The 115,343-nt window shown below is 43.9% G+C and carries 91 protein-coding genes and 1 other RNA gene (2 of these 92 only partly in view); 45 read left to right on the top strand and 47 right to left on the bottom strand.

What is annotated here, in order from left to right; all coding sequences use genetic code 11:
* Nucleotides 1-944 carry the 5' portion of a hypothetical protein gene (locus C1N53_RS15575; protein WP_137760190.1) on the bottom strand. Its footprint begins 157 nt before the window's first position, so only the first 944 of its 1,101 coding nucleotides appear in the window; its start codon is at nt 942-944; its stop codon lies beyond the left edge, outside the window.
* Nucleotides 945-978: 34 nt separating this feature from the next.
* Here C1N53_RS15575 and C1N53_RS15570 point away from each other — a divergent pair, with 34 nt between their 5' ends.
* The 4 genes from C1N53_RS15570 to recO all read left to right on the top strand — a co-directional run bounded on the left by C1N53_RS15570 (nt 979) and on the right by recO (nt 5,176).
* A complete protein-coding gene (locus tag C1N53_RS15570) occupies nt 979-1,302 on the top strand; it encodes a 2Fe-2S iron-sulfur cluster-binding protein (RefSeq protein WP_137760189.1) in 324 nt (107 codons plus the stop codon).
* A gap of 11 nt (nt 1,303-1,313) precedes the next feature.
* Entirely contained in the window at nt 1,314-1,907 is a 594-nt protein-coding gene (locus tag C1N53_RS15565) for a thymidine kinase (protein WP_137760188.1), read from the top strand.
* A gap of 227 nt (nt 1,908-2,134) precedes the next feature.
* Nucleotides 2,135-4,465 carry a hypothetical protein gene (locus C1N53_RS15560; protein ID WP_137760187.1) on the top strand — a complete coding sequence of 777 codons (2,331 nt, stop codon included), beginning with the start codon at nt 2,135-2,137 and terminating at the stop codon, nt 4,463-4,465.
* A complete protein-coding gene (gene recO / locus C1N53_RS15555) occupies nt 4,466-5,176 on the top strand; it encodes a DNA repair protein RecO (protein ID WP_137760186.1) in 711 nt (236 codons plus the stop codon). It begins immediately after the preceding gene.
* A gap of 67 nt (nt 5,177-5,243) precedes the next feature.
* On the opposite strand, the gene C1N53_RS15550 is transcribed toward recO, so the two are convergent.
* Genes C1N53_RS15550 through C1N53_RS15540 form a run of 3 tightly spaced genes read right to left on the bottom strand, consistent with a single transcriptional unit; the run spans nt 5,244 to nt 7,835 of the window.
* A complete protein-coding gene (locus C1N53_RS15550) occupies nt 5,244-5,816 on the bottom strand; it encodes an FKBP-type peptidyl-prolyl cis-trans isomerase (RefSeq protein WP_137760185.1) in 573 nt (190 codons plus the stop codon).
* A 20-nt stretch (nt 5,817-5,836) separates the two neighbouring features.
* Nucleotides 5,837-6,790 (bottom strand): FKBP-type peptidyl-prolyl cis-trans isomerase, encoded by a 954-nt coding sequence (locus C1N53_RS15545; protein WP_137760184.1) that lies wholly within the window; start codon nt 6,788-6,790, stop codon nt 5,837-5,839.
* 25 nt (nt 6,791-6,815) lie between these two features.
* Entirely contained in the window at nt 6,816-7,835 is a 1,020-nt protein-coding gene (locus tag C1N53_RS15540; protein ID WP_137760183.1) for a bifunctional oligoribonuclease/PAP phosphatase NrnA, read from the bottom strand.
* Between the two features lie 228 nt (nt 7,836-8,063).
* Here C1N53_RS15540 and C1N53_RS15535 point away from each other — a divergent pair, with 228 nt between their 5' ends.
* Both C1N53_RS15535 and C1N53_RS15530 read left to right on the top strand, forming a co-directional pair.
* Nucleotides 8,064-8,483, top strand: coding sequence for a nucleoside-diphosphate kinase (locus C1N53_RS15535; RefSeq protein WP_137760182.1), 420 nt, complete (start codon nt 8,064-8,066; stop codon nt 8,481-8,483).
* 189 nt (nt 8,484-8,672) lie between these two features.
* Nucleotides 8,673-9,494, top strand: a complete 822-nt coding sequence (locus tag C1N53_RS15530) for a TSUP family transporter (RefSeq protein ID WP_137760181.1) — start codon at nt 8,673-8,675, stop codon at nt 9,492-9,494.
* 177 nt (nt 9,495-9,671) lie between these two features.
* Here the strand turns inward: C1N53_RS15530 and C1N53_RS15525 are convergent, their stop codons facing one another.
* Genes C1N53_RS15525 through C1N53_RS15510 form a run of 4 tightly spaced genes read right to left on the bottom strand, consistent with a single transcriptional unit; the run spans nt 9,672 to nt 14,937 of the window.
* Complete coding sequence (locus tag C1N53_RS15525) at nt 9,672-11,099, bottom strand: TolC family protein (RefSeq protein WP_168194043.1); 1,428 nt, start codon at nt 11,097-11,099, stop codon at nt 9,672-9,674.
* 15 nt (nt 11,100-11,114) lie between these two features.
* Entirely contained in the window at nt 11,115-12,494 is a 1,380-nt protein-coding gene (locus C1N53_RS15520; RefSeq protein WP_240773240.1) for an HlyD family secretion protein, read from the bottom strand.
* Complete coding sequence (locus C1N53_RS15515; protein ID WP_240773239.1) at nt 12,491-14,236, bottom strand: peptidase domain-containing ABC transporter; 1,746 nt, start codon at nt 14,234-14,236, stop codon at nt 12,491-12,493. The genes C1N53_RS15520 and C1N53_RS15515 overlap by 4 nt, the downstream gene beginning before the upstream one ends.
* An 8-nt stretch (nt 14,237-14,244) precedes the next feature.
* Entirely contained in the window at nt 14,245-14,937 is a 693-nt protein-coding gene (locus C1N53_RS15510) for a TetR/AcrR family transcriptional regulator (protein ID WP_137760179.1), read from the bottom strand.
* A 674-nt stretch (nt 14,938-15,611) separates the two neighbouring features.
* Here C1N53_RS15510 and C1N53_RS15505 point away from each other — a divergent pair.
* Nucleotides 15,612-16,853, top strand: a complete 1,242-nt coding sequence (locus C1N53_RS15505; protein ID WP_137760178.1) for a DEAD/DEAH box helicase — start codon at nt 15,612-15,614, stop codon at nt 16,851-16,853.
* A gap of 69 nt (nt 16,854-16,922) precedes the next feature.
* Complete coding sequence (locus tag C1N53_RS15500) at nt 16,923-17,882, top strand: SMP-30/gluconolactonase/LRE family protein (RefSeq protein WP_137760177.1); 960 nt, start codon at nt 16,923-16,925, stop codon at nt 17,880-17,882.
* 5 nt (nt 17,883-17,887) lie between these two features.
* Here the strand turns inward: C1N53_RS15500 and C1N53_RS15495 are convergent, their stop codons facing one another.
* Nucleotides 17,888-18,400 (bottom strand): hypothetical protein, encoded by a 513-nt coding sequence (locus tag C1N53_RS15495; protein ID WP_137760176.1) that lies wholly within the window; start codon nt 18,398-18,400, stop codon nt 17,888-17,890.
* A gap of 45 nt (nt 18,401-18,445) precedes the next feature.
* Complete coding sequence (locus C1N53_RS15490) at nt 18,446-18,982, bottom strand: dihydrofolate reductase family protein (RefSeq protein ID WP_137760175.1); 537 nt, start codon at nt 18,980-18,982, stop codon at nt 18,446-18,448.
* A gap of 184 nt (nt 18,983-19,166) precedes the next feature.
* On the opposite strand from C1N53_RS15490, the gene C1N53_RS15485 reads away from it, so the two are divergent.
* Both C1N53_RS15485 and C1N53_RS15480 read left to right on the top strand, forming a co-directional pair.
* Nucleotides 19,167-19,508 (top strand): DUF2752 domain-containing protein, encoded by a 342-nt coding sequence (locus tag C1N53_RS15485; protein WP_240773238.1) that lies wholly within the window; start codon nt 19,167-19,169, stop codon nt 19,506-19,508.
* The gene (locus C1N53_RS15480) at nt 19,501-19,863 is read left to right on the top strand and encodes a TM2 domain-containing protein (protein WP_137760174.1); all 363 of its coding nucleotides are present in this window, start codon (nt 19,501-19,503) and stop codon (nt 19,861-19,863) included. Before C1N53_RS15485 ends, C1N53_RS15480 begins: the two co-directional genes overlap by 8 nt.
* A 9-nt stretch (nt 19,864-19,872) precedes the next feature.
* Here the strand turns inward: C1N53_RS15480 and C1N53_RS15475 are convergent, their stop codons facing one another.
* Both C1N53_RS15475 and C1N53_RS15470 read right to left on the bottom strand, forming a co-directional pair.
* Entirely contained in the window at nt 19,873-21,849 is a 1,977-nt protein-coding gene (locus tag C1N53_RS15475) for a M1 family aminopeptidase (RefSeq protein ID WP_137760173.1), read from the bottom strand.
* A 24-nt stretch (nt 21,850-21,873) separates the two neighbouring features.
* Nucleotides 21,874-22,764 carry a TraB/GumN family protein gene (locus C1N53_RS15470; RefSeq protein WP_168194042.1) on the bottom strand — a complete coding sequence of 297 codons (891 nt, stop codon included), beginning with the start codon at nt 22,762-22,764 and terminating at the stop codon, nt 21,874-21,876.
* 148 nt (nt 22,765-22,912) lie between these two features.
* Here C1N53_RS15470 and C1N53_RS15465 point away from each other — a divergent pair, with 148 nt between their 5' ends.
* The 6 genes from C1N53_RS15465 (at nt 22,913) to C1N53_RS15440 (ending at nt 33,744) form a co-directional block, all read left to right on the top strand.
* Nucleotides 22,913-23,728, top strand: a complete 816-nt coding sequence (locus tag C1N53_RS15465) for an MOSC domain-containing protein (protein WP_137760171.1) — start codon at nt 22,913-22,915, stop codon at nt 23,726-23,728.
* Nucleotides 23,729-23,890: 162 nt separating this feature from the next.
* Nucleotides 23,891-25,570, top strand: a complete 1,680-nt coding sequence (locus tag C1N53_RS15460) for an amidase (RefSeq protein ID WP_137760170.1) — start codon at nt 23,891-23,893, stop codon at nt 25,568-25,570.
* A 98-nt stretch (nt 25,571-25,668) separates the two neighbouring features.
* Entirely contained in the window at nt 25,669-28,041 is a 2,373-nt protein-coding gene (locus C1N53_RS15455; protein WP_240773237.1) for a prolyl oligopeptidase family serine peptidase, read from the top strand.
* Nucleotides 28,042-28,448: 407 nt separating this feature from the next.
* Nucleotides 28,449-31,466, top strand: a complete 3,018-nt coding sequence (locus tag C1N53_RS15450) for a TonB-dependent receptor (RefSeq protein WP_137760168.1) — start codon at nt 28,449-28,451, stop codon at nt 31,464-31,466.
* A 17-nt stretch (nt 31,467-31,483) separates the two neighbouring features.
* Complete coding sequence (locus C1N53_RS15445) at nt 31,484-32,914, top strand: RagB/SusD family nutrient uptake outer membrane protein (protein ID WP_137760167.1); 1,431 nt, start codon at nt 31,484-31,486, stop codon at nt 32,912-32,914.
* A gap of 221 nt (nt 32,915-33,135) precedes the next feature.
* Nucleotides 33,136-33,744 (top strand): hypothetical protein, encoded by a 609-nt coding sequence (locus C1N53_RS15440; protein ID WP_137760166.1) that lies wholly within the window; start codon nt 33,136-33,138, stop codon nt 33,742-33,744.
* Between the two features lie 70 nt (nt 33,745-33,814).
* On the opposite strand, the gene C1N53_RS15435 is transcribed toward C1N53_RS15440, so the two are convergent.
* Nucleotides 33,815-34,585, bottom strand: coding sequence for a phosphatase PAP2 family protein (locus tag C1N53_RS15435; RefSeq protein ID WP_240773236.1), 771 nt, complete (start codon nt 34,583-34,585; stop codon nt 33,815-33,817).
* 342 nt (nt 34,586-34,927) lie between these two features.
* Between C1N53_RS15435 and metK the strand changes: the two genes are divergently transcribed.
* A complete protein-coding gene (gene metK, locus C1N53_RS15430) occupies nt 34,928-36,232 on the top strand; it encodes a methionine adenosyltransferase (protein WP_137760164.1) in 1,305 nt (434 codons plus the stop codon).
* Nucleotides 36,233-36,367: 135 nt separating this feature from the next.
* Here the strand turns inward: metK and hpf are convergent, their stop codons facing one another.
* From hpf to C1N53_RS15410, 4 genes are all read right to left on the bottom strand, one after another.
* On the bottom strand, nt 36,368-36,667 hold the full coding sequence (gene hpf / locus C1N53_RS15425; RefSeq protein ID WP_137760163.1) for a ribosome hibernation-promoting factor, HPF/YfiA family: 300 nt from the start codon (nt 36,665-36,667) through the stop codon (nt 36,368-36,370).
* Nucleotides 36,668-36,692: 25 nt separating this feature from the next.
* On the bottom strand, nt 36,693-37,571 hold the full coding sequence (locus C1N53_RS15420) for a tyrosine-type recombinase/integrase (protein WP_137760162.1): 879 nt from the start codon (nt 37,569-37,571) through the stop codon (nt 36,693-36,695).
* A gap of 70 nt (nt 37,572-37,641) precedes the next feature.
* Nucleotides 37,642-37,836, bottom strand: coding sequence for a 30S ribosomal protein S21 (gene rpsU, locus C1N53_RS15415; RefSeq protein WP_137760161.1), 195 nt, complete (start codon nt 37,834-37,836; stop codon nt 37,642-37,644).
* Between the two features lie 308 nt (nt 37,837-38,144).
* Nucleotides 38,145-39,284: an acyl-CoA dehydrogenase family protein gene (locus C1N53_RS15410; RefSeq protein WP_137760160.1), complete on the bottom strand. Its 1,140-nt coding sequence runs from the start codon at nt 39,282-39,284 to the stop codon at nt 38,145-38,147.
* A gap of 260 nt (nt 39,285-39,544) precedes the next feature.
* Between C1N53_RS15410 and C1N53_RS15405 the strand changes: the two genes are divergently transcribed.
* From C1N53_RS15405 to C1N53_RS15360, 10 genes are all read left to right on the top strand, one after another.
* Nucleotides 39,545-40,297, top strand: a complete 753-nt coding sequence (locus C1N53_RS15405; RefSeq protein ID WP_137760159.1) for a tyrosine-protein phosphatase — start codon at nt 39,545-39,547, stop codon at nt 40,295-40,297.
* Nucleotides 40,298-40,322: 25 nt separating this feature from the next.
* The gene (locus C1N53_RS15400; RefSeq protein WP_137760158.1) at nt 40,323-41,321 is read left to right on the top strand and encodes an NAD-dependent epimerase/dehydratase family protein; all 999 of its coding nucleotides are present in this window, start codon (nt 40,323-40,325) and stop codon (nt 41,319-41,321) included.
* A gap of 45 nt (nt 41,322-41,366) precedes the next feature.
* Complete coding sequence (locus C1N53_RS15395; RefSeq protein ID WP_240773235.1) at nt 41,367-42,785, top strand: tetratricopeptide repeat protein; 1,419 nt, start codon at nt 41,367-41,369, stop codon at nt 42,783-42,785.
* Between the two features lie 5 nt (nt 42,786-42,790).
* Complete coding sequence (locus tag C1N53_RS15390; RefSeq protein WP_137760157.1) at nt 42,791-43,564, top strand: phosphosulfolactate synthase; 774 nt, start codon at nt 42,791-42,793, stop codon at nt 43,562-43,564.
* A 113-nt stretch (nt 43,565-43,677) separates the two neighbouring features.
* Nucleotides 43,678-44,688 (top strand): DUF368 domain-containing protein, encoded by a 1,011-nt coding sequence (locus tag C1N53_RS15385; RefSeq protein WP_305790900.1) that lies wholly within the window; start codon nt 43,678-43,680, stop codon nt 44,686-44,688.
* Between the two features lie 38 nt (nt 44,689-44,726).
* A complete protein-coding gene (locus C1N53_RS15380; protein ID WP_137760156.1) occupies nt 44,727-45,461 on the top strand; it encodes a shikimate dehydrogenase in 735 nt (244 codons plus the stop codon).
* A 101-nt stretch (nt 45,462-45,562) separates the two neighbouring features.
* Nucleotides 45,563-45,964, top strand: a complete 402-nt coding sequence (locus C1N53_RS15375) for a YkvA family protein (protein WP_137760155.1) — start codon at nt 45,563-45,565, stop codon at nt 45,962-45,964.
* Nucleotides 45,965-46,246: 282 nt separating this feature from the next.
* Nucleotides 46,247-46,825, top strand: coding sequence for an RNA polymerase sigma factor (locus C1N53_RS15370; RefSeq protein WP_137760154.1), 579 nt, complete (start codon nt 46,247-46,249; stop codon nt 46,823-46,825).
* Nucleotides 46,809-48,404 carry an outer membrane beta-barrel protein gene (locus C1N53_RS15365; RefSeq protein WP_137760153.1) on the top strand — a complete coding sequence of 532 codons (1,596 nt, stop codon included), beginning with the start codon at nt 46,809-46,811 and terminating at the stop codon, nt 48,402-48,404. The genes C1N53_RS15370 and C1N53_RS15365 overlap by 17 nt, the downstream gene beginning before the upstream one ends.
* Nucleotides 48,405-48,756: 352 nt before the next feature.
* A complete protein-coding gene (locus C1N53_RS15360; protein ID WP_137760152.1) occupies nt 48,757-49,128 on the top strand; it encodes a hypothetical protein in 372 nt (123 codons plus the stop codon).
* A gap of 91 nt (nt 49,129-49,219) precedes the next feature.
* On the opposite strand, the gene C1N53_RS15355 is transcribed toward C1N53_RS15360, so the two are convergent.
* Genes C1N53_RS15355 through nuoK form a run of 4 tightly spaced genes read right to left on the bottom strand, consistent with a single transcriptional unit; the run spans nt 49,220 to nt 54,457 of the window.
* Nucleotides 49,220-50,605 carry an NADH-quinone oxidoreductase subunit N gene (locus tag C1N53_RS15355; protein ID WP_137760151.1) on the bottom strand — a complete coding sequence of 462 codons (1,386 nt, stop codon included), beginning with the start codon at nt 50,603-50,605 and terminating at the stop codon, nt 49,220-49,222.
* A gap of 44 nt (nt 50,606-50,649) precedes the next feature.
* Complete coding sequence (locus tag C1N53_RS15350; RefSeq protein ID WP_137760150.1) at nt 50,650-52,113, bottom strand: NuoM family protein; 1,464 nt, start codon at nt 52,111-52,113, stop codon at nt 50,650-50,652.
* 13 nt (nt 52,114-52,126) lie between these two features.
* Nucleotides 52,127-54,085, bottom strand: a complete 1,959-nt coding sequence (gene nuoL / locus C1N53_RS15345; protein WP_137760149.1) for an NADH-quinone oxidoreductase subunit L — start codon at nt 54,083-54,085, stop codon at nt 52,127-52,129.
* Nucleotides 54,086-54,127: 42 nt separating this feature from the next.
* Nucleotides 54,128-54,457 (bottom strand): NADH-quinone oxidoreductase subunit NuoK, encoded by a 330-nt coding sequence (gene nuoK, locus C1N53_RS15340; RefSeq protein WP_137760148.1) that lies wholly within the window; start codon nt 54,455-54,457, stop codon nt 54,128-54,130.
* Nucleotides 54,458-54,793: 336 nt separating this feature from the next.
* Between nuoK and C1N53_RS15335 the strand changes: the two genes are divergently transcribed.
* Nucleotides 54,794-55,804, top strand: coding sequence for a hypothetical protein (locus C1N53_RS15335; RefSeq protein WP_137760147.1), 1,011 nt, complete (start codon nt 54,794-54,796; stop codon nt 55,802-55,804).
* 51 nt (nt 55,805-55,855) lie between these two features.
* On the opposite strand, the gene C1N53_RS15330 is transcribed toward C1N53_RS15335, so the two are convergent.
* The 13 genes from C1N53_RS15330 to C1N53_RS15270 all read right to left on the bottom strand — a co-directional run bounded on the left by C1N53_RS15330 (nt 55,856) and on the right by C1N53_RS15270 (nt 67,884).
* The gene (locus C1N53_RS15330; RefSeq protein ID WP_137760146.1) at nt 55,856-56,371 is read right to left on the bottom strand and encodes an NADH-quinone oxidoreductase subunit J; all 516 of its coding nucleotides are present in this window, start codon (nt 56,369-56,371) and stop codon (nt 55,856-55,858) included.
* Nucleotides 56,372-56,377: 6 nt separating this feature from the next.
* Nucleotides 56,378-56,887 carry an NADH-quinone oxidoreductase subunit I gene (locus C1N53_RS15325; RefSeq protein ID WP_168194041.1) on the bottom strand — a complete coding sequence of 170 codons (510 nt, stop codon included), beginning with the start codon at nt 56,885-56,887 and terminating at the stop codon, nt 56,378-56,380.
* 80 nt (nt 56,888-56,967) lie between these two features.
* Nucleotides 56,968-58,023 carry an NADH-quinone oxidoreductase subunit NuoH gene (nuoH, locus tag C1N53_RS15320; protein WP_137760145.1) on the bottom strand — a complete coding sequence of 352 codons (1,056 nt, stop codon included), beginning with the start codon at nt 58,021-58,023 and terminating at the stop codon, nt 56,968-56,970.
* A 3-nt stretch (nt 58,024-58,026) separates the two neighbouring features.
* A complete protein-coding gene (locus C1N53_RS15315; protein WP_137760144.1) occupies nt 58,027-59,007 on the bottom strand; it encodes a 2Fe-2S iron-sulfur cluster-binding protein in 981 nt (326 codons plus the stop codon).
* 295 nt (nt 59,008-59,302) lie between these two features.
* Nucleotides 59,303-60,649, bottom strand: coding sequence for an NADH-quinone oxidoreductase subunit NuoF (gene nuoF / locus C1N53_RS15310; protein WP_137760143.1), 1,347 nt, complete (start codon nt 60,647-60,649; stop codon nt 59,303-59,305).
* A gap of 155 nt (nt 60,650-60,804) precedes the next feature.
* A complete protein-coding gene (nuoE, locus tag C1N53_RS15305; protein ID WP_137760142.1) occupies nt 60,805-61,344 on the bottom strand; it encodes an NADH-quinone oxidoreductase subunit NuoE in 540 nt (179 codons plus the stop codon).
* A gap of 55 nt (nt 61,345-61,399) precedes the next feature.
* Entirely contained in the window at nt 61,400-62,644 is a 1,245-nt protein-coding gene (gene nuoD, locus C1N53_RS15300) for an NADH dehydrogenase (quinone) subunit D (RefSeq protein ID WP_137760141.1), read from the bottom strand.
* 16 nt (nt 62,645-62,660) lie between these two features.
* Nucleotides 62,661-63,167 carry an NADH-quinone oxidoreductase subunit C gene (locus C1N53_RS15295; protein ID WP_137760140.1) on the bottom strand — a complete coding sequence of 169 codons (507 nt, stop codon included), beginning with the start codon at nt 63,165-63,167 and terminating at the stop codon, nt 62,661-62,663.
* 4 nt (nt 63,168-63,171) lie between these two features.
* Nucleotides 63,172-63,726, bottom strand: coding sequence for an NADH-quinone oxidoreductase subunit B (locus C1N53_RS15290; RefSeq protein ID WP_305790899.1), 555 nt, complete (start codon nt 63,724-63,726; stop codon nt 63,172-63,174).
* Nucleotides 63,727-63,804: 78 nt separating this feature from the next.
* Nucleotides 63,805-64,185 (bottom strand): NADH-quinone oxidoreductase subunit A, encoded by a 381-nt coding sequence (locus C1N53_RS15285; RefSeq protein ID WP_137760139.1) that lies wholly within the window; start codon nt 64,183-64,185, stop codon nt 63,805-63,807.
* Nucleotides 64,186-64,689: 504 nt separating this feature from the next.
* Complete coding sequence (gene pruA / locus C1N53_RS15280) at nt 64,690-66,327, bottom strand: L-glutamate gamma-semialdehyde dehydrogenase (RefSeq protein ID WP_137760138.1); 1,638 nt, start codon at nt 66,325-66,327, stop codon at nt 64,690-64,692.
* Nucleotides 66,328-66,535: 208 nt separating this feature from the next.
* Nucleotides 66,536-67,237, bottom strand: a complete 702-nt coding sequence (locus C1N53_RS15275; RefSeq protein ID WP_137760137.1) for a YjjG family noncanonical pyrimidine nucleotidase — start codon at nt 67,235-67,237, stop codon at nt 66,536-66,538.
* A gap of 260 nt (nt 67,238-67,497) precedes the next feature.
* The gene (locus C1N53_RS15270; protein WP_137760136.1) at nt 67,498-67,884 is read right to left on the bottom strand and encodes a metalloregulator ArsR/SmtB family transcription factor; all 387 of its coding nucleotides are present in this window, start codon (nt 67,882-67,884) and stop codon (nt 67,498-67,500) included.
* A gap of 86 nt (nt 67,885-67,970) precedes the next feature.
* Between C1N53_RS15270 and C1N53_RS15265 the strand changes: the two genes are divergently transcribed.
* Entirely contained in the window at nt 67,971-68,630 is a 660-nt protein-coding gene (locus tag C1N53_RS15265; protein WP_137760135.1) for a carboxypeptidase-like regulatory domain-containing protein, read from the top strand.
* A 239-nt stretch (nt 68,631-68,869) separates the two neighbouring features.
* On the top strand, nt 68,870-70,216 hold the full coding sequence (locus C1N53_RS15260; RefSeq protein WP_137760134.1) for an NAD(P)/FAD-dependent oxidoreductase: 1,347 nt from the start codon (nt 68,870-68,872) through the stop codon (nt 70,214-70,216).
* Nucleotides 70,217-70,370: 154 nt separating this feature from the next.
* On the opposite strand, the gene C1N53_RS15255 is transcribed toward C1N53_RS15260, so the two are convergent.
* Both C1N53_RS15255 and C1N53_RS15250 read right to left on the bottom strand, forming a co-directional pair.
* Nucleotides 70,371-72,719 carry a M1 family metallopeptidase gene (locus C1N53_RS15255; RefSeq protein WP_137760133.1) on the bottom strand — a complete coding sequence of 783 codons (2,349 nt, stop codon included), beginning with the start codon at nt 72,717-72,719 and terminating at the stop codon, nt 70,371-70,373.
* A gap of 60 nt (nt 72,720-72,779) precedes the next feature.
* Nucleotides 72,780-73,373: a HupE/UreJ family protein gene (locus C1N53_RS15250; protein WP_137760132.1), complete on the bottom strand. Its 594-nt coding sequence runs from the start codon at nt 73,371-73,373 to the stop codon at nt 72,780-72,782.
* A 214-nt stretch (nt 73,374-73,587) separates the two neighbouring features.
* Between C1N53_RS15250 and C1N53_RS15245 the strand changes: the two genes are divergently transcribed.
* Nucleotides 73,588-74,805 carry a lactonase family protein gene (locus C1N53_RS15245; protein WP_137760131.1) on the top strand — a complete coding sequence of 406 codons (1,218 nt, stop codon included), beginning with the start codon at nt 73,588-73,590 and terminating at the stop codon, nt 74,803-74,805.
* Between the two features lie 56 nt (nt 74,806-74,861).
* Nucleotides 74,862-75,977: a Gfo/Idh/MocA family protein gene (locus tag C1N53_RS15240; RefSeq protein ID WP_137760130.1), complete on the top strand. Its 1,116-nt coding sequence runs from the start codon at nt 74,862-74,864 to the stop codon at nt 75,975-75,977.
* Here the strand turns inward: C1N53_RS15240 and C1N53_RS15235 are convergent.
* Nucleotides 75,964-76,398, bottom strand: a complete 435-nt coding sequence (locus C1N53_RS15235; protein WP_137760129.1) for a nucleoside deaminase — start codon at nt 76,396-76,398, stop codon at nt 75,964-75,966. The genes C1N53_RS15240 and C1N53_RS15235 overlap by 14 nt on opposite strands.
* A gap of 151 nt (nt 76,399-76,549) precedes the next feature.
* Here C1N53_RS15235 and C1N53_RS15230 point away from each other — a divergent pair, with 151 nt between their 5' ends.
* Complete coding sequence (locus tag C1N53_RS15230; RefSeq protein ID WP_137760128.1) at nt 76,550-76,918, top strand: STAS/SEC14 domain-containing protein; 369 nt, start codon at nt 76,550-76,552, stop codon at nt 76,916-76,918.
* 169 nt (nt 76,919-77,087) lie between these two features.
* Here the strand turns inward: C1N53_RS15230 and clpB are convergent, their stop codons facing one another.
* From clpB to nfi, 3 genes are all read right to left on the bottom strand, one after another.
* Nucleotides 77,088-79,709 carry an ATP-dependent chaperone ClpB gene (clpB, locus tag C1N53_RS15225; RefSeq protein WP_137760127.1) on the bottom strand — a complete coding sequence of 874 codons (2,622 nt, stop codon included), beginning with the start codon at nt 79,707-79,709 and terminating at the stop codon, nt 77,088-77,090.
* A 204-nt stretch (nt 79,710-79,913) separates the two neighbouring features.
* A complete protein-coding gene (locus C1N53_RS15220; protein ID WP_137760126.1) occupies nt 79,914-80,297 on the bottom strand; it encodes a GxxExxY protein in 384 nt (127 codons plus the stop codon).
* An 80-nt stretch (nt 80,298-80,377) separates the two neighbouring features.
* Complete coding sequence (gene nfi / locus C1N53_RS15215; RefSeq protein WP_137760125.1) at nt 80,378-81,061, bottom strand: deoxyribonuclease V; 684 nt, start codon at nt 81,059-81,061, stop codon at nt 80,378-80,380.
* Between the two features lie 165 nt (nt 81,062-81,226).
* Here nfi and C1N53_RS15210 point away from each other — a divergent pair, with 165 nt between their 5' ends.
* Nucleotides 81,227-81,895 (top strand): alpha/beta hydrolase, encoded by a 669-nt coding sequence (locus C1N53_RS15210; protein ID WP_137760124.1) that lies wholly within the window; start codon nt 81,227-81,229, stop codon nt 81,893-81,895.
* A 13-nt stretch (nt 81,896-81,908) separates the two neighbouring features.
* Here C1N53_RS15210 and C1N53_RS15205 read toward each other — a convergent pair whose 3' ends face one another.
* A complete protein-coding gene (locus tag C1N53_RS15205; RefSeq protein ID WP_137760123.1) occupies nt 81,909-82,967 on the bottom strand; it encodes a GDSL-type esterase/lipase family protein in 1,059 nt (352 codons plus the stop codon).
* Between the two features lie 550 nt (nt 82,968-83,517).
* On the opposite strand from C1N53_RS15205, the gene C1N53_RS15200 reads away from it, so the two are divergent.
* Complete coding sequence (locus C1N53_RS15200) at nt 83,518-85,746, top strand: NADP-dependent isocitrate dehydrogenase (RefSeq protein ID WP_137760122.1); 2,229 nt, start codon at nt 83,518-83,520, stop codon at nt 85,744-85,746.
* Between the two features lie 126 nt (nt 85,747-85,872).
* On the opposite strand, the gene C1N53_RS15195 is transcribed toward C1N53_RS15200, so the two are convergent.
* Entirely contained in the window at nt 85,873-88,830 is a 2,958-nt protein-coding gene (locus tag C1N53_RS15195) for a pitrilysin family protein (RefSeq protein ID WP_137760121.1), read from the bottom strand.
* Between the two features lie 169 nt (nt 88,831-88,999).
* Nucleotides 89,000-90,898, bottom strand: coding sequence for a DNA polymerase III subunit gamma/tau (locus C1N53_RS15190; protein WP_137760120.1), 1,899 nt, complete (start codon nt 90,896-90,898; stop codon nt 89,000-89,002).
* A gap of 672 nt (nt 90,899-91,570) precedes the next feature.
* On the opposite strand from C1N53_RS15190, the gene C1N53_RS15185 reads away from it, so the two are divergent.
* The 3 genes from C1N53_RS15185 to C1N53_RS15175 all read left to right on the top strand — a co-directional run bounded on the left by C1N53_RS15185 (nt 91,571) and on the right by C1N53_RS15175 (nt 99,620).
* The gene (locus C1N53_RS15185; protein ID WP_168194040.1) at nt 91,571-95,275 is read left to right on the top strand and encodes a PAS domain-containing hybrid sensor histidine kinase/response regulator; all 3,705 of its coding nucleotides are present in this window, start codon (nt 91,571-91,573) and stop codon (nt 95,273-95,275) included.
* 440 nt (nt 95,276-95,715) lie between these two features.
* Nucleotides 95,716-98,832: a T9SS-dependent M36 family metallopeptidase gene (locus tag C1N53_RS15180; protein WP_137760118.1), complete on the top strand. Its 3,117-nt coding sequence runs from the start codon at nt 95,716-95,718 to the stop codon at nt 98,830-98,832.
* Between the two features lie 236 nt (nt 98,833-99,068).
* Nucleotides 99,069-99,620 (top strand): hypothetical protein, encoded by a 552-nt coding sequence (locus tag C1N53_RS15175; protein ID WP_137760117.1) that lies wholly within the window; start codon nt 99,069-99,071, stop codon nt 99,618-99,620.
* Between the two features lie 152 nt (nt 99,621-99,772).
* Here the strand turns inward: C1N53_RS15175 and C1N53_RS15170 are convergent, their stop codons facing one another.
* The 3 genes from C1N53_RS15170 to C1N53_RS15160 all read right to left on the bottom strand — a co-directional run bounded on the left by C1N53_RS15170 (nt 99,773) and on the right by C1N53_RS15160 (nt 103,798).
* Nucleotides 99,773-100,834: a DUF3667 domain-containing protein gene (locus C1N53_RS15170; protein ID WP_137760116.1), complete on the bottom strand. Its 1,062-nt coding sequence runs from the start codon at nt 100,832-100,834 to the stop codon at nt 99,773-99,775.
* 236 nt (nt 100,835-101,070) lie between these two features.
* Nucleotides 101,071-102,429 (bottom strand): PAS domain-containing sensor histidine kinase, encoded by a 1,359-nt coding sequence (locus tag C1N53_RS15165; RefSeq protein ID WP_137760115.1) that lies wholly within the window; start codon nt 102,427-102,429, stop codon nt 101,071-101,073.
* Nucleotides 102,419-103,798 (bottom strand): sigma-54 dependent transcriptional regulator, encoded by a 1,380-nt coding sequence (locus tag C1N53_RS15160; RefSeq protein ID WP_137760114.1) that lies wholly within the window; start codon nt 103,796-103,798, stop codon nt 102,419-102,421. The genes C1N53_RS15165 and C1N53_RS15160 overlap by 11 nt, the downstream gene beginning before the upstream one ends.
* Nucleotides 103,799-104,321: 523 nt before the next feature.
* Here C1N53_RS15160 and C1N53_RS15155 point away from each other — a divergent pair.
* The 4 genes from C1N53_RS15155 to C1N53_RS15140 all read left to right on the top strand — a co-directional run bounded on the left by C1N53_RS15155 (nt 104,322) and on the right by C1N53_RS15140 (nt 110,058).
* On the top strand, nt 104,322-106,685 hold the full coding sequence (locus tag C1N53_RS15155) for an ABC transporter permease (protein ID WP_137760113.1): 2,364 nt from the start codon (nt 104,322-104,324) through the stop codon (nt 106,683-106,685).
* Nucleotides 106,686-106,712: 27 nt separating this feature from the next.
* Nucleotides 106,713-108,110 (top strand): DUF4932 domain-containing protein, encoded by a 1,398-nt coding sequence (locus C1N53_RS15150; protein ID WP_137760112.1) that lies wholly within the window; start codon nt 106,713-106,715, stop codon nt 108,108-108,110.
* A gap of 364 nt (nt 108,111-108,474) precedes the next feature.
* Nucleotides 108,475-108,846, top strand: a transfer-messenger RNA (tmRNA) gene (ssrA, locus tag C1N53_RS15145).
* 168 nt (nt 108,847-109,014) lie between these two features.
* Nucleotides 109,015-110,058: an alpha/beta fold hydrolase gene (locus tag C1N53_RS15140; RefSeq protein ID WP_137760111.1), complete on the top strand. Its 1,044-nt coding sequence runs from the start codon at nt 109,015-109,017 to the stop codon at nt 110,056-110,058.
* 252 nt (nt 110,059-110,310) lie between these two features.
* On the opposite strand, the gene C1N53_RS15135 is transcribed toward C1N53_RS15140, so the two are convergent.
* Nucleotides 110,311-110,883 (bottom strand): pentapeptide repeat-containing protein, encoded by a 573-nt coding sequence (locus tag C1N53_RS15135; protein ID WP_137760110.1) that lies wholly within the window; start codon nt 110,881-110,883, stop codon nt 110,311-110,313.
* A gap of 367 nt (nt 110,884-111,250) precedes the next feature.
* Here C1N53_RS15135 and C1N53_RS15130 point away from each other — a divergent pair, with 367 nt between their 5' ends.
* The 3 genes from C1N53_RS15130 to C1N53_RS15120 all read left to right on the top strand — a co-directional run.
* Nucleotides 111,251-113,926 carry a glycoside hydrolase family 78 protein gene (locus tag C1N53_RS15130; protein WP_240773234.1) on the top strand — a complete coding sequence of 892 codons (2,676 nt, stop codon included), beginning with the start codon at nt 111,251-111,253 and terminating at the stop codon, nt 113,924-113,926.
* A gap of 438 nt (nt 113,927-114,364) precedes the next feature.
* Nucleotides 114,365-114,772, top strand: a complete 408-nt coding sequence (locus tag C1N53_RS15125) for a single-stranded DNA-binding protein (protein ID WP_137760109.1) — start codon at nt 114,365-114,367, stop codon at nt 114,770-114,772.
* 235 nt (nt 114,773-115,007) lie between these two features.
* On the top strand, nt 115,008-115,343 hold the 5' end (the start) of the coding sequence (locus C1N53_RS15120) for a CocE/NonD family hydrolase (RefSeq protein ID WP_137760108.1). The gene runs 1,578 nt beyond the window's last position; 336 of the gene's 1,914 nt are visible here — the first part of the coding sequence; it begins with the start codon at nt 115,008-115,010; the stop codon falls past the right edge of the window.

Below are 115,343 nucleotides of genomic sequence, written 5' to 3'. Positions count from 1 at the left end.
ATGTTGTCGCCTTCGAAAAGCTCGTTTATAAAACTAAAGCGCTGGTTAATAGAAATAGAGTTTTTTAAGGAATCTATTTTCCTGTTACTGTGCGCATCTGCCAGCGACGATTGCGCAGATTTCATATAGCTTTCATGCAAAGTAGGACGCTCAGCCCTGAAGCGTTCGTTCAGGTTATGGTCTGCAGGGTGAGTTGGTTTGCTTGCCGGAGGTATTACAGCCTCCCGTTGTGCCATGTGTATAGGCGCTACAATATCCTTTTCAGCCTGTGGTGCCACAGGTGCAGGCTTAGCTGCTTCCGGAGTTATGATAGGTGGTGTAGCATGTTGTTGCAGGTCTTGCACTGTAACAGGTAAAAGTTGGTTAAACTGTGGCAGCAACTGGGGTAAGGTAGTACGGTTACTTTCGTTAGCCTTTACATACAACCTGAAACGGCTCAGTATATAGTCGCGGTCTCTGTTAGAAGGTGAAAGCGTTTCCACAAAGCCTGAGAAAAGCTGCTTGTCCAGGTCTATGTATTTGAGGTTTTCCTGTAGCTTAGGCAAGGTAATCTCTTCCTGTATTCTCAGAAACTTCTCTTCGAAGACAGCTACAGGGTCCAATACGATCAAGAAGGTATCATAGATGGCTTTCTGCAGGAGTGGTTCAAAAGCATTACGCTTCATAAGTATCTTGCGCGAGAGTACGTTCATAAAGTTTAGAAGCGCCTCCTTTACATCCTCGTGCTCATAATCAAAATACGGACTTCTGAGGTTGGCCATTTCATGATGCCATTTCAGAAGCAGCTCTTTAATAGCAAAAAGATTTACCTGTTTTATAGGCGTAAAACCTATCAGCTGAGGCCCGTTCAGGGTATCGTAAGAGGCAAAGTGGCGGTCGCATAAGTTATTTGCCAGCTCTTTGCTGTAACGCTCTAGGTGTAATTGATTATATTTGTCTTCCATTGGGATTGCTTTCTCCTGTAAAGTTAAAAATAATATGCCAAACTTAGTCGTGCAAAACCTTGCCAATCGTGTGGTAAAGGTAGCGCAGGGGCAAACTTTATTAAAGGCCCTGCAGGCCGACTATATCGACTGGATGCATGCCTGCGGCGCCAAAGGCCGTTGCACAACCTGCCGCCTGGTAGTGGTGGAGGGGCTGCAGCATTTTGGCCCGTTAACCGAGAGCGAAGAAAAATGCCGCGCTAAGGGTCGTTTAAACGATAACGAACGCCTGGCCTGCCAATGTACATTAACGGGTGGCGATGCTATCGGTCTGGTGCCGGAGCAAACAAAGTTGCCTCACTTAACATATACCGATTAGTTTTAGATTAGATGTTTATTGAACCGCGCGTAGGCACTAAGAACCACGCCATCAGGAGAGGATGGGTAGAAGTAATTTGTGGGTCGATGTTTTCTGGAAAAACAGAAGAACTCATTCGCAGACTGAACCGGGCAAAAATAGCCAAACAGAAAGTAGAGATATTCAAGCCCACTATAGATAAACGCTACGACGATATAGATGTTGTATCGCATAATGCCACTGCTATCCGGTCTACGCCAATAGATTTTGCACAGGATATGCTGCTGTTGGGAGGCAGCAGCGATGTAGTAGGTATAGATGAGGCGCAATTCTTTGACGACGGTCTGGCTGATGTGTGTGTAAAGCTGGCAAACAGTGGTGTGCGTGTAATAGCAGCCGGCCTTGATATGGATTATCTCGGAAACCCTTTTGGGCCTATGCCGGCATTAATGGCTGTGGCAGAATATGTTACCAAAGTGCATGCTATCTGTGTGCAATGTGGCGAGATTGCTACTTATTCTTTTCGGAGAGCCGCATCGGAGCAGCAGGTGCTGTTAGGTGAAACAGACTCGTATGAAGCCCGTTGTCGCCATTGTTTTCAGGAAGGGTTAAAGCAGAGAAGTTGAAAAGCGAAAGTGTTAGAGTGCCGGAGAAGCAAGATTCTGCTACTGTGTAAGTTAAGTTTTAGAAATATTGCTGAATATATTCGTTACTCAAGATCATTTTGCTGTAATTTCTAATTTAGCGTAGCACCAGTACACTTTCAGGTAAGGTCTTAAATATTTATGACATTCAAAAGGCTCGGAGTTTTCTTTTAAGCCTATCATTTCTAATTTGTCAGAGCACCAGGGTGATGAAGCACAGACATATAAGCAAAGCCATAATAAGGCACTTACTATACCTGAGTTGCCTGCTATGCTTCTGCAACCTGAGTTATGGGCAAAGCAGAATACCTGTTGGCAGTTGGCAAGTCCATGTGCCTTACCAACAGGCAATGGCGGTGGCAGATGCAGGAGATCGCATCTATTGTGTTGCGGAAGGTGGGCTTTTCTACTATGACAAAGAGTTTAACAATGTGCAAACTCTTAGCAAGGTAGATGGGCTACGGGAGCAGCAAATCAGTGCCATCCGATATAGCGAAGCTACCAAAACGCTCATTGTTGCTTACACAAATACTTCTATCGATTTGCTGCAAGGCAACCGCATCATCAATATCAATGATATCTACAGGAGAGCTATCGCCGGAGAAAAAGCTATTCGGCACATTTTGGTGCAGGATAAGCTTGCTTATCTTTCCTGTAGTTTCGGCCTGGTAGTGCTGGATCTGGAAAAGCTGGAAATCAGAGATACCTATAGTAACCTGGGTGCAAACGGTGCACAGGTAAATGTTTCTGCTAGTGCTATTCTGCGGGATAGCATTTATATTTCATCTGGAGAGGGAATATTAGCAGCCAGGAGAACAGGCGTAAACCTGCAGGACTTCGCCAACTGGACAAGCCTGAACACGGGGCTGCAAAATCCGGCTGTAACTACAGGTCTGGTGAGCTTCCATGGCAGCTTGTATACAGGATCAGCCAGCCAGGGAGTTCTGAAGTTATCCGGGAAGCAGTGGGGTTCAACTGGTTTTGCTACTGGCTCTCCCATCGTAAACCTGGCTTCCTCTAGCGACTACCTGATAATTATACTCGCCCATGATCTCCTCCTGCTGGATAAAAACAATACCAGCATACAGGTTTCTCATGCGCTCCTAAAAGCTCCGCAGGATGCATTTGTAGCACAAGGCAATGTTTTGTGGGCAGCAGATCGAAGCAAAGGGCTCGTAAAGTTAAATTTGAAAAACGGACAGGCAGATCCATTTGTGCCTAATGGCCCATACTCGAACAATAGCTTTGCTGTTTATGCAGGAAACGGGATTACTTACAGTGTAAGCGGAGGCTACAACGCAGAATACCAGGAACAGGGGCTGCAGGACGGGTTTTCTAAGTATGAGAATGGCACCTGGAGTAGCTATAACGTTTCTCTATATCCGGATCGTGCTACATTTCCGGTAGTAGCAGATCTGGTAAGTGCTGTTTATAATCCTGTAACTGGTAGCATGTATTTTGGCAGCTATGGGAGTGGCTTACTGGAGTGGGAGGAACCCGGTAGCTATACTTTGTACAATGGCACCAACAGCACTCTTAAAAGCACATCAGGTGGAAATGAAGCAGTTCGCCAGATTCGGGTAACAGATGTAGCAGTAGATGCTAGTGGTAGTGTATGGGTTGTAAACCGGAATCAGCTTGCAAACCAGCCAGGCCTGCATGTACTGCATCCGGATAAAACCTGGCAAGCTTATACCTTACCGGGAATGACTGACGGAGCCAACCTGGAACATCTTATTATTGATGATGTTGGGCAGAAATGGCTGACAATTGCCCGCCGCAGTAATACCCGCACAGGTTTAGTGGTATTCGATACGGAGCAAAGGCAATTAAAATACCTGAGTTCAGGTGTAGGTACCGGAGGGCTGCCGAGCAGTGCAGTATACACTATTGTAAAAGATTTACTAGGTGATATCTGGGTTGGCACAGGAAGCGGCGTAGGAATTTACTATAATCCGGCATTGGTTTTCGCTGAGCCATCCTATGAAGCATATATACCTATTGTAGATGGCAGGCCACTTCTGGATGGGCAGATCATACGTGCTATGGCAGTAGACGGGGGTAACCGGAAGTGGATTGGTACCGACAACGGCCTTTGGGTTTTTACCCCGGACGGAACTGAACTGGTACGTCATTTTAATAAAACAAACAGTGCCATACCTTCCAATAAAATTCTTTCTGTTGCCATAGAACATAGATCAGGAGAAGTATTTGTTTCTACAGAAGCAGGTGTCGCTTCTTACAGGGCAGGAGCAACTATCACAGAAGGCACCCCTGATTGTGCGGTTGTGTATCCCAACCCTGTCAGGAAAGATTTTTCAGGTATGATCGGTATAGCTGGTCTGGCTAATAATGCACAGGTGCGTATAACAGATATAAACGGCACCCTTGTGTATAAAGGACAAGCTACCGGAGGTACTTTTACCTGGGATGCACGTAGCTATAATGGCAAAAGAGTTAAGGCTGGCGTATACCTGGCTTTAAGCTCCGATGCCGAAGGGAAACAGGCCTGTGTAAGTAAAATCGCTATTCTGGACTAGATGCTGGTAAAAACAAGAGGTATTGTACTGAACTATATCAAGTACCGCGAATCATCTATCATTGCAAAAGTATATACAGAGCAGCTCGGGGTGCAGTCGTATATCGTAAACAGTGTGCGTAAAAAGGGGGGAGGTTCCCGGATAGCCCTGTTTCAGCCTTTCTCGTTGCTCGACATGGTGGTATATACTTCTCATAAAGGCGGGCTTACCCGTATTTCAGAGTATAAGGTAGCGCATCCTTTTATTTCTATTCCGTTTGATATTATGAAGAGCAGCATCCTGATGTTTCTCTCCGAAATGGTAACACGCACAGTAAAAGAAGAGGAAGAAAACGCGCCTCTGTTTACTTTTCTATATGAGGCTATTATTGTATTTGATGAGCAGGAACAGCATTTCGAAAATTTTCACCTCGTTTTCCTGCTGCAGCTTGCCCGGTACCTGGGTTTCGGGCCTACGACAGGAGCAGAGATAGTGGAGCAGGTAGCTTTTTCAGCGAATGCACAGGCCCTGACAGGTGCGCCACCAGTGCTGGCACTACAGGCTTATGAGCTATACTTTGATCAGTTGCTCAGCCAGTCGCCTGAGTTGCACATCCCCAATGGGCGGGTAAGGCGGGAGTTGCTGGCTATTCTGATCCGTTACTACCAGTTGCATGTAGACCGTTTAGGAGAAATAAAATCTCTGGCGATACTTTCGGAAGTGTTGGGCTAGTGGCATAACCATAAACAAGAAAAGGCGAGATTTAATCTCGCCTTTTCTTGTTTATGGTTAGATAGTCTTATCGCACCCTTTCTACTTTAATATCGAAAACTAAAACTGTATTAGGAGGTATAGAGCCATTGCCATTATAGCTGTAGCCTAAATATGAAGGAATAAAAAAACGTGCTCTTTCTCCACCTTTCATGAGCTTCAAAGCTTCATGCCAACCTTTGATAACACCAGTCTTATCAATAGTAACAGGAAAAGTTTGTGCTCTGTCGTAGGAACTGTCAAACTTAACATTGTTTGTAAAACGACCAATGTAGTGTACATCTACTGTAGAACCAGAAGTTATTGCTGGTCCTGTTCCTTCTTCCTCTTTAAGGTAGTATAAGCCAGAACTTGTTTTTACTACTGCATCCTTGTTTACAGCATATTCACCTGTCTGATTATCATCAAAGTATTTCTGGATAATCTGATCATCTTTCACTTTTTGCTGCTCAATTTCCTCAGCGGTAGGAATGTAACCTGCATAAGGATTATAAGTAGGCTCTTTGCAAGCCGTAAACAGAGAAATTACTAAAAGTGGTAAGAGCACTTTTAACCAGGGTTTGGCAGTAAATGCGCGTTGGATGAAAAGTTTAAGGCTCATAAGGCAAGTATAAGTTAAAATTACTGTTTCTTCACATCAACAAGCTCTACATCGAAACGCAGAACAGAGTTGGCTGGCATATCAGGACCACGATCCTGCGGGCCATAAGCTAAAGTAGAAGGCACTAACAAAGTAGCTTTGCTTCCCTTGTTTAGTAAAGCAATACCTTCGTCCCATCCCGGAATAACACGTCCCTGGCCTAATGGAAAAGAGAAAGGCTCGCCGCCAGTCATTGGATTTTCATAAGAGGACTCCAATTCTTTGCCATCCAGGTGAGTAAGTTTGTAGTGTACAGAAACTTCGTCGCCTGCGGTTGGCTGTGCTCCTTTGCCTTGCTGAGTAATTTTATAGTACAAGCCAGATTCAGTTTTCTGGAAACCCTGCAGGTTATTCTCTTTAAAGTAAGACTGAATCTTTTCGTCGTCTATTGAAACCTGCTTGGCAGCACGCTCTTGCTGCTCACGCTGCATATCAGCAATTGCTTCTTCTTCAGACTGTACTTTTAAAGCCTTAATATAAAAAGTAAGAAAAGTGCCTGATTTAATGAATGGAGGCATCGGCTGACGGAAAGTCTTTGTAAAAAGAGAGTCAGCATTGATTTTGAACACGGCACTATCACCAGCAGAAAGTAAGGTAAGACCTTCTTCCAGGCTACCTTTAAAGGTAGAAGCCATTACCGGGATCATGATAGGCATTTTAGGCTCTTGTGCGCGAGAGTCAAAAAGAACAGAGTCTTCTGCATTTTTGTAGGACATGTGCATGGTTACCACCTGGCCTAAACGTGCTCCGGTAGAGTCTGCCGGGTTTACTTTGCCTTTGTTCTCATACTCACCACCATCTTTCTGTTCAAATATTTTGTAAGAAAGGCCAGTATCGGTTGTAAGGAATTCGTCGTTATTAGTCGATTTGCACGACTGGAACAATAAAGCTGCACCAGCTAGAACTGGCAGGATAAATTTTGTTTTAGATAACATGGATATAAGTTGATAAATTATTTTCTTAATTGACAGGCTTAACTAATTGATCCTTATACTGTGGAAGCAGGCTCTCGAATTTAGCCACTGTTGCATCCAAAGATTCCAGCGACATGCCTCCTGCTGCATTTCTGTGCCCGCCACCGTTAAAGTGCTTGCGCGAAAACTCATTTACCGAGAAATCGCCTACAGAGCGGAATGAGATTTTGACAGCCTGTACGCGGTCTATGATAACGGCAGCAAAAACAATGCCTTCTATCGACAGCGCAAAGTTAACCAGGCCTTCTGTATCTCCTGTTTTAGAATCGTAAGCTTTTAAATCATCAGCTGATATGGCAATATAGGCAGTATTGTATTCGTGCCGCACCACCAGCTTATCTTTTAAAGCATAACCCAGAAAACGCAAACGCAGTTCCGAAGAGCTATCGTATATAAGGCGATGTATATTAGACGTGTTTACTCCAATGTGCAGCAAATCTGCTATAATCAGGTGTACATTTTTAGAGGTGCTGGGGTGGCGGAACGAACCTGTATCCGTCATAATACCGGCATACAGGCACTCGCCAATGCTGGTATCTATCATGTCAGCCTCTCCCATATCCTTGATCAGGTCGTATACCAGTTCGGCTGTTGCGGCGGCACTTGAGTTTGAGTAGTCTAAATCGGCAAAGTTCTCCGGCTCCAGGTGATGGTCGATCAGTACTTTTGTTCCTTTCGCTTGTCTGATATACTCTCCCATTTCATTGATGCGGGAAAGGGCAGAAAAGTCGAGGCAGAAAATAACCTGTGACTCCTGAATAATTCTATGCACAAGGGCATCATTACTTTCGGAGTAAACAATTACGTCGTTGTTCCCCGACATCCAGGAAAGAAAGTTAGGGTAATCGGAAGGAGTGATAACCGTAACACGGTGCCCCTTCTTTTTTAAATAACCTGCTAAGCCCAAAGAAGAACCCAGTGCATCGGCATCTGGTTTGTGGTGTGTGGTGATCATCACCTCTTTAGGCTCTTTCAGAAGCTCTTTTAGAGCATTGATATCGTGCATACTATAGTTATAAATCCTCTGACTGATAAGGATATAAGCTGCGAATTTCTGAAGAAATAACTTCTAAAACAATAGAACAGACTTTTTGCAGCCCTGAGCCTGACGCAGCTAAACTTAAAGGAATTGTTATGAATTAGAAAGTATAGTTAAAAAATGTGCTGTAATTGAGCGAAATGCTCTAATTTTGCAGCTTCAAAATGAAATTATAAACTAAATATACTTAAAAACATGGCTGGAAACATTACATTTACCATGATTAAGCCTGATGCTGTGGCTGAAAACCATATCGGCGGCATTACTAAAATGATCGAAGAAGGCGGCTTCCGCATCGTTGCTATGAAAAAAACCAAACTTTCAGAAGAGCGTGCCGGTCAGTTCTACGAAGTACACAAAGAGCGTCCTTTCTACGGAGATCTTGTAAAATACATGTCTTCCGGCCCTATCGTAGCCATGATCTTAGAGAAAGACAATGCCGTTGCCGATTTCCGTACATTAATTGGTGCTACCAACCCTGCTCAGGCTGAGGAAGGTACTATCCGTAAGGTGTATGCAAAGTCTATCGAAGCAAATGCTATTCACGGATCAGACTCTGACGAAAACGCACAAATTGAAGGTGATTTCTTCTTTGGTGCTGATGAGCGCTTCTAATAATTAATTGAATTTACTTATTGATATATCCCCGCCGGAACAGTTTTCTGGCGGGGATTATTTTTTCAAGCTAACTTTGATACGTCGCCTGGAATCTAAGAGTATTTGCTCCGGAACCTGTTCGTATTCTGTTGCTTTCATGTAACTTGCGCCACATTTTTAAGCATTATTACCGTTATCCAGTTTTTTGTGGAAGAGATTATTTACCTCTGCTTTTTTGCCTTTCTGGCTGGCTTTATTGATTCTGTAGTAGGGGGTGGAGGACTTGTTCAACTGCCTGCTTTATTTGTTTTCTTGCCGGGCGTGCCGCTTCCCACCGTTTTCGGTACCGGCAAACTGGCTTCTATAGCAGGCACTACCTCTGCTATGGTAAAGTATGTGCGCAGCGTTGAGATAAATTACTGGAGCATGTTGCCTGCAGCTGTGGCGGCTTTTATCTTTTCCTTTTTGGGTGCCCGCGCTCTTAGCCACCTCGATGCCAGCCTGCTAAAGCCCCTCATCCTGATTCTGCTGGTGTTGGTAGCTATTTATACTTTCATAAAGAAAGACTTTGGCTCTTTGCACGCTCCTAAATTATCCGCAGCAAAAGAGAAGCTTTATGGCTTAGCGATTGGTGCGGTAATCGGCTTTTATGATGGCTTTTTTGGGCCTGGCACCGGTAGCTTTTTAATCTTTATCTTTATTGGCATCTTCGGGTTTAACTTTTTAGCAGCTTCTGCCGCAGCCAAAGTAGTAAACGTGGCTACAAACCTTTCGGCCCTACTATACTTTGGCTACAAAGGGTATATTCTCTACGAAGTAGCTATTCCTATGGCTATATGTAGCATTATAGGTTCTCAACTGGGCACCCGGACAGCTTTAAAACGCGGAACAGCCTTTGTGCGGGTGCTGTTCCTGGTGGTGGTATCGGGCATCATTATTAAGTTTGCCTACGATACCTATGGCACCGGCGGAGCAGATTTCGCAAAACTAAGCACAAGCCTGCTGAAGTGGACCGGCTTTAGAAGCTAGCGCACTTCCAAATTAAAAATTTGAAATGCTCTTCCATAGCGCCTTATCCTCAACATTTAAATAACAGTTGTTCTATAAATAAAATCGGAGGAGCATTAGCGTTTTACAAATTATGCGACTCTTGTCCTACCGACACACATGTCACCCTCAATTCTTAACTTTTAACTTATACCAGCCTTAATCCACTTCAATATTACCTGCGGCCCAGTAGAGCAGCGTTTTGGCTTTAGCATATTTTGCCCGTAGGTTATACAGCTTAAGCTCTGCCTCCATTAGCTTTACTTCTCTGGAGTTTATCAGGAACAAAGAACTTTCGCCACTCTGAAAGCGGGTAGATTCACCTTCGCGCAGGGTGCGGGCATTGGTTACCATCTGCTCCTGTAAGCGGATCTGGTTTTCGAGCGCTTGCCATTCGTTAAAGGCGGCATGCAGGCTGTTCTCTACTTCACGGGATGTTTGTGCCAGGGCCAGTTTGTTTTCTTCCTGCTTCACTTTAGTGAGCTGCAGTTTACCCCGCTCCTGTCGCAGAAACAGTGGCTGCGACAGGCTGATACCCAGCTTGTAGTTGCCGCCCATGTACTGCCTGTCAAATGCTTCCTGGTTCATAAAAAAATCGCTTTGCAGGAGGTTGTATTCCACGTTTAGCTTAGGTTTTAACTTGTCTGCCGCAAAACGCTGCTCTACCTGTAGCTGCTGGCCTTTCAGGTCCAGCTTGCGCAGGTCTGGGTGGTTGGCTTTGGCGCTCTCCAGTACCCGTTGCATCTCTTCGCGCGACATAGGAGTTATTTCGCTACCGGCCAGCGAAGGAATCGTGTGTTCCTGTAGCTCCAGCGGCACTTCATTCTCGCCCCATAGGTGCTGTGCCACCTGCAAGCGCGCATTGTTATAACGAAGCAGAGATTCCTGAAGCATAACTTGCCGGTTTTGCACTTCTGTGAGCGCTTCTACTGTGTCAATGGCAGCTAGGTCGCCTTCCTGAACACGGGCCTTTACGGCTTGCAGCCTGAAGCTTGCCAGATCCAGCGACTCTTCGAACAGCTGCACCTCTCGGTAATACTGCAGCCAATCCCAATAGTCTTTGGTAACCTGCAGCAGTAGCTTGTTTATCAACTTAATGCGGTCAGCTTCTGCTATTTCCTGGAAAAGGCGAGCCTGTTTTATAGTAGCGCGGCGCTCATCAATAAATAAGCCCTGCCCAAGCGGAACCGAAATACCTGCATAGCTAAGGCCGTTTTCCGGTACCACGTTCTCTGGGTTCAGGTACTGCCCCTGCGCTTTATCAAAGCCTGCCTTTATTTCGGGGCCAAACCAAAGCGGCACCTGAAGGGTATTACTCCATAGGTTATAGTATTCCTTGCCGCCAAACTCTTTCCTGTACAACTTACTACTAACAACAGGATCGAGGGTGCCCCGGGCAATACGCAGTTCCTGCCTTGCCTGCTCAGTCAGAAGATCTGCCTGAGAGGCTACAGGATGATGTGTAAGGATCAGGCGGTAGTATTGCTGTAGTGTTAAAATCTGCACTGAATCCTGCGTCTGCGCTTTAGACACAGAGCTGTTCATGAAGCTTACCATCAGCCATACTATTCCTAAAATTCTTTGCACGTTTATCTTCATCACTTAATATTCTACCTTTTTACTATCTGCCTTTGCACCGTCAGTAGCTGCTTTGGTGCCACTGCCCCCGGTATAATCTGCCGGGAAGCCGTTAAGCTGACGCCAGATTTCGTACCAGACCGGCACTGTGTTAAGCATAGCCCATCCGTTTACGCCGGAACCTACCCGTAATGCATCCGGCCATTCTTCCCGCTCCGGGTCCTGCACAACCAGCAGGCGGTATCTGCCGTTGGTGCCTGTGTTATCTATCACAGCCACTTTGCCTGCGAAAGTTCCAAAGCTGGCACCAGGCCATCCAGAGAATACCAGCGCAGGCCAGCCTTCAAACTGGAGCCGGACATGATCTCCTGTTTTAAGCAGCGGTAGGTCGAGGGCATCTACATACAGCTCTGCTGCCAGCTCCGGGTTCTGTGGCATAACAGTAGCCACAGGTTCTCCTTCTTTTATTGTTTCGCCGATACCAGCTTTCAACGTTCTTACCAGGTAACCGTCCTGGGGTGCTACGATGTGGTAGTACTGGTTGCGGACCTGCGTGCTGCTATATTCATTTTGAAGTTTGGAAATCTCAGCCTGCGTGCCATATACATAAGAGCGGGTGGCGCTTAACTCTGCTTCAGCTTTCGCTATTTTGTCGGCATAGTCTGCCTGCACAGAGCTTAATTCGGTGCGGGCATTTTGCAGTTCGGCACGGGTAGCGGCAAATCTGTTTTCAAATGCCAGCAACTTTGCCTGTGCCTCCTGTAGTTTCAGGCGACGGGTTTCCAACTCCGTTAGCGATTTCAGACCCTGTTCATACAGGCTTTGCTGCCGCTGAAACTGAGATTCAGCTATACTTAAGTCTGTGCGTTGTGCCACCACATCCATGCTATCGCTTTGTAGTTTTAGGCGGGTTTGCTCCACTTTGTTGCGGCCTTTCTGCAGGCTGAAAACCAAGCCTTCCCGTAATGCCTGTATCTGTTGAACCATGGCTTCTGCTTTGGCTTCGGTAGCCTCGGCAGATCCCTGTTTGGCATTGAGTTGCTCCCCGATACGGGCCAGCAAGTTCGGGTCGAGGTACTTTTCTTTCACCTCAGATATACTCACTATTGTATCGCCCTTTTTCACCAGTTGCCCTTCCTGAATGTACCAGCGCTCTATTCGTCCTGCAATGGTTGCCTCCACTGTTTGAGGCCTGTCTTGCGGGCTAAAGGCTGTTAGGGTACCATAGGAATTTACATTTTGTGTCCAGGGCAGGAACAGGCAAAGTATTAAGAATAAGATGATGCCGATTATCCAATATGCAAGTTGCCTGCTTAGCCGTGGCGTCTGTACCATGTCCATTGCCTCGAAGGAGGTGTGGTACTGTCGGTTATAGCGCATTGCTTCTAATTCTTCTCTTTTCATTTTTCAGCTGTTAAATAAGCCAGTTGCTGATAATATTCACTTCTCTGAACTTCTTCAAAAGTTCCGTTTGCCACCAGGTAGCCATCCGAAAGCAGTAGTGTACGGTCACACATCTGCATAATATCCGGATCATTGGAGATGATAAACATGGTCCAGCCGAATTGCTTGGAAGTAAGCAGTTGCATCAGGCGCATCTTCTCCTGCTTTTCCATCCCACCCCAGAAATCATCGATCAGCAGCATTTTAGGCCGGAGCACCAGGCAGCGGGCCATGACTATTTTACGGGCTGCACTGGCTGCCAGGCGCATGCTGCCACCTGTAAGCTGGGTTTGCAAACCATTTGGCAAAGCATGTATAAAATCTGTTAAGCCCACGCATTCGGTTGCCCAGACTACATCTTCTATAGGTACAGACGGTACGCCCAGGGTAATGTTTTCCAGCACGGTGCCATCGAACAACTGCTCTTTAGAGGTGTTGTCTCCGATCAGGCGGCGCAGGCTGCTCTTTTTTAAGTCGCGTAACGATAAGCTGTTGTAGGCAATGCTGCCTTCGTACTGCTCGTAGAGCCCCAGCAGCAGGTTGTTTAAAGTAGATTTGCCGGAGCTGTTAAAGCCTGCGAGGCATATCCTTTCAGAAGGCGCAATGTTAAATGTTACACCTTTTATAGTATAAGTGTCCTGGAGCGGGTACTTATACTTCAGATCACGCACATGAACCGCCAGGCCAGCTGTGTTGCTGTGCAGGTTTATGCCGGCCTCATCCTCCAGTGGCATGTCTGTTACCTGTCCGAGTTTATCAAGGCTTGTAAGGGCATCATAAACAGTATCCAGTTTAATGATTATTTTCTCTACAGCCGTCATAATAAGAATGATAATGATTTCTGAGGCTACAAACTGGCCTATGTTGATTTCTCGGTTAATGACCAGGATACAGCCCAGCACCAGCAAGCCGCCAGTAATAAGTGTTTTAAAGCCAACGAAGCTGAAGTACTGTGTCATCAGTACCTTAAAGTGTTGCTTCCGGGCCTTGATATAGTTGGTAACAAAACCGTCTGTTTTTTGCATAGGCAGTTCTGACTGCCCCACCAGTTTAAAGGTGCTCAGGTTGCGCGACATTTCTTCGAGCCAGCTAACCAGCTGGTACTTGTATTTTGACTCCTTTATGCTGGTGTCTATGCCTTTAGGTCCTGAGAAGTAAAAGATGGCTGCCAGTACTATAACCAGGAACAAACCGAATACAATAAAGTATGGGTGATAAAAGGAAAGCAGAATCAGCCCGAATACAATCTGAATAATAGCAGTCGAGAAATCGGTAAGCAGCTTTGCCATGGATTTCTGAAGCGCTACTGTGTCGAAAAAACGGTTCATGAGTTCTGGTGGGTAGTAGTTGAGCAGTGGCTCGGCTTTCATGCGCGGTACTCGAAAGGCAAAATCGAATGCCGATTTAGCAAAGATGCGCTGCTGAATATACTCTACCAGCCAGAGCTGCATTACCTGTAAGCCCCCCACTACCAGCAGTGCTATCACAATAAGAGCAATCAGCACCACAACCGATACCGATACCTGCCCGCTTGAAATAAAGGCGATAATGCTTTGTATGCCGAGCGGCAGCGAAAGGCTGATAAGCCCGGCTACCAGTGCATATACATAGAGATAAATTATTTCCCGCTTCTCGGAAGCCAGCAGCTGAAAGAAACGCTGCATAGGCGTAAACAGCGGTTTTGGAGAACCTTTAGTGCCCATTTTTTTAATTAGTTTAATTGCATTGTCGGGTTAATAGCGGCAAAAACCAAGTGCCTTAAAAACTTACTGGCTTCTGTTTGTGCCAGCTGTTTGCCTTTTAGCTCTGTTAGAGAAGGCAGGTGTTCAGCAAAGTATAGCTGGTGGTGCGCAGCCTCCAGCAACGTGCTGATAAGCGCGTTCGGGTAGGCATACTCAGGGTTAATCTCCTGCACCATCTTTGCCAGGCGATGGCAGAGTTGCTTGTACTCATAAAAGAAGCCTTCCTGGTTGTCATGATCTACTTCTTTGGTTAAGTATACTTTAGATGCTTCTGCTATAACAATCCGGTTTAGTACCTTCTCGTCTATATGCGGTGTGCGTGGGTCGTTTATGTTTGCAGCAGCTACTACATCCAACGCCTTACTCAGTTGCTCCCTTGGGTCGGAAATATTATGAGTTTCATAACTAACGTTAAAATCTACCCAGGCCCAGTACCACGACACCAGGTATACCAACAGTTTGTGTTTGTTCTCGAAGTAGCGGTAAACAGAAGCTTCGGTAGAACCTATCTCTGCGGCCAGCTTTTTAAAAGTAAACTGCTCAAAGCCCAGCGTATCAATCAGCTTTATGCTTTCTGATATTATTTTCCTTCCCAGTTCCGTGCTCTCCGGCTCCCTGAGATAAGATTTATGACTTAGATTAATGGTAATACTATGTGTCATTATGAATTTAATTACTGTAACGTAGTTGCTGATCTTGGGGCAAAGATATGATAACTTTCTTTTATAATAGTATTACTATCAAAAAAGTTTACAAAACTATTATTTTTTTATGGCAAGCTGTGGGAAAGAGAAAATGACTGAAGTAGGCGATGCCGTATAAAAACAAAACCTGCTGAAAAATAACAGGTTGTTATTTCAGCAGGTTTTGTTTAGAATGAGGTCGTGTTTGTAGAGCAGAAATCTTACTTATGTAAGCCATAGGAGTGGTGCAGTACGAGGCTGGCAGCAAGGCAGAAGGCGGCGCGGTTTCATAGTTTAAAAAGCAGGTGCGCATGCTGCAGGCAATCGTGCTATGCCAGACTTAGTGTTGCTATCAGCATGTACAAGCCAAGCAGGAAAACGTAAGTAAAGTAACTTTTTTTCATAGTTTTAAAAGGTTGTCAGATTGCTTGGGCAGATAACAGTTTACCATCTCTTTTACCTCCCTTGCTATAATGTAGAGCCATAAATGGAGCAAAGGGTTGCTTCGTGTCAGAAAAAAAATACAGATTGTCTGAAAACGCTTACATCTTAATAAAGCAGGCAACATATATCATTTAAACAATTAGCCCTACCTTTACAGTTGCGATCTGCCGTACGTATAGTATAAGCAGTACATCAGCCTAAACATTGCCATGAAATTCGAAGATTACCGCATCTCTGACGAAATAAAGAAAAGCTTAAGCAAGCTTAATTTCAGAAAGCCAACCGATATACAATTTAAAGCCATACCGCCTATTATGAAAGGAGAGGATGTGCTGGCTATTGCCCAGACTGGTACGGGTAAAACAGCTGCTTTTGCCATTCCGATCCTGGACAGGTTACAGTTTAGCAAGAACCGCAAGCGCGGCGACGGTATTAAATGTGTGGTAATGGTACCAACACGGGAACTGGCACTACAGATTACGGAGGTGTTTAACGAGATTGGCCGTGGCACCCGGGTAAATACTTTTTGTGTGTTTGGGGGGGTAGAGCAAGGGCCTCAAATTACCAAACTGGAAGCAGGGATTGATGTGCTGGTAGCTACTCCGGGCCGTTTATTTGACCTGGTAAGCCAGGGACATATACAGCTGCACCGGGTAGAGGTACTGGTGCTGGACGAAGCAGACCACATGCTGGACCTGGGCTTTATACACGACATCAGGCAACTTATTACAAAATTGCCACGCCAGAGACAAACGCTGTTCTTCTCGGCCACCATTAACGAAAAAATAAAGGAGCTGGCCTACTCGTTGGTTAATAAGCCGGTACGAATTCAGATCTCTCCAAAAGATCCAGTATCTAAAAATGTGGACCACTCGGTCATGTTTATGGAGATGGACGATAAGCGCTTTTTCCTGGAGCGGGTGGTAAATGAGAATCCGGAGAAAAAGATATTGGTGTTTGTGCGTACCAAAGTGCGTGCAGAGCGTGTCGTGGCCGCCATGGATCGGGTAGGTATAAAAGCCTTAAGCATACACGGAGGCAAAGAGCAGAAGGACCGACTGGATGTGATGCGCAAGTTTAAGAAGGGGGAGGTGAAGCTGCTGATCGCTACAGATGTAAGTGCTCGGGGCATAGACATCCCGAATGTGGAGTATGTGGTAAACTACGACTTGCCGGAGCAGCCGGAAAACTATGTGCACCGCGTAGGTCGTACCGGGCGTGGTACCGAAAAAGGAATAGCGGTTTCTTTCTGTGCGCCTGAAGAAAAGCCGGTGCTGGATGAGATACAAACTTATCTTACAAAAGACATTAAAGTGCTGGAAGTAGACAAAGAGGACTATGAGGCTACAATAGACTTTTCGGCAGAAGCTAAATACGACTGGAAAGCGTTAATAAAAGAAGCGGAGGAGCAGGAAGCGCAGGCAAAGAAAAAAGGCAGGAAAAAGAAATAAAGGCGCTGAAGCTTATGGGCGTGCAGGAGGTATAAATCAACTATTTCAAGATTAAAAGCTAACTATAATATGAAAACGAAGCTGCTTTATAGTTTACTTCTGCTGTGTTTGCTGGCAGGCTTTTCTTTTAGAGTGCCGCGGCAAAACCAAAGGGCCGAACTGGTGCTCGATGCAAAGGCAAAGTTAGGGGAGGGGGCTCTCTGGCATCCTACCGAAAAGAAGCTATACTGGGTAGATATAAACGGAGAAGCGCTTCATATTTATGATCCGGCTACAAAAAAAGATAAAAAATTTCCGACAGGTTCGCGGGTAGGTACGGTGGTGCCTGTAGAGGGCGGTGGTGCCCTGGTAGCTTTGCAAAGCGGCATTCATAAAATAGATACAAAAATCGGCAAGCTTACTTTAATTGCCAATCCGATTGCAGGCGATGATAAAATGCGGTTTAATGATGGCAAGTGCGACCCCGGCGGCCGTTTCTGGGTAGGCACTATGGCTACCGACGGCAGAAAAGAGGTTGCTGCCTTGTATAGAATGGATAAAGATAAGCAGGTACACCAGGTGCTGGATAAGGTAACCACATCGAATGGTATCGTTTGGACGGCTGATAAGAAAACCATGTACTATGCCGATACTCCTACCAGAATGGTGCAGGCTTTCGATTATGATAATAAAACAGGTGAAATAAGCAATGGCCGGGTCGCTTTCAGGATTCCTGCATCTACCGGAGGAGCACCCGATGGCATGACCATGGATGCAGAAGGCAAGCTTTGGATAGCCCTTTGGGGAGCCGGAGCTGTAACACGCTGGGATCCTGAAACAGGTGAGATGCTGCAAAAAATTGAAGTGCCCGCACCAGAAACCACTTCCTGTGCCTTTGGCGGCGAAAACCTGGATATCCTTTATATTACTACTGCCCAGGAATGGATCAGCCCAGAGAATTTACAGAAGTACCCACTCAGTGGCGGTCTTTTTGCAGTTAAGCCAGGCGTAAAAGGTGTTAAAGCAGAGTTTTATAAAGGGAAGCTGTAATTTTATTATAGGGAATCAGCTTTTTTTACCTGCTCCAGCAGCCGCTCTATCCAGAAAATAAGGCATAAAGCCACCAGGTTGATACCGATCAGCTTCTGGCCGGTATCAGTGCCCGCTTCCAATTGGAAAGAGGAAATAGCCAGACGAAACTTAAAAGTCCAGGAGCCTATCATATCAATACCAACGCCTAAGCGTAGCCCGGCCACATACTGAAAGCCGTAGGCCCCAAAAGTAAAATATACCACCTGCAGCACCTGGTTGATTAATGAAAGAACTAAACCCCGTCTTGCGTTGCGGAACAACATACGGCCGCAGAGAATGGAAAATACAAAAAGACCTGCGGCAAATAAGGAAATACGCAGTACCTGCTGTGTCACTACTAATTCGCCCCGGAACAGCACCCATAGGGTAAGTGCTATTCCTAAAATACCGCCAACAATCTGGTAAAGCGCAAGAAATCTTAAACCAGCTTTAGGCTTTTGCTGCAATGCGCCTGTTTTAATTGATTTTGAAGACATGATCTGCAAAAGTAGGCAAAATAGCCGACCTTTACATGAAGGACTTTAGCAACTATACCTCACCTGCAGAAAGCCATTTTTATATAGCTTATTTTCTGTTGGCTGTAGCTTTACTTTGTGTTCACTGGCTTCTTCAGAAAAAAGCGGAATCCCTTTTCCGAGGATAACAGGTATATAAGTTAAGATAATCTCATCGAGCAAACCTGCATTTAAGATGGTGGCATTTAATTGCCCTCCTCCAATCAGCCAGATATCTTTGCCTTCCTGCTCCTTCAGTTTCTCCATAAAATCTACCACGTTTTCATGTACAAAAGTTACATGCTCTGTATCCTGGTTGTTCCCTGACCTCGAAAACACATAGTTTGTTTTATCATCATAAGGAAAAGGCATATCAAAAGTGAGTATCTGCTGATAGGTGCTGTTCCCCATTAAAGTTGTGTCGATGGTTTGCAGGAAGGTGGTATAGCCGAAGTCTTCGTCGGGGATGTTATACTTTTTATCGTGTAGCCAGTCAATATTCCCGTCTGGGCGGGCAATAAAACCATCCAGACTTGCCGCAATGTAAAGCACTATTTTTCTCATAGGTATAGATGTATTTATCAATGTTAAAGCATTTAATTCGCCAGATCTTCAGCCGGTGGAGCAGGTATGTGAATGCCTGAGCTAATTTAATATATAACCTTGTTAAGTTATTTTGCTTTTGTAGAATATTAGCTATAATTTATCTGGTGCATTACGGCGCAGGTATAGTAAAGTTAATCAGAGATTGCACAGCAGTAAGATTCATAAAGCCAGAAAGGTGCCCTGCCTGTACCTGACCGAAGCCATACTTTGGGGAGTAGGCCTTGTGGCATTGGCCGTGATGGATCCGGGGGGAGAGCATTTATTTAGCTTGTGTCCTTTCAGTTGGATTGACTTCTGGTTTTGCCCGGGTTGTGGACTGGGGCATGCCATTGCTTTTTTGTTTCGCGGGGAGTGGGTGGCCTCGTGGAAGGCGCACCCTTTAGGCTTGCCGGTACTGGTTGTTTTGCTCTGGCGGGTGCTGGTTATTATCAGAAATTACAGAACACTTAGATATTTCTACCTAAACCATACTTCTAATGGCTAACATTTTAAACATTATGCCGGAGCTGGAAGCTGATGAACTGGCTTTCTTACAGGGATTACTAAAAGATGCATCAGATGCCGAAGCGCATCAGTTTGCCAGCATTTACAGGCCGAGGCGCAGAGATACTACTCTTATTCTGGTAACCACGTTAGTAGGCTTTTTCGGAGTAGCAGGTATACAACGTTTCCTGGTGGGACAAATAGGAATGGGCATCCTGTACTTTTTTACAGGTGGGCTTTGTGCCATAGGTACTATTGTCGATCTGATCAACCATAAGCGCCTTACCTTTGAGTATAATGTAAAAGAGGCTCAAAAAGTCTATGCCATGATGTTTGGCCGCTATGGAGCTGCTTAACCAGTAGTATCAGAACCTTGCTGCTTTTGCGAAAGGAATGCGTTGCTGCTGTGTCTGGTTATTTACCTGCAGGATATAGTAACCAGCCGGAAGCTCTCTTATATCAATCGAAACTTCTCTGTTTTGTGCCTGATTTATACTAAACTGCTTTACCAGCCTGCCTGTAGCATCGTAAACAGCGCCTTGTGTTGGAGTGAAGGCCATGTTGGCAAGGGTAATAGCAGCATGGGCAGGATTAGGAAATAATAATACAGGCAGAGGCTGCTCTACTTCCAGATTAGGAGATCGAGTGATCCTTTCGAGCCGATGAAGTACCCATAGGTTCGGGTCCAGCGTGATAGAAGTAACAGTGCCTTCAACCTCTAGCAGGTAATCTTCGATTGGCTGATCGTGGGTTAAGCGTACAGTTGTAGCGTTGCCATCTGCAGTTCTGATCAGGTACTCCAGGTCTGTCTTGAAAAAGTTGTTGGCAGTGCTGAACTGTGTTGTGAGCAGGCGCAACTGATTTCCCTGCTGGTTCCATTCTACAGTGAATCCGGGGTAGCTTTCGCCAGTATACCACTGTTCAAAAAAGTAACTGAAGTTGCGGCCTGTTGTTTGCTCGACTACCCGTTGTAGATCTGCGGTGGTAGCAGTCTTGCCACCGAATTCCTGTAAATAAGTGCGCAGGGCCTGAAAGAACAGAGCATCATCATTTATCTCAAACCGAAGCATGTGTACTACGGCTGCCGCTTTTTTGTAGGTTAACCTGTAGTCAAAAATCCGCGATACATTGGTAGTGTCCGGTACACGTACCGAACCTGTGGGTGTTTGTTTGGCGTAAGCTTGTGCGTCTCTCATCCAAGCAGTGGCTGCCTGCTTATTTTGCAGTCTTTCCAGAGCCAGATATTCTGAGTATGAAGCAAAACCTTCATTAAGCCAGATGTCTTCCCAGGAGGCGCAGGTTACATGATCGCCAAACCATTGATGAGCGAGCTCGTGTGCTGTAAGTGTAAACGTAAAGGTGCTTTGGGTGGTCATAGTCTGGTGTTCCATACCTCCTCCTATGGGTGCCATGCTATGGCCGTACTTTTCTCTGGCAAAAGGATATAAAATGTAGAGTTCCGAGAAAAATTCTATCAATGGTGTCGTGAGGTCTATTTCAGCTCTGTAGGTATTTAATGCACCGCCACGGTATATATAATTAAGCACAGGAATGGGGGCAGGAACTCCGGCTGGGTTAGCATAAATAAGGTACTCCTCATAATTAGAAACAGCTACAGAAATAAGGTAGTACGCAATAGGGTATTTCGACTTCCATTCGTAGCGCACCTTGTTATCAGACAAAGGTACTGTATTGGTCAGAAGCCCGTTAGAACCTGCTTTATTGTCGGCACTGGTTGTTACAAAAACGTGCACAGAATCGGCTTTATCAGTAAGCACCTGTTTGGTGGGCCACCATTCATAGGCAGCATAAGGCTCGCTCAGGCTCCAGGTTACCTGGTTTCCCCATACAGGCTCTGTGGCTGTGTTAAAGCCATTGCCAATAGCTGCATTTGCTCCGGACGGGGCTGTTCCGCTGTAAGTGATAACTGCTGTCAGTTCTGCAGGAGCTACAATAGGTGTAGAAAGCTTCACAGAAATGTTGCCCTGCTGATCGTTGGAAACAGACTGCTGTGGCTCCCCGTTCACTACCACAGAAAGTATCTCAAAGTTAGGGTGAAGCTCAAACGCAAAGGTATCTAACTGGCTGTTGGTGAGCTTAGCTATTGTGGTAACGCTTCCTGCTACAGAACGGCTGTTTCGCTCCAGTTGCAGGTCGAGCTTATAAAAACCTACATCATACTGGTTCATGCGCTTTACGTGCCCGGGAGTAGCAATGGCTTTTCGCTGCACTGTGTTTACCCTTGCCTCTGCGCAGCTAAAAGCAGTTTGCGCTGCTGCAGGTGAAGTCAGCAGGAAGGCAAGGCCATAGCAGCCCAATAGTATCTTACGTAACTTGTTCATTTCTAAAAGATTCTTACTTCTGCATTACGGAACAGGAGTGAGGGTGTAGCCTTTCTGGCGCAATAATTCCAAGATGCCGCCTTCTCCGGTAAGATGGCCTGCTCCAACGGCAAAAAAGGTGGCCTTTGCTTTTGCCTCACGCGCTATAACAGGTATCCAGTTTAGGTTACGCTGTGTGAAAAGGGCATCTTCAAAAACATCGTATTCACCTTTATAATCTTCTTTCAGAAGTTCTTCCAGCCCGTAAAGATCCTGTGCCAGGTACAGCTGCACCATTTTTTTATAATTGGCTTTTGCTTTATCCATTTCAGTTACACTCTCTAACAGCATTTCAGCCTGTACCTTATAAGGGATGTTGTCGAACGCTTTTATCTGCTCCTGCACTGTTTCCACGCCTATTACTTCTTTGCCCTGTGCTTTTGCCAGCGTTAGCAGTGTTTGCTCATAAGATTCCGGCTGGCAGTCTGTCATCTGCATCATCAGCATACTGTTCAGCATGAAAGGCTTCATCTTGTCCAGTTGACTGATGTCTATGTGCATGGTTTGGGTAAAGTAACTGTGAAGCACTTTATACTGTTCTTCTGTATACAGATCCCGTATGCCTCCACTGCTCATCAGGGCACCTTGCTGTATTGCCGACATAAATTTCGGGTCATCCATGTCTATTTCCAGTGCAAGCTGTTCAGAAGTTTGCAGTTTTGCCTTTACCTGGTCTGGCAATACAAAAACATCAGGGCAAATAGCATGAATAGTACCGAACAGGTAAGAAGGTTTGGCCAGGCCATTACCAGAAATCTCCCAGAGCAAAGCTTTCGGCTTTTTATTCGTGTTTTGCCCGGACACGGGGTGCAGGCAGAACAGGTTGAGGCAAATAAAAAGGTATAAGGGCGCTAATAGGTTATGCAGCTTTTTCATAAGGTAAAGTTTGTCATAAAAAGGATGAACTCCCATTTCTTGTTCTACTATATTCTGCCGCTTAACTACCGGAACCTGCATCACGGAATATTCTCCTGACTGGCTACGCAGAAATATTTATCTTGTAACGCAAACAGACCTTTATTGTATGAATAACTATACACTTACTGAGATCAATATTTACCCGATTAAATCTTTGGGCGGTATCAGCCTGCAGGAGGCACAAATAGAAGACAGAGGCCTGCGCTATGACCGGCGCTGGATGCTGGTAGATGAGACAGGTAGATTTCTATCGCAAAGGCAGCATGGTATTATGGCTTTACTGCAGGTGCATTTGCAGGATGAGGGACTTCTGGTAACGCATAAGCATGAGAAGTATACTCCTTTGCTTATTCCTTTCAGCCCTAAGACAGAAGAACGTGTACAGGTTTCTGTTTGGGATGATACCTGTGAGGCGGTGATAGTGGCTGCAGAGGCGAACGAATGGTTTACCAATGTACTGCAGATGCCGGCCAGGCTGGTATACATGCCACTTGATACAAAACGTAAAGTGGATGAGCGGTATGCTTTTGAGGAAGAAGTAGTAAGCTTTGCAGATGGCTATCCTTTCCTGATGATCGGGCAGGCTTCTTTAGATGATCTGAATTTGCGCCTGGCAGAGCCTGTGCCCATGAACCGCTTTAGGCCCAACCTGGTTTTTTCTGGTGGAACACCATTTATAGAAGATACCTGGGATGAGTTCAGCATCGGAGAAGCTGCCTTTAGAGCAGCCAAGCCCTGCGCACGATGTGTGGTGGTAACAATTAACCAGGAAACCGGAAACAAGAGCGCGGAGCCGCTAAAAACGCTTGCAACTTTCCGGCAGAAAAATAACAAAATAATGGTAGGTCAGAATCTGCTACTTACAAAAGGAAGCAAGGTAATGGTAGGAGATAAGGTAGATGTTGTAACAACAAAAGCTTAGGTAAATATATTAGTATAATCCTATCTGATTCGAAATTACCCTTGCAGGGCCATTTTTTAAAAAAAATATATACTTTTTAGTTGTTGCGACTTTGAAAATAAAGGGGGAGGTATTAATTTGGGCAAATGATTACCCGCATAGCCTTTGCTTTTCTATAGGTTCATGAAATTAAACAGGAAATTAGTATACTCTTTAATTGGTACGAGTTGTTTTGTATCTGGTGCTTTTATTACAAAAGTGGCCGAGAGCAAACTAACGGTGGCAATGCTGCAAAATGCGCAGCAGCTAATTGGCCTGAATTTTAAAGCAGCTCAGCTGGATTCTACTTTATCTGGTCTGGAAGAGTATAAGGAAGGCTATGAGCGGGTACGCCAGCAACAGCTTACAAATGATGTTGCCCCTGCACTTGTATTTAATCCGATTCCCGTAGGATTTGAGTTTGAGCAAAAGCGCGAGGCTTTTGCTGTAGAGGCTCTTAAAAATGTAAAGTTACCTGCCAATAGAGAGGAACTGGCTTTTTATTCTATACCGCAATTGGCGGCACTTATCCGCACAAAACAAATATCATCAGAAGAGCTTACTAAATTTTACCTGGACCGCCTGAAGAAGTTTGGCCCAACTCTGGAATGTGTTACTACGCTTACGGAAGAGTTGGCGTTAGAGCAGGCCCGCAAGGCTGACCAGGAAATTAAAGCAGGTAAGTACAAAGGCATGCTGCATGGCATTCCGTTTGGTGTAAAAGATTTATTGTCTACCAGAAAGTATAAAACTACCTGGGGAGCCACACCTTACAAAGACCAGCTAATTGACGAAGATGCCACCGTGGTTAAACGCCTGCAGGATGCAGGAGGCGTGCTGGTAGCCAAAACTACTTTAGGCGCGCTGGCGATGGGAGATGTATGGTATGGTGGTAAAACCCGTTCCCCGTGGGATGTGAAAAAAGGTTCCAGCGGATCTTCTGCTGGTTCAGCCTCTGCTGTGGCAGCTGGCTTGCTGCCATACGCTATAGGTACGGAAACGCTGGGTTCTATCGTATCTCCTTCTACTGCCTGTGGTACAACTGGTTTGCGGCCTACATTTGGTAGAGTTAGTCGCCAGGGTGCAATGGCTTTAAGCTGGTCTATGGATAAAATTGGCCCGATAGCTCGCTCAGCAGAAGATTGTGCCATTGTTTTTAACGCTATTTATGGGCCGGACGGAAAAGATATTTCCGTGCACGATGCGCCTTTCAACTACAATAAGAATATCAATCCTAGAAAATTACGTGTAGGATACCTTAAAAATGACTTCGAGCGCGAGTATGGCGCTTTCAAACCAAACGACCAGGCTACCTTAGAAGCTTTGCGAAAAGCAGGTATTGAACTGGTTCCCGTCGAACTTCCCAACCTTCCGGCCCGGGACTTAACATTAACCATTACAGTAGAGGGCGCTGCTGCTTTTGATGAACTTACCAGGAGCGGCCGCGATAGTTTACTGGTGCAACAGCATAAGAATGCCTGGCCAAACACATTCAGGACAGGGCGTTTCATACCAGCTGTGGAGTATTTGCAGGCACAGCGAGTGCGTACGCTGCTCATACAGCAGATGCAGGAAAATTTAAAAGATGTTGATGTTTATATCAGCCCTTCTTTTGCAAGCTCAAATCTGGTGGTAACAAACTTAACAGGACATCCTTGTGTGGTGGTGCCAAACGGATTTCAGAAAAATGGTATGCCAACTACTATCACTTTTATGGGGAAACTCTTCGGAGAAGCCCAGGTGCTGGCGTTTGCAAAGTTTTACCAAGACCTGACTAACCACGAAGAGCAGCATCCGCCAATGGTATTTGCGGCAGGAAATTAGCGGGCTCACATGAAAACAAACTTATAGTAGCTTATAGCTGCTAACGACACAAACTAACTAATCTAACTTAATTTTACATGCTTTTTAAAAAGAAAGCTATGGCTCTCTTGTTCTGCCTGCTGCTTGGCGGTAGTGCAGTTCAAGCGCAGCAGCGTAACATGGTACTCAGTGTTGAGAAGATCATGCGTGATCCGAAATGGATAGGCACGTCTCCTGATAACGTTTTCTGGTCGGAAGACGGCAGCAAGGTATACTTTAGCTGGAATCCGGAAGGCAATCGTTATGATTCTTTGTACAGCGTTTTAGTTAGTGGAAAGAATATGAAGAAGGTGAGTGCGCAAGAGCGCCGCAACTTGCCTTCGCCTTATGGCCGCTATAATAAAGCAAGAACTAAAAAGGTGTATGAGAAGAATGGCGACATCTTCTTGTATGACATAAAATCTGGCAAGGTACAGCAGGTTACCAATACGACTGAGCGTGAAAGCAGCCCCTCTTTTAGCTTTGATGAACAGGAGGTATTGTACCTGAGCAATGGAAATATGTTTTCCTGGAGCCATAGCAGTGGCCAGGTAAGGCAACTCTCTGATTTCAGAAAAGGCCGCAAACCTGTTGCCGGCGAACCTAAAGACGCGCAGCGGGACTGGTTAAAAGAGCAGCAATTAGCCTTGCTGCAAATTGTCCGTGATCGGGAAACTGATGACAAAGCACAACAGCAGCAGCGTAAAGCAGACTCTCCTAAACGCCCCAAAGAGATTTACATTGATGATAAGTCAGCCGATAACATTTCTCTCAGTCCGGACGAGCGCTTTATTACTTATTGGTTGGTAAGCAGGCCCAAAAACGCCAAAGCAACCATTGTTCCGAATTTCATTACAGCTTCCGGTTATACAGAAGATATTAATGCCCGTACAAAAGTAGGGGATGCGCAGGCAACTATAGAGTTCTATATTTACGATATACAGCACGATACCACTTTTGCACCATCTATGAAAGATGTGGAGGGTGTTTATGAGCAACCTGCTTATCTGAAGCAGGCGGAGGTAAGTGCGGGTAACAGCACCGGAGGAAGCAAAGCGAAACAGCCTGAACCCAGAGCTACTACTATGTATGGTCCTTTCTGGTCGGATAATGGTAAACATGCTGTCGTTGTGGCGCGATCGGCTGATAATAAAGATCGATGGATTTTAAAGTTAGATCCTGCTACAGGTAAGCTCTCTCTGCTGGATCGTCAGCGCGATGAAGCCTGGATAAATGGTCCTGGTATTAGTTACGGAGCAGGTGACATAGGTTTTATGCCAGATAATGAGCATGTCTGGTTTCAGTCAGAAGAAAGTGGCTATTCTCATTTGTATACTGTAAACGTAAACAATGGCCGTAAAAAAGCACTGACTGCCGGGAAATTTGAGGTGTCGGGGCTTAAAATGAGCAACGACAAAAAAAGCTGGTATTTTACAGCAAACAAAGTTCATCCGGGTGAGCAGCACTTTTACCGGATGCCAATACAGGGAGGTGAAATGGTGCAACTGACCACTATGTCAGGTGCACATGAAGTGCAGCTTTCTCCAAATGAAAAAACGTTAGCCATACGTTACTCCTATAGCAATAAACCCTGGGAGCTATTTCTGATGGACAATAAAAAAGGAGCCACTCCCCGGCAAATAACAGAATCATTGACGGATGAATTTAAATCTTACAACTGGCGTGAGCCGGAGGTAATTTCATTTAAAGCCAGGGATGGCGTTGATGTTTATGCCCGCTTGTACAAACCAGCTGCTGCCAAAGCCAACGGACCGGCTGTTATTTTTGTGCATGGTGCCGGTTACCTGCAAAATGCACACAAGTGGTGGAGTAGCTACTTCAGGGAGTACATGTTCCATAACTTTCTGGTAGACCAAGGATATACTGTATTGGACATGGACTACAGAGGCAGTGCAGGTTATGGACGTGATGTGCGAACAGGCATTTACCAGTTCATGGGTGGAAAAGATTTAACTGATCATGTGGACGGAGCAAAGTTTCTGGCTGAGCAGCACCAGGTCGATCCGAAACGCATAGGCATTTACGGTGGATCTTACGGTGGTTTTATTACGCTTATGGCTATGTTTACGCAGCCCGATGTGTTTGCTGCGGGTGCTGCTTTACGTTCTGTTACCGACTGGGCGCACTACAACCACGGTTATACTTCCAACATTCTTAACACACCATACACGGACAGCCTAGCCTATGCCAAGAGTTCTCCTATATATTATGCAGAAGGTCTGAAAGGTGCTTTGCTCATGTGCCATGGTATGGTAGATACAAATGTTCATTTCCAAGATATTGTGCGTCTTTCGCAGCGATTAATTGAACTTGGTAAAGATAATTGGGAACTGGCTGTGTACCCGGTAGAAAACCACGGCTTTACCGAGCCTGCCAGCTGGACCGATGAATACAAACGGATATTTAAGTTGTTTGAGGAGAATTTGAAGTAGAGGGACTGGGGGAATTTCTTATTGAATGGGCAAGGAAGGTGATTATCATTAAGTATTTTTATTGATATATTCTATATAAGGAGCTATAGCAATAAGCTTTTAAATGCTTTTGTAGGACTACTCTCATTAAATAGTTAAACTCTCTAAATAAAATCAATATTAATTATTAATTGGAATATTGTGTGCTTTTATTTTTCTTATGATAATAAAACAACAATTCTTTTAGGTTGATCCAATTATTTGCCTTTAAAAAATTTAAATATTCACAAAATAAGCTCCTTAAGTTATGAAAATTATAATTCAAGGTGCGGTTACGGAAAAAAAGCAAAAAAGTTTTCAATAATAGATTTATAGTATTAAATTTAAATTTATATTACACAAACTAATCAATTATCTAGTCTAACTTTATGAGAAAAATTCTATTAATGAGTTTCGCTCTGTTATTCGTGCTGGCTAATCAAGCATGGGCGCAGGGATTCACTGTTACAGGGACTGTGACAGACCAAAAAAATACACCTCTTCCTGGGGTAGGAGTGGCTGTTAAAGGAACAACTGTAGGTACATTTACTAATGCAAATGGTACCTTTAGTATTGGTGCGCCATCTGGAGAGGCTGTATTAATTATTAAATTCTTAGGATATACAACCCAAGAAGTGAAAGTAGGAGGTCGCAATACAATAAATGTGCAGCTAGCTGAAGATACTAAGTCTTTATCAGAAGTTGTTGTTACAGGCTATGGGACTACAACTAAACTAGAGCAAACAGGTTCTGTGGTACAAGTTGGGGCTAAAGATATTGAAAACACTCAATTTACATCAGTTGATAAGGCACTGCAAGGAAGGGTTGCTGGTTTGATGTCTATAGCTGGTTCAGGTCAGCCTGGAGCTGCTCAGCAAGTGCGTATACGGGGTGTGGGTTCTATGACTGCATCTTCAGAGCCGCTTTATGTTGTTGATGGAGTGCCAATCAATTCAGGAGATTTGTCGAGAATTCAACAAACAAGTAATGCTTTAGCCGGTATTAATCCTAATGATATTGAAAGCATGACGGTATTAAAAGATGCATCAGCCGCTTCAATATATGGTTCCAGAGCTGCCAATGGTGTAATTGTTATCACAACAAAGAGTGGTAAAGCTGGCAAAACCAAATTTCGCTTTGATATGGAACGTGGATATTCTGAACCGGGGTATCTGAATAAAAGGAACCGTCCTTTAACTACTGAAGAGTATAGAGAACTAACAGCTGAAGGAAGGGTAAATGCGGGTTCAAGTCAGACTTTAGAACAGGCTTTAGCATATGTAGATAATACAATGATCACAGCTGCTCGTGCTGGTGTAAGTACTAATTGGTTGGATGAGGTTACTCAGGTTGGGGTTCAGCAACAGTATAATTTATCTGCTAGTGGTGGTAATGATAAAACTCAGTTTCATATTGGTGCAGGTTACTTTGAGCAGGAGGGCTCGGTTATAAATTCTTATTTTGAAAGATACTCAACGAATGTAAACCTTAAACATAAAGCAACAGAACGTTTATCTTTCAATACAAATATGATGATATCTTATTCATCACAAAAGGGAGAAACTAATGGTGGTACATTTAGAAATCCAATACTTGCAGCTTATTTTTTAACACCATATCTGCCTGCATATAACGCAGAAGGAAAGCCTAGCTATAGCGCAACCGATTTTAGTGGTATATATAATCCATTAGCTGTTGCTGAGTATGATAGTCGTATTTATGGAGCTCTTAAAGGTATCGGAAGTGCATCAGCTGAATATCGTATCCTTGATAACCTGAAGTTTACCTCTAAGTTCGGGGTAGATTATAATGGTATTGAAGAAGACTTATATTATAACCCATACTTTGGTGACGCAAGAAATTCAAGTGGGCAGAGCTATAGATATTATACTCGTTATTTTAATTGGGTGGCTACTAATCTGTTAGACTATAATTTAGACATTTTGAATGATAATTCGCTTGTAGCTAACTTAAAAGCAGGTTACGAAGCACAAAAGTCTTTATATTATAGCTCTAATGTTTCTACAACAAATTTACCCCCTAATACAGATATTACTGTGCCTTCTGCTGGCTCTGTTCTGAATACAGCATCTGGTACAAATGAAGGTTATACCTTTACTGGCTTATTAGCAATAGGAGATATATCATATAAAGGAAGATATGTGTTATCTGGAAGCTTCAGGAGAGATGGTTCTTCTAGATTTAGTATTAACAACCCTTATGGTAACTTCTGGTCAGTTGGTGCTGCATGGAATGTAGATCAGGAACCATTTATGCAGTCTGTACCTGTAGTTAGTCAGCTAAAACTAAGAGGTTCTTATGGATTGAATGGTAACGCAAGTATAGGTAATTACGCATGGAGACCAACTTACGGGTATGGTGCTACATATAATTACAATGGTTTGTCAGGCAGTGCTCCAAGTAACGTGGGTAACGAAAATTTAACTTGGGAAACTAATAAGCCTCTTGACTTAGGATTTGATTTAGGATTATTTAACAATAGATTAAATGTAGTATTTGACTGGTATAGCCGCAAAACTACTGGTTTATTGATGGAGCAACCTATTTCTCATACTTCTGGATTCCCTAATTTTACCAATAATGTTGGTGCTATGAAGAATAGTGGAATCGAATTAGAGCTTTCTGGTACTCCTGTAGCATTTGGTGACTTTAGATGGGATGCCCGCTTCAATATATCAACTAATAAAAATGAAGTCTTAAATTTAGTTGACGGAGATATAATTTCATCTCCATTTATTAGAAGAGTAGGTGAAAATTATTATTCATTCTATGTTCGTCAATGGGCTGGTGTAGATCCAGCAAATGGTAATCCTCTCTGGTACACTGATGAAACTAGAACAGAAACGACTTCTATTTATAATGATGCAGAAAGAGTTATAGTTGGACAGTCAACTCCAAAATACTTTGGAGGTGTTGGAAGTACTTTTTCTTTCAAAGGGTTTAGCTTGGACTTCCTGTTCTATTACAGTGGCGGTAATTTAGTACGTGATTCTTGGGCTTCATATACCCAAGGTGATGGTTACAATTCTTCATTCAATAAAGTAGCTTCTCAACTTGACCGCTGGCAGAAGCCTGGTGACATTACTAATGTGCCTAAATATGTAGTTGGAGGTAATTTAAGTTCTAACTCTTTATCAGATAGATTCTTGTATCAAGGAGACTATGTGCGTTTAAGAGATCTAACACTTGCATATAACCTTCCAAGTACATTATTGGAGAAAATACACATGACAAGCTTACGTGTTTATCTAAGTGGAACAAACTTAGCAACATGGGTAAAGGATAAAGATCTACCTTATGATCCTGAAACTTATGTAACAAGCTCTAATAATTTTGATGCATACATTCCAAAAACATACACGCTAGGTATAAATGTTGGATTCTAATAATTAAGAAATTAAAAATGAAGAATATATTAATAAAAACGGTGCTTGCATGTCTTTTAACTACAAGCATTTTAACCTCATGTAGTGATGAGTTTTTGAATGAAGCGCCAGCTACATTAGTGCCTCAAAATGCGGCAATATCCACTGAAGCCGATATGCTTATTGCACTCAATGGAACGTACAGAGCATTAAATACTGTAGTTTTATCTGGTAGCACTATCACTTTATACGGTCGAAATGTGCCTTTAGCGGGAGATTTACTAGCTGATAATGTGTTTGTTTCTGAGCGCAATTCAGGTAGATATATACCTTTTAGTAACTATACTTTTAATCAATCCAATGCGGATATAGGTGATATATGGTCTGCTTCTTATACTTTAATCTTAAGAGCAAATAATATTATTAACTCTTCTGTAAGTGGAGGAAACGCAGCTAATATAAATCAGTATAAGGGGGAAGCTTATGCTATCAGAGCACTAGCATACTTTAACTTAGTGCGTTTTTTTGCCAAACCATACACAGATGATCCCGCATCTCCTGGTGTGCCGATCGTAACGCAATATGACCCATTCCTGAAGCCTAGTCGCAGTACTGTAGCGCAGGTATATACCCAAATTATGAATGATTTGGATCAAGCATATCAGCTACAAACACAGTATAGAGGATCAGCTTTTATGTCTAAATATGCAGCGCGTGCTATTGCGGCAAATGTTGCGATGTATAAAGCTGACTATGCTACTGCTTTAACTTATGCTAATGATGTAATTACAAATAGTGGATTTTCATTATTAAACAGAGCAGAGGTAGGTGCATATTGGGCTTCTGGTACACCTAACTCAAGTTCAGTTAAAAGAGAAACTCTTTTTGAAGTTGCCTCTAACTCAGTAAATAATGCTGGTAATGATGAATTAGTAAATATTTATCATCAACAAGGTTATGGTGATATGTTAGCTACACCTGAGTTATATAATTCATATAGCGAAGAGGATATCAGAAAGAGCCTTATCTCGAATTCTTCACGCGTATCTGGAGAAAATCCTGCTTATATAGTAAATAAGTATCAAATACCATTCGGAGCGGGTGATATCAGCGATAAAAAAGTAATCAGAATGTCTGAAGTTTATCTAATTGCAGCAGAATCTGCTTATAGAACTAACAGTGAAACAACAGCGTTAGCCCGATTAAATGAATTAGCATCAAAAAGGTATTCTACCTTCACTTTTGCTTCTACAGGTAGCCAACTTTTAGAAGATATTATTACTGAAAGAAGGAAAGAGCTTGCATTTGAAGGAAATAGATTTCATGATTTAAATCGCTTGAAAAGAGAAATAACCAGATCTTCGGTATATCCTGCTACTGCACGTACAATTCCGTATCCTGGAAGTTCTTCTCTTCCTCGTTATTTCCCTATTCCTGAAAGAGAGTTAAATGTTAATCCAAATATTTAAGTGATTACAATAGATAAACAAAAGGGGATGCTAAGCATCCCCTTTTGTTTATCTATTGTAATCACTTAAATATATTTTAAAATAGAAAAGTACAGCTTGAAGTTCGTTTTAATAGTAAGTGAAAATTAAAAGAAATAACAATGATGAAATTAATAATGCCAACACTGTGTATTATATTTTGTCTAATTAGTAATTCGATAGTAGCCCAAAACTATCCTTACATGCAAGATGTAAACGGAAGTACGTTAAGGATTGGCCAATATGAAAGCATTAATGGATCTCCTTATTTATATGATGAGTGGGAGCGGGCAATAATTAAATTTGCTGATGGTGAAATTTTCCAAGTTGAAAAGCTTAAATATGATCAGATCTCAAACCAACTCATTTTTTCTAATAAAGATGGGATAGCCATGGCCTTTATTAAACCTGTTGTACAATTTGAATTTATGTCAGATTCAGATGATTCTAAGAATAATAGGAAGTTCAAAAATGGATATCCTGTAATTTTAGGTGGTACAGAAGCATCATACTATGAAGTTCTGGCTGAAGGAAAGATTACTCTTTTGAAGCGTTCATATAAAGCTATTAGAGAAGAAAAAAGTTATAATTCGGCAACTATAAACAAAAATATAATTGAAAATACAAACTACTTTGTATATAACACTACCGATAATAAAATAATGAGATTTAAAAAAGATTCAAAAGGCATAATGGCAATTTTGAATAATTCAAAAGAAGCAGAAAGTTATTTGAAGGAAAACAAGCTAGATATCAAAAAAGATAGTGATTTAATTAAACTAATCACATATTACAACAATCACTTGCAATAGTCTTTAAAGACTATTGCAAGTGATTGTTGTAATATGTGATTATAATACTTAATAAGAATATATAAAACTCCTAAAACCTACAACTCACTAAAGCCCCACTAAACCCTGGCCCGCTGATGGGAACAACTGAAAAGGGGAGCTTAGCAGACTTTTTGTGTAACTGAGGAACAAGGATACCAGCAGCTGCGCCTAAAGTATAGCCTAAAATGTTATCACTTAGAAAGTGCTTACCAGCTTTCAGCCTGAAATAACCTACAGTAGCTGGAATTGCAGCGGCAGTAGCCCAAACGTACGGTCGTGCCGGAGAATCAGGATTGAAATCGTGAAATACTTTGGCGGCAAAGAAAGAGGCACTGGCAGCGGCCGCAGTATGACCTGCATAAAAAGAATTCTGAGCATTTGCTCTGCCTTTTTCTGCAAGGGATACATCTTGGCTGTAGGTAAGGGGACGGTTGCGAATAACATTACCGTTTGTCATGGTGTAAAGGGCACCTGTTATAGCCATGGTTTCTACATAAAGAACCAGCACTTGTCCAGCATTGCTTCTAACATTCTCATTTAATAGTAGCAAGAGTGGTGTACCAAAAGAGGTGTATAAGGGATAATCGCTTATTGTATTAGCTCTTTCTGAATAAAAGCCTGCTGAGAAGCGATCAAACCTATTCACATCCTTCACATTAAGGGCTAGCGCCTCTTCCGAAGTCAAACCTGATTTAGATTGCATAAGAGTCAGGCCATAGTAAGTAAGCCCTGCACCTAAAGCCGTAATAGGGGCATCAACACCAACACTGGTTTGATATGGTGAAGCAGATTGACTAAAGCAGTTTAGGCTAAAAGTCATATAAAAGCACAAAAAAATATATTTAAATAACTTCATGTGTGTATTATTAGAGATGTACAAGTGGGCAATAGAACGTATATGTTAATTGAAAGGTTTGCAATAGAAAAGTGATAATGCAAATCCTGCTATGTTAGCAGGGCTTATATTAAAATAACAACTAAAAACTGCAGGTGTAGACGGTGATGATCGTACATAAGCAGCTTTAAAATTAATGTTATGACATGTGTTACCATGATGCTGATTTGTCGTATTAATTTTTTGTGTGGCAGATTTCTATTAGTTTTGTAGTTACTGCCAGAGAGAAGCACCTGGCTAATAATTTGTACCTTAATCAATCATAAAATGCCATATTTATTCACTTCTGAATCAGTGTCAGAAGGACACCCAGATAAAGTAGCAGATCAGATATCCGATGCACTTTTAGATGAATTCCTGAAGCAGGATCCACAATCCAAAGTAGCCTGCGAAACACTTGTAACAACAGGTTTAGTCGTGTTAAGTGGTGAAGTTAAAACAGAGGCCTATGTTGATGTGCAGAAGGTGGCCAGGGAAGTTATCAGACGAATTGGCTATACAAAATCTGAGTACAAATTTGATGCGGAAGCATGTGGCGTCATCTCTGCAATTCATGAGCAATCAAGCGATATTAACCAGGGGGTAGAGCGGGCAAATCCGGAAGAGCAGGGTGCAGGCGACCAGGGAATGATGTTTGGTTATGCAACAAATGAAACAGACAATTACATGCCACTTGCATTGAGCATATCGCATTTGCTGTTACAGGAGCTGTCTGCTATTCGTAAAGAAGGTAAAGAAATGACTTACCTGCGCCCGGATGCAAAGTCGCAGGTGACCATCCGTTACAGCGATAATCATGTGCCTGAAAAGATTGATACTATTGTTATATCCACACAGCACGATGAGTTTGAGCTTCCAACGGCTGATAACAGCGAAGCAAAAGAAGAAGCAGAAGTAAAAATGGTACAACGTATTAAAGAAGATGTTGATACTATTCTTATACCTCGTGTGCTTAATCTGCTTCCGGAGCGAATTCAGAAGCTATTTAACAACGATATAGTTTACCATATCAATCCAACTGGCAAATTTGTAATTGGCGGTCCGCATGGAGATACCGGACTTACAGGCCGTAAAATTATTGTAGATACTTATGGTGGCAAGGGAGCACATGGTGGCGGTGCTTTTTCTGGAAAAGATTCGTCTAAAGTAGATCGCTCTGCAGCTTATGCAGCACGTCACGTTGCTAAAAACTTAGTAGCAGCGGGTGTCGCAGACCAGGCATTGGTACAAGTGGCTTATGCAATTGGAGTAGCAAAACCAGTTGGATTCTATGTAACTACTTATGGTTCTACCAATGTAAAAGATGCCAACGGTAATGTAATGAGCGATGGTGAAATTGCTGATAAGCTGAGTAACATCTTTGACATGCGTCCTTATGCTATTGTACAGCGGTATGGGCTACAGAATCCTATCTTCTCAGAAACAGCTGCCTATGGACACATGGGTAGAACACCTGGCGTGAAAAAAGTAGAAATAGGAAAGAATGGCCAGACGGAGGTAAGGGAGTTTGAAACCTTTACTTGGGAGAAGCTGGATTATGTAGAAAAGATTAAGGCTGAATTCGGGCTATAGTGCCTTGAAATAGCTCTAAAAACACGAGGCCTGCAGTTTACTTGCAGGCCTCGTGTTTTTAGAGCTATTCTCTCTAATCTTACATCTGTGTGATGTTATACAGGTGATCACCACCTCAAGTTAATATTTATAATTTTAATGAGCCATCTGTTTTTGCTTAAACCTCTTTAGCTGGCGGCGCATCGCTTCAACAGCAGCATCAGTAGCAGCTTCAAAAGAAGGAGCATCTTCCTGAGAAAACAGGGTAGAGCCAGGTACAAATAACCTTATTTCAACCGTTTTATTATCTATTCCGTCTTTATTATTATGCTTTAGAAACACTTCTCCATCGACAATACGATCGTAAAAGGTTTCCAATTTATTTACTTTCTGCGCTATAAAATCAGTTAGCTGTTTATCAGCATCAAAATGAATGGAATGCATCTGTAGCTTCATAATTGAAATAAATTATTGGTTTAACTTATGCTTTGGGATGAGCTTTCTCAAATACAGATTTGAGTTTCTCAATAGAATTGTGTGTGTAAACCTGGGTGGCTGCAAGGCTGGCGTGGCCCAGCAAATCTTTTATCGCGTTTAAGTCAGCCCCTTTGTTCAAAAGGTGTGTTGCAAAAGAATGGCGCAACACATGTGGGCTGTTATGTTCTGAAGTTGTAATCATACTGATAAACTTTTTTACAACACGATAAACAAACTTAGGATAAAGCGGACGTGCCTTACTAGTAACGAGCAGGGTTTTAGAATTGTTATCTGGTATATATTGGCGCTTATATGCTAAATAGGTTTCTATACAGGTATAAAGCGAGTCGTTTACAGGAACAATGCGTTCTTTGTTGCCTTTGCCCAAAACGCGTACTGTTCTGGCTCTCAAATCTATGTCGGATTCTTCTATACTAATCAGCTCCGACAGGCGAATACCTGTACCATATAGGAACTCCAGGATCAGCTTATCACGGTAGCCTTCGAAATTTTCTTCAAAAGTAAAACTGTCTAGAAGCGTATTGAATGGTTCTTCAGGCACAAAACCTGGTAACTTTTTAGATACTTTAGGAGCTCTGATGCGCAGCATCGGGTTTACCTGTATGCGTTGTTGCGATAACAGGAAGCGGTAATAAGAACGAAGACAGGCTATCTTTCTATTGATGGAGCGCGGCTGAATGTGGTTATGCACCAGCGAAAGAATCCAGGAACGGATAATGGTATGATCAGCTTCGGCAGGATCAGTAATTTCATATACCTGCTCCAGGTAGGTGGCGAATTGGCCTAAATCAGTATGGTAAGAGGTAAGGGTATGAGTACTATACCGCTTTTCATACTGCAAATATTTAAAAAATAAATCCATAACTTAGTAAACCTGGCGCTTAAGGCAGGTTTACTAAGTTATGGAAAAATACAATATATTGGTACTAAGTCTAGTAGTTTTCTTGAGCAAAAAGCTTTTGCTTGTAAGCAGCTCTTTCTTTTTGCTTTCTTTTTGCTACAGATGGTTTTTCAAAGAAAGTTCTTGCTCTAAGTTCTTTCAGAACTCCAGTTCTCTCGAACTTCTTCTTGAATCTTTTTAATGCGCGGTCTACAGACTCGTTATCCTTTACGTTTACAATTATCATGTTTTTACTCTCTTCTTCTGATATTAGGGTTGCAAATTTACACAAGCTTTTACTTAAAAATCAATAGTTTGCTAAAATATTTCTCACAAACTATCCAAATATGTCGGCAATTGCCTTTTAAACTCAATAAAACTACTTTTTCTTACGATCTGCCATTTACTGAGTTGCTTTCTTACCGGTTTTGCTTGCTTGTAAAAAATATCAGCTCTATCAGATGTTTGTAGGTAGGTGTGTCAGAAAGTAAAAGACCTGTGGTAGTAGATGTCTGCCTCTTTATTGCTGCCATCTCCTGGCTCTTTATTTCTTTTCTAATTCAGAATGGCTCTTGATATGACGAGCTTCTGTATCTCACTTGTTCCTTCACCTATAGTGCAAAGTTTGGCATCTCGATAAAACTTTTCAGCAGGATAATCTTTTGTAAAGCCATAGCCTCCGAATATCTGTACTGCCTCGTTGGCAACCCGCACTGCTACTTCAGAAGCATAAAGTTTTGCCATAGCGGATTCCTTGTTTACGCTAAGCCCACGGTTCTTCATGTCGGCGGCCTGGTAAGTGAGCAGCGAGGCGGCTTCAATTTCTGTAGCCATATCAGCCAGCTTAAAAGAGATGCCCTGAAAGCTGGAGATAGGTTTATTGAATTGGCTACGCTCCTGCGCATAGGCCTTGGCTGCCTCAAAAGCACCTTGCGCAATGCCTAGCGAGAGAGCTGCTATAGAAATGCGGCCTCCGTCCAGTACTTTCATAGCTTGTACAAAACCTTCGCCAACATTTCCCAGCATCTGGTCCCTATGTACACGACAGTCCTCAAATATAAGCTCTGTTGTTTCCGAAGCACGCATACCAAGCTTGTCTTCCTTGCGACCAGCTTTAAATCCTTCTGTGCCTTTTTCCACAACAAAGGCAGTCATGCCATGAGAATCTCCCACCTCGCCGGTGCGTACAATTACAACAGCTACATGACCGGATTTGCCATGTGTAATAAAATTCTTCGCGCCATTGATTATCCAATAATCGCCATCCTGAACAGCAACTGTTCGCATATTGCCTGCATCAGAACCTGTATTAGGTTCTGTTAAGCCCCAGGCCCCAATCCATTCAGCTGTCGCCAGTTTAGGCAAATATTTCTGTTTCTGTTCTTCATTGCCGAATTGCAGAATATGGCCTGTGCAAAGCGAGTTATGCGCAGCCATAGATAACCCGATGGAGCCATCGATCTTAGCCAGTTCTGCAATAGCTGTAACATATTCTAAGTAACCAAAGCCGGCACCGCCATATTCGGCTGGTACCAGAACGCCCATCAGCCCAAGTTCACCAAGTTGTTTAAAAACATTCACTGGAAATTCCTGGCTTTCATCCCATGCCCGCATATAGGGTTTAATGTGTCTCGAACCAAAGTCCCTGATCATTTCAGAGATCATCCGCTGATTTTCTGAGGTGTTAAATTCCATTAGTTTATAAGTTAGTTTAGTTAGTTTTGAGTAGCGTATATAACGGAGGTTATATATGTTATGTTTACAACGCTATCCGATATAAAGCAGGTACCTTATCCATAGTCAGAAATCTGCCGTAACATCTTAATTAGCTTTTAATAACAGAATGCCTGATTCCACTATTTTGATGCAGTCGGGAAATTGTGTTATTTTGAACATTGTATGCACAGGTGTGCTGGCATAATGTGGCACAATAATGGATAGTGCTTAAATTGTAGATGATCAAGTTTTTTAAAAATTTATTTGGTAAGACAGAGGAGCCTGTTTCTGAAGTTTCTTTAGAAGTGTTAGGGGTAGACATGCATTCGCATATACTTCCCGGGCTTGATGATGGCGCTGATACATTGGAGCGTTCGTTAGAACTGGTGCAGGCGATGAAGGATCAGGGGTACCGTAAACTGATCATGACGCCACACATCATGAGCGACTTTTATAGAAATACACCTGCCGGAATAAGAGAACGCTTACAGATACTGAAGCAGGCTGTGGAAGAAGCCGGTATCGATATAGAACTGGATTGCGCTGCCGAGCATTACCTGGATGAAGGATTTATGGAGAAGCTGCTGAATAAAGAGGAGCTGCTCACTTTTGGCGATAATTACCTCCTGTTCGAGACTTCTTTTCTGAACGAGCCGTTTAATTTACGCGAAGCCATTTTTAAGATGCGGTCTTTCGGCTATAAACCGGTGCTGGCGCACCCGGAGCGTTATACTTATTTCTATGGTAAATTCGATGACCTGGTTGCGCTGCGTGATTTTGGGGTGCTTTTCCAACCTAACTTAAATTCGCTGGTAGGCTATTATTCGCCGGCTGCCAGAGAAGTTGCTGAAAAATTGGTTAACCTGGGTTTGGTAGATTTCTTGGGCTCTGATGCTCATAGTATGAAGCACATTGGTGCTTTACAGCGGGCACGCAGCTCGAAATATTTGCAGAAGGCGCTGGAGCTTCCATTGCTCAACAACCAGCTATAATTTCCTTATTTATTTCTGATAACTTATGGTTTTTGTAACGGGCAGTAGCGGCCTGATCGGTAACTTTCTTATACCTGCTCTGTTGCAGCAGGGGTATCCCGTTAAAGCACTATACAGGAATCAGATACCTGCTATAGAAGGTGCCGGGCAGGCACAGTGGGTAGAAGGCGATATTCTGGACCCTTCTTTTCTGCGGTCGGAGCTGGTAGGGGTAAGCCATATTTTCCATTGCGCAGGATTGGTTTCTTATGCACCACAGGATGAGGAATTACTGAAACAGATAAACATAGAAGGTACCGCTAACATTGTAGATGCCTGCCTGGAGATAGGTAATGTTAAGCTGTGCCATGTCAGTTCTATAGCAGCCGTAGGCAGGCCCAAGGGAACAAATATTTTAACCGAAGATGCCAAGTGGGACCAGGCGGAAGAGCATTCTGCTTATGCAAGCTCCAAGTATTTCGGAGAGCTGGAAGTATGGCGCGGTGTGGCAGAAGGACTAAAAGCAGTAATCGTAAATCCATCGGTCATTCTGGGGCCGGCCGACTGGAACCGCAGCAGTACCAGGCTCTTCAAATACGTGTACGACGAGAAACCTTTTTATACCACCGGTAAGGCAAACTTTGTTGATGTGCGGGATGTGGTAGAGGCTATAATGCGATTAAATTTTTCGGAAATTTCAGGAGAAAGATTTATATTAAATGCGGCGCAGCTCACCTATAAAGAATTTTTTGAAGAGGCTGCCAGGTGCTTTGGTAAAAAGGCTCCAGCCAGAAAAGTACCACCTTTGCTGGCTGAAGTAGTATGGCGGGCAGAGCATGTTCGCTCCTGGTTTACAGGTAAACGCCCGCTCATTACAAAAGATACAGCCCGTGTTTCTGGTAAGTCTCATTTTTTCAGCAACAGCAAAGTACAGAAAGCTATTAACCTGGAGTTCAGGCCGATTGCAGAAACCATAGCCTGGTGCTGCAATCAGTTGCTACACGTAGAGCCAGCTGTAGGCCATGGGCAGGAGGCGCCAAACTAAACTATTTGCAGCCTAATAATGTAGTATGACAAAGGCCGTTTTACAATGGCTAGTTGGATTTTGGAGATGAAAGATAACTTTGATGAACATAGCGAGGATCTGGAACTGATACACCGGTTCGAGAAGATGCTAGGGAATAGCGAGCCCGCTTTTTTTGATTTAACTGATTTTGAATTTATAATTGACCACTATACGGCCAATTTCGAATATAAGAAGGCTATACTGGCCTGTGATTCTGCCATTGCACAATATCCGTTTTCAACAGAACTTCTGATCGACAAAGCGCAGCTGCTGGCTATGTCGGGTAAATTTGAAGAGGCACTTACACTTATTGAACAGGTACGTGAGGTAGATCCCGAAAATCCAGATGTGCTGCTAACCCGTGGCATCATTTGCACGCAACAAGGAGAGTATCGCGATGCGATAGATTTTTTTAAGAAGGCCCTTGCTTTTTCAGAAGAACGCGACGACATATTCTTTAATATAGGCCTGGCTTATCAAAGCTGGGGAAAATTCAGCTCTGCCATCCAGTACTATAAAAAGTGTATTACCCTCAATATAGAAAATGAGGCGGCGATGCAAGAGATAGTATATTGTATGGATGTAGCGGGTAGTATGCGGGAGAACCTTCCTTTCTTTCAGGAATTTGTGGATAACGATCCGTATTCTTCTGTTGCCTGGTTTAACCTCGGTAACATATACAATAAGCTTGGCCTCTACGATAAAGCCATTGCTGCTTACGATTATGCCACCATTATTAAGCCTGATTTTATCACGGCATACAATAATATGGCAAATGCATATGTTTTTCTGGGAGAGTATACAAAAGCCATTGAAGCATTTAACGCGATGCTGGAGCATGGCGAACCATCTGCCGAAGTATACTGCAACATAGGGGAGTGTTATGAAAAGCTGCAGCAATGGGATCTGGCACGCCGCTTCTATCAAAAATCAGTAGATCTTGATCCGGAGATGGATGAAGCCTGGTTTGGTATAGGCATTATACTGGATGCGCAGGGAAAATGGTATGAAGCTGTACATTTTTTCAAAAAAGCAGTAGATCTTTATTCGGATAGTGCAGATTATTGGGTGGCGCTGGCTGCGGCGGAATATCATGTAGGGCATGTGGTATCGGCTTTGGAAAGCTATGAGCGTGCAGCAGAAATACAGCCTGAGGATAAGAACATATACCTTAACTGGTCTATAATTCTTTACGAACAAGGAAATTACGAAGAAGCAATAGATATTATTTTAAACGCAATTGAGCTGCAGCCCGACGAGGCAGAGCTGTATTACAGGGCCTGTGCCTATATGCTTTCTGCAGGAAAATACAGAGAAGCATATAATTATCTAGAAAATGCGTTAATTTTGGACTTCGATAAACATAAACTGTTGTTCGAGTTCTTTCCTGAACTTGAGTCGCAGCGTGCATTATCCCGTTTAATTGATCAGTACCGCAAATAAAACACATGAATTACACCCTGAACAACCTTCCGGAACGCGAGGCTAAACCGCGCGAGAGAGGCTTTACTATGGCAATGGACAAAGGATTAAGCCTGAGGGAGGTAGAAGATTTTATAGAAGTAGCTGGAGATTACGTCGATATTGTAAAGCTAGGTTGGGCGACTTCTTATGTAGTGCCAAACCTGGAGAAAAAGCTTAAAATCTACAGAGATGCTGGTATACCTGCCTACCTGGGTGGCACCTTGTTCGAAGCCTTTGTCGTTCGAAACCAGTTCGATGATTACCGTCGCCTGTTAGACAAGTTTAACCTGGAGTATGCAGAAATTTCGGATGGATCTATTGACATGAACCATGACGAGAAATGCAACTACATCCGGACGCTGGCTGAGCAGGTAACTGTTTTATCGGAAGTAGGTTCTAAAGATGCCGAAAAAATTATTCCACCTTATATGTGGATAAAGCTGATGCAGGCAGAATTGGATGCCGGTGCCTGGAAGGTAATTGGAGAAGCACGTGAGGGAGGGAACGTTGGTCTATTCAGATCGACAGGAGAAGTAAGAAGTGGTTTGGTAGAGGAGATTCTGACAAAGATTCCTTTTGAAAAGATCTTGTGGGAGGCTCCGCAGAAAGCGCAGCAGGTGTGGTTTATTAAACTGTTGGGAGCTAACGTAAACCTTGGTAATATTGCACCAAGTGAAGTTATTCCTTTAGAGACAATCAGATTAGGCCTTCGTGGAGATACGTTTACGCATTTCCTGGATATGGAGAAGCCTTGCTAACTTTAAATATTAGTTTAAATAATATAAATTGCCCGTCGATTTCCCGCACGGGCAATTTTCATTTAAGACTTCTTTATTTTTAGAAGCAGTTACTACAAGAGGTAATTTAAGATATGGCCAACGAAAAGACTATTGTTCAGGAAACCTCCTTGACTTCTGAGGGTCAGGTGCAACACCCTACTCACAAGCGTTCTGTTAAAGATTACCTGTTGCTCTTCCTGAAAGGAATGAGTATGGGAGCTGCTGATGTAGTGCCAGGTGTGTCAGGCGGAACAATTGCTTTTATTACAGGTATTTACGAAGAATTGCTGGGCTCCATCCGATCAGTGAACGGGGATGCTGTAAAGCTATTACTTCGCTTCAACCTGAAAGGCTTCTGGAAGCACATCAACGGCAACTTTCTGCTAGTACTTGTTGGAGGTATACTTTTTTCTGTTGCCACCCTCTCTACAATAATCCTTTATCTGTTAGAGAATCATCCGGAAATGCTTTGGGCCTTCTTTTTTGGCTTAATTGTAGCATCTGCTATTGTGGTAGGGAAAAAGATTACCCGCTGGACCCTGCCGGTTCTACTAGCAGGTTTGGTAGGTGCGGCCATTGCCTATTATGTAACGGTAGCTTCGCCCACACAGACACCAGAAGCGCTTTGGTTTGTTTTCTTATCGGGAGCTATTGCCATTTGCGCCATGATTCTGCCAGGTATTTCCGGCAGCTTTATTTTGGTTTTGCTGGCGAAGTATGAGTATATATTAGGTGCTGTCAGAGATTTGAAGTTAAGCATTATTATAACCTTTGGTATTGGCTGTGTGGCAGGTTTGCTTGCTTTTTCACATATGCTGAATTGGATGCTGAAGCACTACCATAACTTAACCGTAGCACTTCTTACTGGTTTTATGGTGGGCTCGCTTAACAAAGTATGGCCTTGGAAACAAACTCTGGAAACATATACAGACAGCCATGGAGCTGTAAAGCCTCTTGTTCAGGAGAATGTGCTGCCCACAAATTACCTTCAGATTACCGGGCAGGAGCCGTATTTGCTCTATGGCATTTTGCTGGCAATTTTTGGTTTTGTGGTAGTGTATTTCTTAGATCGTATCTCAAGCGACAACACTTCAGAGGTTTAAACAGGGTAAAATCGTATCATCAACTCATAAATAAGCAGATGCGCAGATTCGGACTTATCGGTAAAAAGCTGGGGCATTCTTTTTCTAAGAAGTACTTTTCAGAGAAGTTTCTAAAAGAAGGGATACAGGATGCTGCTTATGAGCTTTACGAACTGCCTGATATTGAGAGGTTAAAGGCCTTGCTGGAGCAGGAAGAAGGTTTGGTGGGGCTTAATGTTACTGTTCCCTATAAAGAGGAGGTATTGCCTTTGCTGGATGAACTGGATGAAGCTGCTGCTGCCATCGGAGCTGTTAATACTATTAAAATTTCAGAAGGAAAGCTGAAAGGCTATAATACAGACTACATCGGTTTTAGAAAAGAATTAGAGGAGTTTTATCCTGAACAGCAAAGAGGACAAGCATTAGTATTAGGTACAGGTGGTGCCGCCAAAGCTGTTAAAGCTGCTCTAACTGATTTGCAGATTCCTTATATGTCTGTTTCCAGGAAACCCAATGCAGATGAGCTTTCTTACCAGCAGTTGCAGCCTGCTACTCTTGCTCAGTTTAACCTGATTGTTAATACAACGCCACTTGGTATGTATCCAAATACAGATGAGCTGCCACGATTGCCATACAACAGCCTGAGCTCTAATCATTTTTTATACGACCTGGTGTATAATCCTGAATTAACAGCTTTCATGCAAAAAGGAATGGCCGCCGGTGCTAAAACCATAAACGGCTTAGGTATGCTATACGGTCAGGCAGAAGCAGCCTGGAATATATGGAATACTTAATTATAAATTATTTCCTGTTCAGGCAGAAGATATCCTGTGTTATACCGTAACTTTTTAAGGCACCTCTCTCGTAGAAGAGTTCAAATTTAATTCTATGAGCCATGGCGCATTTACATATACTGAAGCAAAAAGCACAGACACTTAACACAGAGGTTTATGCCCTCTACCTTTCTTACCGCGATACAAATGTGAAATGGTATGTTAAGGTGATTCTGGCCTTTGTAATTGGCTATGGTATAAGCCCAATAGATTTTATTCCTGACTTTAAGGCTGTTTTCGGGTTTCTGGATGATATCATCATTATTGCAGCTGGTTTAAGCACATCGTATCACCTGGTTTCGAAGCAGGTTTTGGATAAAGCCAGAATAAGAGCTTATGAGGAGTTTGGTGGTGAGAGTCAGGAAGCAGTAATGGCCTTTAGAATTGTTTTATATGCCTGGGTGCTTGCTGTCTCGTTGGTGGCAGTATTCTTCTATAAATTAATTTATATGAATGCGATGTAATGGATATACTGTTACTATTAAAACAATAGAAAAGCCCTCTTCCGAGGGCTTTTTTTATGGCAACAGATTTAGAAGAGGAGTTTAGCTTCACGTGCCCCTCTTTTCTGCGTGTGAAGCCGCTGTGATGATTTAATTCGCAGATATTCATATCTTTACAATGCCTTTGCATGTTCATGATTTGGTGGCGAGCATATTAAATTCTAAATTATTTTTATACAGCTTGCAACCATTCGTGCATTACTGGAATCTTAAGGATGTATGTAGGTTTTATACGCAGTTCAATTGAATCTTTTTACTAAGCCAAAGTCAGACGAGGATAAACTCATAGAAGGGTGCATTGCCGGCAAGCGGGAAATGCAGCGCTACCTCTATGACCTTTATTCAAAAAAGATGATGGTGGTTTGTCTGCGTTATGCTCCTACCAGCTTCGAAGCCGAAGATATTATGCAGGAAGGTTTTGTGAAGGTGTTTTCGAATCTGCAAAACTTTAAGCGGGATTGCCCGCTTGAGTTCTGGATCCGGCGCATTATGGTTAATACTGCCTTAAAGTTACTGCGCCAGAAGTCATTGCTTACCGTTTCTCATGAATCTGATGAGGCAGTTAATATTTATTCCGATAAGGTGAATCTTTCCGGGTATAGTATGGATGAGTTGCTTGGTATGATCCAGAGCCTGGCACCGCGTTACCGGATGGTATTTAACCTGTATGCCATCGAAGGCTACAATCATAAAGAAATAGGAGAGATGTTAGGCATCTCTGAAGGTACATCTAAATCACAGTACTCGCGTGCAAGAGTTATACTGCAAAGTATGCTATCGCGCCAGGATAAAATTTATACAGAGCATGTCATCAGCAAATAATTCAGAATATGGAGACCTAGAGCACGAGTTCAGGCGCCGTATGCACGACGCTGAATCTTCACCTGCTCCAGACTTATGGGCGAGAATCGATCATGATCTCACGGTACAGGAAAATAAGCAGTACAAAGATCGTATTGTCCTTTACAGGCATCTGGCGGCGGCGTGCTTTGTATTGTTTATGCTTACAGGTTCGCTACTTGCTTATGTTTACAAAGATGGTTTTGGTGTAGAGAAAGCAGGGACGATACTGCACGATGCCCGTGTTTCGTATAGCCAGGTGGAGCAGGCAGAGCTGCCTGTTTCGTCCGGTATTGCGCAAGCTACAGAAGCTGATGCTAGCAATAATATTGAAGCTGATGAAGCAGCCGCAGTAAAGGATATAGTTATAGAAAAAGTAACAATGGGCAGCAGTATTGCCTTAAAGCCAGTAAGTAAAAGCCAAACAGCTACGGCTACTTCTGCTGCTGGTGCCAGTGCTTCAGAGGAATCCCATGCTTCTTCTTCGGAAAAACAGTCCGCAATGCCCCTTTCTTTACGACAAGCCATAACCTCTGTGCCTGCTGCAGATATAGCTGATCGCCAAACAGCACAAACAGGTGCTTCTAATTCGGCTGCGTTACCTTCGTCAATTAAACAGTTGAATGATATTTACAGCAAAAGTGCTCCTCCTGCTGATAAGCAAGCAAGCCTGAATAGTATTGCGCTCAATACCAGTCCTGACTCCCGGGATAGCGATCGTTCCGGAAAGTCGGATAGCCGTTGGAGTGTTAGTATGGCCTATATGCCGAGTTACTTTAACCAAAATATAGGTGTGCCCGAAAATATAGTGAGCACTGCAAGTATGAATACCCTTGCGCACTCAGCACTTAAAACGTCGTTTATGACACCCTCTAATGTGGAGGCTGCGCAAGAAGAGTACGAGCAAAACACAACCCCGGCTTTTTCCTACACAGCAGAGGTAAAGACAGGTGTTAGAGTTAGCAGGAAGCTGAAGATCCTATCAGGTTTAGGTTTTAGCCAGCATAATGCCAGAACTAAATCAAGCTATATAGTGGAGCAGTTTTCAACAAATCCACTTACCAATACCCGTTATCAGCATCCGGCTTCAACTATTTTTGCACCGGCTTTAGATAATTCTTTTAGCACCGACTCTATAAGTGTGCAGAAAACAAACGAATTTACAACCAATTACCGGTATAACTATTTATCTGTGCCGATTGGCTTACAATATGATGGCGCTATTTCTAAGCATTGGTATTGGTATGCTACAGGTGGTGTAGCGGCTAACATTCTTATGCAAACTTCTATTTTAGCGTCTCATAACCAGGTAGAGGCCCAAAATTACAATCGCAACGATGATGCTTCTCCTTTTCGGGATGTTCAGTTTTCAGGTAATGTTGGCCTGGGTGTTGGCAAACGAATCTCAGAAACTGTTGCTGTTTCGTTTGGTCCTGAGTTTAAAAGTTTCTTTAGCCCTATGCTAGCTAACCCTGACCGAGCTCCTGCACCACAGGGCAAACCTTATGCCATTGGTTTAAACCTTGGTGTGAACTATGCCCTAGGCAGAAAACAGCTTTAAATTTATTTTAAAGCTTATGCAACCGCAGCGATTGAAATTGCATCTCCTATACAAGAGTGTATAATGTTTAACAGTTTAAAATCCGGATATATGAAAGAGCTTTTTCAGTCCTTTGCTGGCTTCTCCAACATACTGGCTATTGTTAGAGTAAATTTATCCGGGTGGTATGTTTTGTTAGCGCTTCTTCTGGCAGCTGTTTTTATGAATGGCTGATGCTAATACTTATAATTTTATAGTATACCTGCAAGCATTACTTTTCTAAATATGTGCCTGTTCTAATTTTGTTGCTTGTAAGGCAACTGCTACTGCCTTAAATCTCATTTTACGTTTACCATTAGTACAAGATGGAACTATGAAACTTTTACAACCTGTAAAGTTTTTATTTACAGCCTGCTGTTTGCTGCTGCTAGGTTGCTCAGAAATAACTCCTGAGCCTGCTTGTGTTCAGGCGCAGGTAATCGGGCTTGATTGCCAGAATGGCTGGTATGTGCTGCACCTTACGGGAAATGATAGCAGGACGGCAACAAGGGCTTATATTGGCCAATTGCAGGAAGGGTTTGTCACGACTGATAATCTGCCTGAAGCTTACAGAGAGCCCGGATTAACCTTAACCGTAGCGCTGGAGCTGAACACAGACTATAGTCCTGTTTGCACTGCTGTTAATATGATGTACCCAACGGTGAGAGTGAAGAAAGTATGCTCTGTTGTGGCTAGTTTACGGTAAAAGGTATCTTTACTTTTGCTTACTTATACTATAAAATGAGAAGAGGCTGCCATTGTAATGGCAGCCTCTTCTCATTTTAGCGGTTGTATGTTTACAGCAAGTTATTTACTAAAGCTGGAGCAATACCCAGTAAGATCGTTAATATAGTTATAAAGATCAGCACAAAAGATGCCAGGCTGCTAACATGAATCTTCTCCTGGTTCTCAGCAGGATGCATATACATGGCAATCACTGGCTTCAGGTAATAGTAAATACCAACTGTTGCCAATATAACGGCTACTACTACCAGCCACATCATGTTCTGTGCTTCTACAACAGCAGAGAAAATAAAGAATTTGCCAAAGAAGCCTGCAGTTAACGGTATGCCAGCCAAGGATAGCATTGATACTGTCATTGCAAAAGCTAATAGTGGGTTGGTTCTGCCGAGTCCGTTTAATCCTGTAAAAGTGCTGTCAGTGCGTTGATCTGCTACCAGCTTAAGCACAGCAAATGCGGCAATGCTGGCGCTTGAGTATGCTATAGCATAAAAGAAGATAGATGAGTCGGAGTAGCGGTTAAAAGCTACTAATGCCATCAGCATGTATCCGGCGTGTGAAATACTAGAGTAAGCCAGCATCCGCTTTACATTACCTTGTACCACAGCACCTATATTTCCTACCACCAGTGTTAAAACGGTAATGGCAATCAGCGTAGGGAACCAGGTTTCGTAAGATGCGGCAAAAGCTGCTACCATCAGTTTGTAAAAAGCTGCTACACCGGCTGTTTTTACTACCGTAGACATAAAAGCAGTAAACAGCGTTGGTGTTCCTTCGTAAACATCCGGCGTCCAGAAATGAAAGGGGGCTGCTGCTACTTTAAAAGAGATGCCGATTACTATAAGCAGTAAGCCTAAAACAAACATAGTGTTCATTACTCCATCTGCTGCTATGGCCTGTGTGTTTCCGATAGTAGTAATATCAAAAGAACCTGTTGCGCCATACACCAGTACTATGCCAAATAGAAGTACACCTGTAAAGAAGGCTCCCATCAGGAAATATTTAAGGGCTGCCTCGTTAGAACGTAAGCTTTTCTTGTTACTGCCAGCCAGCACATACATGGCTATTGATATAATCTCAATACCAATAAACAACATGAGCATATTTTCATAGCTTACCATCATGATGGCACCAACCAGGGCAAACAGCAGCAACGAGTAGTATTCTGCCAGGTTTTGATCCCGGTTGGTTACGTAGCTCTGTGAGAAAGGGATAAGCATTAACGTAGACAGAACCATGATACCCGTAAAAGCTACCGCAAAATTATCGATAGTGAGCATATTGTTAAAGAAGCTCTGGGTATCGTTCCAGCTGATCAGGTTAACGCCAAATACGATTGCTAAAAAGAGCAGTACCAGCGGCAACAGTATTCTTTTAGATTTCAGGAAACCCATGAACAGGTTTATGATCCCAAATCCAGCTAAAAGTATAATCGAAGTCATGTTGTTGTATTTCCTGTAAAACTCGTATCTGTTTTCTTGCCTTATTACCTGTTAATGATGTGCAGCAATTTGCCAACAGCAGGTTCTGATATATTTAAAAAAGTATTGGGGAATAAACCGATCCAGAATACCATAATTACTAAAGGAATCAATACTGCTTTTTCGTTGAAAGTAAGATCAGCGAAAGTTTCTGTAGCCGGTGACTTTGTACCGAACATAACTCCCTGAAACATACGCAGCATATACACTGCACCAAGTATAATGGTTAAGCCAGCAACACCGCCAAACCAGTAGTTAAACTGAAACACGCCCGAAAGCAGCAGGAACTCACCTACAAACCCGTTAGTAAGTGGTAATGCTACAGAACCCAGCAACAGAATCATGAAGAAGATTGACAGCGCTGGCGTAGTTTGAGTTATACCACCCAGACTGGTCACATCTCTGGTTTTGGTGCGGCTAAAGATGATGTCGATAATGAAGAATAGGCCTACTACATTTATGCCGTGGCTAAGCATCTGAATAACGCCACCCTGCAAGCCTTGCTCGTTCATGGTAAAGATACCTGCTGAAATGAGGCCTACGTGTGCAATAGATGAATAAGCGATCAGGCGTTTCAGGTCGCGCTGGCGTATAGCAATAACAGAAGCGTAGACAATACCTATAATAGAAAGCACCAGTACTACCTCTACCCATTCACTTACACCGTAAGGAACCACAGGTAATAGCCAACGCAGAACACCATAGATACCCATTTTCAGCATAATACCTGATAACAGCATAGTAGCCTGTGTTGGAGATTCTGTATAGGTATCCGGTTGCCATGTGTGGAATGGGAACACTGGCATTTTTATGGCAAATGCCAGGAATAAAAACCAGAATACCCAGCTCTGTGTATCAGTATCTAAGGCTATCTGGTAAAATGCATTTACATTGGATGAATGTGCTGAAGAAGCCGTTCCTCCTGTCTGGAAGTACAGGTAAATGAAAGCAGCCAGCATGAAAAGGGAACCGAATATGGTATAGATGAAGAACTTAAATGTAACAGGTATTCTTCGCTCTCCGCCCCAGATAGCCGCAATAAAGTAAATTGGAATAAGTGCTACCTCCCAGAAGAAATAAAACAGGAAAGCATCCAGCGCCGTAAACACACCAATCAGGCCTGTTTGCATGAACAGGATTAAGGCATAAAAAGCCCCTGGATTTTTATAGTCGTGCTTAAAAGAAGACAGCACGATTAATGGCACCAGGAATGTTGTTAGCAGCACCATCAGAAGGCTAATGCCGTCCATGCCAATGCTAAAGGTTATACCAGCACTTTCTACCCAGGGAAGAATCAGGGCAAACTGTGGGTCGGTAGTTTCATTTACAAAGTTCACTGTGGCATAAAGAGCAACGGCAAACTCCACAAGCGTGGCTATGAAGGCAATTTTCTTGGCTCCCTCTCCTTTTATAAGTAACAATAGTAGTGCAGCAAGGGCTGGCCAGAAAAGTAATAGAGCTGTTATCATTTTTCTAAGAACCTTAGATAAAGTAGTTTAAAAATAGAATCAGGGCGATGCTGAACACCATCACTAGTAAATAAAAGCCGGTGGCACCACTTTGTGCAAAGCGGAGGGTGCGGCTACTTACCATCACCACCTTACCAACTCCATTTACAATACCGTCAACCAGTACCGTATCTACCACACGGTGCAGTATACCTGAGAGCCACATAAGCGGGCGAACAAATATCGCATTGTAGATTTCATCGATGTAGTACTTATGATACACCAGGTTATGTGCCGGAGATAAAGGTGTGCCTTCTTCTGCCGGTAGTGTATTCTTCTTCACATACATGGCATAAGCTATAATAATAGCAACTACAGCTACGGCTACCGATACACCCATTAGCATGTACTCTGTCGCATGATCAACCTGTAGCGGAGCTAAGGCTGTAGAACTGGCTGCGCGGGCATAGTCGTATATTGGTTCAAAGTAATTAGCCAAAATATGATCGGCTCCGAATACTTCCGGCATTCCGATAAAACCACCGATAGTAGATAACACAGCCAGCGCAATAAGAGGAATGGTCATAACAGCTGGTGATTCGTGCAGGTGATGGCGTTGTTCTTCTGTGCCTCTGAAGTTCCCGAAGAAGGTCAGGAACAGCAATCGGAACATGTAAAAAGCCGTCATAAAAGAAGCCAGCACGCCAAATCCCCACATAATTTTGCTGTGGTGCCATACGTGAGCCAGCAATTCGTCTTTAGAGAAGAAACCGGCAAAAGGAGGTATTCCGGAAATAGCCAGCGTACCAATCAGAAAGGTAAGAAATGTAATAGGAAGGGCTTTTCGTAAACCGCCCATTCTGCGGATGTCCTGCTCGTTGCTCATAGCGTGAATTACGCTACCGGCACCCAGGAAAAGAAGCGCTTTAAAGAATGCATGTGTTAACACATGAAATATAGAAGAGGAGAAGGCCATAACACCCAGCGCCAGGAACATGAATCCTAACTGGCTGACTGTGGAGTAAGCCAATACCTTTTTGATATCGTTTTGTGCCAGACCTATGGTAGCTGCCAGCAGGGCTGTTATCAGACCGATGATAGCAATAACTTCTAAGGTAGTAGGAGCCAGTACATATAATACGTTGGAGCGGATAACCATGTAGATGCCAGCGGTAACCATGGTGGCTGCGTGTATCAGAGCCGAAACAGGAGTAGGGCCTGCCATCGCGTCTGGTAGCCATGTAAACAAAGGAATCTGTGCACTTTTACCCATTGCACCTACAAACAGTAACATGGTAATGGCAATCAGTACAGTAGAATCCTGCATGCCGGTCATGCGGGCTGCAGAGGCAAATACTTCCGGATAGCTTACACTACCGAAGGTAATAAAGATCAGGAAAATGCCTAATAAAAAGCCTAAGTCACCAATACGGTTCATGATGAAGGCTTTCTTAGCAGCATTGTTATAGTTGGTGTTCTTATTCCAGAAGCCGATGAGCAGGTAAGAGCAAAGACCTACACCTTCCCATCCTACAAACATCATTACATAATTAGAGCCCAGTACCAGCAGGAGCATGGAGAACATGAACAGGTTCAGGAAAGAAAAGAACTTTCCAAAGTTTTCGTCGTGGCTCATGTAGCCTGAAGAGTACAGGTGGATAAAGAAACCGATACCTGTTACCATGAGCATCATGAGCAACGTAAGCTGGTCGATCAGAAAGGAAAAGCTGATTTGCAGGTTACCTACCGATACCCAGTTATAATAATCTACTATATAAGATCTGCTACCGTTGGAGGTAAAGTCAAAAAATAAGTATACAGAGATCAGGAAAGAGGCCAGTACGGTTCCACAGCCAATTATTCCCACCAAACCTTTGGCTATTTTACGGTTTCCAAGTCCGTTAATTAAAAAGCCAATGAAAGGCAGCAACGGAACAAGTAAACACAGCAGCCCCATTTCCGGGTTATTGGCGGGCATTACTATTTCTTGCATCTTATAGTTATTTAAGCTTTAGTAGTTCAGGTTTAGGAGCTGTTACCACTTCAGGTAATTGAGTAACTGCACATCGGTAGAGCGTATATTGCGATAGGTCATTACAATAATCGCTAGCCCCACACATACTTCGGCTGCTGCCACAGCCATGATAAAGAACACGAATACCTGGCCGTTAGCATCGGAACGATAGGCAGCAAAAGCAGCCAGCAACACGTTCACGGCATTTAGCATGAGCTCTATACACATGAAAATAACAATGGCATTTCGCCGGGTAAGCACTCCTATTACGCCTATAGAAAACAGGGCGGCACTAAAGTAAAGGTAGTACTCTAAAGGAATGGTTCTGATAACCTCAGGTATCTGGTTCATCTTATGTAGGGTGAACTTATGGCTGATTGATGTATAATCCTATATCAATTCGCAAAGTTATCCTCATTTTTTAAATATCCATAACATATTTATATTCTTATTGAACCTTTGCACTTTGGTTGTAACAACAATATATCTGCAGCTTATATCTGCTTCGTACAGTTTTGAATGGAGTGCGTATACTGGTAATTAACTTGTTTCAGCTTTATGGTTTTGCAGCGTTTTTTTCTTATAGCCATTATATTAACAGCACTTCTTACTTTTTCCTGCAGGCGCCTTCCCGAAACCCGCGTACTTATTTCGGAATCTCCTGTTTCTATTGATTCAAGCTTAAGAATGAGAGCATCTATTCAAAATAAGGTATTTTATGATAAAATCCCTTCCGCGTCTGGTTTAGAGGCTGTAGGTAAATATTATTATGTTATCGGAGACGATTCTCCTTTTTTATACAAGCTGGATCAGGACTTTCAGCTGGTGGAACGGCTTGTATTATCAGATACAGCAAATTTTATAACAGGAAGAGTGCCGAAAGCCGAGAAACTGGACCTAGAAGGGATGACCTCTTTTTTAAGGAACAACAAACATTACCTGCTGCTGTTGGGTTCTGGCTCCGGGCCTATGCGCAACAGTGCTTTTTTAGTGGAAAATGCCGGTTCTCCAAACAGCAATGTTGTGGTTACCGTGCATAAATTAGAAGATCTTTATGCACAAATTCAAAGTTCTGGGGCTTTGCAAAATGCCGAACTAAACATAGAAGGAGTAGCAGCAAGCAATGATAAGTTGTTTTTACTGCAGCGCGGTGTTGGAGATGGTTCTAATATACTTCTTTCGTACGACCTGGATGAATTTTTCAGATTTCTTACCTACAACCCTGTAGAGCAAGAATCAGCTGATTCTGGTTTAAGCTTAAGTGGCGGTGCTGGTATCGGAGATGCAACTGAAAACCTGCATGTTCCAACTTTCCCTGCGCCGGCTATTCATCAGTTTCATCTGCCTATTTTAGGTGATTTGCAAGCTGGTTTTTCGGGTGCATTTGTTTTCGATGAAAAGCTGTTCTTTACTGCTTCTATAGAAAATACAGCAGACGCTGTAAATGATGGTGAGGTGTTGGGCAGCTACATAGGGTATATTCCTCTTGATGCTATTCCTGCCGACGATAGCGCTATCGTATCGGTTCCGGCCGCTGTTATTACCCGACCTGATGGCGCTACGTATATAGGAAAAGTTGAATCGCTGGTTGTGCTTGAGAAAAGCGGCGGTGGCAGGCGGTATAGAATAATTGCTGTGTCGGATGATGACAGGGGCAATTCAGAACTGTTAGAGGTTCAGCTAAGAACAAGGCCATAAAAAAGCCGAAGTGAATTGCTCCGGCTTTTACTGTATCTTATGTTCTGAAATTTAGAAGTGACTTTCTCCTGTTTCTTTCTTTCCAAGCATAACAGCACCTACCATGGCTACTAAGAAAAGCACCGAGGCCAGCTCGAAGGGCAACAGGTATTGTGTAAACAGTACAGCTCCCAGGTTTTCTACCATGCCTATTTGAGAGTTATATTCTTCTGGCGTAGATACTGTTAAAGCAGCATCTTTCATGGCCGCAATAAATACCACGAAAAGCATACCTCCAGCTATAGTACCTGCTATTTTTGTGATTGTTTTTGTTTTTACATCCTGCTGGTTTTTACCCAGGTTCAGGAACATGATTACGAACAGGAACAATACCATAATAGCTCCGGCATACACAATAATGTTGACAGCCGCCAGAAATTGTGCGTTCAGCAGAATGTAATGTCCTGAAATGGTGAAGAAGGTAATGATCAGGAAAATTACGCTATGAACAGGGTTTTTTGAAATAACGACCATCAGTGCGCACAGCAGCGTAAGGAAAGCAAGGAAATAAAACAGGTTCTCTGTCATCGGAGTTTATTTTGTTTCTGTAGTTTTTAATGGCTCTACCAATCGGTCTTTGCCATATATAAATTCATCGCGCTCGAAACGGGCCGGAGCAAGTTTATCATCCTGTAAGAAAATAGCAGCTTTAGGGCATGCCTCTTCACATAAGCCGCAGAAGATACAACGCAGCATATTTACCTCGTAGGTTACTGCATATTTTTCTTCACGATACAGGTTCTCTTCTCCTTTTTTGCGCTCACCGGCTGTCATGGTTATGGCTTCTGCCGGACAGGCTACAGCACAAAGTCCGCAGGCAGTGCAACGCTCACGGCCTTGCTCGTCGCGCTTTAGCACGTGCAGGCCACGCCACACATCACTGCGCTGGCGCGTTTCTTCCGGGTAATGTATAGTTGCTTTCTTTTTAAAGAAGTGCTTCAGGGTAATAGAAAGACCTTGAGCAATAGCAGGAAGATAAGCTCTCTCTGCGAAAGTCATTTCCTTTTTTTCAACGTTCTTTCTTCTATTTGATAATGGTTCCATTTCTTTCAGCTTATGATTGTTGGCGTATGTCTGTTTTAACAGTCATATAACAGGCAACATTCAAGTTTAGGTACTTTATTTTAAAATAAGTGCTCTTTCAGTAGAATACCACCGCCTGTTAATAAAATATTCAGGATAGCAAGCGGAATCAATATCTGCCAGCCCAGCTTCATCAGTTGGTCGTAACGGAAGCGTGGAAGCGTCCAGCGAACCCACATAAAGAAGAAGATGAACAGGAATATTTTGGTGAACATGGCCACCACCCCTACTATCGTAACCACGTTGTTCGCCAGTACGGGATCGCTGATGGCTGCTCGCAGGTTCTCCATAAACGGGAAATTGTAAGCACCAAAGTAAAGTGTAGACATTACTGCAGACGCTACAAAGATGTTAATATATTCTGCAAACAGGTACATTCCCAGCTTCATAGAGCCATACTCTGTGTGGTAACCACCAATTAGTTCGGCCTCACTTTCAGGTAAGTCGAAAGGTGTACGGTTACATTCTGCAAAGGCACATACCAGGAAAATGATAAACCCAAGTGGCTGGTACCAGATGTTCCAGTTAAAGCCTGCCTGTTGTGCTGCAATCTCTCTTAATGAAAGTGAGCCGCTCAGCATTAACACCGCGATCAGGGATAAACCCATTGCCAGTTCATAACTGATATTTTGCGAGGCAGCACGTATGGCACCCAGTAACGAGAATTTATTATTGGAAGCCCATCCTCCAATCATCAGTCCGTATACGCCCAAGGAAACTATTCCAAATACATAAAGAACACCAATATTTACTTCGATCGCCTGTAGAAATACTTCGCGTCCGGCTACCAGTAATCTGTCACCAAACGGAATAACAGCACTCGACATCAAGGCTACAATCATGGCAATGCCCGGCCCTATAATAAACAGCGCTTTGTTAGCTTTTGCTGGTATAAAATCTTCTTTAAAAAAGAGTTTACCGGCATCGGCTAACGGCTGCAGCAGTCCCATTGGTCCGGCACGGTTCGGCCCCCTGCGGTCCTGGATAAAAGCTGCAATTTTACGCTCGAAATAAGTAGAGTAGGTTGCAATCAGCAGGGTGATGCCAAAAATTGCCAGGATGTATATCGCTTTATATATTAGGTCTACAGACTCCATAAATTAGTGCTGAGGCAGGTTTTTCTTAGTAGATTTAGGTAAGTTCGGCACAATCGGTACATTCACTACAGGAAGTTCATAGTGGTTGGCTGATATAACAGAGCCTCTGTCTATGTGTCGAGGGCCTTCTATGGTCCAGTCGCTCATTTCTTTTTTATCGAAACGGCAGGTATTACAGATAAACTCTTCTACTTCGTTGTATTCGTCCTTACGGGCTGTTACGCGAAGTACCTGATCACCACGGTTCCAAAGTGTTACCTTGCCGCTGCATGTTGGGCAGTCACGGTGGGCATCCAGCGGTTTAGTAAACCATACCCGGTTTTTGAAACGCCAGGTTTTATCTGTTAAAGCACCCACAGGGCATACATCAATTACGTTTCCGGAGAAATCGTTGTCGATTACATTCTCGATGTAAGTACCGATCTCCGCAGCGTCGCCACGACCTAATACACCGTGCACACGCTTATCCGTAATCTGATCGGCTGTATACACACAACGATAGCACAGGATGCAACGCGTCATGTGCAGCTGGATGTAAGGGCCTAAGTCTACTTTATTGAAAGTACGTCTTTCTTCTTCGTAGCGGGTGGCACTCACACCATGCTCATACGAAAGGTCTTGCAAGCTACACTCACCAGCCTGGTCGCAGATCGGGCAATCCAGCGGGTGGTTAATAAGCAGCATTTCTACAATACCTTTGCGGGCATTCAGTACATCTTCGTTGGTTGTGTTTTCTACCACCATGCCATCCTGTACTTGTGTAATACACGAAGCAACCAGTTTAGGCATTGGACGCGGATCTTTGGCAGAACCTTGTGTTACTTTCACCAGGCACACGCGGCACTTACCGCCGCTGCCTTTTAAAGGGCCATAGTAACACATGGCAGGAGGCACCACATTGCCACCAATTTTTCTAGCGGCCTGCAGAATGGTAGAACCGTCTTCTACCTCTACCTCTATGCCGTCAAAAGTTATTTTAGCCATTTGTTAATTTATCTTTGATGGAAGGGTATCTATTGCCTTCACCTTTTTATACTACACTTATTATTATTGTTCTTTTTTCAATCTTGTAACCTGCAAGGATCTTGCTTGCTCTTAGCTGAGGCTTAGACTTTTTCGAACCAAGTTTCTTTCAGAATGACAGTATTTAAAAAAAACTTCAGAGGTTTTCCAAAAATCCCTATCCTTTTTAAGGCGGAGTTTAAGTTAGAATTCCTGTAAACGTAAGCAACTAAAAATCTGCTATCTTACGTCTTGATACATGTATCGTGCTACGCACCTAAGCTGTTACTTCTGCCAACTGGCCTCTGTATACTGCTCCAGGTGCTGTTGCTTCTTTCGGGTGCTTGATATGCCACTCGAACTCTTCGCGGAAGTGACGTACTGCACTTGCTACAGGCCATGCGGCGGCATCACCCAGCGGGCAGATGGTATTACCTTCAATCTGTTTTGCCACACTTACCAGCAGGTCTATATCCTGCTGATGCCCGTGTCCATGTTCGATGCGATGCAATACTTTTTCCATCCAGCCTGTACCTTCACGGCAAGGGCTGCACTGGCCGCACGATTCATGGTGGTAGAAGCGGGAGTAGTTCCACGTGTTACGCACGATGCACTGGTCTTCATCAAACACGATAAAAGCACCTGAACCCAACATAGATCCACTCACAAATCCACCGTCTGAAAGCGATTCGTAAGACATCAGGCGTGGTTCGCCTGCTGCAGTTTTCAGGATCAGTTCTTTGGGAAGAATCGGAACAGAAGAGCCACCTGGTACAACTGCCTTTAACTGCTTGCCTTTCCAGATGCCTCCGCAGTATTCATCTGAATAAATAAACTCCTCTACCGGCACTCCCAGCTCAATTTCATAAACACCAGGATTGTTGATGTTACCGCTGGCAGAAATAAGTTTTGTACCAGTACTGCGCCCTATACCCACTTTAGCGTATTCAGCACCTGTGTTGTTGATGATCCAAGGCACAGAAGATATTGTTTCCACGTTGTTCACCACTGTTGGGCTGGCAAATAGACCTTTTACAGCCGGGAAAGGCGGTTTATTCCGTGGGTTACCGCGCTTGCCTTCCAAAGACTCCAGTAAAGCAGTTTCTTCACCGCAGATATAAGCTCCTCCTCCTGGTGCTACATGTAGGTCCAGATCGTAGCCTGAACCCAGAATGTTTTTGCCAAGTAAGCCTGCTGCATAAGCTTCTGCAATGGCTTTCTCCAGAATGCGCAGGATGAACATCAGTTCACCACGGATATAGATATAAGATGTATTAGCACCCAATGCATAACTAGAGGCAATCATACCTTCTACTAAAGCATGTGGGTTCTTCTGCATGAAGTAACGGTCTTTGAAAGTCCCGGGCTCTGATTCATCTGCGTTACATACTAAATAACGCGGAACACCTTCTGGTTTAGCCAGGAAGCTCCATTTCATACCTGCCGGGAAGCCAGCTCCACCACGACCACGCAGGCCAGCAGTTTTTACCTCTTCCACCACTTCTTCCGGTGTCATCGTTTTCAAAGCCTTTTCTACCGAGCGGTAGCCGCCATGCTTACGATATACTTCCAGCGTTTCAATGCCAGGTACGTTTATATGTTCGGTTAATATTTTAAGTCCCATGCTGACAGGATATTTTGTAGTTTTCTTGTGCCCGATTTTTAGTTCAGGCTTTTCTTTCTTTCGGACAAAGGATTTTTTTTGCTAACGGACAAAAGACTTTATAAAGGAATAGCTTTTAATAACAACATCCTTTGCTTTTGTCCATTATCTTTTGCCTATTTCGAAACTTGGTGATAAGGCGTTTCCACTGGTGTGTTGCGCATCATCTCTAAGAAAGCATCGACACGTTCTTCTGTATCCAGGTTCTCGTAATACTTTTCACGCACCTGTAGCATCGGACCTGAGCCACAGGAAGCGAGGCACTCAACAGGCTTTAAGGTAAACATACCGTCAGCAGTTGTTTCGCCTTCCTCTATATTCAGCTTTTGCTTCAGCATATCGATCATCTGATCTGCACCTCGCAGGCAGCAAGGGCCTGTGCGACATACTTCCAAAACATGCTTGCCAACTGGTTTTAAGTTGAACATGGTATAGAAAGTGGCAACCTCATATACTTCGATTGGCTGTATATTTAGTATTTGGGCAATTTTATCCATTGCTTCAGGGCTAACCCAGCCACCAAACTCTGCCTGTGCAATGTGCAGGATCGGCAGGATAGCAGACTTTTGTCTGCCCTCCGGATAGTGGCTGATGTAACGCTGAATCTCGGCCATTCCAGCTTCAGAAAACTGTACTTCGTTTATAGTCTCTGCCATTTTTATAGTTCATTTATCAAGGACCAAAGGCCGCTGATAACTTGTATTTTAATTATTAAGCGTCTAGCTCGCCTGCAATTACGTTTAAGCTACTCAGTGTCAGGATAGCGTCTGCCAGCTGACCACCCTTAATCATTTCAGTATAGGCCTGGTAGTATATAAAGCATGGGCGGCGGAAGTGTAATCTGTAAGGTGTTCTGCCGCCATCGCTGATCAGGTAGAACCCTAACTCACCGTTTCCACCTTCAACACTGTGGTATACCTCGCCTTTAGGAGCATCTGTTTCACCCATTACTATTTTAAAGTGATAGATTAGCGCTTCCATGTTGGTGTAAACTTCTTGCTTTGGAGGCAGGTAATAGTGGGGAGCATCTGCGTGATAAGAGCCTTCAGGTAAATTCTTGTAGGCCTGCTCAATAATTCTTAAGCTTTGCCATACTTCCTCATTGCGCACTAAAAAGCGATCGTAAGTGTCACCTTTGGAGCCTACCGGAATGTCAAACTCAAAGTCCTCGTAAGAAGAGTAAGGGTTCATCACACGCACATCGTAGTCGACACCGGCAGCACGCAGGTTAGGACCTGTAAAACCGTAGCTCAGGGCACGTTCTGCTGAAATGGCACCCACATCGGTTGTTCTGTCCATGAAGATACGGTTGCGTGTCATCATCTTCTCAAACTCCGCCCACACTTTCGGGAAGCGCTTCAGGAACTCTCCGATCAGGTGCAATGCCTTTGGAGACAGATCGCGTTCCATACCGCCTATACGGCCCATATTGGTCGTTAGTCGGGCACCGCAAACCTCTTCGTAAATATCATAGATGTTTTCACGCTCCTGCATCACATACAGGAAGCCTGTAAATGCACCAGAGTCCACACCCAGAATAGAGTTACAGATCAGGTGATCAGAGATTCGAGCCAGTTCCATCATAATCACACGGATGTACTGCGCACGCTTCGGTATGGTAATACCCAAGAGTTTCTCTACTGTCATATGGTACCCCATGTTATTGATAGGGGAGGAACAGTAGTTCATGCGATCAGTTAAAGGCGTGATCTGGTAGAACGGTCTGCGTTCTGCTATTTTTTCAAAGGCCCGGTGGATATAACCGATTGTAGGCACTGCGTCTACAATCTTCTCACCGTCCATTTGCAGGATGTTCTGGAAAATGCCGTGCGTTGCCGGGTGCGTTGGCCCCAGGTTCAGCGTAGTTAGTTGCTGCTCGTCCTGCAGGGCAAGTCCGTGATCTTTTCGGAATTGCTCTATTTCAGTCAGTTCAGCTGTTTTATTTTCAGTCGCCATTTTTATGTCCTTTGGCTTAACGTCCGAAATATGTATCTATCTTATCTTCCCTTGTCCGGTCTTCCAGCGGATATTGCTTCAGCATTGGGTGGTATTCCATTTCTTCGATGTTCAGAATACGTGTCAGGTTCGGGTGCCCTTTAAAGATAATGCCGTAGAAGTCAAAAGCCTCACGCTCCATCCAGTTAGTGGTAGCGTAAACGCCCGTCATGGTTGGCATCACAGGGTCTGAACCTGGTATAAACACCTTAATCCGAACACGGTAGTTATGGCGCAAGCTGTGCAGTTGATACATCACGCACAGTTCTTTGCCTTTTTGTTCCGGATAGTGAATACCGCACATCGTGGTCAGGAAGCTTATTTGCAGTTCCTTGTCGTCGCGCAGGTAAGTGATCAGGTTAACAATCGTTTCACGGTTAGTGGTAAAGGTCATAATACCATCCGGGTTGTAAGCATCCCAAATGTTCTCTTCCCCAAACTCGCTGATTATTTTACCTAGTACGTTTTCGTTCGTAAGCTCCATTTGCTTATTTAATGTTATAAGAGGCTAAAAGCGCCTGGTATTCCGGCGAATTACGGCGGCGTAGCGATTCATTTGCAGCTAAATCCTGCACACGCATCAAGCCGTCTAAGATTTGCTCAGGGCGTGGAGGGCATCCGGGTACGTACACATCCACAGGAACAATACGATCGATGCCTTGTAAAACGGAATAGGTATCAAAAATGCCACCTGAGGAAGCACAGGCTCCTACAGCTACTACCCAGCGTGGTTCTGCCATCTGCTCGTATACCTGTTTCACAACTGGCCCCATCTTTTTAGCGATAGTACCCATTACGAGCATAATATCTGCCTGGCGCGGGGAGAAGCTTGGCCTCTCTGAACCGAAGCGGGAGATGTCGTAATGCGACCCCATGGTTGCCATATACTCAATACCACAGCAAGAAGTAGCAAAAGGCAAAGGCCAAAGCGAATTCTTACGTGCTAAACCAATTACTTTCTCAAAGGAAGTGGCGAAAAAACCAGCTCCGGAATGCCCCTCAGGAGCATCTACCATTTTTATATCTTGATTTGAATCACTCATTGTAGATCGTTTTATTTTACAAGCGGGATGCTAGTACCCTCAGTTTTAACACAAATGAACTTGTAAAAGTTTAATGGTCTATTCCCACTTTAAAATACCTTTTTTCAGCACGTAGAAGAAACCTGCCAGCAGTAAGCCCATGAAAACAACCATCTGTAAAAAGCCTTCTAAACCGAATGAGCGGAAGTTTACTGCCCAAGGGTATAAGAAGATGATTTCCACATCGAAAAGCACGAAGAGAATGGCCGTCATGAAATATTTATAAGAGATAGGCGTGCGGGCATCACCAACAGACTCTATACCGCTTTCCCAGGACGCATCTTTTACTTCGCTGCTTCGCTTCGGGCCTAGCGTATGCGTAGCCACTAAGGCAAAAATAACAAAGCCAAGGGCTGCTGCAAACTGAATAAGAATCGGTAAATAATCCGACGGTAAGTACTGATCTACAGTAGTTTCCATATAGCTGTAATCCGTTGTTAAAATTTGGGAGCAAAATTAGGTATAAATAGCCAACAATCAAAAGCATAACTATACTGTAATATCTGTAGAAATCTGCATTTCAGGCAGTTTAAGACTATTTTAAAATCATTCTAAATAGTGTGTTGGGATGAATTAGAAATTGTGAATTAAAAATCAAAATTGAGTTTGGGAATATGAGCCGGAATATACCTGTTTATAAATTATAGCTCTCAGAAACCTAATTTGTTGCATCGTTACATGGTAACAACCTAGTGGCTACAGGACTTTAATAGGTGGGTACGAATAAATAACCGGGGAGAGGTTGTAAACGACTGTCACAAGTTTCAGAGCTATGATAAAAATAAAGGCAAGTTTTCAACTATGAACGTGTACCTGCAAGAGGAGCACGCAAGGTGAAAACTTGCCCAAAGAGAACTCAGGTCGTAAACCTGGAGCAGTATAAGCGGCAATTACGCCATTCAGCTTTTCTGATTTAGCACTGCACTACTTGTCTTCTCCTAAGAACGGGTAACGGTAGTCTACCGGAGGAGCAAAGGTTTCTTTAATTGATCTTGGTGACACCCAGCGCAGCAGGTTGAGCATGGAGCCTGCTTTGTCGTTGGTTCCGGAAGCTCTGGAGCCTCCAAATGGCTGCTGGCCTACCACGGCACCCGTTGGCTTATCGTTGATGTAGAAGTTGCCGGCTGCATCACTCAATTTTTTAGTAGCCAGTTCTACAGCATAGCGGTCACGGCCGAATATGGCCCCTGTTAAAGCATAAGGAGACGTAGAATTTACCAGCTCCAGCGTATCTTCGAAATAGTTCTCGTCATACACATAAATAGAGATAACCGGCCCAAAGATTTCTTCGCAAAGTGTTACGTATTGCGGATTATGGGTTTGTATAACCGTAGGCTCAATAAAATAGCCTTTGGATTTATCATGGTTACCGCCAACAATAATCTCAGCCTCGTTGTTGCTGTTCTTGGCATTGTCTATATAGCGGGCAATTTTATCGAATGACTTTTCATCAATAACAGCATTAATGAAGTTGCTGAAGTCTTCTGGAGGACCCATTTTAAAGGACTTCACATCTTCTATCACATATTGCTTTACCTCGTCCCATAGGTTGCTTGGAATATAAGCACGCGAAGCGGCCGAGCATTTCTGGCCCTGGTATTCGAATGCACCCCGTACAATGCCAGTGGCCAGTACGCGCGGATCAGCAGAACTGTGAGCCAGGATGAAGTCTTTACCACCGGTTTCGCCCACAATGCGCGGGTAGGTTTTATACTTATGAATCTTTTCTCCGATAGTTCTCCAGATGTTCTGGAATACGGCAGTGCTTCCGGTAAAGTGAATGCCTGCAAAATCAGCATGGTTAAAAATTACATCACCAGCTACAGGGCCATCTACATACACTAAATTGATTACGCCATCAGGTAATCCTGCCTCGTGGAAAAGCTCCATAATCATATGAGCGGCGTAAATTTGTGTATAAGCTGGTTTCCAGACTACCACATTTCCCATAAGAGCGGCAGAAGCTGGCAGGTTGCCGGCTATGGCCGTAAAGTTGAATGGCGTAAGTGCAAATACAAAGCCTTCCAGCGGGCGGTGCTCCATACGGTTCCAAATGCCAGGAGAAGATTCCGGTTGCATCTGGTAAATCTCCGTCATGTAGTGCACATTAAAGCGCAGAAAGTCGATAAACTCACAGGCAGAATCAATCTCAGCCTGGTAAGCGTTTTTTGACTGGCCCAGCATGGTCGCGGCATTCAGCCTGGCTCTCCAGGGGCCAGCGAGTAAGTCCGCTGCTTTTAAGAAAATGCTGGCTCTGTGTTCCCAGCTCATATTAGCCCATTGTTCGCGGGCTGCCAGAGCAGCGTTAATGGCTTGTTCCACGTGTGACGCATCGCCCTCGCTAAAGTGCCCCAGTGTGTGCTGGTGGTCGTGTGGTTGCAGCATAGGCTGCTTATTGTCTGTATACACTTTGTCGCCGCCGATGTACATTGGTACATTCAGCTGTTTCGACTTTAGTTCTTTATAGGTACGCTGTAGTTCTGCTCTTTCGGGGGAGCCGGGGGCATAAGACTTTACAGGCTCGTTTACAGGTGTTGGTACTCTAAAAAATCCAGTTGCCATGCTTTACTTTGGGTTTTGTAGATTAGCTAAAATAGTTCATGAGGCATACCGCTATGCAGGGCCTCTGTGCAAAGGTACGCCTAATTGGGTAAGAAATCAGGAATTCTGAATTAGAAATTATGTCTGAAGAACAGTTGCTCAGGCAGAGCGTATATTTAAACCTGATGCCGGTAAGCGAAAGATGGAGCCGGCTTCTTTAGGCAGAGGTTTATAAAATCTGCTTTAGTTCGCTCAGGCAGCTGATTTCGTAAGTTGGCTTGGGGCGATGTGTTGTCTTTATCTTTTCCGGGTTAAAATATACCTGGTCTATACCGGCTGCCCGGGCCCCTGCAATATCACACAGTAAATTATCACCTACCATCAGGCACTCCTCCGGATTTACATTTATCCGCTGCAATGCATGCTCAAAAATGCGGCAATCCGGTTTTTTATAGCCGCAACACTCTGAAGTGACAATTTCTTTAAAATAGTCGTGTAGCTTAGAAGAGTTCATTTTGATGTATTGCACATCTTTGAACCCATTGGTGATAATGTGCAGGCCATATTTAGGCTGCAGGTATTGCAGCACCTCATATGTATAGGGAAACACTGCCGACTTAGTAGGGCACATGTAGGTATACGCTTCCGATATCTCTTCCGGTACCTGGTGTGGCTCTAAGCCTAAACCGGTTAAAGTTTTTAAAAAACGTGTTTCACGAAGTTCCTGCTGGCTGATCTTTCCTTTGTTGTAGAGGTCCCAAAGGCGGGTGTTTACAAACTTATACTTTTTATAAAATGAACTGCAGTCGAACTTCCCAAAGGTATGAAGGCCGAACTGTTCGTATAGGGTATAAAGCGTCTCTTCTGAGTTCTTTTCAAAATCCCAGAGCGTGTGGTCTAAATCGAAAAGAATGTGTTTATATGTTTTCATAATATAATCTGAACTAAAAGTAAAACGGACTTAACCAGCCAATGTTTTAAATAAGAACTGGCTTTAAACCATTTTGGGTGAAACAGTTGTTATAAAGGGGCAATAAATAAAGAGTAGAAGAAGTTATAACATAAACTTAACAGGCAAATGCTCCTTTGGTTTAGATGTAAGAGTTGATGCAGCACCTTGCGGTGCAGAGAATAATTTAGTGGGAGCTAAACCTTTGATCCATGTTTTTCTGATTTTAACTTAGCGGGACGTCAGGAGGGCGACCAGCGACGGGCTATCAGCTTATTGGCAGCTAATTCGCGGTTAGAGAAGAGAATTTGGTAAATTTCCTGATCTTTGGTAAGAGTGGCATCACGTTCCATATAGCTGAAAATCTGAATAGTTAGCTCAGATGCTTCTTCTTTAAGAGCATAAAAAACCCACTGGTCTCTCTTTCGGGGAGTGACAAGCCCTGCACTTCTTAAATAGGACAGGTGGCGTGACGTTTTGGTTTGAGTAAAGTCAAGGACCTGCTCCAGATCAGAGGTGCACATTTCTTTGTTCCGGATAACCAGGTTCAGGATACGGAGACGCGATTCGTCGGCTAAAGCCTTTAATACCTGTTCTCCGTATGTTAAACTAAAGTGTTTTAACTTCATAAAGCGTTTGCCATCATAAACAAATTTAGGCAAATGCTGCTATTTTAAAAGAAATAACAGTATAATTGTACTCCATGGAGTCTTACATGTCCTATAATACCGTCTGTAAAAGGAAGCTGAAGTGGTTGTTACTACCTGTAATAGCCTTCTTGTTGTTATGTATTGGTTTGCCTCAGGAGGCAGCCGCGCAGGGAGAAAAGCGTGCGGTGCAGCTGTCTGGCTTTGTGGCTGTAGGCGATAGTTTGTATGGCGTAGCAGGTGTGTCGGTGTATGTTCCGAATACAAACCGCGGCGCGCAGACAAATGAATATGGCTTTTTCTCTGTGCCTGTGCTTACCGGTGATAGTGTTATTTTCAGGGCGATAGGCTACAAAACACAATATCTTATTATCCCGAAAAATTTTGGCAGCCAAAGCTATTCTGTTATCATGCAGATGCAGGAAGATCCTGCGGAGCTACCTATGGTAGATGTTTTTCCGTGGGCGACGGAGCGTGATTTCAAACAGGCCTTTCTTGCTGTCAGATTACCAGACGAAGGCCGCTCTATTGCCAGCCGTAACTTAGATCCTGATCGCTTGTCTGCTCTGTTTATGAGTACGCCGATGGATGGAGGCGGTAACTTCAGTACCTGGAATATGCAAAATGTCCGGGCTACGGAGCAAAAGTATATGTTTCCTACCGTTAACCCGCAGTCGCTTATTCAGCTCATGAATATGCTCAAGAACGGCGACTTCAAAAAGAAATAACCTTTCAAGCTGTTGATTATTTAAAATTAAACCCTGCTTTTGAATAGCAGGATGTGCTTCTGTATTTTCTTCTGTAAACTTTTATTAGCTTAAACCATACATTTCTGCTTCGCACGTTGATCTGCTAAAGTAACTAAGCTGCACAAGGTTGCGTTATCGCAATATTGATACATGTGTATACTTTTTCGTTTGGTATACCATACTTGTACTTTCATTGCAATGGCTAACTATATACCTATATGCTCGAAGTTGATAAGTTATCGCTGAATATACCTCCTACCACTAAACCTAGAGTTGTGATAATTGGTGGGGGCTTTGGTGGGATAAACCTGGCAAAGAAGCTAAAGTGCAGAGATTTTCAGGTGGTTCTGTTTGATAAACAAAACTATCACGGCTTCTGGCCCTTGCTCTACCAGGTAGCTACGGCCGGCCTTGAACCCGATGCTATTGCTGAACCGCTTCGCAAGATGTTCGGCAGCGACGATTTTGAAGATTTTCACTTCCGTTTAGTGCGTGTAACCGGTATTAATACTGCACAGAAAACAGTATCTACCCTAATTGGTGATCTTGCCTACGACTACCTGGTAATTGGTACGGGTACAAAGCCTAATTACTTCGGAAATGAGCAGGTAAAGAAATATTCTTTCCCGCTGAAGCAGATACCGGATGCGCTTAACCTGCGCAGCCAGATGCTACAGTGCTTTGAACAGGCGAACATGACAACAGACCCGGAAATCAGGCAAAGCTTGTTGAACTTTGTTATAGTAGGTGGAGGGCCAACAGGTGTAGAGCTGGCTGGTGCATTGGCTGAAATGCGGAAGTATGTACTGCCCACCGATTATCCGGGCCTCGACTTCAGCACCATGAATATCTACCTGGTGGAGGGGCTCGACAGGGTGCTTCCGCCTATGTCGCCTGAAGCGAGTAAGAAAACTCACAGCTATCTGCAGGAGTTAGGGATCATAATGAAGCTGAATACACTGGTAGAGTCTTATGATGGAAGTATTGCCACTTTTAAAGGCGGGGAGCAGGTTCGGACGCATACGCTTATCTGGGCAGCCGGTGTAGCGGGAGCCTTAGTAGATGGCTTGCCGCCTGAATCGTTAGAGCGGGGCAGAATTTTAGTAAACCCTTACAACCAGGTGCTGGGCTTTAACGACATTTTTGCCATCGGAGACATTGCCTTCATGAAAACGGATGAATACCCGAGAGGACATCCGGGGGTTGCGCAACCTGCCATACAACAAGGAAAACTGCTGGCTAAGAATCTCAAAAACATCATCAGCAATCAGCCCTTGGAGCCTTTTAAATATTTCGATAAAGGTTCTCTGGCAATTATAGGAAGAAACCGTGCCGTCGCAGACTTGCCTAAAAATATTCACTTAGGTGGTTTCTTTGCCTGGGTAGCATGGTTGTTCGTGCATATTGCCTACCTGATTGGTTTCCGTAACAAGCTGGTTGTACTAAGTAACTGGATTTACCATTTCTTTACTTATGAGCGCGGTACAAGGCTTATAATCAGGCCATTTGTGCGGAAAGGAGATATTGCGCGGCAGAAGTTTATGAATAAGTATAATGAAGAGTAAGGTTAAGATTCGGAAATGGGCAGGAGTATGATTTTCTGAAGGCAAGATGTTCGTTTTATTGATAGAGGCATAGAAGATTATAGCAGATACCCCCAGCAAGCAGAAGGGGCCGCTGGATAACCAGCGGCCCCTTCTGCTTGCTGGGGGTAAACAATTATTGGCCCGTATTGCTATTATTGTTAGTGCGTGTTGTGCTGCGCTGCTGTTGCATTGGGTTTTGCTGCGCAGGGCGGTTCTGTTTGAAGATATCGAAACGAGAGGGTGCCACACGACGAGGATAAGCATTATTCGAAAGATCTGTATCAGCCGTCTGCAGGAATGGGTCCAGCGTAAAGCTAACAACAGGTTTAGCTGTTACAAATACCTTCGTAATCTCTTCGTTGTTGTAGCGCCAGATTTCAGCCGGAATGTTTACAACCTCATCGGTGCCGTCTTCAAATTCCATGCGCACAATCAGCGGCATTACCAGGCCTCCTATGTTTCTAAAACCAACTTCGTAAAAGTTCAGGCCAGAGTCCAGTATCTTCTTTTCTGCCGGTGTTAAGCTGGCTACCAGGTTCTGGTATCTGGCTTTGTCGGAGGCAGTGGCTGCCAGCGGGTCGTAGCTATTGTAGAAGTCTTTTAGCTCAGGCTTCTGCTCTACCAGTGTTTTCTGGATGTCCTGGAGGTTACGCTGCTGCGAAAGTGTTTGAGGAGCCTTGTTTTGCTGCTCTCTTCTTTGTGCACTTACAAATTCAGGGTCCTGAGAATCGATGCTGTACCATTTAACTTCTTCAACAGAAATATCGGTATGGTCGGTGGTATAGAACCAGCCTCTCCAGAACCAATCGAGGTCTACACCAGATGCGTCTTCCATGGTGCGGAAGAAGTCGGCTGGCATCGGGTGTTTAAAGGCCCAGCGGTTAGCATACTCTTTAAAAGCGTAATCGAATAACTCACGGCCCATTACTGTTTCACGTAAAACATTCAGGGCAGTAGCTGGTTTGCCGTAGGCATTGTTGCCAAACTGCAGTACCGATTCTGAGTTAGTCATGATAGGCACCTGCATATTTTTGTCGCCTTTCATGTAATCTACTATATCTTTCGGCTCACCGCGCCTGGATGGGTAGTTGCGTTCCCATTCCTGCTCTGCCAGGTATTGCATAAAGGTATTCAGGCCTTCATCCATCCATGTCCACTGGCGCTCATCAGAGTTGATGATCATCGGGAAGAAATTGTGACCTACTTCGTGTATGATAACAGAAATTAAACCATACTTGATGCGGTCGGAGTAGGTGCCGTCGGCTTCGGGGCGGTACCCGTTAAAGGAAATCATCGGGTACTCCATACCGCCTACAGGGCCATGAACCGAAATAGCAATAGGGTAAGGGTAATCGATGGTGTGCTTAGAGTAAACACGCAAAGTATGTGCTACCGACTCCGTTGAATACTGCCCCCAAAGTGGATTAGCTTCTTTAGGGTAGTACGACATAGCCAGTATGTTTTTGCCGCCTACATTTACATTCATGGCATCCCAGATGAACTTGCGGGAGCTGGCCCAGGCAAAGTCGCGTACGTTTTTTGCAGCAAATGTCCAGGTTTTCTTGCTTTTAGACTTGGCTTTTTCAGCTTGCGTTGCCTCTTCCTGTGTTACGATCAGGGTAGGTTTGTTTGCTTTGGCAGCATCAGCCCAGCGCTTTTGTTGGGTAGCTGTTAAAACCTGGCTGGCGTTCTGGAGCTCACCTGTAGCGGCTACAATATGATCGGCTGGCACTGTAATGCTAACCCGATAATCGCCGAAAGGTAATGCAAACTCACCGCTGCCCAGGAACTGCTTGTGCTGCCAGCCGTTTACATCGTCGTAAACAGCCATGCGAGGGAACCACTGCGCCATCTCATACAGGTAGTTATTGTCGCCGGCGAAATATTCATATCCAGAGCGCCCGCCCAATTTAAGCTGGTCGTTAATGTTATGGTTCCAGTCTATGCTGAAAGTGTAAGACTGCTTTGGCTTGAGCGGCGCAGGCAAATCTACGCGCATCATCGTATTGTTGATGGTGAAGGGTAATGCTTTGCCGTTACGGTCTTTTACTGTTTTAATTTTAAAGCCTCCGTCGAACTGCTCGTGCGCCAGGTGCTGCTCTACGGCGGCAACCGACATACGATCCTGTAAGGTACCTGTGTTGGTCAGGTTCGTCATCGATTTAGGCTCAAAGATATTCTGATCCAGCTGTACCCACAGGTACGAAAGCACATCCGGCGAATTGTTCGTGTAGGTAATGGTTTCAGAGCCTGTTACGGACTGGTTCTCATCGTTGAGCTCTACCTTAATGGTATAGTCGGCACGCTGTTGCCAGTACTGGTGACCGGGTGCACCAGAGGCTGTGCGGTATGTATTCGGGGTTGGAAGCTCTTGGGCCAGTTGCCTGAACTTAGACTTATCGGTGTTTTCTCCTTGTGCCAGTGCAGCAAGAGGAGCGGCAACGAGCCCGATAAGAGCCAACCTTGCTAGTATGTTCTTCATGACAGAGTTAAAAAAGGATTAGGTTAGATAGTAAGTAAAGGTATAGGTTAATGTTTAAACTCAAAAGATATTATTTTCCATAATCAAAATCAAGGAAATACCTGCTGCTGCACTGGAAAGTACCAGAATCCAGTCTCTTTTTTTCAGGTTGAAGAGGTTCATTGCCAGAAATCCGGCTACCAGGATAATGCCTACAATAAGTAACTGGCCTAGTTCGATTCCAATATTGAAAGCCAATAGCTGCTCCCATATCTTACTGTTTCTGCCCAGGATAGACTTCAGGAAATTTGAGAAGCCCATGCCGTGAATCAGGCCGAAGAAAATGGCCATCAGGTTGTGGAGCGACCAGATCGGGTGTTGTTTTGCTGCAGCGCCTTTCATTTTGAAAAAATTCGTGAGGCAGGTAAAGAGTATGGTAATCGGTATCAGAAATTCTATCAGTGCAGAATCAAATTTAATGATATTGAACGTAGATAACGCCAGGGTGATAGAATGCCCGATGGTAAAGCTGGTTACCAGCGCAATTACTTTTCGCCAGTCGCTTAAAGTATAAATAGCACTAAGCGCTACTAAAAACAGCATATGGTCGTACGCGCCGAAATCGTAGATATGATGGAAGCCCAGCTGCAGGTAGGTCCAGAATTGTGAAGACAAATCAGTTTTGGAATATAGTTTATGTTACAATGTTGCAAATTATATATTTATCGGATAATTAGCAACAAGAGAATTATTGCGTAAAGAAGCGGACAATAATAAATTGTAACAGAAGCATCTTAAAAGAGTAATATTTGCTACTTTGTAGTGTTTTTATAGCAAGCCAGCCCTTTGGGCGAAGGTTGTGCAACTATTCACTTAAAACAGATAGTACATGAAAAGAATGAATAACCATAAGCGCTTTACTTTTGTAAAAGGAACAGCATTGAGCCTGATGTGTGCAATGATGATTTTTACTGCCTGCAACTCTTCCGGTTCGGAGCAGCAGGAGTCTGGTAACGAAACAACAACAGTTAACGAAGCAGCTATGGTCTATATAGGTACTTATGCAGAGGCAGACAGTGAAAGTATTTTCTTGTATAGCCTGAATCCTGAAACAGGCGAATTGACACGTGTAAGTGCCGCAAAGGGTGGAGAAAATCCGTCGTACCTGGCACTAGATAAAGATAAACGATTCTTATATGCTGTAAACGAAACGTCAGAATATGAGGGACAGGAAGGTGGTGCTGTGAGTGCCTTTGCAGTAGACAGCGCAACCGGAAACCTTACTTTACTGAACAGACAGCCTACTTTGGGAGGAGCTCCCTGCCATATTTCTTTAGATGCCACAAACAAAATGGTGCTGGTGGCAAACTATACGGGCGGTAATGTAGCTTCTTACCAGGTGCAGGAAAACGGGGAGCTGAGTGCGCATGTTTCTACCAATAAGCATTCCGGAACTGGCCCGAACAAAGAGCGGCAGGAAGCACCGCATGCACACTTCATACAACCTGGCCCTGACAACAAGTATGCATTTTCTGTTGATTTAGGTGCTGACCAGATTATAGGATACAAGTTAGATGCAGCGAAGGGTGCTATCACACCTAACAATCCTGCAATAGCATATGCTGCAAAACCTGGCTCTGGGCCTCGCCACCTGGCTTTTCATCCGAATGGCCGCTACGCCTACGCCATCAACGAACTAAACTCTACCATGACGGCGCTGGCTTATAACAGCGATAACGGTACATTCAGTGAAATCCAAACCATTACGACCAAGCCTGAAGACTTTACAGAAAACAACCAATGCGCCGCCGTAAAAGTATCTGCTGATGGGAAGTTCCTGTATGGCTCTAACCGCGGCCACAACAGTATAGTAGTATATGCGATTGATGAAAGCACAGGCAACTTAACTTTAGTAGAGCATGTGTCTACAGGCGGAGACTGGCCCCGCGACTTTACCATTGACCTGACAGGTAATATTTTGCTGGTGGCCAATGAGCGCAGCAATAAGGTGGTGTCTTTCAAAAGAAACAAAGATACAGGCAAGCTTACGGCAACAGGTCATGAGGTAGAAGTGAGTAAGCCTGTTTGCCTGAAGGTGGTAGAATAATACCTGCCGCTCCTGAGTTAAGCCTGTTTTGTTATTTTACTCATATTTTCCTGGTTATGAAAAGAGTTTTCTGGTTCTTGTTAATAGGAATGGCTATGGTTAGTTCTTCGGTAGGGTATGCGCAGGGAGCGCTGAAGATTGCATTAGCAGGATTAAGCCATGACCATGTGCATGAAGCTTTTCAGCGGGCAAAAAAAGGCGATGTTGTTATTGTGGGGATAGCGGAGCATAACAAGGCGCTGGTGGAGCGTTACCAGAAACAATACAAGCTGGCTTCTTCTTTATTTTACAAAGACCTTAAAACATTGCTGAAAAGCCAAAAGCCGGATGCTGTGCTTGCTTACAATGCTATAGCTGAACACCTGGCAGTAGTAGAGGCCTGCGCTCCACTGGGTGTGCATGTAATGGTAGAAAAACCGTTGGCCACCACTGTAAAGGATGCAGAAAGAATGGCATCCCTTGCCCGGCAGCATAAAATCCACTTATTAACCAACTATGAAACTACCTGGTATCCGAGCAATCAGAAAGTAAAAGATATGGCCGGTCGGGAAGGTGCTATTGGTGAGATACGAAAAATGGTAGTGCATGACGGGCATCAGGGGCCCAAGGAAATTGGCTGTAGCAAAGAGTTCCTGGAGTGGCTGACTGACCCTGTAAAAAACGGAGGCGGAGCCCTGATAGATTTTGGCTGTTATGGTGCCAACCTCATGACGTGGCTTATGAAAGGGGAGGAGCCCATTTCAGTTATGGCCGTTACGAAGCAAGTAAAGCCAGACCTGTATCCTAAAGTTGATGATGACGCGACTATTGTGCTGGAGTATTCCAAAGCGACAGGCATTGTGGAGGCGTCCTGGAATTGGCCATTCAATATTAAAGACCTGGAGGTGTTTGGGCAGACGGGTTACTTACAGGCTGTTAATAACAGAAGCCTGAGAAAAAAGTTAAAGGATGACAGTGCCTATAAAATAGAAGAGGTTGAGCCTCTAGCTCAACCTGATCAGGATTATATCAGTTACTTAGCAGCAGTTATCAAAGGTGAAATTAATCCTGCCAATGATCTCTCGTCTCTGGAGAACAATCTTATTGTAGTAAAAATACTGGAAGCAGCCAAGCAGTCGGCCCGAGATGGCAGAAAGGTTTATCTGAAAGATCAGGTGCTTAAAGCTCCATAATATCCTCATTCCAGAGCTCCGGTTTCTCTTCAATAAACTGCTGCATCATTTCAACACACGCTGGCAGGTTTAAATCAACTACCTCCACCCCATGCGCCTCCATAAACTCGCGTGCACCACTGAATGTTTGAGATTCGCCTACAATAACTTTCGGAATCTTAAACTGCACAATAGTACCTGCACACATGAAGCAGGGCATCAGGGTAGAATAAATAACAGTATTGCGGTAGCTGCCAATACGGCCGGCATTGTTAAGGCAGTCCATTTCGCCGTGTAAAATCGGGTTATTTTCCTGCACTCGCTTGTTGTGCCCTTGCGCTACTACTTTGCCATCTTTTACCAACACCGAACCAATAGGGATACCGCCTTCGCTACGTCCCTTTTGTGCTTCGGCAATGGCTAGTTGCATAAATTCATCCATAACATACATTTTTGGTTCTGATAAAGATACTCAGAAAGCGCAAAGGCGCAAGTTAAGGCAATCATAAACTTGCAGCAGGAGGGGCAGGCAACACTTCGGCTAAATACTTTTCAGTTCGTATAAAACATCAGCATCTATAGTTAAGAATGTTATGCTTGAAATATTGCCAGATACTAAAGACAATCTGTTGGCTGTGCGGGTAAGCCATGCACTTACCATAGCTGATTTCGACCAATACCGCAACCTGCTACGCAACCTGATGGGCAGATATAAGGAGACGCATTTATACTATGAAATGGTAGACCTGGACCTGACGCAGCTAAGCCCTGTAGCCGCCATCGAAAATGGCTTGTTTGATGTAGTGCACGGGCTGGACTATGGTCGGGTAGCCATGGTAGGTGAGAAAAAGTGGCAGGAGTGGGCGGCAAAGCTGATTAGTCCTGTAAAGAAGAAAGGTGTTCGCTATTTTGATCTGGAGGAAAAGGAGGAGGCGATGGTTTGGGTGCAGGAGGAGGAGTGATCTCACAGCGTCTATCAGACCTATGAGTGTCTGTGCCAGAAACATTTGCTATGCAGCAAGCAAAATCTTTCAAGCCGGATAAACACCATGAGTTGACTGTAGTTTAAAAATAAAAAGCCTCACCAAACGGCGAGGCTTTTATACAGCTAAACTTTTAAACTTAATTAAATTACTTTTCCGTTGGCAGCTCAATATCCACGTTAATGAAGTGAATCTTGCCTTCCAGTAGTACTGCTTCCACCACAGAATCTTTGCTGATTCTGTTGGCCAGGATATCCTTCGAAAGCTCGTTCAGGATCTGGCGCTGCAGTACACGTTTCAGCGGACGGGCACCAAACTGTGGATCAAAGCCTTGCTCACCCAGGTAATCCAGTACCTCATCGGTTGCGATAAGCTGTATACCTGTTTCTTCTAACCGCTGCTGGATGTGCTTGAACTGAATATCCACAATTTTTCTGATGTCTCCACGGCTCAGCGGACGGAACATCACCAGCTCATCGATGCGGTTCAGGAACTCTGGTCTTACCGATTTTTTCAGCAGATCGAATACCTCATCCTTCGTACGTTCAATCACTTCGTCTTTATTGAACTCATCCATCTGCTCAAAATTGCTCTGGATAATGTGCGAGCCAATGTTAGACGTCATGATGATGATAGTATTCTTGAAGTTCACCACACGGCCCTTGCTGTCTGTCAGTCGACCATCGTCGAGCACCTGCAGCAGGATGTTAAACACATCGGGGTGTGCTTTCTCAATCTCGTCGAGCAGCACCACAGAGTAGGGCTTGCGGCGAATAGCCTCGGTTAACTGACCACCTTCATCGTAACCTACGTATCCCGGAGGCGCACCAATCAGGCGACTAACCGCGTGGCGTTCCTGATACTCACTCATATCGATACGCACCATGGCGTTGTCGTCGTTGAACAGGTAATCGGCTAAGGCTTTGGCCAGCTCTGTTTTACCTACACCCGTGGTACCCAGGAAGATAAACGACCCGATTGGACGGCGTGGGTCCTGCATACCGGCTCGGCTACGGCGCACGGCATCAGAAATGGCTTCAATGGCCTCTTCCTGGCCTGCTACACGTTTGCCTAGTTCCTGCTCCAGGTGTAACAGCTTCTCGCGGTCGCTCTGCAGCATTTTACTTACTGGGATGCCTGTCCATTTGGCTACAACCTCGGCAATGTCCTCAGCGTTTACCTCTTCCTTCAGCATCGGGTTCTCTCCCTGCATTTCGCGTACCTGCTCCTGCAGTTGCTTCACCTTAGCTTCGGCTTCCTGAATTTTACCATAACGTAACTCTGCTACGCGGCCATAGTCACCGGCACGTTCGGCCTGCTCGGCCTCCAGCTTGTACTGCTCAATGTTCTCTTTCTCTTTCTGCAGCCCTTCAATAATCTGCTTTTCATTCTGCCATTTAGCCTTCAGGTCATCACGCTTGCCGCTCAAATCGGCAATCTCTTTAGAGAGCGAAGCTTCTTTGTCTCTGTCGTTTTCACGGCGGATAGCCTCGCGCTCAATTTCCAGCTGCATGATGCGGCGCTGAATCTCATCCAGTTCCACTGGCAAAGAGTCAATCTCGATACGGAGTTTGGCAGCCGCTTCGTCCATCAGGTCAATCGCCTTGTCGGGCAAAAAGCGGTCAGAGATGTAGCGGTTCGATAATTCCACAGAGGCAATGATCGCATCGTCTTTAATGCGCACGCCGTGGTGCAGCTCATACTTGTCTTTGATACCGCGAAGTATGGAAATGGCATCCGGCACACTTGGCTCATCCACCATTACCGCCTGGAAGCGTCGCTCCAATGCTTTGTCTTTCTCGATATACTTCTGGTATTCTTTCAGCGTAGTCGCACCGATGGCATGTAGTTCACCACGTGCCAAAGCTGGTTTCAACAGGTTAGCAGCGTCCATGGCACTTTCACCACCTGCTCCGGCACCAATCAAGGTGTGAATTTCGTCGATGAAAAGAATAATCTCTCCTTCCGCATCTATCACTTCTTTGATTACTGCTTTCAGTCGCTCTTCGAACTCACCTTTATACTTGGCACCTGCCACCAGCAGGCCCATGTCCAGGCTCATCAAAGTCTTCGACTTCAGGTTCTCGGGCACGTCACCGGCCACAATGCGTTGTGCCAAGCCTTCTACAATGGCAGTTTTACCTACACCAGGCTCACCCAGCAATACCGGGTTGTTTTTGGTGCGGCGGCTCAGGATCTGCAGTACACGGCGAATTTCGTCGTCACGGCCAATTACCGGATCAATCTTACCGGCACGCGCCAACTCGTTCAGATCTTTGGCATAACGCTTTAAAGAGTTATACTTTGCCTCTGCATTCTGGTCAGTCACTTTTGTGCCGCCTCGTAATTCTTTAATCGCTTTTTTAAGGTCTTTCTCATTAAAGCCGACATCTTTCATAATGCCTGCTACTTTATCACGACCTGCTAAAATACCTAAGAGCACGTGCTCTATAGCTACATACTCATCACCAAACTCTTTTAGAAAAGAGGTAGCTTTTTGCAGTGCAGTTGCGGCATCGTTTGCCAGGTATGGGCCTCCGCCTCCTGTTACTTTGGGATATGCGTTAACAGCTTCGTTTAACTTGCTGTTAAGCATATTACTGTTAACGTTTAGTTTCTTCAGCAGGAAGTTAGTCACGTTCTCGTCTGTTTCGAGAATCGCTTTTAAAATATGCCCAGTTTCGATAGCCTGCTGCTGATTGCCGCCTGCTATCTCAGTGGCCTTTTGTATGGCCTCCTGCGCTTTGATTGTATAGTTATTAAAGTTCATTTCTTTATCCTGTTTCCTATAGTTTTACTCTTGCTATAATACTAGCAACTTACGCACCAATGGTACTTTTAGGTGAAGTAGATGTAATTATGTCATATTCTGGAGAAGCAATTTTAGGGAATGCAGCCAAAATGTCTGAATCAGGATTTGGGGGATTGCTAAGGATGAACAGGATTTAATTTCAATGATTCAGGAATAAAAAAATTATGAATTAGGTTTGTAGCTGTTGTTGAAGACTTTCTTGTATTGAAGACTGAGAGCGCCAAAGTTGATGAGCAGGCCGACTGGGAAGTTATACGCTACGGTATAGTTTTTTGCTTGGGCTAAGTGTAAATCTTCCAGGTTCACTAAAGCTTTCAACTCTATTACGATGCTGTTCTCAACAATAAAGTCTGCTCTACGGCTCCCGATCTCCACGCCATTATAGTAAATTACCTGCTCCTTCTCCCGCTCAAAGTTCAGCCCTGCCTGCTGCATTTCAATAGCTAAACAGCGCTGGTAAATTACCTCTTGGAAGCCACTCCCCAGCGTGTTATGCACCTTCATCACACATCCTATTATTTTGTATGTTACATCATCTAGCAGCATCGCCTCTATTGGAATTAATCTTTTTATCTTTTAAATCAAAAAAAATCCTGCTCATCCTTATCAATCCCCCAAATCCTGATTCAGACGTCCCTCTTAAAAACAGCTGCGTAATGATCGGCCAATCTGGTTGGTTCCGGGAGTTTATGTTTTATAGCACAGGCCATGGCGATTTCTGTGGCAGTTTCAAGGTCAATTAAATGGCCGGGCGAAACAAATACCGGCTTTACATTATCCTTTGTGCGAAGAACGTTGGCTATTACCTCATTTTTATAGACTAAGGGAGATAGAGAGCCTTTTGTAGCAGCAGGCTCATTGTACTTACCTACCAGTACCTTCTTGGCTACCCCCATGGTGGGCTTGCCTAGATGCAGGCCCAGGTGCGTGGCAATGCCCAGGCGGCGCGGGTGCGAAATGCCGTGTCCGTCAACCATAATCAGGTCAGGCGTTTGCTCGAGCTTTTTATAAGCTTCCAATAGATTAGGAGCCTCCCGAAAAGCCAGAAAGCCTGGTATATAAGGCAGTTCCACCCGGCCATGATGCCACACCTTTTCCAGTACTTCCAGGCCAGGATATGTCAGTAATACAAATACCGATAGGATCGTGTCTTCACCTATAAAAGAAGAATCGCAGCCTGCTATAAATTTTAGGCTGAAATCAGGCTTTTGAATCATAACCCTTTGCTGCATCTCCTGCTGTTGCTTCGTTAGCTCCTGTACAAGAAGAGGATCAGGTGGGGGAGCATCAAATTGTCTGTAATAAGCCATTTCTAAAATATTAAGTATAACTGCTTTCTTTCGGGCTGAGCGGAGAGCTACCGCAACAGCATATAACTTTATGCGCTTACGAGCTTAACCTATATCAAGATTAGTGTAAGTGTTTAACCTTGTCAGAAGCAAGGGCGTAAGAGGTATACAGCAAAAAATAAGAAAATGGCAGATAATACACTGAAAATAGGGATAGGTGATATAGAACTGGAAGCCGCATTGTTTATACCGGATAACGCACACGGCATAGTTGTTTTTTCCAACAGCAGCCACAAACGCAGGCTAAGCGAAGGAAACAAATTTTTAGTGCATCACCTGCAGCAAAGTGGTTTTGCCACACTATTATTTAATTTGCTGGCCGATAACGAAGAAGAATCAGCAGAAGACGAAGCAGATATTGCGCTGCTAACTGACCGCCTGGTGAATGTAACTGGCTGGTTACAGCGAGAAGAACTAACCAGTCATTTAAATATCGGATATCTGGGCGAAAGTGCCGGAGCTGCTGCTGCTTTAGGGGCTGCAGCTGCCTTAGGTACCGAACTGGGTGCTGTGGTGAGTATAGGAGGGCCACTAGCTCTGGCAGCTCCGGTTTTAACAGATATACATGCGCCGGTACTTTTACTTGTAGCGGGCTTAAATGAAGAAGCGCTTGCTCTGAATATACAAGTGCAGGAGCAACTGCAAAGCATCAAAGACCTGCAGATTATACCGGATACAAAAGACGTATTTAAGGATCTCGGAAAGCTGGAGATGGCGGCGCAGCTGGCTACAGACTGGTACAGAAAATACCTGAAACCTGGTAAACAGCATGCTCTCAGGCAAAATCAGCCTTAATGGTATGGGGGGATTATTGTGCGATTATAAATTCTCTTGTCTGTACGCGATCAGCAGATACGATGCGCATAAAATAAATACCGGAGGCGTACTTATTCGATAGCTGTAGCCTTTTTGTAAAAGTGCCTGTCTGGTTTACTTTCTCATTAAGCTGCTGCAGAAGCTTGCCTTCTTTAGAGTAAATTTCGAGCCGTAGCAGCTCATTAGGTGTTAAATCCTGCAGTTCTATTGTAATTTGCTGTTGAGATGCGACCGTGGGATAAAGCAGCATACCTGTTTCTGTCAGTATATCTTTGCCTGTTTGCGTTACAGATTTTATTTTAACAAACTGTCTCACAACCTGCAGCCATTTTTCAGCCATCTTCTCTTCTCCCGAAGCATTCGGATGTACTCCGTCATACGTATCTTTGCCTGGAGTAGGATCGAACCCAGAATGCTGATCAACTAACACGACAGGGGAATCAGCTGTGTTCAACTCTGCAGCCAGCGCAGGAATTTCCTTGTTCAGGTTAACTATATTTTCGGCTTGCTGAGGACCTACTGTTTCCGGATTGGCAGGTATCAGCTGGGCGAGGAGTATAACAGCCCTGGCGTTTCTTCCCCTTACTTTGGCAATAATTTCACGCAGGTTGTCCAGGGTAGCAGGAATAGAATGATTCCGGAACATATCATTGGTTCCGAAGTGTAACAGTACAATATCAGGTACATATCCCTGCAGCCACTGATCCAGTGTGCCTTCTTCCTTGTTGTCTTCGTGGCCATATAAAGCCTGTTTGGTGCTCCAACCCCAACGCCCTTCATGCGCACTGTCGAAGGTTTTACCTGCATAGGCAGGCCACTCAGGGTTGCCATTATTGTTTTGATTTAATGATCCTACGAATTTGAAGTCGGCGTCTATATCGAGCAACTTTTTCCAGAGGAAGTACCTGTAGCTATAAGTGTTCTGGTTTCCCTGGGTAATGGAATTGCCAATGCAAACAATTCTGGATTGCCCATTGCCAACAACACTATAAAAGAAAAGCATGAGGCCCAGTAAAGCCGGTTTAATAAGGGTGAAGAAGCGGGATTTCATGTAGGTCGGTTACTGTAGTTGGTGCAATGCCATTATGCTACGGCGCTTCTTAAAATAGGTTTCGCTGGCAAATTGGAATTTATGTAATTATAGCTAGGTATATTGTGAACCAATCCTGCAGATTGGCAAATCTTTTCTCAGGGTGTACTCGTAGCTTCAGTGGCTAACGTTATAGGTGTTTTTTAAGAAGATAATGCTTGCCTTTGTTGTTCAGCACCAAGGTTTCAATGGGTTTATAATGTATGGCCAAAGTATAAAAAAGACTCTTATATTTGCTACTTAAACAGCTTGTTGGAAAAAACAGCCTGATTAAGTAATACAAAATTTTATGACCAGACCTGCTCCTTCTTTTATGCAGATGCTCCTGCTGTGATGCGCCTGTAAAGAGATTTATCACATAAGGCATGAGTTCCGTTTGCCGTAAGGAAGTGAAAAGTTTGTGGCAGCTGTAATTTCTAGTGTAATTAAGTTTTCAACAAATAAAGTAAGAACTATAATCTGTATTTGCCTTCCTGGTTGAAGGTGATATAAATCAAACTAAGAGAACAACATGGCAACAAAAACAGCGAAAATTGTTTACACCATAACCGATGAAGCTCCTGCTCTGGCAACTCAATCTTTCTTGCCGATTGTGCAGACGTTTACGAAAGCTGCTGGTATCGAAATAGAAACAAGAGATATCTCCCTAGCGGGTAGAATTTTAGCAAGCTTTCCAGAAAACCTGAGCGAAGATCAGAAACAAACAGATGATCTGGCTTATTTAGGTGAGTTAGCAAAAACACCGGAAGCAAACATAATAAAATTACCAAACATCAGTGCTTCTATTCCGCAGTTAACGGCAGCTATAAAAGAGCTGCAGGAACAGGGCTATAATATTCCTGATTATCCTGCAGATCCAAAAGATGATGCCGAAAAAGAAGCAAAGGCACGATATGCCAAAATATTAGGTAGTGCAGTAAACCCTGTATTACGAGAAGGTAACTCCGACCGCCGTGTGGCAGATGCTGTAAAGCAATACGCTAAAAAGAACCCGCATTCTATGGGTGCCTGGAGTTCAGATTCTAAATCTCATGTGGCGCACATGACTGAAAACGATTTTTACGGTAGCGAGCAATCCGTTGTAATGGAGGAAGCCGGTGCTGTTAAAATTGAGTTTGTTGGTGCTGACGGTACTACTAAAGTTCTGAAAGATAACCTGTCATTAAAAGCAGGAGAGGTAATAGACTCATCCGTAATGAGCAAAAAGGCGTTACGAGCTTTCTTTGAAAAAGAAATAGCTGATGCCAAAGCTTCTGGCGTGCTGTTATCGCTGCACCTGAAAGCAACTATGATGAAAGTGTCTGATCCTATTATGTTCGGACATGCTGTTACTGTGTTCTTTAAAGATGTGTTTGAGAAGCATGCTGCTGTATTTAAAGAACTAGGTGTAGATGCGAACAATGGTCTGGGCGATGTATTCAATAAGATACAGAAGTTGCCGGAAGATCAGCGGGCTGCTATTGAAGCCGATATACAGGAAGCATACAAAAACGGTCCTGCGCTGGCTATGGTAAACTCTGATAAAGGCATCACAAACCTGCATGTGCCAAGTGATGTGATCATTGATGCCTCTATGCCGGCGGCTATACGCTCTTCTGGTAAAATGTGGGGGCCAGATGGCCAGCTGCACGATACAAAAGCCATTATCCCGGATAGAAGCTATGCCGGTATTTATCAGGAAGTAATTAATTTCCATAAGGAAAACGGTGCTTTCGATCCAACAACGATGGGAACTGTTCCGAACATCGGTCTGATGGCTCAGAAAGCTGAAGAGTATGGATCGCACGATAAAACTTTCCAGATTGCAGAAGCAGGTACTGTAAGAGTAGTGGATGCTGCCGGTAACACCCTAATGGAGCATAAAGTAGAAGAAGGCGATATCTGGAGAATGTGCCAGACAAAAGACCTGCCTATTCAGGACTGGGTGAAACTGGCTGTAACCAGGGCGAGAATTACCAGCACACCTGCTGTTTTCTGGCTGGATCCGCAGAGAGCACACGATGCAAACCTGATTAAAAAGGTAGAGCGCTACCTGCAGGATCATGATACAAATGGCCTGGAAATCAAAATTATGTCTCCGGTAGAAGCAATGCGTTACTCTTGCGAGCGTGCAAAAGCTGGTCAGGATACTATCTCTGTAACTGGCAACGTGCTGCGCGACTACCTGACGGACCTGTTCCCGATTCTGGAGTTAGGTACAAGCGCTAAAATGCTTTCTATTGTGCCACTTTTAGATGGCGGTGGTTTATTTGAAACAGGAGCCGGTGGTTCTGCGCCTAAGCACGTGCAGCAGTTCATGGAAGAAAACTACCTGCGTTGGGATTCTTTAGGTGAGTTCCTGGCATTGGCGGTTTCTCTGGAAGACCTGGCTTACAAAACAAATAATGAAAAAGCACAGGTATTAGCAGAAGCACTGAACCAGGCAAATGCTGAATTCCTGGAGAAAGATAAATCTCCTTCGCGTAAAGTGGGCGGTATCGATAACCGTGGCAGCCACTTCTACCTGGCTTTATACTGGGCACAGGCACTGGCCGAGCAAACAAAAGACCAGGAGCTGAAAGACAGGTTCTCTAAACTGGCCCAGGAGCTAACGGAGAACGAAGCGAAGATTGTTGAAGAACAGATCGCGGCACAGGGCAAGCCAGTGGATATTGGTGGTTATTTCCATCCTGATTTTGAGAAGGCAAGTAAGGCCATGCGACCAAGCGAGACGCTGAATGCTGCTTTAGCTAACTTCTAAAGAGTATAATTTACCACATAAAAAGAAAAAGGCTGCCCGATTAATATCGGGCAGCCTTTCTTTTATAACTGATATCTGGTATGCAATAAAACCTGCCTTCTCCTGTGTGTAGGAGAAGGCAGGTAATTAATATCCGAAAATCTCTTCTAAAGTCAGCTGTTTCACTTTGCCGTACTTCTCAAGTTCTTTAAAGTTAAGCCTGTCTTTAGAGCCGATTACCAGTATTGCCTGTGGCTGTTTTCTAATGTACTGCTGCTGGAACTGCTGCATCTGATCAAAGGTCAGGCTGTTGGCACTTTCATACACGTCTTTGCGGATATCATAGTCTATGCCTAAACGCTTTGCCCGCTCATAGTCGAACAGAATAGATGATTTAGTGATGCGCTCTGTCGAAATGCTGTTACGCAGCGATGCCTTCGCAATTTCGTAATTCTGCTCGGCCAATGGCATGTTGTTAAGCAGTTCCTGCATACCTGCCATAGCTTCAGGCAGCTTATCGGCCTGTGTGCCTATATAAGATAGAATATAGTTCGAGCGATCTTTTTTGGCAGCTGTACTGTAGCTGGAGTAAGCTGAGTAAGCCAAGGCTTTAGACTCACGCAGTTCCTGGAACACAATAGAGCCCATGCCAGATCCAAAATACTGGTTGTACATTCTGATAGTTGGTGCCATGGCTGCATTATAAGGAATAGACTTGCTAAGGAACAGTAACTCTGCCTGCACCATGTTATAATCTACCCAGTATACGGTTGGCTGCTTTATTTCCAGTTCTGCGTATTCTTTCTCCGCTGGAGTTGGTTTTAGTTTGGCAGGAACTATATGGCCTGCATTCAGTGCTGCTACCAGATTATTTGTTTCACGTGGGCCATAGTATAGCACACGGTGCTCGTAAGTTGGAATGCTCTTAATGATGCTTACCAGTTCCTGTGGCTTCACGGCTTTTAACTGCTTCTCTGATAAATTTGTCGTGAATGGATTCTTAGGGCCATACTTGGCATAGCTAACGAGGGCCTGGTTCAGGATAATGCCTTTGTTTAATTTTGCATCGCTGCGCGCTTTTAATATGCCAGCCACCATGTTGTCGAATGCCGCCTGGTCAGGTTTCGGGTTCTGCAGCGTATTCTCAAACAGCGCCAGTGCTTTTTCAAAATTTTCGTCAAGCCCTGACAGCGTTACATATACCTGATCGCCGGAAGAAGACACGTTAAATGAAGTGCCCAGTTTGTAAAATTCCTTCTTCAGTTCTTCTGCATTATACTTGTCGTTGCCCAGGTAGCGCAGGTAGTTCACAGCCATGCCCAATTTAGGATCGTTGTTGGTGCCCATGTCCAGGATGTAGTATAGCTGGAACAGGCCATTCTCCTTGTTCTGGGTGTATAGCAGCGGGATGTTATTTTTCAGAGTTGCCTTTTGAATGTCTTTTTCGTAATCTACAAAAACCGGTTCCAGGGCAGGAGCATCCTTCGCCATAAAGTTTTTATAGTACTCCGACTGTGCATCGCGGTTAACAGGTACAGGAGTAATGCTTGGCTTTTCAACTTTCTCGGCTGTGGCATTTTTGTCGGTGCGCTTGTATACCAGCACATAGTTGTTGTTTAGGTATTTGTTAGCCACCTCCATTACATCCTGCTTCGTAATTTTGGCAAACTCAGCGGGTCTGTTCACATAGTCTTTCCAGTCCATGCCATAAATAAAGGCAGTTACAAAAGCATCTGCACGGTTGCTGTTGTCTTCATACGACTGCATCAGCGATATTTTGTTATCGTTGATGATGGCTGGAATCAGCCAGTCTTCAAACTTGCCCTGCTTTACCAGTTCTACCTGCGACATGAGCAGATTCTTAACATCGTCCAGGCTCTGGCCCTGGCGTGGAGAGCCTCCCAAACGGAAAACAGAGTAATCTTTCATCTGGTTGTCGTACCCATATGCCTGCAACACTTTCTGTTGCTGGTTTAGGTTCAGGTCTATCAGGCCCGCCTGCCCGTTGTACAGAATGCTGCTGATCATGCTAAGTACCAGTGCATCCCGGGAACTCATACCAGGGAAACGGTAGCCGATAGCCACACTTTCGGCACTCGGGCCGGCTACTTCTTTTACCACAGGTTGTGCAATAGGCTTCTCCTGCGCTACATTATAAGCCGGTACAGGCTTTTGCTGCAGTTTGCCGAAATGCTTGTCTATGGCCCGGATAGCCTCGTCAAAATCAATGTCGCCACTTAGAGCAATGGCCATGTTATTCGGCACATAATACGTGTCGAAGTATTTCTTGATCTCGATGATAGATGGATTCTTAAGGTGCTCTATTGTACCGATAGTGGTTTGTGTGCCATACTGGTGCGTTGGGAAAAGCGCTGCATTCAGCGACTCCATCACTTTCCAGCCGTCGTTATCCAGAGAGCGGTTCTTTTCTTCGTATACAGCTTCCAGTTCTGTGTGGAACAGGCGCGGTACCATTTCAGAAAAACGGTCTGCCTCTAGTTCCACCCAGCGCTCCAGCTGGTTAGATGGAATATCGTTGGTGTAAACCGTTTGCTCAACCGAAGTGTAGGCATTGGTGCCTTTTGCTCCGATGGCACCTAATATTTTGTCATATTCGTTCGCAACAGCGTAAGTTGCCGCTACACCCGAAATGCTGTCAATCTGGTGGTATATTTTTTTTCGGGCAGCAGGATCCGTTGTATTGCGGTGCTTCTCGTAAAGTGCCTCAATTTTGTCCAGCTCCACCTTTTCCTTCGCCCAGTCCTGTGTGCCGAGTTCGGAAGTGCCTTTAAATACCATGTGCTCCAGGTAGTGTGCCAGACCTGTAGCTGTAGCAGGGTCGTTTTTGCTGCCTGCGCGCACCGCAATATATGTTTGAATGCGTGGAGCATCCTCGTAATCTGTCAGGTATACCTTCAGGCCATTATCCAGGGTGTAGATACGGGCACTGAGCAGGTCGTTTTCTACCGTTTCGTACTTGTACTCCTTCTGGGCAGAAGGAGTAGTCGCTGTGTCTGTGGCAGACTGCGACTGATATGCTTCGTTTTTACATTGCGTAAACGTAAAGGCGGACGCAATCAAAAACAGGGACAATCCTTTTTTCACGTGTTTTAAAAAATTAAGAAGTAGATGTTAACAATTAAGGTGTACAATCAGCAGACATAACCTGTAAGTGGTTTCATCCGACGGATGCGTAAATATTTTATAGCTACAGATTTGGCAATGCCGTAGCCGGATCTGTAGCTATAAATACAAATATAAGATTTATAGTGAATTAGAAATCTACATCAAGGCCGAGGCGTTGCTTTAAATCGACCAGCACAGGATATTTCTCTGCTAAATAGTTAAATTTATCTTGTGACGTATACAGCTTCTGTTCGTGCTGCATTTCTATTACTTCCGCCTTCAGCTTAATAGAGCGGTTACCCAACTGATTTTTGAGTTCGGCCAACAGGGCGGGGCGAAGGCTGGTGAACTGGTCCAGCATCACATTGTTTTCTAGGTGAAGTGTGAGTTCATTCTGGTCGCTTACATGGTACTGGCGGTTCAGGAGCGTATACTCCATCATGTTTTCCTCTTTCTTGCGGCGCAGGATACCATGCCACACTGTTTTCAGCTTTACCTGGTCTACAGGCACAAGAGTGCCGTAATTTTGCTCCTCCTCTTCCTCTGCTACAACGGTGGTGGTTGGTGCCGCCATTGTCTGGTTCAGGTCTTTCAGGCTTGGTAATTTGCTAAGCTTCTTTTGCGGTGGCAGCGCTGCCGCAGGGCGAGGCTTTTCAGCGGTTGCCTGGGCTGGAGCTACCTGTGCCTCAGGCGTTACCTGTTGTGGAGCCGGGGCTTGCTGTAAATCGGCAGAAGGCACAGTTCCGTTAGAAGGCTGCTGCAATCCTCCCGAAGGAATGCCGCCGCCCTGTGGTTCTCTGCCATTAACCGATGGTGCCGCAACACCTGGCTGTTGTAGCGAGGCAGAAGGAACAGTGCCGGCACCTGGTGTATGGGTAGGGGCTGGTGCCTGGGCCGCTACCTTAGCTTTTTTTGGTGCTGCTCCTTGTTCAAATTCCCTGGCAAAGCTGATGGCAGCGTTTAAATGAGCCATTTTCATGAGGCAAAGCTCAACGTGCAGCCGTTGGTTTTTGCTGCTTTTGTAGTGCATATCGCAGGTGCTTACCAGGTTCAGGCCCGACAGCAGGAACGAAACAGAGGCATGGGCCGACTGCTCAGCATAACGTGCCTTTATATTATCTGACACTTCCAGGAGTTGCACCGTAGCGCTGTCTTTGCAAACCAGCAGGCTGCGGAAATGTTCGCCTATGCCAATCAGGAAATTATGCGCATCAAATCCATTCTTCAGAATCTCATCGAACAACAGCAAAGCACCTGACAGGTTCTGTGACAGCAGATGGTCAGTCAGGCGGAAATAGTAGTCGTAGTCGAGTATGTGCAGGTTCTCTACCGTAGCCTTGTATGTTACATTGCTTCCGGAAAAAGTAACCATTTGATCGAAAATAGATAAGGCATCGCGCAGAGCACCGTCTGCTTTCTGCGAGATCAGGTGCAGCGCATCTGGTTCGGCCTGTATGTTTTCCTTCCGGGCGATATTACCCAGGTGGCGCACCATATCCTCGATACGTATTCTGTTGAAATCAAATATCTGGCAACGCGACAGAATGGTAGGAATGATTTTGTGGCGTTCCGTTGTAGCCAGAATGAATATAGCATAGGAAGGCGGTTCTTCCAGCGTTTTCAGGAAAGCATTAAAGGCCTGGTTCGAAAGCATGTGCACCTCATCTATAATATAGATCTTGTACTTGCCTGTTTGTGGCGCATAACGCACCTGCTCTACCAGGTTGCGGATATCTTCTACCGAGTTATTGGAGGCAGCATCGAGCTCGTGGATGTTAAAAGAGCTGTTGCTGTTAAAGCTGCGGCACGATTCACACTCGTTGCAAGCCTCTGTTTCCGGAGTAATGTTCTGGCAATTAATGGTTTTTGCCAGGATACGGGCACAGGTAGTTTTACCAACTCCTCTGGGACCGCAAAAAAGGAACGCCTGTGCCAGATGGTGGCTGCTAATAGCGTTCTTCAGAGTATTGGTAATATGGTGTTGCCCTACTACACTATCGAATGTAGACGGACGGTATTTACGTGCTGATACTACAAAATTTTCCATTACTACAAAGATAATCAATCCGAAGGTGAGATGGGAGTGCTATTTTTCCATTACTTATCCATACAGTTATCCACCAAAAAGGAATAAGCAGGTTGTATGTAGTTAAAATATATATTTGTTAAATTCTATTTTAAAGAAGACTCAACTAGAGGCTGAATTTTGTAACGTATTTGTGTAAGCGTATTTTATAAAAGCTTTCGTAGGTGCCAGGAATATAAGCCTATTCCTGATCTGATTAAAGTGTGTTAGATTTTTTAATAATATAATCATGTGAAGTTAGAAGTGATAAGCTGAAGAAGAGTTTTTTATATTTTTTGTGTTGATAATAAGGGTTTAATGTTTAAACTGTAATTAATTTATGTTAGGTTTTATTTTGTGATTTATAAAGTTTCCGTAGCTGTAGATATTGGTTTATTTCACTTACTTTGTGTACTGAATTTGTATTGGTAAAAGCTTTTGTTTATTAAGTTATTTAATCGCTGAAAGTGAGCGAATTGTGATGTGCTGAAGTAGACTAGGATTTGGTAGTGTTGATATAGTTTTGAAAAGTACAATTAACCCACTGCTTTGGTTATGGTTGAACAAAAGTTAATCTCTTCTTTATTGCCTGCTCTGTTTAACAGGCTTCAATATGCATTATTAGTTGTAGATGCTGCTGAAGTTATTTGTTACATGAACAAGCCGTTTTCCCTCCTTTTCAATTTACCTGCTCCTGAAGGTGAGTATACAGGTAAATCTATTCGCTTTCTGGAGCCTCATATTTCAGTAAAAGATGTAGTTTCTGGCAATGAGCAAATACATAAGCAGTTTAATTTGCCTGATGGCAGGGTGGTAGAGCGTGATTTTTTTAATGATTTTCCAGAGCTTGGGGAACATCTAAAAGTCTGGTTGTTCCGGGATATTACCGCTCAGAAACAACATGAGAAAAAGCTTGAAAAGGAGATAAAATTCTATGCAAATGTGTTAGATACCATCTCCTCGGATATAGCTGTTTATGATAAAAAGCTAAGGTTTAAATATGTAAATCCGGCTGCTGTAAAGAGTAAAAAAGTTCGGGAGTGGATTATCGGAAAAACAAACGACGAATATACTGCTTTCCGTAAGTTGCCGGCACATATAAGCTCATATCGTGCTTTGCATGTGGAGAAAGTGCTACAGGAGAAGGCTTTTGTAGAATATGAAGAGTCTTTGATAACCCGTGAGGGTGAAACAGTGCATTACATTCGTCGTGTGAGTCCTTGCCTTAGTACCAAAGGCAATGTAAAGCTGCTGGTTGTGAACGGAGTTAATATAACAAAGCTTAAACAGGCAGAAGAGAAAATACGAGCAAGAGAAGCTGAAAACAAAGCTATTCTGGATGCAATTCCTGACCTGGTGTTTATTATTGATCGAAATGGGTATTATTTAGAGATGAATAACTCTACCCAAGTGCCGGCTGTGGCATCTGATAGTGAGATCATAGGGAATAATATCAGAAGTTACCTGCCCCCACAACTGGCAGATAAAATGTTGCAACTGTTTAAAGAAGTTTTAGAAACAGGCAAGTCTGCTACCATAAAGTATGACTTTATGACGCAGGAGGGAAAAAAGTACTGTGAGTCCAGGATAGTTAAATATAAACCTGATGAGGTGCTGGTAATTGTAAGGGATTATACAGAGCAAAGGGAGGCTGAACTTCTGGTTGAAGAGAAAGACGAACTCATCAGGCAGGTGATGGATACAAGCTCGAACCTCATCTTCGTAAAAGATAAAAAAGGAGCCTATTCATTTGTTAATAGAACTTTTGCGGAAAGCTTAGGCTTGCAGGTAAAAGATATCATAGGTAAAACAGATCGTCAGTTTCATAAACAGACTGATGAAGCTGATTTTTTCCGAGATATGGATCAGAAGGTACTTCTGAAATTAGAAGGCTTTACTTTTGAGGAGAAGTTTACGAAAGGAGATGGAGAAGTTGTTTGGCTTAAAACTACAAAGAAACCTTTAATTACAAAGTCAGGCGAAGTAAACGTATTAGGTATATCCACTGATGTAACACAGGAGAAGTTTTCTAAAGAACAACTAGAGAGGCGGGAGGAGCTATATCGTTTATTATCAGACAACTCAAAAGATATAATCAGCCTGCATGAGCTGGATGGTACATATTCTTTTGTTTCTACTGCTGTTACAGAAGTTCTTGGCTATACACAGGAAGAAGTAATAGGCACAGATCCTTATAAGAATATTCATCCTGAAGATCAGCAAAGGGTATTTGAAGAAGGATACAAGAAAGCAGTAGATGAGAAAGTAAATACTATTATCCGGCATCGGGAGCGGAAAAAGAACGGTGAATACATCTGGATGGAGTGTATTATCAAACCTATTCTTAATGCGCAGGGAGAGGTAGTGCAACTACAGTCCTCTTCCAGAGATATAACAGAACGGCGAAAAGTAAGCGAAGACCTGCAGAATAGTGAGAAGAAGTACAGAGAGCTTATTAAACATAGCCAAGCCTACATCTTAAGCCATGATATGGAAGGACGTATTTTGTCTGTAAACCCGTACCTGTTGCAAAAGCTAGGATATAAAGAGGAAGAGATGCTGGGCAAAGAGATATTTAAATTCTTTCCAGTCAGCCACCAGGCAAATGCGGACTCTTATCTGGAACGTATACGGCAGGAAGTTGTAGTGAATGGAGTGCTGGCGATCTTTAATAAACAGCAGGAGAAGCGCTACCTGTATTACCAGAACTACAAAGTACAGGAACAGGGGGAGGAGGATACCTATGTTATAGGTATTGCGCAGGATATTACCGATAGGATGAAGATTGAAGAAGAGCTTAAAAAGGCAAAAGAGGCTGCTGAAGAATCTGCACGGGTTAAAGAAAACTTTCTGGCCAACATGAGCCACGAGATCAGAACACCTATGAATGGTATTCTGGGTATGACAGGATTGCTTAATAAGACGAAACTGGACGCTACCCAGCAAAACTACCTCGATGTAATTAAACGGTCTGCCGATAACCTGCTGGTTGTCATTAACGACATCCTGGATATGGCTAAAATAGAGGCTGGCAAAATTGAAATCGAGCAAATTCCTTTTAACCTGGCCGAAACGGTTACTGCTGCTTATCAAACTCTGAAATATAAAGCAGAAGAAAAAGAGCTGGATTATATACTCAAGATGCAACCGATTGATAATCCGATGCTGATTGGCGATCCGTACCGATTGAACCAGATATTGCTGAACCTGTTGAATAATGCAATTAAGTTTACTGAAACGGGCAGCATTGCCCTTCATGTAGAAGTTCTACAGGAAACATCTGATGCTTTAGAACTCGAGTTTCTGGTAAGTGATACTGGTATAGGTATTCCAAAAGCCAAAATAGAAGATATTTTTAAAGAGTTTACACAAGCATATTCGAGCATAACCCGACAGTATGGGGGCACAGGGCTTGGGCTGAACATTAGTAAAACATTGGTGGAGCTGCAGAATGGAAGTATTTCTGTTGAAAGTGAAGAGGGAAAAGGAAGTATATTTAAGTTCAGGCTTACGTACAAGAAGAGCAGTATGCCCATAGTGAAAGAAGAGGAGACAATGATTGATTATACAGAGCTAAGAAACATTCGTGTGTTGCTGGCCGAAGACAATGAAATAAATATTTACCTAGCGCAATCTATTGTAGAAGGTTGGGGTGCTCAGATAGATATAGCTGTAAGTGGAAAAGAGGCTGTTGCGCTGGCCTCTCAGTTTAACTATGATGTTATCTTGATGGATATCCAGATGCCGGAGATGAATGGCCTGGACGCTACCCGTGAAATAAGAAAGCTACCGGATCATAAAAAGGCTACAACGCCTATTATTGCTTTAACTGCAAACGCTATAAAAGGGGATGCAGAAAAGTACCTGAAGGTGGGAATGAACGACTATATTTCTAAACCATTTGAAGAGGAGAAGCTTTTTGTAAAGATCAAAGAGTTGCTTCCTGTGCAGCAGAAAGATCATACAGTTATAGGGGAAGAGCAGAAACAAATGAAGGAGGCAGAGATGCCGGCTACTCCATTGTATGACCTTGCCCTAGTTTACAGCATGGCGCGTGGGAATGAGGATATAGTTACCAAAACAAAAGAGCTGTTTGTAAATTCAGTGCCTAAAACCGTTGCTGCCATGGAGCAACATCAGCGTAGCGGTAACTGGAAAGGAGTAAGTTCTTCTGCACATGAGCTAAAGTCTATTATTGATTTAACGGGCATTTCCAGCTTAAAGGATGTAATAAGAGAGATTGAACGTGATGCAAAGGAAGAAACTAATCTTTCGGATATCGAAGCAAAAATTCAGCAGGTAACTGCAATAGCAATGCAGGTGGTAAAACAGCTAAAAACTGATCTTGCTATTGCCTGATTAACTTTTGCCGTAACATTAAAAGGCTTTTGCTTTAGATTGACCCAAAACAAAGCGGGTTGTTCTAAGGCAAAAGCCTTTTTTGTGTTACATACACATTATATCTAACTATCTGTGCGTCGGATAGCTTAGGCGTTCCCATCGAAAAAGATCAGGTTTTAGCTACGATAGTACCTATTGTAGGTATAATCCTATGTAAGCATTCATTTTAAAAATGTTACTTATTCTAAAATTGAAATTGTTATATATAAACCTCCTTTTTGAGATATTAATGTTTTTTATCTGCAACTGGTATTAATCTGTTAAAAAGGGCATGTTACTTTCAAGGGTATTTCTTCCTTGTTAAAGAATTGTTATTAGAAGTATTTTTATAATGAGTTGACTTGGGCAGCTGAGCTAGCTTGTGTTATACATATTCTAACATACTAATCTTTAACTTTATGAAAAGAAATTTACCAGTTTTACTGCAGCTGGCGCTGCTTATGGTCTTCCTGTTGGGAAGCATAACCTCTTACGGACAGGGAAAGCCTGATAAAGTGAAAAAAGCTGTTCCACGGGCAGCTGTAGAGCATCTGAAAAAAAACAAGCAGAAGCTTGAGCTGGCAGATGAAGATTTTGCAGAGCTGGAGGTGAGCAGTACCGCAGAAACCAAGAAAAACGGTCTGAAGCACTACTACCTGAAGCAACTGCACAATGGGATTGAGATCCATGGAGCGATAACCACAGTCAATTTAGATAAGAATGATAATGTGGTATCGATGGGGAACAGATTTCACAAAGAGGTTGGCAAAAAGGTAAAGGCTAAGCAGGCTGGCTTAAGTGCCGAAGCGGCAGTAGCGGCGGCGGCTACTTACCTGAATACACCTTTAAAAGAGCCCCTTACTGTAAAAGAAAGAGGTAACGGAGCCAATAAAGAAGTGCTGTTTACAACCGGCGGCATTTCACTGGAGCCAATTCCGGCGAAACTGGTATATCAGCCTATGGAAGACGGCAGCCTGAGGCTGGCCTGGGAAGTGAGCATCTACGAAATGGATGCGCAGAACTGGTGGAACCTGAGGCTGGATGCTGCTACAGGCGAGGTGCTGGACAAAGATAATATGGTGGTGCATTGCCAGTTCGACAACAATGGCCCCGATGGGAAATTCCTGCATAACGACCATGGTCATGCTGTGTTGTCTCCTTATATAGCCAATTCAAAAGCAAGCAACGCAAGCATAGCTATTAGCAATGCCTATAATGTGTTTCCAATGCCGTACGAAAGTCCCAGCCATGGCCCGCGAGCTATTGTAAGCACTTCGGCAGCAGATCCGGTGGCTTCTCCGCAGGGCTGGCATACCGAAACCAGGACGCGCGGTAACAATGTGTATGCCTACGAAGATCCGAATAACAATAACAGCTGGCAGAATAACTACAGCCCTGACGGTGGTGCAGAACTGAGCTTCGACTTCCCAATTGATTTTACACAGCAACCGGTGGCTTACAGAGATGCCGCTATCACTAACCTGTTTTACTGGAACAACCTGGTGCATGATGTATGGTACCAGTACGGCTTCGACGAACTGAGCGGAAACTTTCAACTGAACAACTATGGCAGGGGCGGAGCACAGGCCGACCCGGTACTGGCGGAAGCGCAGGACAGCCGAAACATAGCTACAACACGCAATAATGCAAACTTTGCAACTAACGTAGATGGCTTTGCTCCCAGAATGCAAATGTACCTATGGAGCAGCCCGCCGGATGAAAATATGTTTCGTGTTACCTCGCCTGGTGATATAGCGGCTGCTTACCCTGCTGTGCAGGCTGCTTTTGGGCCAAGGCTAACTCCCACTGCCGTTACAGGCAAATTAGTGTTGGCAGAGGCTCCCGGAAATCCGGTTGAAGGTTGCGGAACATTTACAAACGCCAGTGCCATGGCCGGAAACATAGCAGTGGTTTACAGAGGAAGCTGCGAATTCGGAGCAAAAGTGTTAAATGCGCAGCAAGCAGGAGCCATTGCCGTGGTAGTTATTAACAATGCAACTGGCGCACCTATATCCATGGGGGCCGGAGCTACGAACCCTGACCTGATTCGCATTCCTTCGCTTATGACCACCGATGTAGCCGGAGCAGCCATCAGGGCAAAACTGGATTCAGGGCAAGAGGTAACAGTAGCTTTGAAAGATGAAGGCAAGCCTGAGTTAGACGGTGACTTCGATAACGGAATTATAGTGCATGAGTATGGCCATGGCATCTCGAACAGGTTAACCGGTGGTCCGCAGGTGGCAAACTGCCTGAACAATGCTGAGCAGATGGGCGAGGGCTGGAGCGACTGGTTTGGCCTGATGATGACCATGCGTGTAGGTGATACCCGTGGTAAAGTAAGAGGCATAGGTACTTATGCGCAAGGGCAGCCAACCAACGGGCAAGGTATCAGACCGGCTCCTTATTCTACAGATTTTGGCGTGAATGCCTATACCTATGCTGCTACCAACAATACGGCTGCCATAAGCCAGCCTCACGGAATCGGCTTTGTATGGTCTACAATGCTTTGGGATATGACCTGGGATCTTATAGATAAGTATGGTTTTGATGAAGACATTTACAATGGCAATGGCGGTAACAACATGGCGATGCAGCTTGTAATTGATGGCTTAAAGCTTCAGGCGTGCCGCCCGGGTTTTGTAGATGGACGCGATGCGATACTGGCAGCAGATCGGTTGAACTACGGTGGTGCTAACCAGGAGCTGATCTGGAGAGCTTTTGCTAAGCGAGGTTTAGGCTATAGCGCCAGCCAGGGGTTAAATACAAGCAGAACAGATCAGGTAGAAGCATTCGATCTGCCACCTGTTTATGCCTGCGAAGCGCCTGCTATTGCTGTTAAGAAAACAAGCGATGTTTATACAGGAGGCGATGAAAACACTATTTTCTTAGGATATGGAGCACAGAGTGTGGTGCTTCAGGCAAGTGGCGACCCAACCTTTACTTATAGCTGGAGTCCTGTCGCAGGCCTGAGCGATACAACAATAGCAACCCCTGTGTTTACGCCAACGAAAGCCGGTACATACCATTTTACTGTAACTGCTGTTAACGAAGCTGGTTGTACCAGAACAGCTGCTGTAACCATTTCTGTTATTGATGTGCGCGATGTTAAAGGAAATGGCAACAATGTAAAAGTGTTTATTTGCCATAACGGTAAAATGCAGTCAGTTGGCGCAAGTGCAGTAGCAGACCATCTGGCACACGGAGATTATTTAGGAAGCTGCGGAGCAACATATACGGTTTCATCGGCTGCCACAGCTGAAGGAGGTCTTCTGCAGGACGCTGCTGTGACAAGTTACCCTAATCCATTCTCCGAGGATGCAACAATTAGCTTTACAGCTCAGGAAAGCGGATTCGCCTCCCTGAAGGTATATGATGTAACTGGTCGCTTGGTGGCCACGCTGTTCGAAGGAAACGTAGAGGCAGGTGCAAGTTATTCGGAAACCTTTACATCTGGCAACAAAAAAAGCGGCGTGTACATTTATCGTTTTGTAAACGGTAACACTGCAAAATCCGGTTCTATGTTACTGATTAAATAATAAAAAGTACTCTTAAAAGGTAGTGCAGGGGGCGTGGTAACAGGCATTTTAGCTGTTGCCACGCTTCTTTTTTAGGAAAATTTTTTATTCGAGTACAGCGATAAAACATTAATATTAAAATTTTAATGCTTTAAACTTGAAAAAGTTACTGGTTTAACATTAAATTGCTGTGCTGAAACTCTGATACTTGCATAGTCAAAGCTTCATAGATTGATTTACGTGCTCTACCTTTTTTAATGATTCTGTTACCCTTCCACCGGTCTGTTAAACTGCCTAAGCCTTTAAAGGCTGGTGCCCTGCTTTTATTTATTGTAGTAGCAACCCCTTCGTTCGCACAAAGTTCTTATAAAGGCTTACCTCTTATTAAAGCCAATTCGAGCAAAGTAAACCTGCGTGTAGGTGAAGCACAGGTAAATGGCCTCTGGACTATAAAACCAGAGTATAAAGTTAATTCGTTGGGAATTGAGGTCTTAGGGCAGAAGGAAAAGCTGGTAATCTATACCGATGTGGATTCTATTGCCTATGAGGTACGGCCGGATCAGGCAAAGCAGTTTTATGTGCTGCTAAATAACCGGCACTATGTGCTGACAGAGGTAAAAGGGTTCAGAAACGAAAGCACCCAAAGCAATGATAAGTTCTTAAATGTAGAGAAACCGAAAAGCAAGACCTTTGGCTCCTTATGGGAGAAACATCATGTGGATGACGTAGTAAACGGCATCAACGATTATGCAGATAAAGCATCTGGAGCTTTTAAATGGGTAAAAGATAAAGTTTCAGGCAAGGATTAACAGCAAAGAGTGATCTGCTGTTACCTTCCCCAAGACCTGGCACCTTGCTGCAATATCATAGCTTAGCGAAAGTACCAAAACTGTCGCCGCGCTGGCAGGTGGCATGCAGCTGAAATTTTAACCTGTTGTGTCTGATTTAAGATATATTTACTTTATACTGTATAGAGAGTTGCAATTACTACAATCAACCCACTAATAGTTAAAAGAAAGCTGTAGGCAAAAAACAGTAGGAAGAATTTATAAACAGTGCGCCAGCGTGTACTTCTGTAGATATTGCGCATAGATCGATAGATGTACCATAATACTACGATCATCCCAAAGAACTGTATCCAATCAGACAGGAAGGGTAATACCCAACTCAGCAGGATCATTATAGATCCAAACAGGAAGAGGAAGGAGTGTACGTGTATAGAGTAAATCAGGTGCTCCACGTAATATTTAGAAGATCGCCAGTTTACAAGCTTTAAGATTAGTGCAAAGAGTGGCAGCAAGATAAACATTACTTTAGGCAAATGACTCACCAGCTTATTCTTGAAGAGTTCGCTGCTTAAATCGTCGTCCATTACCTGCCTGAATTTAGCTTGTAGTGAATTGGAGAACGTATGCTCTTCTACCACCTCTGCTTCCACATCATCTGTTTTTGCTTTACTTGCTGCTTCTGTATTTAAAATCTCTTTTCCTGCAGGCTTGGCAACAATAACAGCATCGTTGTGTTCATGTTTTGTTGTATCCAAAGAAGCTTCGGCATTATCCAATAGCGTATAGGTATACGAAGCAGCTTTTTCGTTTACCTTCCCTTCAGCCAGTTGCCGCTGTATGATTTCTTTTGCTGTTGCGATTTCTTCTTTAACCTCGGCTTGTTCTGAGGCGGTATTTTCTTCTATAATGTCTTTTTTGTTGCTATTGGTATTGGCCGTAAACAGGAAAAAGAACAAAATGCTGATAAAGATATACATGCTCACCGGGCTTAGATGAGAAGCCCGTTTACCGGCAAAATATTCTTTAGTTAAATAACCCGGCTTGGTTAGCAGAGGGATAATGCTGTTAAAGAACTTCGACTCGAAATGGAAATAGTGGCCCACACTGTGCAAGGCCAGGTGCAGAAAGTTTTCGTGGAGCTCCAGATTTTCCTGACCACAGTTCGGACAAAATTTATCAGGAACAGTAGTGCCGCAGTTCAGACAGTTTTTTTCGGTGCGGTAATGCTTTTTCATAATGACTTCTATTTACCCTTTCAGACCCAAAGCTTTAGAAAAGCTGCTCTGATAAGAAACTATAATCAGATACAGTTCTAAAGCTATAAAAAATATGGCATTATTTTTTGATGTTGTACCTTAAAAAATTTAAGGTTTACTAAGATTTGAGGCAAGAATAGCTTTCCTGTTGCAGAGGTGATAGCATAGGCAGCTTTAAGTATAACAGAAGAAGTATGCAAGCCTGTGTAGCTTGCTTAGAATGTCAGTCTAAACACAGTGCCTACTCCCTCGTCCGATGTTACCTGTATACTGCCTTTGTGCAACAGTATGATCTGTTTGGCCAGGCTCAGGCCAATGCCGGTGCCTTCTTTATGCGACGTGAAAAAAGGAATAAAAATACTTTCCATGATTTCTTCGGGTATACCGCTGCCGTTGTCGCGGATCTCCAGTACAGCCTTTCCATTCTCCTGTTCCCTGGCCTCCAGTTCAATTTGCGGTGCAGGAGCTTGTAGAACGGCTCGTTCGGCATTCAGTACCATATTAATGAGCACCTGCTCCAGTAAGTTTACATCGCCTTGAATGGTAAGTTCGGGAGAAGAAACACGCCAGCTGAGTTGTATGCCCTTCTCTGCCAGGCGTGGTTTCATAAGTGCTTCGATGCTGCTAAAGAGCTCCTGCACATATATAGTGGTGTAAAGCAGTTGCTGCGACTTGTTCAGGTTACGGTAAAAGTGGGTGAAGCGCAGCAGTCCTTCGCTACGGCCTTTAATAATAGCCAGACCCTCTTCTGTATCCTGCAATAGCTCTTTATTAGGCTGCTCCTGCTGCACGGCTTCATATTGTTCACGGTCTGCTTTCAGGTAGCGGCCCATCGATTCGGCCAGTGAGGCAATGGGGGCTACCGAATTCATGATCTCGTGGGTCATCACGCGCAGCAGCTTCTGCCAGGCCTCTGTTTCGGTTTCGTCTACGGCAGAGCTTACATTTTTAAAAGCCACCAGTGTGAGCAAACGTTGCTGCAGCATAAAGTCTACCGATGTTAAGAGCAGCTGCGTAGGTCCGCCGGGGAGTTTCAGCTTCAGCAGCTTGTTTTGTTGCGGCTCCAGTGCCAGCACCGCCTGGTATAGCTTCTCGTTGCGCAGCTCCAGCGCTTTGATGTTCTTTAGGTAAGGAATACCTAGTATTTCTTTAAAAGCATCGTTTACCCATTCTACCTCGCCCTGCTCGTTATAAGCCATAATGCCAGTATCGATCAGTTGCAGGATAATTTGCATATACTGAAACTGCTCTTCCCGCTCAATGTGGAGCTGCTTAAACGTGAGGTTGATCTGGTTAAAAGCGTGGTGCAGCTGCCTGAGCGAGCTGTTGGTGCGCTGTTCGTTGAAATGCTGCGAAAAATCGCGTTGCTTCACTGACTCCAGAAACCTGGCTAATTCGTTGTTGCTACGGGTAACGTAGCGGGTAAGCTCAACTATCTGTGCCAGTATAATCAGTATGCCAGAGGCTGTCTGCAACCAGGTAAACTGCACCAGGTAGTACAGCGTGAGGTACATTATGGCAAAAATAAAAGTGAGCCGTACTAAGAGGCCCAGCTCCAGGCGTTTAAATATCATGCTTGTTCAGTCGGCGGTAAAGGGCGGTGCGGGTAAGGCCAAGTTCTTTTGCTGATTTGGAAATATTGCCCTGGTTTTTCTCGATTACTCTGATAATAGTTTCCCGCTCCAGTTGATGCAGCTGGGTGGTATTAGGTGAAAAAGGAGCAGCAGGAGCAGCCAATACAGGAGATTCTATGGACGAAAAGCTAAAGTCCTGTGGCTGTAGTACATTATCTTCGGCCATGATGAGGGCACGTTCAATGGTATGCTGCAGTTCCCGCACATTACCGGGCCAGCTGTGTTGTTGCAGCTTTTTTAGGGCAGCCTCCGAAAATGCAGGGGCAGGTTTATGGTTTTTTTCAGCGTAAATTCCGGCAAAATGACGCGCCAGCAGTTCAACGTCTCCTGTACGCTGGCGCAAAGGTGGCAGCGTAATTTCTATGGTATTAATACGGTAAATCAGATCTTTGCGGAAATGATTAGAAGCAGCCAGTTCGTAAAGCGGAGCATTGGTGGCAGAAACCAGCCGGATGTCTACAGGCACAGGCTGGTTGGAACCTAACGGAACTACCTGTCTGTTCTGCAGCACCGTCAGTAGTTTTGCCTGCATAGCGGGTGAAATATTGCCGATCTCGTCCAGAAACAAAGTGCCTCCGTTAGCTGCTTCAAACCTGCCTGTGCGGTCTTCTTTGGCATCGGTAAAGGCTCCCTTTTTATACCCGAATAATTCACTCTCAAAAAGAGAGTCGGTTAGTGCGGCAATATCCACGCTAATAAAAGGCTTACCGGCTCTGAACGATTTTTCATGCAGGGCACGTGCTACCAGCTCTTTACCTGTTCCGTTTTCACCTAGTATCAGTACATTGGCTTCGGTTGGAGCTACTTTCTCAATTTTATACAGCACTTCCTGTATTGCCTCTGATTGCCCGAGTAAAAGTGTAGCACCTGCGCTACTAGCCTGTGCCGTTCGTGCAGCGCTGCCTTTACCTTTTACCTGTTTAGTTTGTAGCGCCTTGTGCAAGGCCTCTACCAGCTTCTCGTTATGCCAGGGTTTTACAATAAAATCGGAGGCTCCTTCTTTTAAAGATTTAACTGCCAGTTCCACATCGCCATAAGCTGTAATCAGGATAACTGTAGCAGTTCTGTCTTTTTCCAGTATTTTATGAAGCCAGTAAATGCCTTCGTTACCGGTATTCAGAGCACTTTTAAAGTTCATGTCCAGGAAAATAACATCGAATTGCTGCCTGTCCAGCAACGAGAGCAGGTTCTCCGGGTTCTTCTCTGTTACGACCTCCTTCACTTCTGCTTTAAGCAGCATCTTCATGGCGAAAAGCACATCGCTTTCGTCGTCTACGACTAGTACACGAGCATTTTTTAAAGTGGCCATACCTGTAAAAAGCTAATTTAGCTTCTAATATAGGTATTCCTGATGAAATAGTCTGAATCAGGATTACCAGGATTTATAGATGAACAGGATAAGGATTATCAGAATCAGGATTTACAGGATTTGTATATGAACAGGATTGAATTTAGGAAAGTTAAATTTCCAGAAAGTGCGGAAAACGATTAAACATGCTGAGGAAGAACAAACGCCAGATTTTAGCTGCTCATCCTCACAATCCTCATCCTGCCCGTCAATTAATCCGGTAAATCCCGATTTAAACATCATCCTGTACATCCTTCCTCATCCTGTAAATCCTGATTCAGACAATTGTAGCAGAAGCGCACACCTGTATCGCTGAAATGTGTATCAGAAGCGAACACTTGTATCTTTTGAATTTTAGTTAAAGTTCAGAAAATCAATTATTTATTAGTTTGGCATTTTAATTTCTTGTAGTTGAGCAGGTGCAAACAACCAGCAAAGTCTTGAAAGAAACTGAACGATAATATCTCTTTTAATGCCTAAAACTATGTTAAAGAACTACATTAAAATGGCCTTTCGCAACCTGATGCGGCACAAGGTCTTCTCTCTTATCAATATCGCAGGGCTTGCATTAGGGATGACCTGTAGCATTCTGATTCTGCTTTGGGTACAGGATGAAGTAAGCTTTGATAAGTTTCATGAAAATATCGATCAGTTGTACCGTGTTATGGAGGTACAGCACTATCCTGGGAACGATGATTTAATTACAGATGCTAACCCGGGACCGCTTGCTGAGGCGCTGGAGAAAGATATGCCGGAAGTAAAGTATGCTGTTCGTTCTACTACGTGGGAGTGGAAGCAGCTTTTTACCTATGAAGATAAAATTATTAAAGTGAATGGCCGCCATACCGATCCTGAGTTTTTTGAGGTATTTTCTTTCCCATTACTGCATGGCGATCCAAAACAGGTGCTGCAGGAGCCGAATTCTGTGGTAATAAGTGCAAGCACTGCTCAAAAATTTTTTGGTACGACAGATGCAGTAGGCAAAATCTTTAAAATAAATAACAGTGCCAGCTACCAGGTAACCGGCGTGATGCAGGATGTGCCAAAGAACTCTTCGTTTCAGTTCGACTATGTAATGCCCTTGAATGACTGGATAAATACACCAGGTGGCGAATGGGTAAAAGACTGGAGCAACAACGGCATACGAACGTATGTGTTACTGCAGCCAGGGGCAGATGTAGCAGCTGTTAATAAGAAAATTGAAGGGTTTATAAAAAAATATGCACCTAAATCTAACGCCGATCTTTTTCTGCAGCCGATAAGCGAAATGCACCTGTACTCTGATTTCAGGCCGGGTAAAGACCGAAGCGGCATGATTGTATACGTGCGGCTGTTCTCGGTGGTGGCTGCTTTCCTGATTATCATTGCCTGTATTAATTTTATGAACCTGGCTACTGCCCGTTCGGCAAAACGTGCCAAAGAGGTAGGAGTGAGAAAGGCTATAGGAGCCGGTAAAAATGCCCTGGTGCAGCAGTTTATGTTAGAATCGGTGCTGGTGGCCTTTCTGGCCTTATTCCTGTCGCTGAACCTGGTTGGCATTGTGCTGCCCCAATTCAACAATTTAACGGGTAAAGCTATAACGCTTGATCTTTCCGACCCCGGCCTGATCCTGATTTTGCTGGGTGTAGCTCTTGTTACAGGTTTGATTTCGGGTAGCTATCCTGCTTTCTTTTTATCATCCTTTAATCCTGCCGTAGTGTTGAAAGGTACTGTAAAGCTAAGCAGCAAAGTTTCTTTATTCAGAAAGGGGCTGGTTGTATTCCAATTTGTACTTTCTGCTTTACTGATTGTAAGTACGCTGGTGGTATACCTGCAATTGCACTATATCAGAACAAAAGATATAGGACTGAACCGTGAGAATGTTGTGCAGATACCGATTGAAGGTGAGATAGGCCAGCGGTATGATATGATAAAGCAGGAGTTTCTGAAACAAGCCGGCATAACAGGGGTAACAGCCGCTAACCAAAGTCCGCTGATGATAGGAAACTCTACAGGCCATATAAACTGGGCTGGTAAAGCACCCGACGCTGACATCCTGTTCAGTATTATCTACACAGAACTCGACTTTCTGGAGACGATGAATATCCAGGTAAAAGAAGGAAGGGGCTTTTCGGAAGAGTACGGTGCCGATACAGCCAATGTGCTGATTAATGAGGAAGCCGCCAGGCTGATGCAGCTGGAGAACCCTGTAGGAGAGTGGCTGGAAGGCGGTGGGCAAAAAGCTCAAATTATTGGTGTTGTAAAAGACTTTCATAGCTCCTCTGTTCAGGAGCCTATGCAGCCACTGATTCTCCTGCTAAATTCCGGTGCCAAGAATACGATGTTTGCCCGCATTGCACCCGGACAGGCACCCGGTGCACTGGCTGCCATGGAAAAGGTGCTAAAGAAGTATAATCCGGCCTTTCCGTTTACCTACCATTTCCTGGACGAAGACTTTGAGAAAATGTATAAAAGCGAGGCGATTATAGGTGAGCTAACAAACTATTTTGCAGGCATTGCCATCCTTATTTCCTGTATGGGCTTGTTCGGCCTGGCCTTATTCACGGCGGAGCAGCGCACTAAAGAAATCGGAATCCGAAAAGTATTAGGTGCCTCTACCTCTGGTATTGTGTTTATGCTGAGCAAAGATTTTCTGAAACTTGTGTTGCTGGCAAATATTGTGGCGCTGCCATTAAGCTGGTACCTAATGAGCAATTGGCTGGACGACTATGCGTACCGTACCGAACTTAGCTGGTGGATCTTTGCTGCTGCCTTTGTGGCTACCATTATTATAGCTATGCTTACCTTAAGCTTCCATGCTATAAAAACGGCAGTAGCCAACCCCGTTAACTCGCTTCGAACAGAATAGTTTGATCTAAACTTTCAAATTAAACATATGAAAAGCATTTTAACACATGCTGTAGCCCTTGCAATGCTTGGGCTGGTGCAAATCAGTTGTGCACAGTCTGTAAGACAGCTGCCTTCCATTAAATCGGGTATCGAAACCATTAGCTACCGGGTAGGTGCAGAGACCAGCGATGGCTGGAAAATATCGCCCGAGATAAAGCCAGACCGGCTGGAGGTAGAGGTAAAGCAGCGCCGAATGCCAGTCGCTTTTATTACCGACATAGACTCTGTTAAATTTACTATAAAAGAAGGCGACACAGTGCGTTTTTCTGTGCAGTACCATGGAGAAGAGGCTTTAACAGAGGTGGTAGGAGTTTCAAAGAACGTTAATTTCAGCAAGTCCTACATAAAAGCGCATAAAGGCAAATCTATAATAGAAGTGCCGGAGGTGCATGAGTTGGCCAATATCCTGGTGGCGCTTTCGAGGATAGGGCAGCAGGATTCAAACATGGTGGATATGACCACGCCATATTATAAAGAAGTGATGTCGTATTTTGCTCCCTACCAGAACCACCCACTCCTGGACATCATTAACCAGCACATTGTAAAACCTTTCGACAACGAAAGCTATTGGTACTATTATGCCCTGAAGATGAACGCCTGTGGCTATGTGTTTAATAAGAAGGGCAACATTGTAAATGAAGGCATCATCCGGAAGATGGGCTTCAATCATCCGGATGATCCTATTAAAGCTAACCTGGCATTGGTGAATGATTTTGCCAGGAAATCTAAATTCAGGGAGTTTTACAAGCAACACCAGCCATACTATCAGAGCCTTATTAAAACCTATGAGGGGTTGAACCCGATGGACAAGATGCAGACCTGGCTGGAGGGTAAATTTCCGTTTACCTATGGCAGCTACCGTGTTACCTTCTCACCACTGGTGGGTGGGGCGCATGCTACTAACCGGTTCGAAGATAATGACTTTACCCAAACCGTAATGTTTGTTTGCAGATCAAAGCCATCTGACAAGAATAGCAAGGCCCTGAATGAGATGCAGGATTCGCGGGTGGTGTTTACTGAAATCGATCATAACTTCGTAAATCCTGTTTCGGATGGCTACCTGAAGCAGATTAACGAGGTGTTCGGAGATCGCCAGAAATGGACAAAGGAAAAGAACGGGACCAGCGCCTATGGTTCGCCTTATGCTGTTTTCAATGAATATATGACCTGGGCTGTGTTTTCGCTCTACTGCCTAGATAATTTTCCGGCAGAAGAAGTGGCTGCTTTTTTACCGCGTATGGAGCGGCAGATGGAAAACAGCAGGGGCTTTAGTAGGTTCGGAGACTTTAATAAGCAACTGATAACTTTATATAAAGCAAATCCAGATAAAAAAGTAAATGAGCTTTATGAGGAGATGCTGGCCTGGAGTAAAGCGCTGCAGTAGGCCTGGTGCTTCTGTTAGGTTGATAAACACGCTGTGTCTTTTTTCGCTATGCGATATAGCAAAAAAGAACGTAAGTCTACAAAGACTGTGACAAGTATAAAGTTATGATTCAGCCAGGTTACTATATTAACTAAGAGATGCCTAAATACAAATGGGTAAAATATGTAAATGAAATCCTGAATGCAAAATAGGCATACGAGCCAGAGCAGGCGGTAAAACAGTAGTTTAATTGTTCCGCAAAGGAAACTATTTTGCCGTCTGTCTGGTTTATTATGAGGTTGCCCGCCCAGGAAAAGCAAAAAGATGTATATTTGCAATGTATTGTCTGCAGGAATTAAATCAGGGCAAAAGTTCTTTAACATTTGGGGATGACTGGAATTGACAGCTTGTGCAGGTTGCGTGTAAGCATGTCGGGTGATGAACGTACCACCTGTTAAAAATCCGTTCGAACAATAACTGGCGAATATAACTACGCCATGGCTGCTTAATCTAGGTATTAAGCTCTAAGCCATAGTCTCGTGCAGGTCCCGTGAAACCACTTGCACATCAGAGGCTTCGAATCGTTTCACTAGTTTGTGCAGAGGTGTGATGCACAGGCGAAATTAAGCATCTAAGGAGTGCGCATAGGCTTGACCTAGGCCTGCAAACTCCCGAAAATCTAACTAGCGTCTAAGCATGTAGAAGGCACGACGATTTCCTTGTCTGGACCAGGGTTCGAATCCCTGCATCTCCACTTAGTATTAAAATTTATATTTGTTAAAAGCCTGTGAATTAGTCATTCACAGGCTTTTTTGTTTTTAAGTAGTACCAAGTTTCGTTTATCCGCTATGTTAGCGTGTTGTAGCCAATTTGTATAACACGTTACCCACAGCCCCTCCTTATTTGCTTTGATATATAATGTTTTATGAACTATAAACTTCTGCTGTTTCTACTTCTCGTTTTAGTCTCAGGCCGGTTAGCTGCTCAGGTAAAGTCCATTAACGAGGCAAAATATGTTTCCATTGGCGGTATAGAACAATGGGTAACCATTAGCGGAGACGACAGGTCCAAGCCCGTTATTCTGTTTCTGCATGGTGGGCCAGGCAGCACCATGAGTCAGTATGATGACGCCATCTATGGCTACTGGAAAAAAGACTTTGTATTGGTGTATTGGGACCAGCGTGGAGCAGGAAGAACTTTTGGCCGTAATGCTCCTGAAGTGGTAACTGAGGATTATTGGATTGAGAACCCACTGACTGTCGAGCGCATGACAGCTGACGGGATTGAGCTTTCAGAGTACCTGACCAAACACCTTGGGAAGCGTAAAATCATCATTATCGGAACCTCTTGGGGATCGGTGCTGGGAGCCAGTATGGCCTTAAAGCGCCCTGATCTTTTCTCTACCTATATAGGACATTCACAGGTGGTAAATGGAGAAGAAGGGTTTCTGAATGCATTTAATTTGGTATCTAAACTAGCTAGGGATGCCAGAGACCAGGAATCTTTAGAGAAGCTGCAGGCCTTAGGTCCTCCTCCTTACGAAGATGCCAGAAAATCAGGCCAGCTCATGCGCATCATCAAAAAGTATGAGCGGGAGAATTCAACACCTGCTCCTGCATCCTGGTGGAAAGTAGCGAGCGAATACGACAATGAGAAAGATGCCCAAAACAGGTATGATGGGGATGATTATTCTTTTCTCTACTTTGCCGGTCATAAAGCAATGGGAATTAAATCTATGGAGGCTGAGGTGAATTTTATGAAGAATGGCCTGCATTACAAGATTCCTGTGTACCTCATTCAGGGCGAGGAAGATATTTTAACCTCCAAAGAGCTGACTAAAGCGTATTTCGACAAAGTAAAGGCTCCAAAAAAAGAGTTTGTGCTTGTGCCGGGTGCTGCTCACGGACACAACCAAGCGGTGATTGACGCGCAGTATAACGCTGTAAAAAAGGCCTTAAACCTTCATTAGTAAATTAGAAACAACAATAATAAAGATTGGCTGCGTTACATCGCCCTGTTATAGGGTAGTGTTTATATAATTACAAACTAAGTGATAACAGAGGAAACCTTATAAGCAGCAGAATGAACGGATGAAGCAGGTTGAGCCTGTAGCCTGCAGCATGTCTTTCAGATGGTGGCAGGTTTTGGAGTATACGCGAACACTATTGAGGAGTGCTTATCTCTGCAGAGTAGCATTAAACAAGTATAACAGGAACATGCTCTACTCAATCACAATATCATGTTTTGCTAGTAGGCCCGGTATACCGCTTAGGGAAAACCTGGCTTTTTTCAGCCGGTTCTGTTCCGGGTTAATCTGGTAATTATAGGAGGTTCTGAAGTCGGCTTTTTCCAGGAGCGTGTTTTCAAAGATAGCGCCTGCCAGATCGCAATTTTCGAAATCAGCAGCACTTAAATCGCTTTCGGCAAAGTCTACCTCGTGCAGGCTGCAGTTCTTAAAACGGGTTTTCTTAAGTTTCAGGCGGTAAAAAGAGGAAAGATTGAGCACACAGTTCTCAAAATCAACAGAAAAGAGAAATTCGTTGCAGTTCTGAAAGTGCAGTCCAAGTAGTTTGCAATGTCTAAAGCGGACATCTTTTAAAGAGGTTCTGGCAATACGGGCCGTGCTTAAATTGCAGTCATTGAATTCGCAATCAGCAAAACTGATACCGGCCAGATCTGCACTGGCAAAATTACAGTTTGTAAACGTGCAGTTTTCGTATTCGCCTTTGGGTAAAGCTTCCTTCGTATAATCTATGTTATGAAAGATTTCTCCTTCTGTGTAAACAGCTTCCATGGTGTATAGCTAAAATTATGTGGTTCCCAAATCATAGCTGCAGCTGCCTTAGCCATAGCAGGGCCTATGATTTCCCATTCAAATATACTTATTAAAAATAGGAGCTATGTTATGTAAAAGAACATAGTATAGTTTGCATCTCCCTGATTCGCTTGTTGAGTAACCAAGTATTGTGATGGCATTCAGGTATGATGCTTTAAATAACACGGTGGCCTTGCAGGCTATAATGATGCATGCACGGTAGTATTACGGACATAATTTTATAAAATAGCGCTGAAATGGCAGTACTAAAATGGGCTTTAAAGGCGGAATTTAATATATTCAGCATTAAATACATTTTTGTTATCTACCCTAAAGTCAAGCTGTAGTGAGAAAATTAACTGCTGTAATTATTACACTGGTGTTTTGTAGTATATCAAGTGGCTTTAGTCAGCCTGCTTTTAGTGCTGCCGACATGAAGTGCGAGTACCTGGTGAACCCTCTGGGAGTAGATACACCAAAACCACGCTTTACCTGGTGTTTAAATGACAGCAGGCCGGGAGCCAGACAAACAGCCTATCGTATTTTGGTTGACATAGATTCAATAGCGCTTTCAACAGGAAAAGGTAGTATCTGGAACACTGGCTGGGTGAAGTCGGATGAACAGCTAGCTATTTTTAGTGGGGATGAGCTAAAAGCTTTTACAAAATACTTTTGGCGTGTAGATGTAACGGATCAGCGGAAAAAGAAATCAACTGTAGGTAAGATAGCAAGCTTTGAAACCGGGATGATGAACCAGAAAAACTGGCAGGGCTCCTGGATATCCGATACAGAAGATATCCAACTTAAACCTGCTCCTTATTTTAGGAAAACCTTCGCCACAACAAAGAGAATAAAAGCAGCGAGAGCTTACATGGCAGCTGCTGGCTTGTACGAGCTTTCCATCAACGGACAGAGAGTTGGCAACCACAGACTTGATCCTATGTATACCCGGTTCGACAGGCGGACTTTGTATGTAACATACGATGTAACCCCGCAACTGCAGGCAGGAGAAAATGCAATAGGCGTTTTACTGGGCAATGGCTGGTACAATCATCAGTCTACCGCTGTCTGGAATTTTGACAAAGCCAATTGGCGGAACCGTCCTGCTTTTTGCCTCGACCTGCGCATTACCTATGAAGATGGAACCACCGAAACCATTAGTTCAGGCAAAGACTGGAAAACTTCCTTAAGCCCGATCATCTTTAACAGCATTTATACAGCAGAACATTATGATGCCAGGTTAGAACAGCCTGGCTGGAACACAGCAAATTTCGACGACTCCAAATGGAGAAGCGTTATCTATCGTTCAGCCCCGTCAGTAAACGTAGTAGCTCAGGTGATGCACCCTATACGGGATGTAGAGGAAATGGCAGCACAAGGCTTTAGGCAGCTAAATGATTCTACTTATTTGTTTGACTTAGGCAGGAACATTGCGGGCGTAAGCAGCATAACGGTGCAAGGTGCGGCAGGCACCATTGTAAAGCTTAAGCATGGGGAGCGACTGTACAAGAACGGGTACGTGGATATGTCGAACATAGATGAACATTACAGGCCTACTGACAATACTGATCCGTTTCAAACAGATATATTTATCTTAAGTGGCAGAGGCGAAGAAACGTTTAAACCGCGCTTCAATTACAAAGGGTTTCAGTATGTAGAGGTAACCAGCAGTAAACCAATTACTATAGGCAAAAGCAGTTTAAGAGGGTATTTTATGCATAGCGATGTGCCTGTCGCCGGGCAGGTCAGATCGTCAAATCCGGTGTTGGATAAGATATGGCATGCAACCAATAACTCCTACCTCTCCAACTTATTTGGTTATCCTACAGATTGTCCGCAGCGGGAAAAGAACGGCTGGACAGGCGATGCACAGATTGCCATAGAAACAGGCTTGTATAGCTTTGAGGGGATCACGGTGTATGAAAAATGGTTGGCAGATCATCGTGATGAACAACAGCCAAATGGCGTGCTGCCTTCTATAGTGCCAACGAGTGGTTGGGGTTACGAGTGGGGAAATGGCCCCGACTGGACCAGTACCATCGCCATTATTCCCTGGAACATCTATCTTTTCTATGGTGATAAGAAGCTGCTGGTTGATTGCTATGATCATATTAAACGCTATGTAGATCATATAACTGGAATAAGTCCGACAGGGCTAACAACATGGGGGTTGGGAGATTGGGTGCCGGTAAAGTCTAAAACACCTGTAGAGCTAACCTCTACCTGCTACTACTACGCTGATGCCGTTATACTGGCCAGGGCGGCTCAAATTCTTGGTAAAGAGACAGATTATGAGAAATATATGGCACTCTCTGTCAAGATAAAAGATGCTTTTAATGCTAAATACTTAAACAGGGAAACAGGTATTTATGGCGATGGAGTGCAGACCGCTTTAAGCGTGCCGCTATACTGGGGACTGGTGCCTGAGAACCTGAAAAGTAAAGTGGCGGCTAATCTAGCAAAACGTGTAGAGGCTGATAACTATTACTTGGATGTAGGCTTGCTGGGTCAAAAAGCAATTTTGAGCGCTTTGAGTGAGAATGACTATGCTGCTATAGCTTATAAGGTTGCTGCGCAGGAAACCTATCCATCGTGGGGCTGGTGGATCAGGAATGGAGCAACCACCTTATATGAGAACTGGAATATAGCGGCAAGTCGTGACATGTCGTTAAACCATATTATGTTCGGAGAAATCGGGGCCTGGCTTTATAAAGGTATAGGAGGTATAAAGCCTGATCCGGCACAGCCTGGATTCAAAAATATATTGCTGAAGCCTCACTTTGTGGAAGAACTGAGTCAGTTTGAAGCATCACATAACGGCCCTTATGGAAAAATAGTCTCCTCCTGGAAAAGAACTGCGGATGGAATATCATATACTGTTACTGTGCCTGCTAACTCAACGGCTACATTATACCTGCCTGTTATAAATGGTTTACAAGTTCAGTTGAATGGTAAAACTATTGCGGCTACCACAATGCAACTCCAGGCAGGAGAGTTTCTGTTTGAGTGGAAGCACAGATAAGTTTACTTACCATGAGATAAGCAGAACGCAATGGAGAGCAATTTAAAAATAGTTTACCTTGTTTAAAGTGCCTTCATAGAAAATTTACTGGTGTGGGACTTAGAGATACAAGAATTGCGGCTCCGGCTATTGTAAACACTGCTTCCTGGCTGCACTTCTGCCGTTTCTGGCAGAAGCATTTACTAGTTCTTCTGAGAAAGGTAAATCTGATGAATAGTTGTATAGTTGTGGTGCAACTGCTGCATGAGTTACATAAAATCAGCATCTATTAAAGCTTTACTGCCAAAATCCTGTCTCTACTTTTGTTGGTTTCCCTATTGCTGATGGCATATAATGTGGAAAACTAAAGTTATTAACATGATTTACTAACATTATTAGGATTTATCTAAATATATTAGTAATATTGCTTCATCAATTTAACTTAAGCGTAATAAGATTATGGCATCAGTAAACAAAGTAATACTGGTAGGTAATGTGGGCAAGGACCCTGAAGTTCGACACTTAGAATCAAATGTAGCAGTAGCAAGGTTCCCTTTGGCTACTTCAGAATCCTTCAAAGACAAATCGGGGGCAAGGCAGGAGAAAACCGAATGGCACAATATTGTGGTTTGGCGAGGTCTTGCAGAAGTTTGCGAAAAGTATGTGAAAAAAGGCATGCAGGTTTTTATCGAAGGTAAAATCCGAACAAACCAATACCAGGATAAAGATGGCAATACGAGGTATTCTACCGAGATTGTAGCAGATTCTTTAACAATGTTGGGTGGCAAAGGAGACCAAGCACCTCAGCCAGTTGCTGCGGGTGGTTATGCTGCCAAGTCAGATGAGCCGGATGACCTTCCGTTCTAACCTGTTTAAATGAAGTATAGAAAGGCAGTTGCATTGTGCAGCTGCCTTTTTTTGTGGCTAAACGTTTTATCTGGGCAAATAAAAAAGTGAAATTTCAAATGTATGCTAAGTTCTATGGCAGCGTGGCAATGTAAACAAAATAGAAGCAGGCATCTGCTAGACTAGTTGTTGCACTTGGCTACTAGAAGAGAAAAGTGTACATTTAAGACTTACTTGTTTCAACATTAAGTTCGTTATGAAAACTCTCCCCAGCTTTTTGTCCGGCCATGGTACAAGATTGTATTACCTGCTCCTGTTCCTTTTAGTAACATTTACAGCAGCGCCTGTTCAGGTGCAGGCACAGGTTGTAAACCAGGATTCACTTTTTATCAGGGAAAACTACATAAAGCTGGAGAAAATGGTGCCCATGCGTGATGGGAAGAAGCTTTTTACATCTATTTACATACCCAAAGACAAATCAAAAAAATACCCGATCATGCTCGACAGAACTCCTTATGGAGTGGCGCCTTATGGTGAAGAAGCATATCGTAAAACGCTGGGCCCTTCTATGCTGTTTGCGCGCGAAGGCTTT

The sequence above is a fragment of the Pontibacter sp. SGAir0037 genome, assembly GCF_005491705.1.
GTDB lineage: Bacteria > Bacteroidota > Bacteroidia > Cytophagales > Hymenobacteraceae > Pontibacter.
Note: the sequence above shows the minus strand (reverse complement) of the source record. Positions and strands in the feature narration are given on the sequence as shown.

Coding starts and splice junctions, on each gene's coding strand:
- C1N53_RS15295 (WP_137760140.1), bottom strand. CDS start 63,167: ATGGAGCTTACGAACGAAAACGTACTAGGTAAAATAATCAGCGAGTTT.
- nuoF (WP_137760143.1), bottom strand. CDS start 60,649: ATGGGACTTAAAATATTAACCGAACATATAAACGTACCTGGCATTGAA.
- C1N53_RS15490 (WP_137760175.1), bottom strand. CDS start 18,982: ATGAGAAAAATAGTGCTTTACATTGCGGCAAGTCTGGATGGTTTTATT.
- C1N53_RS15420 (WP_137760162.1), bottom strand. CDS start 37,571: ATGGATTTATTTTTTAAATATTTGCAGTATGAAAAGCGGTATAGTACT.
- C1N53_RS15125 (WP_137760109.1), top strand. CDS start 114,365: ATGGCATCAGTAAACAAAGTAATACTGGTAGGTAATGTGGGCAAGGAC.
- nuoE (WP_137760142.1), bottom strand. CDS start 61,344: ATGGCAGAGACTATAAACGAAGTACAGTTTTCTGAAGCTGGAATGGCC.
- C1N53_RS15385 (WP_305790900.1), top strand. CDS start 43,678: ATGGCCAACGAAAAGACTATTGTTCAGGAAACCTCCTTGACTTCTGAG.
- C1N53_RS15440 (WP_137760166.1), top strand. CDS start 33,136: ATGCAAGATGTAAACGGAAGTACGTTAAGGATTGGCCAATATGAAAGC.
- C1N53_RS15550 (WP_137760185.1), bottom strand. CDS start 5,816: ATGAGCCTTAAACTTTTCATCCAACGCGCATTTACTGCCAAACCCTGG.
- C1N53_RS15175 (WP_137760117.1), top strand. CDS start 99,069: ATGATTCTGTTACCCTTCCACCGGTCTGTTAAACTGCCTAAGCCTTTA.
- C1N53_RS15560 (WP_137760187.1), top strand. CDS start 2,135: ATGAAGCACAGACATATAAGCAAAGCCATAATAAGGCACTTACTATAC.
- C1N53_RS15140 (WP_137760111.1), top strand. CDS start 109,015: ATGAACTATAAACTTCTGCTGTTTCTACTTCTCGTTTTAGTCTCAGGC.
- C1N53_RS15475 (WP_137760173.1), bottom strand. CDS start 21,849: ATGAACAAGTTACGTAAGATACTATTGGGCTGCTATGGCCTTGCCTTC.
- C1N53_RS15535 (WP_137760182.1), top strand. CDS start 8,064: ATGGCTGGAAACATTACATTTACCATGATTAAGCCTGATGCTGTGGCT.
- C1N53_RS15290 (WP_305790899.1), bottom strand. CDS start 63,726: ATGAGTGATTCAAATCAAGATATAAAAATGGTAGATGCTCCTGAGGGG.
- C1N53_RS15455 (WP_240773237.1), top strand. CDS start 25,669: ATGGCTCTCTTGTTCTGCCTGCTGCTTGGCGGTAGTGCAGTTCAAGCG.
- C1N53_RS15160 (WP_137760114.1), bottom strand. CDS start 103,798: ATGGCCACTTTAAAAAATGCTCGTGTACTAGTCGTAGACGACGAAAGC.
- C1N53_RS15365 (WP_137760153.1), top strand. CDS start 46,809: ATGTCATCAGCAAATAATTCAGAATATGGAGACCTAGAGCACGAGTTC.
- C1N53_RS15240 (WP_137760130.1), top strand. CDS start 74,862: ATGAAAAGAGTTTTCTGGTTCTTGTTAATAGGAATGGCTATGGTTAGT.
- C1N53_RS15235 (WP_137760129.1), bottom strand. CDS start 76,398: ATGGATGAATTTATGCAACTAGCCATTGCCGAAGCACAAAAGGGACGT.
- clpB (WP_137760127.1), bottom strand. CDS start 79,709: ATGAACTTTAATAACTATACAATCAAAGCGCAGGAGGCCATACAAAAG.
- C1N53_RS15275 (WP_137760137.1), bottom strand. CDS start 67,237: ATGAAAACATATAAACACATTCTTTTCGATTTAGACCACACGCTCTGG.
- C1N53_RS15360 (WP_137760152.1), top strand. CDS start 48,757: ATGAAACTTTTACAACCTGTAAAGTTTTTATTTACAGCCTGCTGTTTG.
- C1N53_RS15255 (WP_137760133.1), bottom strand. CDS start 72,719: ATGAAGAACATACTAGCAAGGTTGGCTCTTATCGGGCTCGTTGCCGCT.
- C1N53_RS15395 (WP_240773235.1), top strand. CDS start 41,367: ATGGCTAGTTGGATTTTGGAGATGAAAGATAACTTTGATGAACATAGC.
- C1N53_RS15505 (WP_137760178.1), top strand. CDS start 15,612: ATGAAATTCGAAGATTACCGCATCTCTGACGAAATAAAGAAAAGCTTA.
- C1N53_RS15165 (WP_137760115.1), bottom strand. CDS start 102,429: ATGATATTTAAACGCCTGGAGCTGGGCCTCTTAGTACGGCTCACTTTT.
- C1N53_RS15205 (WP_137760123.1), bottom strand. CDS start 82,967: ATGAAATCCCGCTTCTTCACCCTTATTAAACCGGCTTTACTGGGCCTC.
- C1N53_RS15480 (WP_137760174.1), top strand. CDS start 19,501: ATGGCTAACATTTTAAACATTATGCCGGAGCTGGAAGCTGATGAACTG.
- C1N53_RS15230 (WP_137760128.1), top strand. CDS start 76,550: ATGCTTGAAATATTGCCAGATACTAAAGACAATCTGTTGGCTGTGCGG.
- C1N53_RS15515 (WP_240773239.1), bottom strand. CDS start 14,236: ATGGGCACTAAAGGTTCTCCAAAACCGCTGTTTACGCCTATGCAGCGT.
- C1N53_RS15170 (WP_137760116.1), bottom strand. CDS start 100,834: ATGAAAAAGCATTACCGCACCGAAAAAAACTGTCTGAACTGCGGCACT.
- C1N53_RS15495 (WP_137760176.1), bottom strand. CDS start 18,400: ATGTCTTCAAAATCAATTAAAACAGGCGCATTGCAGCAAAAGCCTAAA.
- nuoH (WP_137760145.1), bottom strand. CDS start 58,023: ATGGAGTCTGTAGACCTAATATATAAAGCGATATACATCCTGGCAATT.
- C1N53_RS15540 (WP_137760183.1), bottom strand. CDS start 7,835: ATGCACGATATCAATGCTCTAAAAGAGCTTCTGAAAGAGCCTAAAGAG.
- C1N53_RS15270 (WP_137760136.1), bottom strand. CDS start 67,884: ATGAAGTTAAAACACTTTAGTTTAACATACGGAGAACAGGTATTAAAG.
- C1N53_RS15470 (WP_168194042.1), bottom strand. CDS start 22,764: ATGAAAAAGCTGCATAACCTATTAGCGCCCTTATACCTTTTTATTTGC.
- C1N53_RS15200 (WP_137760122.1), top strand. CDS start 83,518: ATGGCAACAAAAACAGCGAAAATTGTTTACACCATAACCGATGAAGCT.
- C1N53_RS15330 (WP_137760146.1), bottom strand. CDS start 56,371: ATGACAGAGAACCTGTTTTATTTCCTTGCTTTCCTTACGCTGCTGTGC.
- C1N53_RS15460 (WP_137760170.1), top strand. CDS start 23,891: ATGAAATTAAACAGGAAATTAGTATACTCTTTAATTGGTACGAGTTGT.
- C1N53_RS15565 (WP_137760188.1), top strand. CDS start 1,314: ATGTTTATTGAACCGCGCGTAGGCACTAAGAACCACGCCATCAGGAGA.
- C1N53_RS15150 (WP_137760112.1), top strand. CDS start 106,713: ATGAAAAGCATTTTAACACATGCTGTAGCCCTTGCAATGCTTGGGCTG.
- C1N53_RS15135 (WP_137760110.1), bottom strand. CDS start 110,883: ATGGAAGCTGTTTACACAGAAGGAGAAATCTTTCATAACATAGATTAT.
- C1N53_RS15435 (WP_240773236.1), bottom strand. CDS start 34,585: ATGACTTTTAGCCTAAACTGCTTTAGTCAATCTGCTTCACCATATCAA.
- C1N53_RS15400 (WP_137760158.1), top strand. CDS start 40,323: ATGGTTTTTGTAACGGGCAGTAGCGGCCTGATCGGTAACTTTCTTATA.
- pruA (WP_137760138.1), bottom strand. CDS start 66,327: ATGGCAACTGGATTTTTTAGAGTACCAACACCTGTAAACGAGCCTGTA.
- nfi (WP_137760125.1), bottom strand. CDS start 81,061: ATGGCTTATTACAGACAATTTGATGCTCCCCCACCTGATCCTCTTCTT.
- C1N53_RS15220 (WP_137760126.1), bottom strand. CDS start 80,297: ATGCTGCTAGATGATGTAACATACAAAATAATAGGATGTGTGATGAAG.
- recO (WP_137760186.1), top strand. CDS start 4,466: ATGCTGGTAAAAACAAGAGGTATTGTACTGAACTATATCAAGTACCGC.
- C1N53_RS15570 (WP_137760189.1), top strand. CDS start 979: ATGCCAAACTTAGTCGTGCAAAACCTTGCCAATCGTGTGGTAAAGGTA.
- C1N53_RS15245 (WP_137760131.1), top strand. CDS start 73,588: ATGAAAAGAATGAATAACCATAAGCGCTTTACTTTTGTAAAAGGAACA.
- nuoK (WP_137760148.1), bottom strand. CDS start 54,457: ATGAACCAGATACCTGAGGTTATCAGAACCATTCCTTTAGAGTACTAC.
- C1N53_RS15355 (WP_137760151.1), bottom strand. CDS start 50,605: ATGACTTCGATTATACTTTTAGCTGGATTTGGGATCATAAACCTGTTC.
- C1N53_RS15285 (WP_137760139.1), bottom strand. CDS start 64,185: ATGGAAACTACTGTAGATCAGTACTTACCGTCGGATTATTTACCGATT.
- C1N53_RS15325 (WP_168194041.1), bottom strand. CDS start 56,887: ATGGAACCATTATCAAATAGAAGAAAGAACGTTGAAAAAAAGGAAATG.
- C1N53_RS15520 (WP_240773240.1), bottom strand. CDS start 12,494: ATGAAAAGAGAAGAATTAGAAGCAATGCGCTATAACCGACAGTACCAC.
- rpsU (WP_137760161.1), bottom strand. CDS start 37,836: ATGATAATTGTAAACGTAAAGGATAACGAGTCTGTAGACCGCGCATTA.
- C1N53_RS15210 (WP_137760124.1), top strand. CDS start 81,227: ATGGCAGATAATACACTGAAAATAGGGATAGGTGATATAGAACTGGAA.
- C1N53_RS15450 (WP_137760168.1), top strand. CDS start 28,449: ATGAGAAAAATTCTATTAATGAGTTTCGCTCTGTTATTCGTGCTGGCT.
- C1N53_RS15500 (WP_137760177.1), top strand. CDS start 16,923: ATGAAAACGAAGCTGCTTTATAGTTTACTTCTGCTGTGTTTGCTGGCA.
- C1N53_RS15335 (WP_137760147.1), top strand. CDS start 54,794: ATGAGAGCATCTATTCAAAATAAGGTATTTTATGATAAAATCCCTTCC.
- C1N53_RS15180 (WP_137760118.1), top strand. CDS start 95,716: ATGAAAAGAAATTTACCAGTTTTACTGCAGCTGGCGCTGCTTATGGTC.
- C1N53_RS15375 (WP_137760155.1), top strand. CDS start 45,563: ATGGCGCATTTACATATACTGAAGCAAAAAGCACAGACACTTAACACA.
- C1N53_RS15380 (WP_137760156.1), top strand. CDS start 44,727: ATGCGCAGATTCGGACTTATCGGTAAAAAGCTGGGGCATTCTTTTTCT.
- C1N53_RS15155 (WP_137760113.1), top strand. CDS start 104,322: ATGTTAAAGAACTACATTAAAATGGCCTTTCGCAACCTGATGCGGCAC.
- C1N53_RS15350 (WP_137760150.1), bottom strand. CDS start 52,113: ATGATAACAGCTCTATTACTTTTCTGGCCAGCCCTTGCTGCACTACTA.
- C1N53_RS15265 (WP_137760135.1), top strand. CDS start 67,971: ATGTCCTATAATACCGTCTGTAAAAGGAAGCTGAAGTGGTTGTTACTA.
- nuoL (WP_137760149.1), bottom strand. CDS start 54,085: ATGCAAGAAATAGTAATGCCCGCCAATAACCCGGAAATGGGGCTGCTG.
- hpf (WP_137760163.1), bottom strand. CDS start 36,667: ATGAAGCTACAGATGCATTCCATTCATTTTGATGCTGATAAACAGCTA.
- C1N53_RS15405 (WP_137760159.1), top strand. CDS start 39,545: ATGATCAAGTTTTTTAAAAATTTATTTGGTAAGACAGAGGAGCCTGTT.
- C1N53_RS15260 (WP_137760134.1), top strand. CDS start 68,870: ATGCTCGAAGTTGATAAGTTATCGCTGAATATACCTCCTACCACTAAA.
- C1N53_RS15410 (WP_137760160.1), bottom strand. CDS start 39,284: ATGGAATTTAACACCTCAGAAAATCAGCGGATGATCTCTGAAATGATC.
- C1N53_RS15545 (WP_137760184.1), bottom strand. CDS start 6,790: ATGTTATCTAAAACAAAATTTATCCTGCCAGTTCTAGCTGGTGCAGCT.
- C1N53_RS15465 (WP_137760171.1), top strand. CDS start 22,913: ATGAATAACTATACACTTACTGAGATCAATATTTACCCGATTAAATCT.
- C1N53_RS15510 (WP_137760179.1), bottom strand. CDS start 14,937: ATGACACATAGTATTACCATTAATCTAAGTCATAAATCTTATCTCAGG.
- metK (WP_137760164.1), top strand. CDS start 34,928: ATGCCATATTTATTCACTTCTGAATCAGTGTCAGAAGGACACCCAGAT.
- C1N53_RS15190 (WP_137760120.1), bottom strand. CDS start 90,898: ATGGAAAATTTTGTAGTATCAGCACGTAAATACCGTCCGTCTACATTC.
- C1N53_RS15185 (WP_168194040.1), top strand. CDS start 91,571: ATGAACAAGCCGTTTTCCCTCCTTTTCAATTTACCTGCTCCTGAAGGT.
- C1N53_RS15445 (WP_137760167.1), top strand. CDS start 31,484: ATGAAGAATATATTAATAAAAACGGTGCTTGCATGTCTTTTAACTACA.
- C1N53_RS15315 (WP_137760144.1), bottom strand. CDS start 59,007: ATGGCTAAAATAACTTTTGACGGCATAGAGGTAGAGGTAGAAGACGGT.
- nuoD (WP_137760141.1), bottom strand. CDS start 62,644: ATGGCGACTGAAAATAAAACAGCTGAACTGACTGAAATAGAGCAATTC.
- C1N53_RS15390 (WP_137760157.1), top strand. CDS start 42,791: ATGAATTACACCCTGAACAACCTTCCGGAACGCGAGGCTAAACCGCGC.